The organism is Bradyrhizobium sp. IC3123, assembly GCF_020193625.1.
Taxonomy (GTDB): Bacteria; Pseudomonadota; Alphaproteobacteria; order Rhizobiales; family Xanthobacteraceae; genus Bradyrhizobium; species Bradyrhizobium yuanmingense.
Genome location: NZ_JADYVF010000014.1, coordinates 1 through 115343, shown reverse-complemented (window position 1 = coordinate 115343; position 115343 = coordinate 1). Strand labels below are relative to the sequence as shown.

General features: G+C 58.2%; 93 protein-coding genes and 11 pseudogenes. 66 read left to right on the top strand and 38 right to left on the bottom strand.

Features of this window, described 5'->3' with window-relative positions:
- The first annotated feature begins 298 nt into the window (after positions 1-298).
- The 15 genes from I6F20_RS31955 (at position 299) to I6F20_RS31885 (ending at position 16328) form a co-directional block, all read left to right on the top strand.
- Positions 299-493: a 4Fe-4S dicluster domain-containing protein gene (locus tag I6F20_RS31955; protein WP_225129601.1), complete on the top strand. Its 195-nt coding sequence runs from the start codon at positions 299-301 to the stop codon at positions 491-493.
- A gap of 194 nt (positions 494-687) precedes the next feature.
- Complete coding sequence (sufB, locus tag I6F20_RS31950) at positions 688-2184, top strand: Fe-S cluster assembly protein SufB (RefSeq protein ID WP_225129599.1); 1497 nt, start codon at positions 688-690, stop codon at positions 2182-2184.
- A 65-nt stretch (positions 2185-2249) separates the two neighbouring features.
- A complete protein-coding gene (sufC, locus tag I6F20_RS31945) occupies positions 2250-3002 on the top strand; it encodes a Fe-S cluster assembly ATPase SufC (RefSeq protein ID WP_225129597.1) in 753 nt (250 codons plus the stop codon).
- 19 nt (positions 3003-3021) lie between these two features.
- The gene (sufD, locus tag I6F20_RS31940) at positions 3022-4344 is read left to right on the top strand and encodes a Fe-S cluster assembly protein SufD (protein WP_225129595.1); all 1323 of its coding nucleotides are present in this window, start codon (positions 3022-3024) and stop codon (positions 4342-4344) included.
- A complete protein-coding gene (locus tag I6F20_RS31935) occupies positions 4341-5588 on the top strand; it encodes a cysteine desulfurase (protein WP_225129593.1) in 1248 nt (415 codons plus the stop codon). The genes sufD and I6F20_RS31935 overlap by 4 nt, the downstream gene beginning before the upstream one ends.
- A gap of 465 nt (positions 5589-6053) precedes the next feature.
- Positions 6054-7556 carry a nitrogenase molybdenum-iron protein alpha chain gene (gene nifD, locus I6F20_RS31930; protein ID WP_225129591.1) on the top strand — a complete coding sequence of 501 codons (1503 nt, stop codon included), beginning with the start codon at positions 6054-6056 and terminating at the stop codon, positions 7554-7556.
- A gap of 66 nt (positions 7557-7622) precedes the next feature.
- Positions 7623-9179, top strand: coding sequence for a nitrogenase molybdenum-iron protein subunit beta (gene nifK / locus I6F20_RS31925; RefSeq protein ID WP_225129590.1), 1557 nt, complete (start codon positions 7623-7625; stop codon positions 9177-9179).
- Between the two features lie 95 nt (positions 9180-9274).
- A complete protein-coding gene (gene nifE / locus I6F20_RS31920; protein WP_225129588.1) occupies positions 9275-10921 on the top strand; it encodes a nitrogenase iron-molybdenum cofactor biosynthesis protein NifE in 1647 nt (548 codons plus the stop codon).
- 9 nt (positions 10922-10930) lie between these two features.
- A complete protein-coding gene (gene nifN / locus I6F20_RS31915; protein WP_225129586.1) occupies positions 10931-12340 on the top strand; it encodes a nitrogenase iron-molybdenum cofactor biosynthesis protein NifN in 1410 nt (469 codons plus the stop codon).
- The gene (nifX, locus tag I6F20_RS31910; protein WP_225129584.1) at positions 12337-12732 is read left to right on the top strand and encodes a nitrogen fixation protein NifX; all 396 of its coding nucleotides are present in this window, start codon (positions 12337-12339) and stop codon (positions 12730-12732) included. The genes nifN and nifX overlap by 4 nt, the downstream gene beginning before the upstream one ends.
- A 6-nt stretch (positions 12733-12738) precedes the next feature.
- On the top strand, positions 12739-13215 hold the full coding sequence (locus I6F20_RS31905; RefSeq protein ID WP_225129582.1) for a NifX-associated nitrogen fixation protein: 477 nt from the start codon (positions 12739-12741) through the stop codon (positions 13213-13215).
- Complete coding sequence (locus I6F20_RS31900; protein WP_225129580.1) at positions 13212-13412, top strand: CCE_0567 family metalloprotein; 201 nt, start codon at positions 13212-13214, stop codon at positions 13410-13412. Before I6F20_RS31905 ends, I6F20_RS31900 begins: the two co-directional genes overlap by 4 nt.
- 12 nt (positions 13413-13424) lie before the next feature.
- A complete protein-coding gene (gene fdxB / locus I6F20_RS31895) occupies positions 13425-13721 on the top strand; it encodes a ferredoxin III, nif-specific (RefSeq protein WP_225129578.1) in 297 nt (98 codons plus the stop codon).
- A gap of 893 nt (positions 13722-14614) precedes the next feature.
- Positions 14615-15454 (top strand): host specificity protein, encoded by an 840-nt coding sequence (locus I6F20_RS31890; RefSeq protein ID WP_225129576.1) that lies wholly within the window; start codon positions 14615-14617, stop codon positions 15452-15454.
- Positions 15455-15932: 478 nt separating this feature from the next.
- Entirely contained in the window at positions 15933-16328 is a 396-nt protein-coding gene (locus tag I6F20_RS31885) for a Rieske (2Fe-2S) protein (RefSeq protein WP_225129574.1), read from the top strand.
- An 8-nt stretch (positions 16329-16336) separates the two neighbouring features.
- Here I6F20_RS31885 and I6F20_RS31880 read toward each other — a convergent pair whose 3' ends face one another.
- Positions 16337-16927 carry a hypothetical protein gene (locus I6F20_RS31880; protein ID WP_225129648.1) on the bottom strand — a complete coding sequence of 197 codons (591 nt, stop codon included), beginning with the start codon at positions 16925-16927 and terminating at the stop codon, positions 16337-16339.
- A 263-nt stretch (positions 16928-17190) separates the two neighbouring features.
- Here I6F20_RS31880 and I6F20_RS31875 point away from each other — a divergent pair, with 263 nt between their 5' ends.
- From I6F20_RS31875 to I6F20_RS31810, 14 genes and pseudogenes are all read left to right on the top strand, one after another.
- Positions 17191-17511 (top strand): HesB/IscA family protein, encoded by a 321-nt coding sequence (locus I6F20_RS31875; RefSeq protein WP_225129572.1) that lies wholly within the window; start codon positions 17191-17193, stop codon positions 17509-17511.
- Complete coding sequence (locus I6F20_RS31870; RefSeq protein WP_306469170.1) at positions 17511-17747, top strand: NifU family protein; 237 nt, start codon at positions 17511-17513, stop codon at positions 17745-17747. Before I6F20_RS31875 ends, I6F20_RS31870 begins: the two co-directional genes overlap by 1 nt.
- A gap of 100 nt (positions 17748-17847) precedes the next feature.
- Positions 17848-19014 carry a cysteine desulfurase NifS gene (gene nifS, locus I6F20_RS31865; RefSeq protein ID WP_225129568.1) on the top strand — a complete coding sequence of 389 codons (1167 nt, stop codon included), beginning with the start codon at positions 17848-17850 and terminating at the stop codon, positions 19012-19014.
- On the top strand, positions 19011-19235 hold the full coding sequence (gene nifT / locus I6F20_RS31860; RefSeq protein WP_027571421.1) for a putative nitrogen fixation protein NifT: 225 nt from the start codon (positions 19011-19013) through the stop codon (positions 19233-19235). The genes nifS and nifT overlap by 4 nt, the downstream gene beginning before the upstream one ends.
- 1205 nt (positions 19236-20440) lie before the next feature.
- Positions 20441-21940: a nitrogenase cofactor biosynthesis protein NifB gene (nifB, locus tag I6F20_RS31855; RefSeq protein ID WP_225129646.1), complete on the top strand. Its 1500-nt coding sequence runs from the start codon at positions 20441-20443 to the stop codon at positions 21938-21940.
- A gap of 9 nt (positions 21941-21949) precedes the next feature.
- Positions 21950-22174 (top strand): 4Fe-4S binding protein, encoded by a 225-nt coding sequence (locus tag I6F20_RS31850; RefSeq protein ID WP_225129566.1) that lies wholly within the window; start codon positions 21950-21952, stop codon positions 22172-22174.
- A gap of 357 nt (positions 22175-22531) precedes the next feature.
- On the top strand, positions 22532-22846 hold the full coding sequence (locus I6F20_RS31845; protein WP_225129565.1) for a nitrogen fixation protein NifZ: 315 nt from the start codon (positions 22532-22534) through the stop codon (positions 22844-22846).
- Positions 22843-23082 carry a nitrogen fixation protein NifZ gene (locus tag I6F20_RS31840; RefSeq protein ID WP_225129563.1) on the top strand — a complete coding sequence of 80 codons (240 nt, stop codon included), beginning with the start codon at positions 22843-22845 and terminating at the stop codon, positions 23080-23082. The genes I6F20_RS31845 and I6F20_RS31840 overlap by 4 nt, the downstream gene beginning before the upstream one ends.
- Before the next feature lie 14 nt (positions 23083-23096).
- A complete protein-coding gene (locus tag I6F20_RS31835) occupies positions 23097-23456 on the top strand; it encodes a DUF3024 domain-containing protein (RefSeq protein ID WP_225129561.1) in 360 nt (119 codons plus the stop codon).
- 34 nt (positions 23457-23490) lie between these two features.
- Complete coding sequence (locus tag I6F20_RS31830) at positions 23491-23760, top strand: DUF6129 family protein (protein WP_225129559.1); 270 nt, start codon at positions 23491-23493, stop codon at positions 23758-23760.
- Positions 23757-24406, top strand: a pseudogene (locus tag I6F20_RS31825) (DegT/DnrJ/EryC1/StrS family aminotransferase). Before I6F20_RS31830 ends, I6F20_RS31825 begins: the two are co-directional and overlap by 4 nt.
- A 162-nt stretch (positions 24407-24568) precedes the next feature.
- A complete protein-coding gene (locus I6F20_RS31820) occupies positions 24569-24790 on the top strand; it encodes a hypothetical protein (protein ID WP_225129557.1) in 222 nt (73 codons plus the stop codon).
- Positions 24787-25260 (top strand): Rieske (2Fe-2S) protein, encoded by a 474-nt coding sequence (locus I6F20_RS31815; protein WP_225129556.1) that lies wholly within the window; start codon positions 24787-24789, stop codon positions 25258-25260. The genes I6F20_RS31820 and I6F20_RS31815 overlap by 4 nt, the downstream gene beginning before the upstream one ends.
- 1166 nt (positions 25261-26426) lie before the next feature.
- Positions 26427-26774, top strand: coding sequence for a (2Fe-2S) ferredoxin domain-containing protein (locus I6F20_RS31810; protein ID WP_225129554.1), 348 nt, complete (start codon positions 26427-26429; stop codon positions 26772-26774).
- A gap of 442 nt (positions 26775-27216) precedes the next feature.
- On the opposite strand, the gene I6F20_RS31805 is transcribed toward I6F20_RS31810, so the two are convergent.
- From I6F20_RS31805 to I6F20_RS31795, 3 genes and pseudogenes are all read right to left on the bottom strand, one after another.
- A complete protein-coding gene (locus tag I6F20_RS31805) occupies positions 27217-27960 on the bottom strand; it encodes an OmpW/AlkL family protein (protein ID WP_225129552.1) in 744 nt (247 codons plus the stop codon).
- A 453-nt stretch (positions 27961-28413) separates the two neighbouring features.
- A pseudogene (locus I6F20_RS38495) lies at positions 28414-28815 on the bottom strand (thioredoxin domain-containing protein).
- 7 nt (positions 28816-28822) lie between these two features.
- The gene (locus tag I6F20_RS31795) at positions 28823-28981 is read right to left on the bottom strand and encodes a hypothetical protein (RefSeq protein ID WP_225129550.1); all 159 of its coding nucleotides are present in this window, start codon (positions 28979-28981) and stop codon (positions 28823-28825) included.
- Positions 28982-29391: 410 nt separating this feature from the next.
- Here I6F20_RS31795 and nifH point away from each other — a divergent pair, with 410 nt between their 5' ends.
- From nifH to I6F20_RS31760, 7 genes are all read left to right on the top strand, one after another.
- The gene (gene nifH / locus I6F20_RS31790) at positions 29392-30276 is read left to right on the top strand and encodes a nitrogenase iron protein (protein ID WP_027571409.1); all 885 of its coding nucleotides are present in this window, start codon (positions 29392-29394) and stop codon (positions 30274-30276) included.
- A gap of 148 nt (positions 30277-30424) precedes the next feature.
- Positions 30425-31216 (top strand): nitrogen fixation protein NifQ, encoded by a 792-nt coding sequence (locus tag I6F20_RS31785; RefSeq protein WP_225129644.1) that lies wholly within the window; start codon positions 30425-30427, stop codon positions 31214-31216.
- 292 nt (positions 31217-31508) lie between these two features.
- Positions 31509-32699, top strand: coding sequence for a homocitrate synthase (nifV, locus tag I6F20_RS31780; protein WP_463671688.1), 1191 nt, complete (start codon positions 31509-31511; stop codon positions 32697-32699).
- A 468-nt stretch (positions 32700-33167) separates the two neighbouring features.
- Entirely contained in the window at positions 33168-33509 is a 342-nt protein-coding gene (gene nifW, locus I6F20_RS31775; RefSeq protein ID WP_225129548.1) for a nitrogenase stabilizing/protective protein NifW, read from the top strand.
- 970 nt (positions 33510-34479) lie between these two features.
- The gene (locus I6F20_RS31770) at positions 34480-35592 is read left to right on the top strand and encodes an electron transfer flavoprotein subunit alpha/FixB family protein (RefSeq protein ID WP_225129546.1); all 1113 of its coding nucleotides are present in this window, start codon (positions 34480-34482) and stop codon (positions 35590-35592) included.
- Positions 35593-35603: 11 nt separating this feature from the next.
- Complete coding sequence (locus I6F20_RS31765) at positions 35604-36911, top strand: FAD-dependent oxidoreductase (protein WP_225129544.1); 1308 nt, start codon at positions 35604-35606, stop codon at positions 36909-36911.
- 38 nt (positions 36912-36949) lie between these two features.
- The gene (locus I6F20_RS31760) at positions 36950-37246 is read left to right on the top strand and encodes a ferredoxin family protein (protein ID WP_027571403.1); all 297 of its coding nucleotides are present in this window, start codon (positions 36950-36952) and stop codon (positions 37244-37246) included.
- A gap of 237 nt (positions 37247-37483) precedes the next feature.
- Here the strand turns inward: I6F20_RS31760 and ahpD are convergent, their stop codons facing one another.
- The 4 genes and pseudogenes from ahpD to I6F20_RS31740 all read right to left on the bottom strand — a co-directional run bounded on the left by ahpD (position 37484) and on the right by I6F20_RS31740 (position 40427).
- Positions 37484-38032, bottom strand: a complete 549-nt coding sequence (gene ahpD / locus I6F20_RS31755; protein WP_225129542.1) for an alkylhydroperoxidase, AhpD family — start codon at positions 38030-38032, stop codon at positions 37484-37486.
- Positions 38033-38038: 6 nt separating this feature from the next.
- Positions 38039-38593 (bottom strand): peroxiredoxin, encoded by a 555-nt coding sequence (locus I6F20_RS31750; protein WP_225129540.1) that lies wholly within the window; start codon positions 38591-38593, stop codon positions 38039-38041.
- A 172-nt stretch (positions 38594-38765) separates the two neighbouring features.
- Positions 38766-39313: pseudogene (locus tag I6F20_RS31745) on the bottom strand (DUF2478 domain-containing protein).
- 442 nt (positions 39314-39755) lie between these two features.
- The gene (locus tag I6F20_RS31740) at positions 39756-40427 is read right to left on the bottom strand and encodes an ATP-binding cassette domain-containing protein (protein ID WP_225129538.1); all 672 of its coding nucleotides are present in this window, start codon (positions 40425-40427) and stop codon (positions 39756-39758) included.
- A gap of 711 nt (positions 40428-41138) precedes the next feature.
- On the opposite strand from I6F20_RS31740, the gene I6F20_RS31735 reads away from it, so the two are divergent.
- Positions 41139-41300: a hypothetical protein gene (locus I6F20_RS31735; RefSeq protein ID WP_225129537.1), complete on the top strand. Its 162-nt coding sequence runs from the start codon at positions 41139-41141 to the stop codon at positions 41298-41300.
- Between the two features lie 300 nt (positions 41301-41600).
- Here I6F20_RS31735 and I6F20_RS31730 read toward each other — a convergent pair whose 3' ends face one another.
- Positions 41601-42620, bottom strand: a complete 1020-nt coding sequence (locus I6F20_RS31730; RefSeq protein WP_275945351.1) for a cytochrome-c peroxidase — start codon at positions 42618-42620, stop codon at positions 41601-41603.
- Between the two features lie 3944 nt (positions 42621-46564).
- On the opposite strand from I6F20_RS31730, the gene I6F20_RS31725 reads away from it, so the two are divergent.
- Both I6F20_RS31725 and I6F20_RS31720 read left to right on the top strand, forming a co-directional pair.
- Complete coding sequence (locus tag I6F20_RS31725; RefSeq protein WP_225129534.1) at positions 46565-46810, top strand: hypothetical protein; 246 nt, start codon at positions 46565-46567, stop codon at positions 46808-46810.
- Between the two features lie 816 nt (positions 46811-47626).
- On the top strand, positions 47627-49303 hold the full coding sequence (locus I6F20_RS31720; protein WP_463671687.1) for an NEL-type E3 ubiquitin ligase domain-containing protein: 1677 nt from the start codon (positions 47627-47629) through the stop codon (positions 49301-49303).
- 7 nt (positions 49304-49310) lie between these two features.
- On the opposite strand, the gene I6F20_RS31715 is transcribed toward I6F20_RS31720, so the two are convergent.
- From I6F20_RS31715 to I6F20_RS31690, 6 genes and pseudogenes are all read right to left on the bottom strand, one after another.
- Positions 49311-50657 (bottom strand): IS5 family transposase, encoded by a 1347-nt coding sequence (locus tag I6F20_RS31715; protein ID WP_225129532.1) that lies wholly within the window; start codon positions 50655-50657, stop codon positions 49311-49313.
- Positions 50658-51076: 419 nt separating this feature from the next.
- Positions 51077-51796, bottom strand: coding sequence for a hypothetical protein (locus tag I6F20_RS31710; RefSeq protein WP_225129530.1), 720 nt, complete (start codon positions 51794-51796; stop codon positions 51077-51079).
- A gap of 59 nt (positions 51797-51855) precedes the next feature.
- Positions 51856-52605 carry a P-loop NTPase family protein gene (locus I6F20_RS31705; protein WP_225129528.1) on the bottom strand — a complete coding sequence of 250 codons (750 nt, stop codon included), beginning with the start codon at positions 52603-52605 and terminating at the stop codon, positions 51856-51858.
- Between the two features lie 1604 nt (positions 52606-54209).
- A pseudogene (locus I6F20_RS31700) lies at positions 54210-54737 on the bottom strand (M16 family metallopeptidase); the annotation flags it as partial.
- Positions 54738-54968: 231 nt separating this feature from the next.
- Complete coding sequence (locus I6F20_RS31695; RefSeq protein WP_225129526.1) at positions 54969-55679, bottom strand: hypothetical protein; 711 nt, start codon at positions 55677-55679, stop codon at positions 54969-54971.
- 587 nt (positions 55680-56266) lie between these two features.
- Positions 56267-56538: pseudogene (locus I6F20_RS31690) on the bottom strand (transposase); the annotation flags it as partial.
- Positions 56539-56613: 75 nt separating this feature from the next.
- On the opposite strand from I6F20_RS31690, the pseudogene I6F20_RS31685 reads away from it, so the two are divergent.
- A pseudogene (locus tag I6F20_RS31685) lies at positions 56614-57579 on the top strand (IS110 family RNA-guided transposase).
- Between the two features lie 199 nt (positions 57580-57778).
- Here the strand turns inward: I6F20_RS31685 and I6F20_RS31680 are convergent.
- The 3 genes and pseudogenes from I6F20_RS31680 to I6F20_RS31670 form a co-directional block, all read right to left on the bottom strand.
- Positions 57779-57939, bottom strand: a pseudogene (locus I6F20_RS31680) (IS630 family transposase); the annotation flags it as partial.
- Positions 57931-58987: pseudogene (locus tag I6F20_RS31675) on the bottom strand (IS91 family transposase); the annotation flags it as partial. The pseudogenes I6F20_RS31680 and I6F20_RS31675, both read right to left, overlap by 9 nt.
- A gap of 9 nt (positions 58988-58996) precedes the next feature.
- Positions 58997-59857 carry a tyrosine-type recombinase/integrase gene (locus I6F20_RS31670; protein ID WP_225129524.1) on the bottom strand — a complete coding sequence of 287 codons (861 nt, stop codon included), beginning with the start codon at positions 59855-59857 and terminating at the stop codon, positions 58997-58999.
- Between the two features lie 725 nt (positions 59858-60582).
- Between I6F20_RS31670 and I6F20_RS31665 the strand changes: the two genes are divergently transcribed.
- The gene (locus tag I6F20_RS31665; RefSeq protein WP_225129522.1) at positions 60583-60768 is read left to right on the top strand and encodes a hypothetical protein; all 186 of its coding nucleotides are present in this window, start codon (positions 60583-60585) and stop codon (positions 60766-60768) included.
- Positions 60769-61007: 239 nt separating this feature from the next.
- Here I6F20_RS31665 and I6F20_RS38490 read toward each other — a convergent pair whose 3' ends face one another.
- From I6F20_RS38490 to I6F20_RS31620, 10 genes are all read right to left on the bottom strand, one after another.
- Entirely contained in the window at positions 61008-61127 is a 120-nt protein-coding gene (locus I6F20_RS38490; protein WP_518513082.1) for a hypothetical protein, read from the bottom strand.
- Positions 61128-61555: 428 nt separating this feature from the next.
- On the bottom strand, positions 61556-61954 hold the full coding sequence (locus tag I6F20_RS31660; protein ID WP_225129520.1) for a tetratricopeptide repeat protein: 399 nt from the start codon (positions 61952-61954) through the stop codon (positions 61556-61558).
- Positions 61955-62171: 217 nt separating this feature from the next.
- Complete coding sequence (gene sctV, locus I6F20_RS31655; protein ID WP_225129519.1) at positions 62172-64289, bottom strand: type III secretion system export apparatus subunit SctV; 2118 nt, start codon at positions 64287-64289, stop codon at positions 62172-62174.
- A gap of 8 nt (positions 64290-64297) precedes the next feature.
- The gene (gene sctY, locus I6F20_RS31650) at positions 64298-64726 is read right to left on the bottom strand and encodes a type III secretion apparatus assembly chaperone SctY (protein WP_225129517.1); all 429 of its coding nucleotides are present in this window, start codon (positions 64724-64726) and stop codon (positions 64298-64300) included.
- Between the two features lie 2 nt (positions 64727-64728).
- Complete coding sequence (locus I6F20_RS31645; RefSeq protein ID WP_225129515.1) at positions 64729-65268, bottom strand: hypothetical protein; 540 nt, start codon at positions 65266-65268, stop codon at positions 64729-64731.
- Between the two features lie 33 nt (positions 65269-65301).
- Complete coding sequence (locus I6F20_RS31640) at positions 65302-66192, bottom strand: SctD/MshK family protein (RefSeq protein ID WP_225129513.1); 891 nt, start codon at positions 66190-66192, stop codon at positions 65302-65304.
- A 114-nt stretch (positions 66193-66306) separates the two neighbouring features.
- Complete coding sequence (locus I6F20_RS31635) at positions 66307-66540, bottom strand: nodulation protein NopA (protein WP_225129511.1); 234 nt, start codon at positions 66538-66540, stop codon at positions 66307-66309.
- A gap of 71 nt (positions 66541-66611) precedes the next feature.
- Positions 66612-66905 (bottom strand): hypothetical protein, encoded by a 294-nt coding sequence (locus I6F20_RS31630; protein ID WP_225129509.1) that lies wholly within the window; start codon positions 66903-66905, stop codon positions 66612-66614.
- Positions 66906-67816: 911 nt separating this feature from the next.
- Positions 67817-69610, bottom strand: coding sequence for an HrpF/NolX family T3SS translocon protein (locus tag I6F20_RS31625; RefSeq protein ID WP_275945353.1), 1794 nt, complete (start codon positions 69608-69610; stop codon positions 67817-67819).
- 1479 nt (positions 69611-71089) lie between these two features.
- Positions 71090-71791 carry a secretin N-terminal domain-containing protein gene (locus tag I6F20_RS31620; protein ID WP_225129507.1) on the bottom strand — a complete coding sequence of 234 codons (702 nt, stop codon included), beginning with the start codon at positions 71789-71791 and terminating at the stop codon, positions 71090-71092.
- A gap of 190 nt (positions 71792-71981) precedes the next feature.
- Here I6F20_RS31620 and I6F20_RS31615 point away from each other — a divergent pair, with 190 nt between their 5' ends.
- From I6F20_RS31615 to I6F20_RS31565, 11 genes are all read left to right on the top strand, one after another.
- Positions 71982-72503 carry a nodulation protein NolB gene (locus I6F20_RS31615; RefSeq protein ID WP_225129506.1) on the top strand — a complete coding sequence of 174 codons (522 nt, stop codon included), beginning with the start codon at positions 71982-71984 and terminating at the stop codon, positions 72501-72503.
- 17 nt (positions 72504-72520) lie between these two features.
- A complete protein-coding gene (sctJ, locus tag I6F20_RS31610; protein ID WP_225129505.1) occupies positions 72521-73375 on the top strand; it encodes a type III secretion system inner membrane ring lipoprotein SctJ in 855 nt (284 codons plus the stop codon).
- 21 nt (positions 73376-73396) lie between these two features.
- The gene (locus I6F20_RS31605) at positions 73397-74017 is read left to right on the top strand and encodes a nodulation protein NolU (RefSeq protein WP_225129503.1); all 621 of its coding nucleotides are present in this window, start codon (positions 73397-73399) and stop codon (positions 74015-74017) included.
- Positions 74014-74637 (top strand): type III secretion system stator protein SctL, encoded by a 624-nt coding sequence (gene sctL, locus I6F20_RS31600; protein ID WP_225129501.1) that lies wholly within the window; start codon positions 74014-74016, stop codon positions 74635-74637. The genes I6F20_RS31605 and sctL overlap by 4 nt, the downstream gene beginning before the upstream one ends.
- A complete protein-coding gene (gene sctN / locus I6F20_RS31595) occupies positions 74634-75989 on the top strand; it encodes a type III secretion system ATPase SctN (RefSeq protein WP_345944107.1) in 1356 nt (451 codons plus the stop codon). Before sctL ends, sctN begins: the two co-directional genes overlap by 4 nt.
- Entirely contained in the window at positions 75965-76501 is a 537-nt protein-coding gene (locus tag I6F20_RS31590) for a hypothetical protein (RefSeq protein ID WP_225129499.1), read from the top strand. Before sctN ends, I6F20_RS31590 begins: the two co-directional genes overlap by 25 nt.
- Positions 76502-76555: 54 nt before the next feature.
- Positions 76556-77611, top strand: a complete 1056-nt coding sequence (sctQ, locus tag I6F20_RS31585) for a type III secretion system cytoplasmic ring protein SctQ (protein ID WP_225129497.1) — start codon at positions 76556-76558, stop codon at positions 77609-77611.
- Complete coding sequence (sctR, locus tag I6F20_RS31580; protein WP_225129495.1) at positions 77604-78269, top strand: type III secretion system export apparatus subunit SctR; 666 nt, start codon at positions 77604-77606, stop codon at positions 78267-78269. The genes sctQ and sctR overlap by 8 nt, the downstream gene beginning before the upstream one ends.
- Position 78270: 1 nt before the next feature.
- Positions 78271-78546 (top strand): EscS/YscS/HrcS family type III secretion system export apparatus protein, encoded by a 276-nt coding sequence (locus I6F20_RS31575; RefSeq protein WP_225129493.1) that lies wholly within the window; start codon positions 78271-78273, stop codon positions 78544-78546.
- A gap of 694 nt (positions 78547-79240) precedes the next feature.
- The gene (sctT, locus tag I6F20_RS31570; RefSeq protein WP_225129491.1) at positions 79241-80056 is read left to right on the top strand and encodes a type III secretion system export apparatus subunit SctT; all 816 of its coding nucleotides are present in this window, start codon (positions 79241-79243) and stop codon (positions 80054-80056) included.
- Positions 80053-81090, top strand: coding sequence for an EscU/YscU/HrcU family type III secretion system export apparatus switch protein (locus I6F20_RS31565; RefSeq protein ID WP_225129489.1), 1038 nt, complete (start codon positions 80053-80055; stop codon positions 81088-81090). The genes sctT and I6F20_RS31565 overlap by 4 nt, the downstream gene beginning before the upstream one ends.
- Positions 81091-81286: 196 nt before the next feature.
- On the opposite strand, the gene I6F20_RS31560 is transcribed toward I6F20_RS31565, so the two are convergent.
- Genes I6F20_RS31560 through I6F20_RS31550 form a run of 3 tightly spaced genes read right to left on the bottom strand, consistent with a single transcriptional unit; the run spans position 81287 to position 84102 of the window.
- On the bottom strand, positions 81287-81919 hold the full coding sequence (locus tag I6F20_RS31560; RefSeq protein WP_225129487.1) for a CpaD family pilus assembly lipoprotein: 633 nt from the start codon (positions 81917-81919) through the stop codon (positions 81287-81289).
- A gap of 10 nt (positions 81920-81929) precedes the next feature.
- Positions 81930-83384, bottom strand: coding sequence for a type II and III secretion system protein family protein (locus I6F20_RS31555; protein WP_225129485.1), 1455 nt, complete (start codon positions 83382-83384; stop codon positions 81930-81932).
- A 28-nt stretch (positions 83385-83412) separates the two neighbouring features.
- Positions 83413-84102, bottom strand: a complete 690-nt coding sequence (locus I6F20_RS31550; RefSeq protein ID WP_225129483.1) for a response regulator — start codon at positions 84100-84102, stop codon at positions 83413-83415.
- A 2073-nt stretch (positions 84103-86175) separates the two neighbouring features.
- On the opposite strand from I6F20_RS31550, the gene I6F20_RS31545 reads away from it, so the two are divergent.
- Positions 86176-86616 (top strand): VirK family protein, encoded by a 441-nt coding sequence (locus I6F20_RS31545; protein ID WP_225129481.1) that lies wholly within the window; start codon positions 86176-86178, stop codon positions 86614-86616.
- A 1085-nt stretch (positions 86617-87701) separates the two neighbouring features.
- Here the strand turns inward: I6F20_RS31545 and I6F20_RS31540 are convergent.
- Complete coding sequence (locus I6F20_RS31540; protein WP_225129480.1) at positions 87702-88499, bottom strand: hypothetical protein; 798 nt, start codon at positions 88497-88499, stop codon at positions 87702-87704.
- Between the two features lie 1575 nt (positions 88500-90074).
- On the opposite strand from I6F20_RS31540, the gene I6F20_RS38485 reads away from it, so the two are divergent.
- From I6F20_RS38485 to I6F20_RS31510, 6 genes and pseudogenes are all read left to right on the top strand, one after another.
- Positions 90075-90233 carry an ABC transporter ATP-binding protein gene (locus I6F20_RS38485; RefSeq protein ID WP_225129635.1) on the top strand — a complete coding sequence of 53 codons (159 nt, stop codon included), beginning with the start codon at positions 90075-90077 and terminating at the stop codon, positions 90231-90233.
- Positions 90234-91103: 870 nt separating this feature from the next.
- Positions 91104-92585 (top strand): pentapeptide repeat-containing protein, encoded by a 1482-nt coding sequence (locus tag I6F20_RS31530; RefSeq protein WP_225129478.1) that lies wholly within the window; start codon positions 91104-91106, stop codon positions 92583-92585.
- 202 nt (positions 92586-92787) lie between these two features.
- On the top strand, positions 92788-93669 hold the full coding sequence (locus tag I6F20_RS31525; protein ID WP_225129476.1) for a pantoate--beta-alanine ligase: 882 nt from the start codon (positions 92788-92790) through the stop codon (positions 93667-93669).
- Between the two features lie 332 nt (positions 93670-94001).
- Entirely contained in the window at positions 94002-95243 is a 1242-nt protein-coding gene (locus I6F20_RS31520) for a cytochrome P450 (protein ID WP_306469169.1), read from the top strand.
- Positions 95244-95521: 278 nt separating this feature from the next.
- Entirely contained in the window at positions 95522-95875 is a 354-nt protein-coding gene (locus I6F20_RS31515; protein WP_225129472.1) for a hypothetical protein, read from the top strand.
- 543 nt (positions 95876-96418) lie between these two features.
- Positions 96419-98633: pseudogene (locus I6F20_RS31510) on the top strand (T3SS effector XopP-like protein).
- 826 nt (positions 98634-99459) lie between these two features.
- On the opposite strand, the gene I6F20_RS31505 reads toward I6F20_RS31510, so the two are convergent.
- Complete coding sequence (locus I6F20_RS31505) at positions 99460-99669, bottom strand: hypothetical protein (RefSeq protein ID WP_225129470.1); 210 nt, start codon at positions 99667-99669, stop codon at positions 99460-99462.
- A 646-nt stretch (positions 99670-100315) separates the two neighbouring features.
- A complete protein-coding gene (locus I6F20_RS31500; RefSeq protein ID WP_225129468.1) occupies positions 100316-101662 on the bottom strand; it encodes an MFS transporter in 1347 nt (448 codons plus the stop codon).
- A 1640-nt stretch (positions 101663-103302) separates the two neighbouring features.
- On the opposite strand from I6F20_RS31500, the gene I6F20_RS31495 reads away from it, so the two are divergent.
- On the top strand, positions 103303-103980 hold the full coding sequence (locus tag I6F20_RS31495; protein WP_225129466.1) for a hypothetical protein: 678 nt from the start codon (positions 103303-103305) through the stop codon (positions 103978-103980).
- A gap of 249 nt (positions 103981-104229) precedes the next feature.
- On the opposite strand, the gene I6F20_RS38480 is transcribed toward I6F20_RS31495, so the two are convergent.
- Positions 104230-104529, bottom strand: coding sequence for a hypothetical protein (locus I6F20_RS38480; RefSeq protein ID WP_518513084.1), 300 nt, complete (start codon positions 104527-104529; stop codon positions 104230-104232).
- Between the two features lie 298 nt (positions 104530-104827).
- Here I6F20_RS38480 and I6F20_RS31490 point away from each other — a divergent pair, with 298 nt between their 5' ends.
- On the top strand, positions 104828-105136 hold the full coding sequence (locus I6F20_RS31490; RefSeq protein WP_225129464.1) for a hypothetical protein: 309 nt from the start codon (positions 104828-104830) through the stop codon (positions 105134-105136).
- Between the two features lie 1276 nt (positions 105137-106412).
- On the opposite strand, the pseudogene I6F20_RS31485 reads toward I6F20_RS31490, so the two are convergent.
- Positions 106413-106679, bottom strand: a pseudogene (locus tag I6F20_RS31485) (zincin-like metallopeptidase domain-containing protein); the annotation flags it as partial.
- Positions 106680-107319: 640 nt separating this feature from the next.
- Here I6F20_RS31485 and I6F20_RS31480 point away from each other — a divergent pair.
- The 3 genes from I6F20_RS31480 to I6F20_RS31470 all read left to right on the top strand — a co-directional run bounded on the left by I6F20_RS31480 (position 107320) and on the right by I6F20_RS31470 (position 109672).
- The gene (locus I6F20_RS31480) at positions 107320-108384 is read left to right on the top strand and encodes an integrase catalytic domain-containing protein (protein ID WP_225129462.1); all 1065 of its coding nucleotides are present in this window, start codon (positions 107320-107322) and stop codon (positions 108382-108384) included.
- A gap of 100 nt (positions 108385-108484) precedes the next feature.
- Entirely contained in the window at positions 108485-108847 is a 363-nt protein-coding gene (locus I6F20_RS31475; RefSeq protein ID WP_225129460.1) for a hypothetical protein, read from the top strand.
- Between the two features lie 168 nt (positions 108848-109015).
- Complete coding sequence (locus tag I6F20_RS31470) at positions 109016-109672, top strand: hypothetical protein (protein WP_225129459.1); 657 nt, start codon at positions 109016-109018, stop codon at positions 109670-109672.
- Between the two features lie 976 nt (positions 109673-110648).
- On the opposite strand, the gene I6F20_RS31460 is transcribed toward I6F20_RS31470, so the two are convergent.
- Positions 110649-111056: a hypothetical protein gene (locus I6F20_RS31460; RefSeq protein ID WP_225129455.1), complete on the bottom strand. Its 408-nt coding sequence runs from the start codon at positions 111054-111056 to the stop codon at positions 110649-110651.
- A complete protein-coding gene (locus tag I6F20_RS31455) occupies positions 111005-112012 on the bottom strand; it encodes a radical SAM family RiPP maturation amino acid epimerase (RefSeq protein ID WP_225129453.1) in 1008 nt (335 codons plus the stop codon). Before I6F20_RS31455 ends, I6F20_RS31460 begins: the two co-directional genes overlap by 52 nt.
- Positions 112013-112866: 854 nt before the next feature.
- Here I6F20_RS31455 and I6F20_RS31450 point away from each other — a divergent pair.
- Together I6F20_RS31450 and I6F20_RS31445 are read left to right on the top strand one after the other, a co-directional pair.
- Positions 112867-113197, top strand: a pseudogene (locus I6F20_RS31450) (IS66 family transposase); the annotation flags it as partial.
- Between the two features lie 620 nt (positions 113198-113817).
- A complete protein-coding gene (locus I6F20_RS31445) occupies positions 113818-114126 on the top strand; it encodes a hypothetical protein (RefSeq protein ID WP_225129451.1) in 309 nt (102 codons plus the stop codon).
- Positions 114127-115343: the final 1217 nt, after the last annotated feature.

The following is a 115343-nucleotide window of genomic DNA, read 5'->3' as shown; positions in this document are numbered from 1 at the left end:
CGGAGAACCTTGTGAAGTCGCGCGGCGCATCGATCATAGCCGCGGCACGACCACCTTAGGATGCATCGCAGGCTGGCTAACGCGGTTCACCTGATCGCTGACTGCCGAGAGATCGACCATGCGCAAACCACGGCATCGAGATCAAGCTGCTGTCATGCGCGTTGTAGGAATTGCGACACCGTGTCGAGGCGGCGACTTGCGTTATCGAAAATAGCCCAGACAAATCAAGGTTAACTGTCTGGCACAAGACTTGAAAGCAAGAAACTGTCGCGCAACTTTTGCTCATGGAATCGCAGTGATGGCCTACAAGATAATCGCATCCCAGTGCACCGTCTGCGGTGCGTGTGAGTTCGAATGTCCCAATGCCGCGATCAGCCTGAAGAACGATATATATGTGATCAATCCGACCCAGTGTACGCAATGTGAGGGGCATTTTGACGCGCCGCAATGCGTGGTCGTTTGCCCGGTGCCCGATACCTGCGTGCCGGCATAGGTGGGGTAGCCGATGAGAGGAGCTCCGGCGCGAAGCATGATGAAGAGGCTATCGTCAGCCGCCGCCGTTTGGATCCGTGTCCTGTTTCTCTCACTCGCTGGCCCAGAGTTGGCGGCGACTTGCACGATCCGCTCAGAGAGATTGCGGCGCTATCCTCGCCGGCGGGAGTTGTCGCTGCGTGAGTGGAGCGGGCAATGGTAGCCGTACAAGAGACGGTCGAGCGCGTGAAGCGCATCGACGTCGACCAGTATCGTTATGGGTTTGAGACCCTGATCGACACCGAGAAGGCTCCCAAGGGGCTGTCGGAAGAGATCGTAAAATTCATCTCACAGAAAAAGAACGAATCCGCCTGGATGCTCCAGTGGCGGCTGGAGGCCTATCGGCGCTGGCTGACCATGCAGGAGCCGACCTGGGCCCGCGTCGACTATCCCAAGATCGACTTCCAGGATCTCTATTATTACGCGGCGCCGAAGCCGAAGAAGACGGTCTCGTCTTTGGACGAGATCGATCCGGAGATCCTGAAAACCTACGAGAAGCTCGGCATCCCCTTGCGGGAAGTCGCCATGCTCGAAGGCGTCGAGCCGAAGGTCGGCGAGGAAGATCCGGCCCGGCGCAAGATCGCGGTCGATGCGGTGTTCGATTCGGTCTCGGTTGCCACCACGTTCAAGGCGGAGCTGAAGAAGGCCGGCGTGATCTTCATGCCGATCTCGGAGGCGATCCGCGAGCACTCTGAATTGGTGCAGAAATATCTCGGCTCGGTGGTTCCGACCTCGGACAATTTCTATGCGACGCTGAACTCGGCGGTGTTCTCGGACGGCTCATTCGTCTATGTGCCGCCGGGCGTGCGCTGCCCGATGGAGCTGTCGACCTATTTCCGCATCAACGAGCGCAACACCGGCCAGTTCGAGCGCACGCTGATCATCGCCGACAAGGGCTCCTACGTCTCCTATCTCGAAGGCTGCACCGCGCCGCAGCGCGACGAGAACCAGCTGCATGCCGCCGTGGTCGAGCTCGTCGCGCTTGACGATGCCGAGATCAAATATTCGACGGTGCAGAACTGGTACCCCGGCAATTCGGAAGGCAAGGGCGGCATCTACAATTTCGTCACCAAGCGGGGCGACTGCCGCGGCAACCACTCCAAGATCTCCTGGACCCAGGTCGAGACCGGCTCCGCCATCACCTGGAAATATCCGAGCTGCATCCTGCGCGGCGACAATTCCCGCGGCGAGTTCTATTCGATCGCGATCTCGAACGGCTTCCAGCAGGTCGATTCGGGCACCAAGATGATCCATCTCGGCAAGAACACGTCGAGCCGGATCATCTCCAAGGGCATCGCCGCCGGCAAGTCGCAGAACACCTATCGCGGTCTCGTCACCGCGCATCGCAAGGCGACCGGGGCGCGCAACTTCACGGCCTGCGACTCGCTGCTGATCGGCGACAAATGCGGCGCGCACACCGTGCCGTACATCGAGGCCAAGAACTCCTCGGCAACCTTCGAGCACGAGGCAACGACCTCGAAGATCTCCGAGGACGTGCTGTTCTACTGCATCCAGCGCGGGCTCAGCCAGGAAGAAGCGGTGGGCCTCGTCGTCAACGGCTTCGTCAAGCAAGTTCTGCAAAGACTGCCCATGGAGTTCGCAGTGGAGGCGCAGAAGCTAATCTCGATCTCGCTCGACGGATCCGTTGGATAACGAAACCTCCCGCGAGCCCCTCGAATGCGGCTCGCCAGACGACGCATTTCAGGGGGCAGATCAGAATGGCGCTACTCGAAATCCGAGATTTGCATCTTGGTGTCGAAGACCGCGAAATCATTCGCGGGCTGCATCTTAGCGTCCATGCCGGTGAAGTGCACGCGATCATGGGGCCGAACGGCTCCGGCAAATCGACGCTCTCGCACGTCATCGCCGGCAAGCCGGGCTATGAGATCACCGGCGGACAAATCTTGTTCAGGGGCGAGAACCTCTTGCGGATGGAGCCAAATGAACGCGCCGCCAAGGGCGTGTTCCTAGCATTCCAGTATCCAGTCGAGATCCCCGGCGTGACCACCATGAACTTCCTGCGCGCGGCACTGAACGCCCAGCGCAAGGCGCGCGACCAACAGGAATTCTCCACCCCCGAATTTCTGAAAAGAGTCCGCGAGGTGGCCGGTTCGCTCAACATTCCCCGGGACATGATCAAGCGCGGCGTCAATGTCGGCTTCTCCGGCGGCGAGAAGAAGCGCAACGAAATTTTGCAGATGGCGTTGTTCGAGCCGAGCCTGTGCATCCTTGACGAGATCGATTCCGGCCTCGATATCGACGCGCTGCGTATCGTCGCCAGTGGCATCAACGCCTTACGTTCGCCGGAACGAGCGATGATCGTGATCACTCATTATCGGCGGCTTCTCGAGCATATCGTGCCGGACATTGTGCACGTGATGTCGAAAGGGCGGGTCATGAAGAGTGGCGGCAAGGAACTCGCGCTGGAGCTCGAGGCTTGTGGCTACGCCCAATTCGAAGACGCGGCCTGACGGCTCTAGGGACTTCCCGATGAAGCAGGTTTTGGTCAAAGCCGACGCCGAACGCGCAATGGGCAATGTTTTCGCTGCGGCGCGTGGACGGCTGCCTGGTGCAGGCCCTGTCCCCCAAATACGGGCGAGAGCATTCGAGGTCTACGAGCGTACCGGCCTCCCGCATCGGCGCATGGAGGATTGGAAATACACAGATCTGCGCGCCCTGATCAGCGAGGTGCTGCCACTCGCTCCGCGGCCGGATGCGGAGGCGCTGGTGCGCGCAAAGGTCTCGGTCAAGCAAGTGGCTGCCGATCAGGCGGTCAAACTGGTTTTGGTGGATGGCATATTCGCGCCGGAGCTATCCGATCTCGGCAGGCTGGAAAACGAAGTCGTTGTGCGGTCGCTGCGAGAGGTTCTGGAGAACTCGGCTACTGGGGGCATGGCCGGTCTGGTGCTGTCGACGACGAGCGACTCGGCGATCGCGCTCAACGCCGCAATGGCGACAGATGGCTTGGTGATTACGGTCGCCGACGGCAATGCGGTGGAGCGTCCAATTCAAATCGTTCACGTCGCAACCGGACTGTCGGTGTCCACCTTTACACGTTGCTATCTGCAACTCGGTAAAGGAGCGCATGCGGCCATCGTAGAAAGTTTCGTCCCGGCTGAACGCGCGAGTGGCTATCAAGCCAACGATGCGATAATCGCCCTGGTTGGTGACGAGGCGAGCCTTTCGTATATCCGCGTGGCAGCTGCTGCCTCTGACGCCGTGAACATCTCGTCGGCGATCATCGCAGTCGGCGCCAGGGCTAAGCTCGACCTCTTCAGCATGACCTGCAGCGGCTCCATCAGCCGCTATCAGGGATTCATCACGCTGGCCGGCGAGGGAACCAAGCTCTCGGCGAATGGGGTTAATCTCATCAGGGACAAGCTCCACGCGGACACAACGGTCGTGGTCGACCACGCCATGCCACATTGCACCAGTCGGGAGAAGTTCCGCGCGGTCGTAGACGATTGCGGTCGCTCGGTGTTTCAGGGCCGAATTATCGTTCGTCCCGCCGCCCGGAAAACGGACGCCACCCTGACGACGCGAGCGTTGCTCCTATCCGACCAGGCCGAGGTCGACAACAAGCCGGAACTCGAAATCTTGGCCGACGACGTGACCTGCGGCCACGGAGCGACATCGGGTGCGCTGGACGACACTCTCGTGTTCTATCTGCGCGCCCGGGGGCTATCAGAGAAGGATGCGCAGATGTTGCTGATTAAAGCGTTCGTTGGCGAGTCGATTGAGGAGATCACTTCCGAGAATCTGCGCGATTTTGTGACGGCGCAAGCTGAACACTGGCTAAAGGCGGGGCGATGAGCGCACATACCGCCGTGAGCAATGGCATTTACGAGGTCAACCGTCTGCGTACAGACTTTCCTGCGCTCGCCATGACGGTGTACGGCAAGCCGCTTGTTTACCTCGATAACGCTGCATCCGCGCAAAAGCCCAACGCGGTGCTTGACCGTATGACGCAGGTGTACTCCAGCGAATATGCCAACGTTCATCGCGGCTTGCACTACCTCGCTAACGCGGCGACGGAGGCGTATGAAGACGCCCGTGCCAAGGTGGCGCGGTTTGTGAACGCGCATTTAAACGAAGAGATCATCTTCACCCGGAGCGCCACGGAGGCAATCAATCTGGTGGCGCAGACGTTTGGCCGTGAACGCATTAGCGCGGGTGATGAGATCGTTCTCTCGATTATGGAACACCACTCCAACATTGTGCCATGGCACCTTCTCAGGGAACGACTCGGTGCAGTGATCAAATGGGCCCCAGTGGATGATGACGGAAACTTTTTGCTCGATGATTTTGAGCGACTGCTGACCCCGCGCACCAAGATGGTTGCAATCACACAAATGTCGAACGTGCTCGGCACGGTGTTGCCGGTGAAAGACGTGGTGAGGATCGGGCATGCTCGTGGTATCCCGGTGCTGGTCGACGGCTCGCAAGGATGCGTCCATCTGAGCGCCGACGTCTGCGACATTGATTGCGATTTCTACGTCATGACGGGCCACAAGCTCTATGGTCCGACGGGGATCGGTGTGCTTTACGGCAAGTCTGAGCATCTGGCATGGATGCCGCCCTTCAATGGCGGCGGGGAGATGATCCGCGACGTCTCGCGTTCCGGCGTCATTTATGGTGATCCGCCACATCGCTTCGAAGCGGGTACGCCGCCGATCGTCGAAGCCATCGGTTTAGGGGCGGCTATCGATTACATCAACTCAATAGGCAAGGTGCAAATCCGCAGGCACGAGCGCGCACTGCTCGCTTACGCGCAGGAGAGGCTGACGGACATCAACTTCGTGCGCATGATCGGGACCCCGGCCGAGAAGGGGCCGATCATTTCCTTTGATATGAAGGGTACGCATGCCCATGATATTGCTACCGTCGTCGACCGCGCTGGTGTAGCGATGCGGGCGGGGGCCCATTGTGCGATGCCGCTGCTCAAGCGCTTCGGCGTGCTGGCGACGTGCCGTGCGTCACTCGGACTTTACAATACACGTGAAGAGATTGATGTGCTCGTGCGTGCGCTTATCAAGGCGCGGCAGCTGTTATCGTGATCGGCGAGCCTACGACGCCGGGTGGCGAGGCAGCTCGCATTGAGATCTGGAGCATGAGGTCATGCACCTCATCGTCATCGTAGCACGTAAGCACCTGTAGATCTCAGCAGGCATAGATAGCATTGGCGAGCCTGTGTAGGCCACTCGGCCTTGCAGCCGGTCTTCCTGTTCGGCCGCTTTCGGCGAGCGCCGATTGCAGAGTATTGCGATCGCGGACACGCTCGAGTATTGGGCGGGCAATTTCACCCATAACCAGCCCTTGTTCCATTTCGAACAGGGCCAAGCCAAGAGTTCTCTGCCCAAAGCGTGATGTCGGGTTCGCAACAACACCCCCTATCACCGCACGAGGCGCGCTAAGCGATTTTGATTGCTCTGTTTTTTGTGCTCACGAGATGCTGGCATGCTGGTTGCAGAAGTCTTGGCAAGAAGCCGCCCTCGCAACAGCTAACCTTTGAAGGACATCAGATGAGTCTCGCCACGACCCAGAGCATCGCAGAAATCAGGGCTCGCAACAAAGAGCTGATCGAGGAGGTGCTGAAGGTCTATCCGGAGAAAACCGCGAAACGGCGTGCCAAGCACCTCAACGTTCACCAAGCCGGCAAATCAGACTGCGGGGTGAAGTCCAACATCAAATCCATACCCGGCGTGATGACGATCAGAGGCTGCGCCTATGCAGGGTCAAAGGGGGTGGTCTGGGGACCGATCAAGGATATGGTTCATATCAGCCATGGCCCGGTCGGCTGCGGTCAGTATTCGTGGGGCTCGCGACGCAACTATTACGTTGGCACGACGGGCATCGATAGCTTCGTGACCCTGCAGTTCACCTCCGACTTCCAGGAAAAGGATATCGTATTCGGTGGCGACAAAAAGCTGGTCAAAATTCTTGACGAAATCCAGGAGCTGTTTCCACTCAACAACGGCATCACGATCCAATCGGAATGCCCGATCGGATTGATCGGTGACGACATCGAGGCCGTGTCAAGAGCGAAATCCAAGGAATATGGCGGCAAGACCATCGTGCCGGTCCGTTGTGAGGGCTTTCGGGGTGTGTCGCAGTCACTAGGCCACCACATTGCCAACGACGCGGTGCGCGATTGGATTTTCGACCAGCTCGAGCCGGATGGCAAACCAAAGTTTGAGCCGACGCCGTACGATGTTGCGATCATCGGAGACTACAATATCGGCGGCGACGCCTGGTCATCACGAATTCTGCTGGAGGAGATGGGCCTGCGGGTGATCGCGCAGTGGTCCGGCGACGGTTCTCTGGCTGAGCTCGAGGCAACCCCGAAAGCAAAGCTCAACATTCTGCATTGCTACCGTTCCATGAACTACATCTCACGCCACATGGAAGAGAAGTTCGGTATCCCTTGGTGCGAGTATAACTTCTTCGGACCTTCAAAGATCGCAGAGTCTCTGCGCAAGATTGCGGGCTATTTCGACGACAAGATTAAGGAAGGCGCCGAGCGGGTGATTGAAAAGTACCAGCCGCTGGTGAACGCTGTGATCGCAAAATATCGCCCGCGCCTGGAGGGCAAGACGGTGATGCTGTACGTCGGCGGGCTCCGTCCGCGTCATGTGATTGGTGCATACGAGGACCTCGGGATGGAAGTCATTGGCACCGGATACGAGTTCGGTCACAACGACGACTATCAGCGCACAGCTCAGCATTACGTAAAGGACAGCACGCTCATCTACGATGACGTCAATGGCTATGAGTTCGAGCGCTTCGTCGAAAAGCTCCAGCCTGACCTCGTCGGCTCGGGTATCAAGGAAAAGTACATTTTCCAAAAGATGGGTGTGCCGTTCCGGCAGATGCACTCCTGGGACTATTCGGGCCCATATCACGGCTATGACGGCTTTGCGATCTTTGCGCGCGACATGGACATGGCGATCAACTCGCCGGTCTGGAAGAAAACGAAGGCCCCCTGGAATCAAGCTTCGAGGGCGAAGCTCCTGGCTGCTGAATAAATCAACTTATCTCGCTCTTTGGGAAAGCCGGGGCGACACCAACCTCGATAGTGAAGGATTTCAACAATGGCGCAGAGTGCCGAACACGTGCTCGATCATCTCGAGCTGTTCCGCGGTCCAGAATACCAGCAGATGCTGGCTAAGAAGAAGATATTCGAGAATCCTCGCGATCCCGCCGAGGTCGAGCGTATCAAGGAATGGACAAAAACGGCCGAATATCGCGAGAAGAACTTTGCGCGGGAGGCGCTAGCGGTAAATCCGGCCAAGGCATGCCAGCCGCTTGGCGCCGTATTCGCCTCTGTTGGCTTTGAGGGCACGCTGCCCTTCGTCCACGGCTCTCAAGGTTGCGTGGCTTACTACCGCAGCCATCTGTCGCGGCACTTCAAGGAGCCTAGCTCCTGCGTCTCTTCGTCGATGACGGAAGACGCTGCCGTATTTGGCGGCCTGAACAACATGATCGACGGGCTCGCGAACAGCTACAACATGTACAAGCCCAAGATGATTGCGGTCTCGACGACCTGCATGGCCGAGGTGATCGGCGATGACCTCAACGCCTTCATCAAGACGTCGAAAGAAAAAGGCTCGGTTCCGGCAGACTTCGACGTGCCATTCGCCCACACGCCAGCGTTCGTCGGCAGCCACGTTACCGGTTATGACAATGCGCTCAAGGGCATTCTGGAGCATTTTTGGGACGGTAAGGCCGGAACAGCGCCGAAGCTGGAGCGCAAGCAGAACGGGGCGATCAACATCATTGGTGGGTTCGATGGCTATACCGTCGGAAACCTTCGCGAGATCAAGCGCATCTTGGCGTTAATGGACATCCAGCACACGATTCTAGCGGACAATTCTGACGTTTTCGATACTCCGACAGACGGCGAGTTCCGGATGTATGACGGAGGCACGACCCTGAAAGATGCGGCCAACGCGGTTCACGCCAAGGCGACAATCTCCATGCAGCAGTGGTGCACCGAAAAAACGCTGCCATTCGTGGCTGAGCATGGACAGGACGTCGTATCCTTCAACTACCCCGTGGGCTTATCGGCAACGGATGACTTTATCCTGGCGCTGTCACGCATCAGCGGCAAGGAGATTCCCGAGCAACTCGCGCGAGAACGTGGCCGCCTGGTCGACGCGATCGCTGACTCCAGCGCGCATATCCATGGCAAGAAGTTCGCGATCTATGGCGATCCGGATCTTTGCTATGGGTTGGCTGGGTTTCTGCTCGAACTCGGCGCCGAACCGACCCATGTGCTGTCCACCAACGGCAACAAGGCGTGGCACGAAAAAATGCAGGTGCTGCTTGCAAGCTCGCCATTTGGGCAGGGCTGCCAAGCCTATCCGGGCCGAGATCTCTGGCACATGCGCTCACTCCTGTTCACCGAGCCAGTCGATTTTCTGATTGGCAACACCTATGGCAAGTATCTGGAGCGCGATACTGGAACGCCACTGATCCGCATCGGCTTTCCCGTTTTTGATCGGCATCATCATCACCGCTCCCCCCTGTGGGGCTATCAGGGCGGCTTGAATGTGCTGGTGAAGATCCTGGACAAGATCTTCGATGAGATGGACAAGAAGACAAACGTTCTTGGCAAAACTGACTACAGTTTCGATATCATTCGTTGATGAGCGACCGTGCGCGTGCCATCGCCAAAGCACTTGAAATGACACAAGCACACGAGGGTTGACCACGCAATTAGTTTGCGCTGAGAGGAAAAAGGATGAATTCACTAGCGGCCACGCTCCAGAATATTTTCGACGAGCCGGGCTGCGCCAAGAACGGCAGTAAGTCGGAGGCTGAACGCAAGAACGGCTGCACCAAACAGCTGCAGCCGGGTAGCGCTGCCGGCGGCTGCGCTTTCGATGGCGCCAAGATTGCGTTGCAGCCGTTCACCGACGTCGCTCACTTGGTGCATGGTCCGATCGCGTGCGAAGGAAATTCCTGGGACAATCGCGGCGCGGCGTCGTCCGGCGCGAATCTGTGGCGCACTGCATTCACAACCGATTTGAGCGAAACCGATATTGTATTCGGAGGCGAGAAGCGGCTCTGCAAAGCGATCAAGGAGATCATCGAGAAGTGCGACCCGCCCGCCATCTTCGTCTATCAAACCTGTATTCCGGCGATGATCGGCGACGACATCAACGCAGTCTGTAAGGCAGCATCTCAAAGGTTCGCAAAGCCGGTGATCCCGATCAATTCGCCGGGCTTCGTCGGCTCGAAGAACCTCGGTAACAAGCTCGCCGGCGAGGCCTTGCTCGAGTATGTGATCGGGACGCAAGAACCGGACTATACCACGCCGTATGACATCAACCTGATCGGGGAATACAACCTTTCGGGAGAGCTCTGGCAAGTGAAGCCATTGCTAGACGAGCTTGGAGTACGGATTCTCTCCTGCATCTCCGGGGATGGCAAATATCGCGAAGTCGCGTCATCTCATCGCGCGCGGGCGGCGATGTTGGTGTGCTCAAAGTCCATGATCAACGTCGCACGCAAGATGGAGCAACGCTACGGGATCCCGTTCTTCGAGGGGTCGTTCTACGGTATTCAAGATTCGAGCGAATCGCTGCGTCAGCTTGCCCGCTTATTGGTTGAACGCGGCGCGCCGACAGATCTGCTCGGGCGCACCGAAGCAGTGATCGCGCGCGAGGAAGCGTGGGCGTGGGCTGCGATAGAGCCGTACAAGCCGCGATTCGAAGGTAAGAAGGCCTTGTTGATTACCGGCGGCGTCAAGTCGTGGTCGGTCGTTGCGGCACTCCAGGAAGCAGGGCTTGAATTAGTCGGAACCAGCGTCAAGAAATCAACCAGGAAGGACAAGGAGCGCATCAAGGAGCTCATGGGGCAGGATGCCCACATGATCGAGGACATGACGCCGCGCGAAATGTATAAGATGTTGAAGGACGCAAAAGCGGACATCATGCTATCGGGCGGCAAGTCGCAGTTCGTCGCGCTGAAAGCGGCGATGCCCTGGCTCGATATCAACCAGGAGCGTTGCCACGCCTATATGGGCTATGTCGGAATGGTCAAGCTGGTGGAGGAGATCGATAATTCGCTCTCCAGTCCGATGTGGGAGCAGCTACGTCGACCGGCACCATGGGAAGCATTGGCCAAGGCGATGGTGCAGATACAATCGCCGATGGCCGCGATCGCCCGCGATCCGGCGCTCGCCGAAACCGCGCGCCGCGCGAGGAAGATCTGCGTGTGTAACAGAGTCGATTTGGGCACGATTGAGGATGCAATCTATGCGCACGGCCTGAAGAGCGTCGCAGCGGTCAGAGAGCATACCAATGCGGTCGGTGGCTGCTGCCAAAGACGCATCGAAGATATCTTGGTGTCCGAACCATCTGCCATGCGACAGGCCGCAGAATAGCGAGGCGTCATGGCAATCGTCACGGCGCCGACAAAAGCGTGCGCTGTCAACCCGCTGAAGATGAGTCAGCCGATCGGCGGCGCATTCGCGTTCATGGGGCTGCGCGGGGCGATGCCGCTTCTGCACGGCTCCCAGGGGTGCACATCCTTCGGTCTCACGCTCTTTGTCCGGCATTTCAAAGAGGCAGTACCGCTGCAGACCACCGCGATGAGCGAGGTCGCGACCGTACTCGGCGGCTATGAGAATCTCGAGCACGCTATACTGAACATCTATAACCGAACCAAGCCAAAGATCATCGGAATCTGCTCGACCGGTATCACCGAGACCAACGGCGACGATGTGGATGCCTACCTCAAGCTAATCCGGAGCAATCATCCGCAACTCGCAAAGTTGCCACTGGTGTATGTCTCGACGCCGGATTTCAAGGGCGCGTTCCAGGACGGCTGGGAAAAGGCTGTGGCGCGCATTGTGGAGGTGCTGGTGGAAGGGCCCAACGCCAGCGGCCTGCGGGATCCATCGAAGGTGAATGTTCTGCCGGGATGTCACCTCACGCCCGGCGACCTTGATGAACTCCGTGTCATACTGGAGGATTTCGGGTTGATCCCGTCCTTCCTCCCTGATCTGGCGGGATCGCTCGATGGGCATATCCCCGATGAGTTTACGCCAACGACCATCGGCGGCATCAGCGTCGACGAAATTGCGAGCATGGGCCGCGCCGGGTGGACAATTGCGATCGGCGCGCAGATGCAGCGGGCGGCAGAGGTCATGCAGGGCAAGACCGGCGTGCCTTTTCGTGTCTTCGAGCGGTTGTGTGGCCTGTGTCCGAATGACGAATTCATGACGTTCTTGAGCGAGATCAGCGGTCGCCCCATACCGTTGAAGTATCGGCGCCAGCGCGGTCAGCTCGCCGATGCAATGCTGGACGCGCACTTCCATATTGGCGGTCGCAAAGTTGCGATCGGCGCTGAGCCAGACCTCCTGTTCGATCTATCCGGCATGCTCCACGATATGGGCGCGCAGGTGACGGCGGCCGTGACGACCACTCAGTCGGGGGTGATCGAGCGGATTAAGACCAAGGAGGTACTCATTGGCGATCTCGAGGATCTGGAAGGGCTTGCCAAAACAAAGCATTGCGACCTGCTGATCACGCACTCGCATGGCAGGCAAGCGGCTGCTCGGCTGAAAGTCCCGTTCTATCGTACGGGTTTTCCGATGTTCGACCGACTTGGTGCGGGACACCAACTATCCGTGGGCTATCGTGGTACCCGCAATCTGGTCTTCGATATCGCCAATCTCGTGATCGCGCATCGTGAGGAGAACGATCGGCCTACGCCCGACAAATGGCGAACTGCGGCCGGATCGCCGCGATGCTCGGGATATCGCAGTTCCACCGGCGCAGCTGAGAGGTCGAGTGCATGAAGGTCGCGTTTGCCACTCAGGACCTGAAACGCGTCGATGCCCATTTTGGTTGGGCAAAGAATATCGCGATCTACGATGTCACGCCTAGCGGGCACGTGTTTCTCAAAGCGGTTGAGTTTGAGGGCGATCTAAAGGAAGACGGCAACGACGACAAGTTGGCGCCCAAGATCGACGCAATCAAGGATTGCGCAATCCTTTACGTCGGCGCCATTGGCGGTGCTGGGGCTGCGCGAGTGGTCGCCAACAAGATCCATCCTATCAAGGTGAACAAGCCAGAAAGCATTCTGGTGTTGCTCGAGAAACTCGAGCGCGTACTGAAGGGCACGCCACCTCCCTGGCTACGCAAGGCTATGGCAAAAGACCGACGGCGAACCTTCGAGTTCGACGAATGAGGTGATATGACCGCTAAAATAGAGCAGCAGGGAAACGCCGCCGACGCGCCGTTCCTCGTGGAGTTGATCAAGGTTTGGCGTGCTCAGGACACCAACGGAGCCTTGGAGGCGAGGAGCGATCTCGATCTGCTCGAACTCTATATTCTGGACAAGGAGAAACGGCGCGCATTGCCGATTATCGGTGATCCTGATCCCGATCCACTGTGGCGGCTTAAGCTTTTCTTCGATGCGGTCGCGCTCTCGATCGAGAGGGAGACCGGCGCGATGACCCAGCCGATTCTGGATCTGCATCATGAAGGATTCGCCCGCATGGTGCTCATCTCAGGCCGTCTGATCGCCGTGAACAAGCAGCTGCGCGATGTGTATCGCTTCGGATTTGATAGTTTGGTGAAGCTCGCGCAGCAGGGCGACAAATGTGTCAGCGACGGAATCGGCCTGATTCGGAAATTTCCGGACGTGGCGAACTATTGGGGATATTCATGAGCGATCGTGAAACACTGAAGGCCGAACTAAGGAAAGTGTCCGCCAAGGCGATACAGGCCAAGCTGGATCTGCACGACCTTTCGGAAGAATTGCCCATCAACTGGACCTCGATCATGGTGGTCGCGCAGAAGGCGTACGATGCTTATGCCGAACTTGAGCGCGAGAGTCTCGCCTTGAAGGCGCTAGAGAATACTTAAAAGGGGCAATGCATGTCGTTCCAAACACGAGACGGACGCGACTGGACGCCACAATACTTGATCACGATCGATGCAAAGAAATGCATCGGCTGTGGCCGCTGTTTCAAGGTGTGCGGTCGAGATGTCATGACTTTGAAAGGAATCGGTGAGGGAGGCGAACTTGTCGACCTCGACGACGAGGACGATGAGATCGAAAAGAAAATTATGGTTCTGAATGATCAAGGCGCCTGCATCGGCTGCGGTGCATGCGCCAGGGTTTGCCCGGCCAACTGCCAGACGCACACTTTGGCGGTACCTGAAGCAGCGTGAGCGAACACACTCGTCCTGTTGTGGCAGGCGAGATATACGTGAGGCAAGGCGCAATTGTGATCAGGTGAACTCAGGTGAGGACGGCATGCCAGAAGGATGTCGACCAAGCATCGAATAGCAAGATCGAGCGGCGAAAGCGTAAGCATTACCGAGGCGATGGTTGGCGCCTCGGGCTATGTCATGCCGGCATAATATCCGTTGCTCACGAACCACTCGTCCCCAAGGTTCGCGTATTCGTAGGAGGCGAGCTGCGCCTCGCGCCGCACTAGGTGGATTGAAGCCTGTCATGATTGAGGCCGAGGAGTCTACTTTGAAAGGCAGTTAGCCACTACATCTGGCGATTTGATCCGAGCGGATCCTGTGCATGTCTGCTTGCGGATCAGGAGAAGCTTATGTTCCCGCCGCGCCGCCGATCGTGGACAATGGTGTCTGCCTAGATGGTCGATTCTACAGGGACGGGATGCGCCGGGAACACCTTAGTTGGTCTTTTGCACACGCCCAGCGGGGACGACATTTCGCTGCCCCACATGGGCATCGAGCGCACATCGCAAAATCAGGACGCGGAACAATTGGCACGCAGGTCTCTAATTCTCGTTGCGGGTTCATGGGTCGATGTACGTGGTCGGGCGGGGTAACCCATCTGCTAATAGGAACGTGCAAGTCATTATCATAAGCATCGGTTTCTTCGACGGATCGTAGCCGCCGATATTACGTGCGATTCCACCCACAGATCGCGGCTAGTCGCAGCTACGCGCAGACTGCGCGGGGTAGCCACGTGTAAACGCTGAGTGCTTTGGTCAGGTTGTGGTCAGCTAGGAATTCTATCCTCGCAGGCAGAGCCGCGCGTGGGCGAGCTCGATTGCGTGCAACTTTTCTCATAGGAGAGCGGTCTGATGTATGGCAGAATCGTTGGCTCATCCAGCCAGTTCACAACCGGTAATGACGATTCGTCAGAAGCGGGAGATAGTCCCCGATTTGCGGAAACAGTTGCAGGGATGGAGCCAAGTGGGTCGTCATCCGAACCAGCGGCGTCATACTCTCTCGTTTCCGAACCGCCCATTAGAGAGATCCCCGACCGCGAAACCTTCAGGAGAGGAGTCGAGAGGTTCTTGCGCAGCGATATCATGCAGATCGCCGAGAACCCACAGGAATACTCAGATTTCGTCTCCCAGAAGGCTGAGCGCGCAGCAACCGTTGCTGGAAGTTACGCCTACACCTACGACGATCCAAATAAGCCAGCACGATTTTACAGCTACCGGTTGGGCGACGAAATTGTCGGGCTATTAAGAGCAGGAGGCCCGGTTCGGATCAAAGGAGACCAATTTCAACAACAGTTTGGGCGGAACGATATCACGTCCGTGGTAGATCTTAGGGTAACTCATCCGCTTGTCGAGAACGCTGGCGACATCTTGCTACAACATCTACTGCGAGAGGACGGCGACCATCCGCTGATCATGTCGAGGCCGGCCTTACCAGGCATGGAACCCCGCCTTGCGGACATGGGTTTTGTTCACGTGGGCCGTAACCACTGGGTGCTTGATCCTCACCAAAATCCCGAAGTGTGGACGAAGAACGAGAATGACAAGTGGCAGCGTGTAGACAAGCCTACGAAGTATCTTTCCAAAGCTGGGGGCAGTGATGTCGGTCCTCAGAGAAGCTACGACTCGGATTCCTCGGACGACGGCGCTTCAATTTACCTGGAGCGCGCTCTTAGGCGAATGCCCCTCGAGTAAATTGGCTGCATAGCAGCACCGGGCCTGAAATGATGGGCTTTCGACCGTTCTATAGCGGACGCAATGGTCTTACTTCAAGGGGCGACGCTCGCAGCGTCGCCCCGGCGGCCGAAACGACCGTCTAGCCCCTCTCCGAGGCTCTTACGATGCTCGCGGGGGATAGGCGATCCGAGGGGCCCTAACGGGGTTGCCACGGCCGTGGCCATCAACGAGCAGCAACGACCAGCCACCGCATGTAGCTATCCGGCAAATCGTGCAGAATGCTTGAAGCCGAAAGCTGTAGCTGGGCGGGCTTCATGGAAGGGCAGCACGGCCCAATCGTCGAACGAACTGGCCTAATTGTGCGTTGGTAATGGGGTGAGCTGCAATAAGCTTGCGCATTGGATTACCACAGACACGATCCGCTCAGGCACTTGCACACTTCTTGCACGTTGATTGCACAACGCAATGAAAAGCGCCTTGCAATAAGCGAGTATGAATGCAGCCAAATCCCATCTATGCAATTTGCGGCTTTAACGACATTCCGAGCCGCCAAGCCATGGGATTCCATCTTATGGTCGTTGAAGATGACGGCAATCACCGGCCGTGGTCCATCATTGTGGTGCGCTGGGGCAAAAAAGTGCTTGGCTATGTCAATAAATGCCCGCACAACAGCGTCAAATTGGATTGGGAGCAGAACCAATTCCTGGATCCTTGCGGCATCCGGCTGATGTGCGGCAAGCACGGTTCGACCTTCGAACTCGGCACCGGGCGGTGCGTCGAAGGTCCATGTCAGGGTAGAGCGCTCACGCCGATCGCGTTGGCAGTTCTGGATGGTGATATCTGTGTCCTCGGCGTGCGTCTTGTCGAAGACGATGCATCGCCAAACAACTGAAGACCGCCTCAGACCGGGCGGTTCTCGTTGCGGTTTTTCACCGGCTCCATCCTCTTTAGCCCGCCGTCGTAAGAGATCTCCTCATAGGACAGATCGAGATCCTTTGCGGCATCGAGGAGGTAATCAAGCTTGCCGCCCGGATCGAGCTTCTTGATGTCGTCCTTGTTGAGCCCGACCAGCTCCATCATCTCCTTCCAAACGGTCGATTCATCGCAGGGCAAGACGTGAAAGTTGATATCACCGAACTTGATTCGATATTTCGCCAGCAAATCGATGTTGTTGCAAAACATGAAGTAGCTGCCGGTTGGGCTTAAGGCGCCGTCAAGGACGGTCGCGACGTCAGCAAGATACGCGAAGGAGTGTAGGTAGCCGGCCAGCACCGGAATAGTGCGTTCTCCGTCCTGCGCGATCGTCAGAACCTGCTCGATCGAATAGTCCGGCGGTCGCTTCTCGTCGGCGACCTGAGTCTGGAACTTCAGTGCGACGTCGCCACGAAAGCCGAACCGGCCCGGCTTGGTAGTCGCGCCTTTGAGTACGGCGTTGAGCAGGCGGCCCTCCTTCTCAAATCTGCCGAGTGCGGTGTTCTCGATTGCAGTCATTAAATTCGTCCTCGATCTAAGCTCTTCACCGACGCCTTGGCCGGTGCCAGATGCGATGCAAATTGCTTGCCGTTGCATGCGTAGCTGCCCGCGCGTAGCTTAGAAAGAAAACGCGTCAGGGGGCCGCGCCTAGTCGTGTCAGGAACCCAACACCGGTTCCAAAGTCAACAGGCGCGGTCCGAAAAAGTGCGCATCATCAAGCGCCTGCGCGCTGGCACGTGACTTGCCCTTAACAGCTAGATCCAAGCTGATGAGGGAAAGCCGTGATCAACCTGACGGACAGCGCAGTGAATGCAATCAAGAGCGCGATTTCATCGTCGGCGCACCCGACCGGCGGTCTGCGCGTCATGATCGAAGCAGGCGGCTGCAATGGATTTAAATACAAGATGGGCCTGGCCGAGGAACCGAAGCCTGACGACACCGTGATCGAATGCGACGGGTTGAAGGTGTTCGTCGATAACAAGAGCCGTGAGCATCTGGTCGGCACGACCATCGATTTCGTGATGGCACTGGAGAGTTCTGGCTTTACCTTTCACAACCCGAACGCCACCGCGAACTGCTCCTGCGGAAAATCGTTCAGCTGATGAAAAAAATCGTTCAGCTGATGAAGAGGACATATCGAAGCATGCCGGCCGAACAACTGAGGCAATCGTCGTCCACTGCGACAGACCTAAAGCGTCGCATTCGCGGGGCTCTCGAAGAGATACGCCCCAATCTGCCACGCGATGATGGCGACTGTCAGCTGATAGGCATCGATGGCAGCAGCAGGATCATGGTCACGCTGACCGGTGCCTGCACGGTTTGTAGACTTCGCGGGTGACGCTGGAAGGCATTCAGGCGCGGCTGGTTGATCAATTCGGCGAATTGAATCTGGTCCCCGTTGCTGCTGCAGGCGAGGCAATGGATGAGCGAGGAATAGAATGCCGATCTACCTCGATAACAATGCAACGACCCGGACCGATCCATCCGTTGTACAAGCCATGTTGCCGTTCTTCACCGAGCAATTCGGCAATGCCTCGTCGACGCATGCCTTTGGCGACGAGGTCGCGGTCGCTGTGAGGCAGGCCCGGCATAGCTTGCGGGGCCTGTTAGGGAACGCATACGATCAAGAAATCGTTTTCACTTCGGGAGGGACCGAGGCGAATAATGCCGCGATCCTCTCTGCGCTTGCGACGCAGGAAGACCGAGACGAGATTGTCACCACCTCGGTAGAGCACTCCGCCGTTCTTGCGTTAACCAAGCAATTGGCGGCAAGAGGAGTCAAGACGCACATCGTACCCGTAGATTCCCGCGGCCGGCTCGATATCGAGGCGTTTCGCTGCGCGCTCGGGCCACGCACAGCGATCGCCTCGGTTATGTGGGCCAACAACGAGACCGGAACGATATTCCCTGTGGAGTTTCTGGCCGGGTTGACCCGTGAGGCGGGCGCGCTGTTTCACACCGATGCAGTCCAGTCCATCGGTAAGGTGCGCGTAAACCTAAAGGACAGTGCGATCGACATGCTGTCGCTATCCGCGCACAAACTGCACGGCCCCAAGGGAATCGGCGCGCTATATTTGCGCAAAGGGACAAAATTCCGGCCGCTGATCTGCGGCGGATCACAGGAACGAGGACGCCGCGGCGGGACTGAGAATATTCCCGGCATCGTCGGCCTGGGAAAGGCTGCCGAGCTCGCGGCGGAGCGGCTCGAACCGGAGCGCGTTCGCATTGGCGCGTTGCGCGACCGCCTAGAGCAGGGAATTTTGCACAATGGCGAGTGCGTTGCGCTCGGCGATATCAGCAATCGGTTAGCGAACACGGCCACTATTGCCTTCGATCATCTCGAAGGCGAAGCCATCGCCCACCATCTCAATCGGGCCGGTATTGCCGTGTCGCTCGGATCAGCCTGCAACTCCGGCTCAATGCAGCCTTCGCATGTTCTGCGTGCCATGCAGGTGCCGGCGTGGCGGATGCGCGGCGCGGTGCGCTTTTCTCTGTCACGTGAAACCTCGTTCGCGGAGGTCGATGAGGTCGTGTGCGCAGTGTCCGACATCGTGGCTCGCCTGCGCGCCACCTCCTGCGTCACAGCCAAGGAGTTGACCACGTGAAAATCATGATCCGCCGGTCTCCGGACGCGGGCCTGTCGATATACGTGCCAAAAAAGGATCTCGAAGAGCCAATCGTGGAATCCGAGCACGAGACGCTATGGGGCGGCTGGATCAAAGTAGCTAATGGCTGGGTGCTCGATTTGCCCGAGATGGCGAGCGACACACGGCTACCGATCACAATCAACGCTAAAAAACGGGGCGAGAACGGGGACGATCCCTGAAGGCGCCCCCGAAGATCGACTTTGTCGATGCGGCCGATGCAAAAGCCACGCTCGTGGACGAGGGCCGCGAGCATTGTTCCCCATCTCGGTCCTGGCCTCGCCGAATTGTGCAGATCCGATATGTCGACCACGCCAGAGGCGTTGCCCGGCTTCTTCGAGCGAGGTTCCGCTGCCGCGGCCGGCTAGGGGCAATGCGTTGGCGTCGGCGCGACAAGTCGAGATCAGCAAAGATCGGTCCGCCGTGACGGCATTGATGGCGCGGGCTTTCGCTCGGCCAGTTCAGCCGACGCGGTCGCGCCATCATCTTGCGTCCCTGTCGCTGCGAGTCATAGTCGACATCTGGTATGATGCCGCCAGGCGCCCGGCGCTGGATAAGCGCGATGGATGGGTCGAAGTGCAGGGTATCACCCGCGTCGGCATTGGCGAAAATCGCTGGTATCGCCTTTACGATTCGCTTGCCGAGAGGTCGGCAGTGCGGTGGCCGTCAGCTGGGCGACGGGGGTGCTGTACAAGTCGCATGGCAGCGTGCAGCCGGCCAACACCTTCCTTATCTCCGACGCGGACTACGTCAGGCGTTGACCGAAATCGACATTCAGACGCCAGTTCCGGACATCCATCAAGGAAAGGCGAACAGACCTTTCTCTTGATCGGCTGTCGCTTCAACGAACAGCTGTTGCGTAGCTATGCGGCGGTAGATCATCAAGCGCTCGGCCAGCACCCACTATGCCATCGTTGATGGGGACGCGCTCTCTCGCAACGAGCTCCGCTTTCTACTCGAGCAACGCCTGACACCGCTTGCGATTGGGTTCCCTTGCACGGTTGAGATACTGCTCACCCATTAGTGGCCTTATGAAGCCCGGATCCCCCAGCTCCTATCGTGGGAGCCGCAACGCGAGAAAACCCGTTCAGATGGAGCCGGTTCCGGCGAGCTTAGCGCGAGCATGCGCAAGCCGTGGAGCTCTGCGTGAGAATGACGACGTATCTGTCGCATCGTCAACAAGCGCATCATTGCTCTTCTTTCGTGCGCCAGCGACGATGGTTTCCGCTAACTCCTTGGCGTATGGCTGCAATTTCATCGTCTGCGCCATGGCATGCAAGTTGCTATCCAGCTTCTTTGATCGTCCTGGGGGGCGATGATGCCAGCAGGGAAAAATGAAAATGAACGCGGAAAGTATGTCAAAGCTGCAGTGGATAGCGGCAAGATGATGCAGCCCGCCCCCGAGCATAAGCGCTGCCGCGCTTCGGCCAAGACCGGACAGGCGAGCTGCGGCTCGCACGCAGGCCAAGGCGATCTGCCGACCGAAATCTGGGAAAAGGTCAAGAACCATCCCTGCTACAGCGAAGAAGCGCATCATCATTACGCCCGTATGCATGTCGCGGTCGCGCCTGCCTGCAACCTCCAGTGCAATTACTGCAACCGAAAATACGACTGCGCCAATGAATCGCGTCCGGGTGTGGTGAGCGAGAAGCTCACGCCTGAGCAGGCGGTCAGAAAAGTGCTCGCGGTCGCGACCAGCATTCCGCAGATGACGGTGCTTGGCATCGCTGGACCGGGCGATGCTCTGGCCAATCCAGCAAAGACGTTCAAGACGTTCGAGCTGGTCGCCAAGGCCGCTCCCGAAATCAAACTGTGTCTGTCAACGAACGGACTCGCACTGCCGGACTATGTTGATACCATCGTCAAGTCCAAGGTTGACCACGTCACCATCACCATCAACATGGTTGATCCCGAAATCGGAGCCAAGATTTATCCGTGGATCTTCTTCAACCACAAGCGATACACGGGTATTGACGCGGCAAGAATACTCACCGATCGCCAACTGCAAGGTCTCGAGATGCTTAGCGAACGAGGTATCCTGTGCAAGGTCAACTCGGTGATGATCCCAAACATCAACGACGACCACCTGATCGAGGTCAACAAGGCGGTGAAGTCGCGCGGTGCCTTCCTTCACAATATCATGCCGCTGATCTCCGCGCCCGAACACGGCACAGTATTTGGCCTCAACGGTCAGCGCGGACCGACGGCGCAAGAATTGAAGGCGCTGCAAGATGCTTGTGAAGGAGAGATAAAAATTATGCGCCATTGTCGCCAGTGCCGGGCCGATGCGGTCGGTCTGCTCGGGCAGGACCGCAGCGCAGAGTTCACCACCGATCAGGTCATGAAAATGGACGTCGAATATGACCTAGAGATGCGCAAGGCATATCAGGGCAGGGTAGAGCATGAGCGTGCCGCCAGAGTCGCGGTCGCCCAAAAGGAGCTTGCGAAATTTGCCGGGGAGATGAGCGCGATCACTCTTCTAGTGGCCGTCGCAACCAAGGGCTCGGGGGTGATCAACGAGCACTTTGGGCATGCAAAGGAATTCCAGGTCTACGAACTTTCTACATCCGGCGCCAAATTCGTCGGCCACCGCCGCGTGGACGTTTACTGCCAGGGCGGTTATGGCGAGGAGGACAGGCTTTCCGCCATCATGCGTGGCATCCATGACTGCCATGCGGTCTTCGTCTCCAAGATAGGCGGCTGCCCGAAAAGCAATCTGATCAAGGCAGGGATCGAGCCGGTCGATCAATATGCCCATGAGTTCATTGAGAAGTCGGCGATCGCCTGGTTCAGATCCTATCTGGATAAGGTGAAACGCGGGGAGATCCAGCACGCGCAGCGCGGCGACGCCGCGATCCCGCAAGGATCTCTTTTCTCCGCAGGCTAAGGGGGATATATGCCATTCAAGATCATCGCCTCGCAGTGTACGAGCTGTTCAGCCTGCGAACCCTTATGCCCGAACGTTGCTATCTCGGAGAAGGGGGGCAGCTTTGTCATTGAAGCGGCGAAATGCACTGAATGTGTTGGCTATTTCGACGAGCCGCAATGCGTCGCCGCCTGTCCGGTCGACAATACCTGTGTGGTTGACACGTCCTTTCCTCGCTACCAGGCGCCAGTCTAAAGTGTGAACCCCATGAACGGCACGCCAAGAGCGGGTGCTGAAAACGTCGCAAGCTTCGTGCTGCGCGTTGGCGGCGGCGCGGACGCCGACGTTCGGTCCTCCATCACGGACGACGACTGCGCTGGCTTGCCCTGCGATCGTGCTGTTGCTGGTCGGCAGCACGGCCCTGGCGGGCATTTCATTCTGCGCGGCGGTCCAAGGCGTTTCGCGATTCCGAGAGCGGCCTTCCTACCCAGCGCTGCTGTCGTCGATGAGACTGACCACGCCGCGCGAGTATGAAGTGATGCAGGATCTCGCCTGCCGTGGGCGAGGCAGCTTCCTACATCTCTAGAGGGAGCGATGCATGAGGAGCGGTACATGAACAGCATTGTTCGCGACAGCGACGTCGTCGAGCTCAGCGACCCGCCCGTCTTCAGCTTTGGCCAAAAGCTGCGAGCCAATCGCACCATCCGCAATGATGGCACCTATCGCGGCAAGGAGATTGGCGACGTCTTAGTCAAGAAGGGGGAGGTCGGTTATGTCGTCTCGATCGGCACGTTCCTGCAGCAATTCTACATCTACGGCGTTGAGTTTTTGGAAAGCGGCTACCGCGTTGGCATGAAGCGCAAGGAGCTAGAGCCGGTGGACACGTGCGAGGAGATCGATGATCTGCCATTCCCGGAGGAGTCATGACTCAGCCCGGCGTTCCGAAATATCAGCGGGGCCAGCGGGTCAAAACCGCAGTCGACCTCATCAACGACCACTCATATCCCGACATGGAGCCCGAGGGAGTCTTGCTCGCGGCCGGAGCGACCGGCGAGATCATCAACGTCGCGATCCATACCGAAGCGAACGTGCCGATCTATATTGTCGATTTTGGTGAGCAGATGCTCATCGGCTGTCTTGAAGAAGAAATCACAGTGCTTTGAATGGAGGCTTCGCGATGAATGCCGCGCTGATGAGAACGGTAAAGGCCGGGCTGGTGCCTCACCCCAACGAACTCGATCGCAAACGGATCGAGCGCGGCTTGAGCTCGCGCAAGCGTTATCTCTACGTCTCGCCGAACGTGACGCCGGTGAGGGGCGGCTACCTCGTCGAGAGCCCCTGTTGCTCGCGCAACATCGACAAGGATGGCGCTCTCATCGATGTCGCACTGATTCATTATGATGCCGTGAGCGGGATCTGGAAGCTGTTTCGCAAGAACCACGCGCGAGGAACCTGGGAATTTTACAGCCTTTACCATCGGTTGACTTCTGCAATCGACGAATTGAATGCGGATCCGGAGCGTCTGTTCTGGCAATGACGCCGCGCCTTTGACGAGTCATAGAGGAGCCACGATGGCGCTCACCGCGGAGGAATTGATCGAAATCGAGCGGCTGCTTGCAGCCGATCGCGCCGAGATGGGTCCGTTTGTCGAGCTGCGGCACCGCTTTCCACAGCTTGCTTGGGTGCGCTGTGATGCGTCGGATGTGGCGGATCAGCCGTTCCGGCAGTTTCCGCGTTTCGACCTTCATCTGATCGATGGATCAGATCACTGCGTGCAGATTACGGCCGATCCGACGCGGGCGACCGGCATCGTATTGGCCAAAAGGAATGTGCGGCGGTGAGCACTGAACTAGCAGAGTATCGGCTTGATGGTGCGCACACTGTGGAGGAGAATACATCATTCATTCCACTGTTCGATTCCGATATCACCTTCTCTGAGCTCTCTGCCGTGGAGACGCTGCTGTGTTCGCCGCAAATTTCCAACGGGCGGATCACTGAGGCGTTTGAGCACGCTTTCGCCGCCTATCTTGGTCGCAAATATGTTGATGCGGTCTCGAGTGGTACCATCGGGCTCCTGCTTGCGCTGAAGGCGCTCGGCATCGGCCCGGGGCAGGAGGTTTTCGCCTCGCCCTACTCCTTTCGCGAAACCGCGCATGCCACCAGTCTCGCGGGCGCACGAGTGGTATTTGCAGATGTCGATTATTGGTCGGGAGCATTAGTCCCAGCGAAGGCCAAGAGCGCATCACGGCCAACACGCGGGCGATTGTCGCCGGCAATCCTAACGGTCATCCCGCGCCGTGGTCGGAACTGCGTGCGGTCGCGCAGCGCCATCAGCTGCTGCTTTTGGAGGATTACACCGAGGCGATTGGATCGAGCTACAAGGACGGATTGAGCATACGTCGCTTGTGGCAGCGTTGCCTGGTGCGGATCGTGATCCACACAAATGCGGGAGCACGCCGTGCGGTTGGAGGCACGCACTCGTGTTAAGTCCGCGCGAGAAATGCTCCAAGCGGGTGAAGAATACCTGCTCGATAGTACAAAAGGCGCGGCGTCTAAGGCGCGGCTTGAGCCCCCACGCGCCAAGGTGCCCGAGTCGAGATCGTCGGTGTACGGTCGGGATCCTTAGAGTTGCCAAAACAGGGGATCGGTATGAGCTCGCAAGAAGTCATCATCCACGTCCGCTTCGGTCCGGACGGGAGGGTGATCCAGATCAGTGAGCGTCCGGCGAAGCTCACGCCGATCCAATGGTTTGATGTCCTGAACGCCCGTGCCAGCTCGGCTTATCGGCCGCTCGCTCGTGGCCGCGGGATTTTTCGGCTGAGCCGGACTGCGATCGAAGCCTTCAAGCAGGAAACTGCGAGGCCGGGATGAGCGAACCGATAATCGGCGACCTGATGAGCGATAAGACGGAGGTTTTTGCCGTCTGCCCGGCCGATGCCCTCGAGCGGAGTGGGGCCATGGGCTTCAGCCTGTCGCGGATCGATGATAGGGGCGAGAGCCGCCCGTTTCCAATTATTGTGGTGCGCACCTTCGGCAACGACTATTTTGGTTACGTCAATCGTTGTCCGCATGAGAGCGTCTGGCTTAACATCGGCACCGGTGCGTTTTTCTCGTCAGACCGTTCCTTTCTCAGATGCGGCCGGCACGGCGCAAGATTCGAGATCGACACTGGGATGTGCATCGACGGCCCCTGCGATGGACAATCGCTTGAGCCGGTACCGCTCGCCGTGATCGAAGGTGACGTCTGCCTGTGCGGCGTCAGGCTGCTGGAGGACGATCGGTCTGCCGACCCGTTCGCGGACAGCGACGAAACCATGGATATCACGATCCATCCGGACTAACGGGCCTATCGCTTTGTTATGCTCAAGCTGCTTGAGGCGCCTTGCCGTCGGATGAAGCCGTCGTACTCGTGAGCGTTGGCAGATGCGTGTCACGGCTGTTGATTTGTGAGACAAAACGGGCACCTTGCGCGGATTGCAGCCCTGCCACTCCGCGACCTCCGTCGCACCAAGAAGCTGCCCTTGCACTAGCTCGCCAAATCGAGCGGGCAGGCAGGACATGCTTCCTACTGCAGGCGATATGTTGGAGAGGGAAATGCCCCCGGCGGCTGGAAGTTCGCCGAGGGCATCGTCTGGGCTGGGAGAATGTGGGGCCCAGACTGACAGGACCGTTTGGGGAGGAGGAATGACGATCCTGTGTCAAAACTCTTTGGCCGGCGGACGCAGCTGGCGTTATTGCCTGCGCTGCAACTGCCATGCCACTCCGTTCGTGCGAGGCCCTTAGCGGATGTCAGCTAGGACCCGTTAGGAGCAAATGCATGTGAGCAGGTGCTCGTTGTTCGTCGCAAATTTGCCGCTGCAAGCGCGTCTTGACGTGTATCGTGGGAAGCCTGCGGGCCGCTGCGTTGCCGGTTTAACGTTCCTGCCAATCGGGATTGCGGCCGGCTTGGTCTGCAGCCTCAAAGGTGGCTCAGCAATCATCGCTGTCTCGTTGGGCTCTTGCGACAGGCGCTATCTGTTGAGCAAACGATAGATCGGCAGCGACGGAACACAGCAGCAGGCCGAGGCGGGAGGTCAAATGCTATGCGAGTTTTGTCGTGTCCGAAACAGAAGCGAACGACGTTGTCGCAACCTGCGCAATAATTGTGAGTCGCGCCGCGAAAAGGAAGGGATCGTTGGACAAACGAACGTTACGCATCTGGTGTGCAACTTGCTTTGGAGAAGTTGAATGATGAGCAAGTGATGCGGGAGTAAAAAGGTCGCGATGATGGCAGAAGAGGTTGGAATTGATCAAAGAGGCTGATCCGGACGCGAAGGTGTCTATCGCTGATCTTCAGCGATGACAACCACTATGGCACCCGCTCATTTCGCCAGCATTGGCAAGCGCGAGTGGGAATCAGTAGCATCAAAGTCTTCGATGCAGCGTTTAATCGTAAGAGATTGTGGGAGCGACGTGCTCGCACCTTGTCATCTTTTCAGATGAAGCCCATTGATCACAGGACAGGCGCATGAACTCAGAAGCCGAATTCGAACTTCCTCAACTTTATAGGCATCATGTCTTTGCCTGCAACATGCAGCGTCCGCCAACTCATCCGCACGGCAGCTGTGGCGCCTTTGGCGCGCAAGCCCTGTGGGATCGAATGAGCAAGGCGGTCGAAGCGCAAGGCCTCAACGATATTGGCTTCACGATGGCAGGCTGCCTTGGCTTTTGTAACGCTGGTCCCTTGATGGTAGTCTATCCCGATGGAGTGTGGTATCGCGCGACCACGCCTGAGGACGTTGACGAAATCGTAAACTCCCACCTCAAGCAGGGCAAACGTGTCGACCGCCTTGTGATGGTGCTAAAGCGAAGCTAGAGGCTTCGCCCAGCGGCCACGTGCCCGGGCTAGCAAGCATGGACGGCTTGTCAGTCCATGAGCTGGCCGCCCGGAGCTAGGATCGTCTGAGGTTGAGCGGAGGCCTCACGCTCTGGGTCTGCGAACAGCAGGTCATTGACCTCGGCGCGGGTGTTGCCTTTTTTCTCCGGGCCGATCGGCAAATGGCGCCTTTTGCAACGCGAACAAGAATATGAACACATGCTGGGTCGATCTGTTTGTGTACCGTCACTCCATGCCGCGCGATCCGTAGCTTACAGCGAGAGCAATGCTGCGAATGGCTCCCCGCTTCTCGTGAGATGACGCGTCCTTGACGCGTCATCTCGCTCCCTGCTTGCACAGCGGTGAGGTTAGGGGACGCGCTCGATGAGCTCGTACGTCCGGAATGATCAAACGGATTCCCCATTCTGCTCCTGTTCTAGCGTCAGAACCTGTAAGTGACGCCGCCGCTGACGAGCCATGGATCGATATTGGCGCGCCCGGTGACGGCAATCGCATTGTTTACGGTCGCGGAGTACTCCGGCCGCAGCCACAGCTTCTTCACGTCAAAGTTGAGGCCCCAGTGACGATCAAGCATGTAATCGAAGCCGAATTGGACCGCCGCGCCGAATTGGTTGCTGATGTGCAAATCCGTCACCGCAAGACCGGCGGGCGACGTATTGGCTGCCGATTGGTTGAAGAATGCGGTGTAGTTGATGCCCGCACCGATATAGGGTTTGAGCGCGCCGAATTCGGTGAAGTGATATTGCAGGGTCAGTGTTGGCGGCAACAGCCAGGCTTTGCCGATATCGAGGCCAGTGAGCGCGCCATTGCCGCTGATGTGATGGCTGGTCACGCCGAGAATGAGTTCGGCGGCAACGTTTTTTGTGAAGAAATAGGTGATGTCGAGCTCGGGTACGGCTTGATCGCTGATCGAAAGGCCAGAACTTGGTGAGGACAGCGAGGGGGCCCCGGCGATGCTGACCGAGCTGCCTGCGGTATCCGGCAAAACGCCAAGCACGCGCAGGCGGATCATCCATGGATTGAAGGGTTCGATCGGAGGCGCTTTATAGTAGACCGGCGTCCGACCCAGATCCGCAGCCTGTACCGAGATGCTGGCCAACGAGGTCGCGAGCGCGAGGAGCGATGCCCTCGTCAGAACTGTCCTTGTTCTCATCGAATTCTCCATTCCAAAATCGGCGCGAAGAGCCGCGCGAGATCTCTGTGACACTGGGGAATGGCGGAGGATTTGATACCGATCAAATGGGAGCGGCCATAGCGCAATTATGCCGCTAAGTTGCATAAGGATCACGGCCGCGAAGCGTTGTGATCTGTTCTGATCGTTATTCAATTGAATAGAGCAGAATGTCTTCAAGAAACCGCTTCTCGCCTTGGTGCTGTGATCCAATCCGTGCCGCGGAGGTCATGCGCGATAAAGGCGGCAACTGCGGCGGCCTCTCACACACTACACAGGCGAGAAGCGCGGCATTCGAGCGCAATAGAGGCGATGCCCCTTACGGAGCAGTCACTCGTGCGAGCGTCTCAGGGAAGGTCCCGTCGCTTACTACCGGTGAAGGAAGCCGGAAGTGGGAAACGGCATCTCTGCCTCGCTTGATAGCGGTGGGTACCCTCCGCCCGTTTCTCACGTCTGCGGACAACGCGTACGGTTTGCTTCGTGCAAGCATCCGCCGAGATCATCTTGCGTGTTGCCGCCAAGCAGGGACAGCACGGGCTCATGATCGAGTCCGGCACATCGTGCCCCGTCTACGTCGATCAGCGGTCGTCGTATCAGGAGCGGATCGACTATCATCAATGCGAGCGCGCTTGCCGGGTCGATAGTATCGGATTGACTTCGCCTGACTTGATACGGGGGGCAGCTCGGTTGAACCAGGCTTTGACCGGCACATTGCCGAAGAAGCCGCGCAATTTCTCCGCATCCCATGAATCTTTCAAGATGTCTCGGGCGATCACGTCGGACTTCAGCTTGAATCTGACGCGCGTTAGTGGCGCAGCCGGGCTTCTGATAAAAGATGATTGTCGCCACGACATACCTATGTAGGCGCGCTGAGCTGAACGATTGGCATGGCGCGGCTGCTTTCGGGAGCCCATTCGAATTTCTTGCCGATCATCTCCAATGTCAGCGCATCAAGCGCCGTACCGTATTTGCAACACTCGCGGCTGGTCCGCCAGGTTTCGAGCCCGACCGGCATATTCACTGTCCTAGGATCGCCCGGCTTGCGAGAAGAGGACAAAGTGCCGTTCCACACCAGAAGGCATCGGAACAGGTCTCGCCAAATCGGCTTTTCGCGTAGATTGTTGTGGTCGTTGTTAGTTTTCTGACAGTCGCGCAGATCCTGTCAGATCCAAAATAGCCAAGGCCTCACTCACCGGCTGGTGTTTTTTAGAAACGTAATCAGAAGCTTAAGGAGCGCGGTCAAGCGTTGGCACGGCGGTTGCTAATAAGCGACAGCAACACTGAGTGAGGGCTGAGTGCACGCCGACGCGTAACACGAGCGATGCGCTCCTTCCCTCGAACCCGTGTGCCCCCGTTTCTGAGAGAGAAACAAGCTCGCGCGCAAGAAGCGCGCAACTTTTGGCAAATCGGTTGATGGAGAGCAACATGTCTTCACTGAGACAAATCGCGTTCTACGGGAAGGGCGGCATCGGCAAGTCGACCACTTCGCAGAACACGCTGGCGGCGCTGGCCGAGATGGGTCAGAAAATTCTGATTGTAGGGTGCGATCCGAAAGCGGACTCGACCCGCTTGATTCTGCACGCCAAGGCGCAAGACACGATTTTGAGCCTTGCAGCGAGCGCCGGCAGCGTTGAGGACCTCGAGCTCGAGGACGTAATGAAGGTCGGCTACAAGGACATTCGCTGCGTGGAGTCCGGTGGTCCTGAGCCGGGTGTCGGCTGCGCCGGCCGCGGCGTCATCACCTCGATCAATTTCCTGGAGGAGAACGGAGCCTACGAGAACATTGACTATGTCTCATACGACGTGCTCGGCGACGTCGTTTGCGGTGGTTTTGCGATGCCAATCCGCGAGAACAAGGCGCAGGAAATCTATATCGTGATGTCCGGTGAGATGATGGCGATGTATGCTGCGAACAACATTTCCAAAGGCATCCTGAAATACGCGAACTCTGGCGGCGTGCGGCTGGGCGGTCTGATCTGCAACGAGCGGCAGACCGACAAGGAGCTGGAACTGGCGGAAGCGTTGGCCAAGAAGCTAGGCACTCAGCTGATCTACTTCGTGCCACGCGACAACGTGGTGCAGCATGCCGAGTTACGCCGCATGACGGTGCTTGAATATGCACCCGATTCCAAGCAGGCCGATCACTATCGCAATCTTGCGACCAAGGTTCATAACAATGGCGGCAAAGGCATCATCCCGACCCCAATCTCCATGGACGAGCTCGAGGACATGCTGATGGAGCATGGCATCATGAAGCCCGTGGATGAATCCATCATCGGCAAGACCGCCGCCGAACTCGCGGCCTCGTAAAGGTCGCGAGTCGCGGCCTTGTAAAGGCGCGCGACGGATGCCGGTCTCCCTCACCGCCCATCCCGGGAGGCCGGCATTCTGACGATCGACCCTGATCAAAACCAGGATGCGGCACGCAAACCTGACCATTGTGGAAACCCGCAAAATTATGTTCGAAGCGCACTTCCTTCCGTCGCCGGCTGCTTGTGCCGTTGATATCAACAGCCAGATGCACAGGGGAATTGCAACCTATCGCATGCTCACCGGTGTGCCTCCTACAGATGCCGATATTACCATTGACAGCGATCTCGATCGCCATGTCCTGGCGTCTATCCTGGCGGCTGCCACAATGGATGGTGGCTCTCTTCCCGAGAAGGCTGGCCTGTCCGGCCTTGAACTGGTGGCCTTGCTGGAGCAGTACTTTCCCTCGCTTGAGATCAAGCTCGCGGAGCAGCTCTCGGATTTCGAGTGCGAAGAGGACGACGAGATCGCAATGTTGCGCGATCTCTTGCTCGAGCAACGCTCGACGGAAGGGGATATCGGCCGCTGGCTGGCTGCGATGATCGCGCGCCGTGCCATTGAGCCAGACCACCTGTGGGAAGCGCTCGGCTTGCGCAATCGTGGCGAGCTCTCTCGGCTGCTGAGCCGCCATTTCGCGCCGCTCGCCGCGCGCAATGTCAACAATATGCGCTGGAAGCGTTTCTTCTACCGCATGCTTTGCGAGAATGAAGGGCTCGTGATGTGCACAACACCTGTGTGCAAGCAATGTGACGACTTCAACCTGTGCTTCGGCGAAGAAAGCGGTGAGAGCCGGATGGCCGAGCGCCGGCGCGATCTTCTGTTCCGGGCGGCTCGGCCGGTCGTTGCCGGAGACTGTCCATCTGAACTGCCAGGAGCGTCCGCTATCGCCCCGTCATCCGAGAAAGCCTCGCCGGATTTGGTAAGTCGCGCGGGAGGTTGAGGGCGCGGCCGACGCCGCTTCGATGTGAGCGAGTGACCATGTGTCCAAGGCGGCGGCGGGCCCAAGTGGACCGCGACAATTCTCACATCCTGGCGAGCCGCAATTGCTAACGTTCGAACTCGGCGTAGCAACAGGCAAGGCGTCCGCTTCATGACCTGTCGCATTTGCGACAATTCATTTGCTCAAGAAGGTCGAGGACGGAAGGGGTCATTCGTCAATGGGTTGGACGGGATGGCAGGCTGGCATGCTGGTTGCTGAAGCGTAGGTAGGTCAAACAATGAGGAGCTCTCGCGTGATTGCCGCCAGCACCGCCGCCAAATCGTCCTGGTCCGACCAGGTGCGCGCCAAGCCTACCGTGCTCAACGACACGACATTGCGCGACGGCGAGCAGGCACCTGGCGTTGCGTTCACCACAGAGGAAAAGCTGGCGATCGCGCAGGCGCTGGCGCGGGCCGGAGTCACGGAGATCGAAGCGGGAACGCCGGCGATGGGCAACGAGGAGATCGCCGCCATCCGCGCCATTGTCGAAGCAGATCTTCCGCTGACCACCATAGGCTGGTGCCGGATGCGGGAATCTGACGTCGACGCGGCGATCGAAGCAAAGGTGTCCATGATCAATATCTCGATCCCGACCTCCGATGTTCAGATCGCGGCCAAGCTAGGTGGTCATCGCGACCTGGCGCTAGAACGGGTGAAGCGAGTGGTAGGCTATGCCTGTGAGCGCGGACTTGAGGTCGCCGTCGGTGGTGAGGACTCCTCCCGCGCCGACATTGATTTTCTCATCAGGCTGATGGCGACTGCAGAAGCCGCGGGCGCGCGTCGTTTTCGTATTGCAGATACGCTCAGTGTGCTCGATCCCGACGCGACCTACGCGCTGGTCGGAAATTTGCGTGCGACAACCGATCTCGAACTCGAATTTCACGGTCACGATGATTTAGGACTCGCAACCGCGAACACGCTCTCCGCCATCAGGGCTGGCGCGAGCCACGCCTCAGTGACCGTCATCGGGCTGGGCGAGCGGGCCGGAAATGCACCGCTCGAGGAAATCGCGGTCGCACTCAAGCAGCTCTACGGGCGCGAGACCGGCATCATACTCCGGGAGCTCGAGAACGTCGCCACGGTGGTAGCAGCCGCGGCCGCACGTGCGATTCCTATGAACAAGGCGATCGTCGGACAGCATGTATTTACGCACGAATCCGGCATTCATGTCGCTGGCCTTTTGAAGGATCGACGCACCTATCAATCGCTTGATCCCGTTTTGCTTGGCCGCTGCAACCGCTTTGTGTTCGGCAAGCATTCCGGACTTGCGGCGATCACCGCGTTACTCGATGAACTGCAGCTCGTCGCCAGCGACGATCAAGCCAGGCAGATCCTGTCGCAAGTCCGCAAGTATGCGATCGAGCACAAGCTGCCAGTCGAGCGCGAAACCGTGGCGGCGATCTGGCGCGACGTGTGCGGATGCTTGGCAACCCAGCCCGCGTGAAAAGCCGTGCCCAGCAACGTTTGCGTCGACCCTTCGCAAACCGACGCGCCGCAAGGACAGTGTCCCATGTCGCTGATGGCGCAAGCGGCGCCCAGCTTTCGCACGTCAGATCCCTGGCGCGATCTCACCTCCAAATCTTAGTTCCCGTTCCGCCATACATGCTGTGATCTCCTACACAATGACGAGCCGTCCCCGGACTGCCAATCGGCATCTTCTCGCGCGGCTGATTTCCGGTCCGACGACCGTCCTGACGAGCGTCAACCTAGATCGTGGTTTGGCCATTGATCCCGGATCTTCATCGGGACTGGCTTCGTCACCGGCGGACCCGCCGATCTGGGCAGCGAAGTTGAGAGCACCGCTTTCCGGGTTGTGGCGTGCGCATCAGCTGTGCGAGGCAGGACGGCAGCAGTCAACAGGCGCAACCCCATCTCATTGACCGTCCAGAGCTAATCTGAAGGAGAAGTTTCGATGATCAACTCATCCCCGGCAGCCGGTATCCTGGTTCGGCTCAGCAAGGCCTCGTCGGCAGAGGATTTTTTTTCGCTGCTAGGCGTCGATTACGACCCTAAGATCGTGAATGTCGCGCGCCTTCACATCTTAAAGCGCATGGGACAGTATCTTGCCAAAGAGCAATTTGCTGGTGCCGCCGAGCCGGAAATCAGAGCTCGGTGCAAGGCGATGCTGGAGCAGGCCTATGCCGATTTCGTGGCATCGTCACCGATCGACCAGCGAGTGTTCAAGGTTTTGAAGGATGCCGTCGCAGACCCTAAGAAGGCCGCTGCCTTTGTCCCGTTGAGCGAGCTGAAGTGATCTCGCGGTCCACTGCAAGCAAGGTTTGCCGGCGGGGCGCCATGGCAACCCGATGTGCAGCCTTCGTCCTTATCCGGGTCAACTCTCTGCAACCACGACCCGAGCGGCGCCTGTCGTATTCCCGACCCATGTCTGGACTGGTCGTGTCCACGGTATCAGCGGCTATTTCAAGTGTCTCCCAAACCATTACTTTCGACTGACTTTCAAGGGTTTTTGCAACTGGTACGACACTTGCTGTTGTCCTGCCGGTATGATCATCGCTGCCGACAGATGCTAGTCGTCCGAGATGAGATTGAAGGAGACCCATGATGCTGCTTTTACTGCCTGCCGAGCGCTGCGGCATCATCTCGTGGCCTACGATCGCGCAGGTCCGTTCGAAATGGTCTTTGACGCGATCGAAGTTCCGTATCGACGGTCAGATGGTGGTCAATGGATAAGTCGCCCGTTCGCGCTACACCTGGAGAGGGTATGCACAGCGTCATCCCCATCAAATCGGCCCCCGATTCCGCTCAGATTTGTATCCATCTCATGGCGGACAGCACGTTAGGAAGAGGGCCAAGGTCGGCGCATGCGGGTTGTCGGCGCTGGAGGCTCGGGATGGATTGCGTGACAGGTGCGTTGCGGGGATCGCCCTCGCCGTCACAGTCAATGTGGAGCCGCTGGGCCGAAAGTGAGGCGCAGGTATTGCGCAGCGAACGGACACGCCAACTCAGGCATGGAAGCGACCGGTCAGAATCACCGCGGCCGCATTCGTCGAACCCGGCGCGCAAGGGTCCAGTGTGGAAGACCTCTCCAAATCCGGCCGGACCGGTACGTCTATCGCGACGACGGGTCTTGTTGTGCGGCCGGTCGGACCAGGCTGACGGGGCAGAGCAACCGGCCACCTGCTGACCAAAAGTGATCTTCAGTCAACGAAGCTAAAAAGCGACCTGTGGCGCGGGCGCGCCTATCTTTGAGGGGAATTTTGAGTATGAGCAATGTCACCAGAACGGCCATGCCGGCGGCGGCCGGCCGCGCAGCAGCAAAAAAGGAACTGCCGGAGCACTTTAAGGCGTACAAACACGTTTGGGTCTTTGTTGAGCTGGAGCGCGGCCAGGTGCATCCGGTTTCCTGGGAACTCATGGGGGCGGGGCGCAGGCTTGCCGACAGGCTAAAAGTGAATCTTGCCGCTGTCGTTATCGGTCCGGAGGGGCAGCACACACGTAACGCCGCGCTTGATGCCTTTTGCTATGGCGCCGACCTGGCCTATCTCGTGAGCGACAATGTTTTGTCGGATTACCGCAACGAATCCTATACAAAAGCGCTAACCGAACTCGTCAACACATACAAGCCCGAGATCCTGCTATTGGGGGCGACGACGCTCGGTCGCGATCTCGCAGGTTCCGTGGCGACGACCCTGTCGACCGGGCTCACTGCCGACTGCACCGCGCTGGACGTCGACGCCGATGGTTCGCTTGCGGCAACGCGTCCGACCTTTGGCGGCTCGCTGCTCTGCACAATCTATACTTTGAATTATCGTCCGCAGATGGCAACCGTCCGCCCGCGGGTCATGCCGATGCCTGAGCGCGTCGTACGCGATGCCGCTCGTATCATCGTCCATCCGCTCGGTCTTATCGAAGACGATATTGTCACAAAAATATTGTCGTTCCTACCCGACCGCGATGCAGAAACGTCCAATTTGGCCTATGCCGATGTCGTGGTTGCGGGCGGTCTGGGACTGGGATCGCCTGAGAACTTTCGGTTGGTGCGCGAGCTCGCAACGCTGCTTGGCGCTGAATATGGCTGCTCGCGTCCTCTGGTGCAAAAAGGCTGGGTCACGTCTGACCGGCAAATCGGCCAGACGGGCAAGACCATCCGGCCAAAGCTCTATATTGCCGCCGGCATTTCCGGCGCGATCCAGCACCGGGTTGGTGTGGAGGGCGCGGATCTGATCGTCGCCGTCAATACTGACAAGAACGCTCCGATCTTCGACTTCGCCCATCTCGCGATCGTCAGTGACGCCATGCAATTGCTACCCTCGCTCACGGCCGCATTTCGCGCCCGGCTTTTGCCGAATTCGCGCGCCCGGATCGCGACGGCCTAGAGGAGATGATGATGATTGAAGAGAGATTCGATGCGATCGTGGTCGGAGCCGGTATGGCCGGCAATGCGGCGGCATTGACCATGGCCAAACGCGGCATGAAGGTGCTGCAGCTCGAGCGGGGCGAATATCCCGGATCGAAGAATGTGCAGGGCGCCATCCTCTATGCCGACATGATGGAAAAGCTGGTCCCCGAGTTTCGAGAGGAGGCGCCGCTCGAACGTCATCTGATCGAGCAGCGGTTCTGGATGATGGACGATCGCTCCCATGTCGGCATGCATTACCGCTCAGACGACTTCAACGAGGAACGGCCGAACCGGTATACGATTATACGGGCCCAGTTTGACAAATGGTTCTCTTCCAAGGTGCGGGAGGCTGGCGCGACCGTGCTGTGCGAGACGACCGTCACCGAGCTTGTACGGGACGAGCGTGAAAGAATCGTCGGTGTTCGTACAGATCGCCGAGACGGCGAAATACATGCCGATGTCGTCGTGCTGGCCGAGGGGGTCAATGGCCTGCTCGGGACGCGCGCGGGCCTGCGCGCGCGGCCGAGACCCGATAACGTTGCGCTCGCGGTGAAGGAGATGCACTTCTTGCCTCGCGAGACTATCGAGGCGCGCTTCAATCTCAAGGGCGATGAAGGCGTCGTGATCGAGGCGGCCGGTACCATTTCCCACGGCATGACAGGGATGGGTTTCATCTATGCCAACAAAGAGTGCATTTCGCTCGGCATCGGTTGTCTCGTTGCCGACTTCCAGCGCACGGGCCGGACGCCCTACGGCCTGCTCGATCAATTCAAGAGGCATCCTTCTGTGGCGCCCCTGATAGCAGGGTCCGAAGTCAAGGAATATTCGGCGCATCTCATTCCTGAAGGCGGGTACAAGTCGATCCCGCAGCTTTATGGCGAAGGCTGGGTCGTCGTGGGCGATGCGGCCCAACTCAACAATGCCATTCATCGAGAGGGCTCCAATCTCGCGATGACTTCCGGCCGTATCGCCGCCGAAGCGATAGGTCTGGTGAAATCGCGCGGCGAGCCGATGAGTGCAACAAATCTGGCGATCTACAAGAAGATGCTGGACGACTCCTTCGTCATCAAAGATCTAAAGAAGTACAAGGATTTGCCGCCCCTGATGCATACGCACTCACAAAACTTCTTTCTCACCTATCCGCAGCTCATCTCCAAGGCGATGCAAAACTTTGTGCGCGTCGATGGTACGCCCAAGGCTGAGAAGGAGAAGGCGACCCTGAAATCCTTTGCCAAGGCGAGGTCATGGACAGGTCTGTTCGGCGATGCTTATCGTTTTGCACGGGCCTGGCGCTGACCGGGACAGCGTGAAGGCTAACAATGGAAGGTCAAAGCATGAATGTCGAACCCCCAGTGCGCGTCGAAGACAAGCTGTATTACAACCGCTATCTTGTCGACATCGGTCATCCTCACGTCAAGGTCCGTGCGCACACGACGCCATCGCCGCAGCTACTTGCACTTTTGAAAGCCTGCCCCGCGCGATGCTACGAGCTCAATGACGACGGCCAGGTCGAGATAACCGTTGACGGCTGCATCGAGTGCGGTACCTGCCGCGTGATCGCCGAGCCCACCGGCGACATCGAATGGAGCCATCCGCGCGGCGGATATGGAGTGCTGTTCAAGTTTGGGTGATGGTGGAAAAAAGGGCGGGCCGTGGTGCGACCGAGGTTAGGCGATAGGATCTCACCGCATGTGTGGCGCATTCCGCGTCAGTTGCACGGCGCCTGGAATTCGAGCAAGACGCTCTTCATGCGGACGCTGCGCAAGACATGATTTGCAGATGTCCCGCTCGTTCGGGAGCCGCAAAGGGCTCGTTGTGGCGTCACTGAGTGGCGCCACAACGCAGTCGATCGTATGGCAGAAGAAGGATCAGCCCCTCGCCCGAGAGGGGGTGGGCCCAGCGGCCTCGATTGCGATCGCCACTGACTGCATGATCGCGGCAAAGCGTACGGCGGTCTGGATCGCTTCGGAACTGACGCCCGCGGCTCTCAGTGTCTTCTCATGGGCATCGATGCAAGCACCGCAGCCGTTTATGGCCGAGACCGCAAGCGACCACAGCTCGAAATCGGACTTGTCGACGCCGGGATTGCCGATGATGTTCATACGCAGCCGTGGCGGCATCGTCTTGTATTGCGAGTTGGAAACGAGGTGAGCGAAGCGGTAGTAAACGTTGTTCATTGCCATGAGGGAGGCTGCGGCTTTTGCTGCGGCGATCGCCACAGATGTCATCACGGCGGCGGCAGCCGATTCGATCGCGGCAATCAGGGCTGCGTTGCGGGTGGCAATAGCGCTCGCCAGCAGCAGCCCGTATTTTTGCTGTGGCGAAAGCGTCTCATCGGCCACCAAGGAGGTCAAGTTAAGCCTGACATCCTTCGCAAAATCTGGAATCCTGTCGCTTAGTTGTTCGATCGACGACATGCTGCCTCAAGCAACCTTCAAGGTTTCGCCGCCGATTTCGCGGTTGCAGGGACAGAGCTCGTCGGTTTGCAGCGCGTCCAAAACGCGGAGCGTGTCCTTAGGACTGCGCCCGACACTGAGATTGGTCGCATAGACGTGCTGGATCGTATTTTGGGGGTCAACAATAAAGGTGTAACGATAAGCAACCCCTTCAGGTGAACGCACGCCAAGACCATCGACGAGCGTTCCCTTTGTGTCTGCAAACTGCCAGATTGGCAGATTGTGCAGGTCGACATGTGAGCGCCGCCAAGCGAGCTTGCAGAACTCGTTGTCAGTCGAACCACCGAGTACAATCGCATCGCGGTCGGCGAATTCCTTGGAGAGCCGCGCAAACTCAGCGATCTCTGTCGGGCAGACGAAGGTAAAATCCTTGGGATAGAAGAAGATGACCTTCCATTTTTCTGCAAAACTCGCCTCGGTCAGCGTCTCGAATGCACTCTGTCCTCCTTCTTCCTGCGCTTGAAAACCTGGCTTCACGCCTGTGATTTCGAACGGCGGCAACTGACTTCCAATTCCGAGCATGCTGTCCTCACAAATTTGCTTTTGTAGATCGTGATTTCACTGTTGAAGCAAACTATATGCCATCCGTTCTCGGGAGTGGATTCCAGCGGCTTTGATACGAGCATGCTCGCGCGCTTGGAGAGTCGATCAGCGCTAAGTTCTGAAAAATCAGTAGCCAAGCGCTTCGCTCCAACTATTTACGATCACAAGGCAGCAGCGTGCCAACGCCCGCGCTGAAGGGTCGCCAGTCGGCAAGGCATTTCTTCGGAACGGCCGTTAGGACTACGCCTCGGGTGATCGCGTCAACGAATTCGGCGCGCAGGCCCCGGCCAGCTGCTTCTTGTCTGGCGAATTTGTTGGTCATGAGAAGATCGAACTTGTTGCGAAGTGCCTGGGAAAGGACAGCTGCGGCCTTGGCAAGCGCATTTGTACCGAGATTACAGGACCTCCGCTGCTGAGTGGCTGGGAGATCGAGATCTCTTGTCCCGTCGCAACGTCGATTGTGATCATGACGTGCGTCACATTTGCGCGCATCGAGTGTCGCTGCACGATGCCGCCGAAGCGTAGGCCTTGCTGCGCGATATCCTGAGCGAACTGGGCGAGTAGCCTATCGGCATCGTCTTTTGGGCGGTAGTGAATTGCCCCCACACTATACGGACCTATCTGATCCAGATCATCGATCACGGCTGGGATCCTGTTGATGTGTTTCTCTTGTCGGGGAATATCTGTCGAGGTTCTCATGCGGGTCGTGGCGGGTGTTGCAAGCACCGCTCGGCAGCCGCAAGCGGAACGGCGCGAGCGACCTCGGCGAATACGTCCGCTCCATCGCTGAGCCGTAGCGCATCAAAGGACCGGCGCGTGATGCGCGCCAAGAGCTACGCCAGAACGGCCAATTTCAACAGTCAGAAGAAGGTGACCTCTGCCTCGTCGAACGGCAGAGAGGCTTTGTGCGTGCCGGAAATACGTTGAGGATAGAGCTTGCACGCGGGCGCTCACACGCAATGCTGACGTCGCCGGCTGCGATGCGGAGCCGCAGCTGCGCGCCCGGTCTAAGCGGCACTCCAGGTATCAGAAGGCGTGCCCCCTCTAGGCGGAGCATGATCAGCCCATAGCGTCCGTAGCCGCCGACCACGGTATCAAGACAGACTGCCGCGTCGCGGCGCCTGGCAAGCGCCGGTTCGCTCTAAACGACATGGAGCGGCCCTGCCGCAGTCATGACGCCATCTTTCATCATGACAAGATGATCGGCAAAACGCTCGATATCAGCGATGTCATGGCTGATGTAGATCATCGGCAGTGGGAGCTGTTCCCGCAGGCGCTCGAGAAATGGTAGGATCTCGCATTTGGCGGAGCGGTCGAGCACAACGAGTGGATCGTCCAGCAAATGCAGCCTAGGCTGGCCTAACAACGCGCCGCCAAGCGCAAGTCGCTGTCGCTCGGCCGCGGAAAGATGCGATGGCGAACGCTCGAGCAGTGGCGCCAAGGCGAGTAATTCGACCACACCATCAAAATCGATCAGTGTCGGTGTCGATTTTGACGCGTTATGTAGAAGGGTGCGCCGTACAGACCAATGAGAGAAAAGAGTTGGTAGCTGGAATACATATGCGACGGGACGCAGATGAGGCGGTCGAAATGTCGTCTCATCCTGCCAAATCTCTCCATCGACCGCACAAAATGCGTTCGGCAGACGCTGCACGCCCGCGATGCAGCGCGCGAGTGTGGTCTTGCCGCACCCGGGCGGACCAAAAGTCGCTGTGACGCCTTTGGCTGGTACGCTGAATTGCGCATCTAGCGGAATGTTTGCGAGAGAGCCGTTGAACGTAACCTCTATATAGCCCGCTTTTGCTTCTCTCATGAACCTGCGCCGGTGCTGTATCTTCCCATCCAAGACACGAGCACAATCACTGCAATGGAGATCATGACCATGCCTCCGAAAATCCAGTCCGTGCCGCTCCAGCACGGCGTCTCTACTCGGGTGAGGGCATAAGGTGCGGCGGCGAACTGCAGAACGGTGTTAAGACCAGAGGCGTCTTCATCTCCCAGCCGCGAGGATTGTGACAATCGGACGCTGCCCGGTTGCGCTTGCCAATGAGACACCTAGCAACGCGACGTTCTCAGCCTGCTTGGCAAAGCCGAGGGCTTCTGCTGAATGTCCAAATGGCCCGGCTTGAGAGGTTTGACGGTAAAGATGTCGGCTCGCGCCAGAGCTGAATACTGGCTCGGGATCAGAAATCCGCATCAAGCCTCCCACAGCGTTGCTAGCCGATTTGAAGTTTGCGCCGGTCGCCATAGTCGTGGCCCCTGCATTCTCGGGTGCGAGCAGCATCAAAGCTAGATCGATCTGGATGAATCGGATAAGCCTCATTGGAACTCCGGCTCCGCCGTCGCGACTGGTTGATCCCTGCCCAGCAATCCGCGTGCCGCTTCAATGAATATCTGCGCGTCTAGCGGTGAAGGAGGCTTTGTATCGGGCTCCACTCGGCGTAAATCGCCGCATGTCATTGTAGGGCTTTGGACGCTCGCGTCACCAACCGCACATGCAGGAGCTACGAAGTGGAAGCTGAGGATGATCGATCGCCTCTTGCATTGGAGATGGTGCTTTGGCGAACATGCGGCCGTAAAACTCGTCAATGATGCACAAGTCCATGTCACCCGATTTGGCGCACCTTCCGGTGTGCGCGGAGGTGAAAGTCGGCAGCGGGGCGCTTGGGAAAAAGGGCTGATGTGAGATGAGATGCTGTGCCCGCGAGCTACGGGAGAACGTCTTCCTGGCCGCACCGGTCGCGGGCGCATCTCAGGCGCGCGGGCCTTTGTTGCAACGCGAGGTGACCCAGGATTGAGCTGCCCAAGTTGGATACTTTTACAGGCTCCGAAGGAATTCTTGCGTCAGCGACGAACCGTTGGGACTCGAGGCTCGCAATTGCAGCCTGCTAAATGCTCCAGCTTGGACCGCGATATCGCCTGATTTCGCTGCGGCAGCGGTATCTTCCTCGCTAATCACAACGCCGCGTGTCGCTATCGTGAAGGCTTATTTGTCTAGGCAAGGTTTTGGGGTTGCAATGGTCCGCGTTGGCAGCATCGGGTAATCGATCTTTGGCAGCTGCCCGGTGAGCGAATTCAGAAACGCTACAATCTCGTCAGATTCTTCATCACTGAGCTTTGCGCCAAGCTGAACCTCACTCATCACGCCAACCGCTTGCTTAAGACTCCAAACCTGACCGGAATGGAAGTAAGGAGGGCGCAACGCGACGTTCCGCAACGGCGCGGAGCGGAAAACATATTCGTCCCCGAGATCCTTGGTGATGGCAAAGCGACCCTTGTCCTCCCTCGGAAGCAGCCTTTCGGCGGGCTTTTCAATCATGCCGAACGGGAAGTATTCTTGTCCACCGACGTTGATTCCGTTGTGGCAAGAGGAGCATCCCTTTGCGATGAATAGCTTTAGCCCAGCTTTCTGCTGATCAGTGAGAGCATATTCATCGCCCTCGAGGTACTGATCGAATGGGGCGGCGGGAGTAATCAAGGTCGCCTCGAAAGCCTCGATGGCCTTGGCGAAATTTTCAAACGTAATTGGCGTCGCATCGTTGGGAAAAGCCTTGCTGAACATAGCGACATAATCGGTCATTGAATTCAATGTTCTGAGCACGCGATCGGGCGTCGCATTCATTTCGATGCTGGCCTGGACAGGGCCCGCGGCCTGCGCCTTAAGATCCGCCGCGCGTCCATCCCAGAACTGCGCCACGTTGAAGACTGCGTTATAGACTGTTGGCGCACGACGTGACCCCAGCTGCCAGCGATGACCAATCGACGTCGGGCCGGCATCTACCCCGCCCGTCCCAAGGTTATGACACGTGTTGCAGCTAATAACCCCGCTCGCCGATCGCCTCGGATCGAAAAACAAGGATTTGCCAAGTGTGACCTTTTCATGGGTAATAGGATTGTCCTTCACCGCTGGAACGGTTGAGGGAATCGGCTTGAAAATGCGCTTGGCGGCGCTCATCAAATCCTCATTGGCGCCTGCTGCTGGCGAAACCAGAATGGCTGAGGCCATAACACTTAACCTGCCGACCCTGGAAAACTCGCGTACCGCTAATCTCCTCATGTGAAGTCTCGCTTTTCTCCTAGATCGTGGATTCGCGAACATAGCCCTCGGTCCCAGAAAGACCTGTAGCAGTCAACGTCGAATGGTGTCTTCCGTGTTCCGGCTAGGCCGCACCAAGGCTGACGTTCTGCCGGTGTTACTAGCAACCGGTGTGCCAGCGGGGCTCAAGGTCGAAGCTGCTGAGCCGGTTTCAAGCAATTGCGCACCGTGAATAGCAGCAGGCCGCATGAGGCTGTCATGGACGGTACGTGGCAGTTGCGACAATCACCACCAGGCAAGGTATCCTGGCCTGTCGGTCCAAACCTCTGTGCTTCTCGGAAAACCCATCTACCGAACTCTTTTGACTCTGCAAATCGGATCGCGAACAAAAGGAGCTGCGTCGACGCAGTTTGTTACTGATCGTCTCGATGCGTGCCCTTTGCGGCTTCAACCGCTTCACTAAGCTAAGCGTCATCCACCAGCATCGGTAACGTTCCTACCCCGGAGGCAGCCGGTCCGGCGCGCAGTTGTCGGGAGTTCGTCCTGCTGCGCCCAATGAGGGCATGCCCGTCTCAGAGCGATTCACACATGCCGGACGACGCTCAAAGTGCTTGAATCGACCGTAGCGTCAGGTTGTAGGCCTTGCGAAGGCAGAACGCCATATTGGGAGCCAGCATCGCCGCACATGCTAAACAGCCGATCTCTGTTGGACCTCCGTGTCTTCGCAACGAGCGTGTTATTCGTGGCGGGACGATGATTCGGGAGGCCGTAATCATTGCGGCTGCCCCGCAACAGCGCGACCATGGCTGCCGAGGCGCCGGTAAACAGATTGAGGAAAGAGTAATAGTTACCGATATGCGGCTTAAGACAGATTTGGTGGGTCATGAGCGACGAATGAGCTGGATTCCCAATGCGCATCGCTGTGCAGCGGCCCTCATTGCGATCGTGATCGCGATCGCAACGGCGTGGTGCACAGGCTACGCTCGCGCGCGAGATCGGCGGGCCGAGGAAGTCTTGACCTCCTGCAGACCGGACGTGATGCGCTTCTGTAACCGCTTTACAGGGCGTGGCGATGCGGACGTGGCCATGTTTTGTCTTAGGGACAATTTCAAGAACTTGCGCGGAGAATGCCGCCGCAGGATGCCAATCGCGGCGGAGAGAAACGACCGACCGAGACGGCGTCTCAACAGGCTTCCGGTCGTCCTCCATCGAGAGTGAGGCGTCCGAGCGGCAGTCGCAGAAATCGAGCGACAGTTAGGTGTTCCAGACTGACGGGAGCCGGAGTTTGGCCCTTGGCCGAAAGTCGATCGGGCTGAAGCATCAGCCTGCCGAGCCGCAGTTCATTTATCAGGGGCACTGAGCTCTGTGAATCGATTCGCCTCGATCAACGATCGATGTGCGCCCACGCGTGTTACGAGGTTGTAATGCGCTCCGAACTTCGATTTCGTACTGCAGCAGTTGCGCTTTATTCTGAGCTGCTGCCATTCGCTGACTTTGAGGCCGTCGTGAGATTGCCATCGGCCTAACTGGTCGGAAGGGGAATCTGCGTAAACTGCAGTGGTTGCGGCCGGACATTTGCAGAAATCCGTGCTGCTCATCATGGTATGGCGTTGTGCCCGGCAACCAAGTATTTTCCGGCAGCTGGCTAAATCGGCTACAACTGGCAAAAGATCGCCGGTATCCTCGCGTTGGATGTTTCTTCAATAGCGGTCTTCCTCAGATTTCTCAGCTGGGAATTAGCCTGGTCTTGACTGGCGGGCTCAAGGTACAGATACAGCTAGGAAGCCTCTTAGCCGCCCATCGACTTCCCGGAGGAACCGCTTGATGCCATTGCGGGGTTCTCGATGGGCGCTTCAGGGGAGTCGCTTCGTCCGATCGTGGTGCTCTTGGCCGAATACACTTTAGGGCTCAAAGTCAAAGGAAACGACGTCGACAAGAGCCGTTCAAAGGCAGAAAGCTGTTCAAGCAGACGCCTCTCAACGGCCTTGCGCTCTGCGTCAGGTAGGTCCCTTTTAAGGAATCGACGGCAGCGCCAGACTTCGTTCCGCAGCCATCTGATCTCACTTAATGTATCATCAATTGAAGTCATCACAGATCTAGTTCACTTCGTCCCTGGGGTATCAAGCATATCTATCGTCACCGAGCGGCCATTCCTTGGCTCCGCATTCCTGCCGAATAGTTGATCCGAGAACTTGCGACCTCCCGCCTGTTCTTCGCGGTAGGCGGCGAGCAGTTGGATGTATGCAACTCTATCAATCAATATCACCCTACACCGCGCGTGTGACGAGAAATCGCGGCAGATCCTCGCGTTTTCACGGCGCCGCGGTCGTGTGCCTTGCACAATTCCAGCGCTCATTGATTGGTGCGCCAACACCGGAGAGCAGTTAAGCCCATGCCCGCCACGCAGACGGCTCAAGCAGGAGCTGGTAACACACAACGCATGTCCCCATGGTCGATGGCAGCGGAATATGCAAGCGTTTGACGGCTTTGTTGCCTGTTCAGGCGCTGGGCGCGACCTGACTTAGGCCAGCAGCTCGCGAGCCCGAACGTAGCGATGTCGACCTCTAGCGGCCCAAGCGGCATAAGGCGATGGCGGCTTCATTGCGAGCTCCGATGGTGGTCGGTCCCGCGCTGCTACGGCCATTCGCAGTCGCTTACCCGATGAATCATCGATGGGCCGAGGTGGACCTCATCAACATAATGGGAAAGCCGCGGTGGTGCGATTTTGAGGAAGGCGAGCCAGGCTGACTGCGATCCACGGCGCGCGCCAGCCAATCAAAGAAACGCACGCGCCGGGATTGGATCCAAGGTAAAATGTCGGCTGGACGCAGTGTCGAGCCAAATGAGCATTCCACAGACAATCATTGCTATCGACATCCGCTGTGCACGCCTCAGAAGACCGATTTATTAGCTTGAATCTCACGTTGCGACAGGTTGTCCGCTTGCTGATGCGTTGACGGCGCAACGCAAATGGAGACCGAGAGGACGGCCTGCTGATTGCTAGTTTTCTCGTTTTGCGGGCGATGGCCAGGAAAGCCATTTCCGTCGTCACACGGGGCGCCGGGCCAGCCATTGCCCCTACACTGATCAGTTGGAGTCGCCAGATCGCAATGATGGAATGATGCAGGCAGCAGAAATATGGTTGACCACAGCCGTAGGCGCTTTTAACGCAACAGCGAAAGCGCGCTGGCTAAACAGCCCGCGCTCGCAAGCAGATACTCCAACGGAATAGCCGGTCACTCCGGCCAGAGGCGATGACCCGCAGCACTGATGCCGCGCAGAACGCTGCGGTGAAAGCTCGGAAGGCCTTATGTCCTTTCAAACCACCCTCACGAGGGCGCTAGGCGAAATCGATTGCGCCGGCGACATCGTTAAATGCTCAACAGTGGTGGTCACGCGCAACAAGCAACTGCGCACCGTCGACCTTTCGATGTTCCGGAAAGGGGCGGCGGTTGAGTTTCAATCTAGATTTCTGGAGTTTCGAGGAAAGCATCCGCGTCGGAAGATCGTGGGCTACGCCACGACATGCAATGCGTTGAGCCGAAAGGCCGGAGGCTAGGCCGGCCAGGACGTTTGCCAGAGAATAGCTTCTCGAGTGTCGCATCTTGACGGCGTTCTGATTGGGAAGGTCGGAATTAGGGCCCCTTCCATATTTGTACCATCATTCGGTCGGCACACTCCAAAAGAGCGGAATGCCGCTGTGGAGCTATCAGAATCGTGCAACTCACGCAATCTGAAGCCGTGCGCGTGTGCTGAGGATAAGCGGTCCGAGCAGGTGAGGTAAACGACCATCTCTCGAAAGCAGAGTTCAACGGGCATGAAGCTGCGATGTTGAAGATGACTGTCCGTCGCAGCGACACTCTATGCGATGTGGTCGCCAAAGGAACTGAACAAAAAATCAGAAGGACTAGGTCTTGAGCCAGGCGGAGAATGACGTCGTCGAGCACATGCTCTCGTCATTGACGACCAGCGTGTTGCAGAATCGTATCGCACCCTCCGAGGAGCAGGTGATGCATCATTTTGGGGTAGCCTGCGAGAGAGTGGGGCTGATTGCGACCGAGGAGATAGCAATACGTATACTGAAACGAGTTTCATGCGAGATCAACAAGTCTCAGTCGATGCTCAAGTTCATTGATCGCGGCGCCGCTCGATTACACTGAGCTCGACATATAAACTCTGTCGCATCAGTGCAGATACAGCCGTCCGGTCATTCAGTCGAACGTGCACGGATCAAGAGCGTCTCATGGGCGCTTGCCTGTCGAGGTCTGCGACGGTAAGCCGAGGGGGATGGCCGGTTCACGTGGCCGATGTCAAAAACGCAAGGAACTCGTCATCGGAGAATTTAACGGGCCCGTGTTGTTAGCATTTGAGTGCGCGCGGGTCTCGTAGCCAAGGGCGAGCGGCGTTAGGCGCGATGGGCTGCAAGCTTTTAAGCTCAGCTATAACACAAGCGTTTGAACGCGGGGAGAAGTGGGGCCGCCTCGCCGCAAGCGACAGCAAAGTTGCCGGCGCAAGCGCGCCGCTGCCGGCGTGCCGGCGCCCGGCATCAGTCGGCCCAGCTCGAATTCATTCGCCTGCGGGGCGCTGAGCCTAAGGTTGAGAAATTGATGGGGACCATTCGCCATTTTGTCGCTCCGCGGTCCGTCAGCTTATCGACAGCTAGCTCTCGTATCATGAACGTCGCTACTCGCTTGCAGGCTCGGCTCAATGGGCACAGATCTGGCAGGCGAGACCAGGGTGGACCTCAACATCAACCGATCCAGGAGGCGAGACTTCGCCCGGGTTCGCTGCACCGTCTGCAGTTCCTCGGTGTCGCAGCAGCGTATTCGCGCCAGTCGTGCGTGACGGCCCCGCTCTGTGATCGCAGCTCATTGCAGTTAGCCGGTGGAGCGCCATCCATGGTTGGGGATTACCGGTTCTAAGATGCGCCGCCCCGGCGAGTTCGCTTAATTTTTGCTACCGAAAAGACGACATCGATGAATGCAGAACAGCTCGGCCCTGGTACTCCTTCCGCAACTTCCAATTCGGAAAGCTCCGAACTGGGCTCTGCGGGCGCATCGCAATGGGGAGAGGCCTTGACGGACGTGCAGGCGTCCGCTGCCGAGGCCACTGCCTGGCAGGAGGAGGTGTTGACGGATTGGGCTGCCGAAGACGGGCAGGGGCAAAATGAGGATCGGCAACAGGCGGTCAGTCGAACGAGGGCTTGGCGGCGCGCGGGTGATATCAACGAGCTGCTAGATCTGTCGTCTCTGTCCCTGACCGCCTTGTCTGCGCCCATTCTGGCCGGGGTGCGCCGCCTGAATGTCGATGACAATCAGCTCAACAGCCTGCCCGAACGCCTACCAGCAACGCTTCAGGAGTTGGACGCCCGCGGTAACCGCCTGACCCAACTGCCCGGGCTTCCAGCAGGGCTCCAGCGTCTGAACGTCGAGTACAATCAGCTGACGGACCTGCCCGAACCTCTTCCCGGCGAGCTCGAATGGCTCAGCGCCAGCCACAACCGGCTGACCAGCCTGCCTGAGACGGTCCCGCCCCAGCTGATATGGCTCGGCGCCAGCAACAACTATCTGACCAACGTACCCGAGACCCTGCTGACGCAGCTAAGCAGTGACTCGAGCGTTGATCTGGAGAATAATCCGCTCGCCGAGCGGGTGCAGGCCGGCTTGGCAACGGCGATGCATGCCGGAGACTATGCCGGCCCTCAGGTTTTCTTCTCAACCGCGGATGGACCGGTGGAAGTTCAGCCGCGGTCCCTGCAAGAGGTTGCCGCGGACTGGCTCGAGGGCGAGCCCACGGCAATGGCCACTTGGCAGCACTTCGCCCATGAACCGGGGGCCGCGGACTATGCACGCTTCCTCGACAGGCTCCGGGGCACGGTGAACTATGGCAACGAGGCGTTCCGCCAAGCGGTCGCCGAAGATTTGCGGCAGGCAGCCGTCAGGCCGCATTTGCGCGAGGAGTATTTCGAGTTGGCTTCGGGAGCGAATGCGAGCTGCGAAGATCGCATTACTTTGGCCTGGAACGGCATGCAGACTGCACGCCTGAACGCTGATGTCGAGGACGGCGTCTATGATGGGCGACTGGGCGAACTGCTCCAGCACGGCCGCGTCATGTTTCGCTTGGAAGCTCTGGACGGAATCGCGCGCGAGAGGGTCAACTCGCTTCGTCGTGCCTATCCCGACGTCGATGAGATCGAGGTCTACCTTGCCTATCAGACCCAGCTGCGGGACGCGCTGGAGCTGCGGCACATCGCTCCCGACATGCGCTTCATGAACGTCTCTCACGTGAGCGAGGACGATGTGGCCAGGGCCGAGGCATCGGTGCGGAACCAGGAAGCCGCGGAATTTCCGGACTATTTAGCAGCGCGCTGGCAACCATGGGAAAGCGTGGTGAGGCGCATCGCACCCGAAGACTATGCTGAAATGCAGGAGCGCCTCGTCGACGCGATGGGCGTACAGTTTCAAACCCGCTTGGATGAGCGACTGGCCGAGCATGGTCTGACAGGCGATGCCGATGCCGAGCGGGTGCTCGGTGCCCAGATACGCAACGAGATCGCCCGCGAGATCAAAAGCGCGGTCATGCACCAGGTGCTCGGGAAACTCGGCATTGAGCTAAGAGCGCCCTCCGACGCAAGGGCCCGTCGATCTGCCTAGTCGTCCGTTAAGAAGGCGAATTGAGCGCGGCGCGACAGCCGAACGTGCGCCATAGCTGGAGCAGGATGAGGCACAAGAGTTCTCTGAGCCAGGCGAGGATGCGGCGGAAGTTGTGGCCCACGGCTGAGAGGATGACGTTAGCCGCATCGCCGGCGCGGCCTTTGAGGTAGCAGCGGCCGAGGTGACCATCGGCCTTCAGGTGTCCGATGATGGGTTCGATGGCGGAGCGGCGGCGCAGCTCGCGCTTGATGACACCGAAGACGCCGCGCTTCTGGCCGGAGATGAAGATCCGTCGGGGATTTTGTGCGTCGTGGCCGCGGTATCCCTTGTCGACATAGGCCCGCTCGATCGCGCAGCCGGTGAGTGTCTCGGTGCGGTCGATGACGTCCCGCAAGGTGTGACCGTCGTACGGGTTATCGGGTAGCGCCCTGGCGTGCAGCACGAACAGGCCCCCGGGAGAACGGCGGTTGTTGGTGACGATGGAGGCTTTGACGCCGAACTCGTAAGGCGCGGCTGCTTTGCCCTTGCCGATGCACTCCATCTCCGGGGCGTGGAAGGAATAAAGCTTGAAGCCGCGCTGGCGCTGCTGCTGCGAGCGGATCTGCGAGGCCCGGCTGAGCGGGAGGGCGAACGTGTTCTCAAGCACAGCCTGACCTTCGATCTTGCGGCGGATATCGCGGATGATCCGGCCCAGTCGGCTGCGCAGGATGCGCAACTGCCGCTGATGCCGCTTGAATTGCTTGGCATGGCCGTAGCGTCCCGCCATCATTGTCGCGGTTTTGGCAATGCGCAGATAGGACTGCCGCAGCTTGACCCCGTGCTTCCTCGCCAGACGGTTGAGCCCCTTGATCGCCGCGTGCAAGAGCTTGGCATCGGTCGGGAAGGTGATCGCCTTCGGCTGCACAGTGGTATCGACTGTGACCCGCTTGATGTCCTGGCTGCGTAACGCGCCGGCCTCGTGTGCCACCCGCAAGCTCTCGGCCAGCAACAGCTCCAGCTTGTCGCCGAGCCGCTTGCGCCAGTGGCTCAGGTCCGAGCGCTCGTGCGGGAATGCGTGCTGGAAGAACTCTTCGCCGGTGAAGTACTGGAAATATGGGGCGTGGACCCAGCGCTCGCACACCCCCTCATCGGACAGCCCGTAAATGTGCTTGAGCAGCAACAGCCCGATCATGAAGCGGCTCGCGATCCCGGGCCGACCATTCTCGCTATAGAGCGGCGCGATCTCGCCGTCGATCCAGTCCCAATCGACCTTGCCGGCGAGCTGAACCAGCTCGTGCTTCATATTGATGATTTGGTCCAGCCTGGCCCGGAACAGATCGCCCGATCCCGTCGTCCTGTGCTCCTTCGGTCGCATCGCCACCTCCGATGCGATGACGGAATCATGGTTGGCGATTCGACGGAATCCCGAAAATGAAATTGCAAGGTTCCGACGCCCGAAGCATCAAACCCCTGCAAACGCAAAACAGTCCACAACGACAAATGCGATTCTAGCTCAATCGGAGCCACTCTTCACGGACGACTGCCTAGCTGCTCACAAGGTCAAGACAGTCATCGATCCTTTCGAGGACGGGCGTGTCTACTTGCGGCATCCGGCGAATGAGCTGACGTCAATTACCGGTCGCGCGGTCCGTGCGGACGATCACGGTAAAGATGCGCGATCCAAGCGAAGAGTCGTATACCGCAATTCATGCGTTCGCGTTGCGAACGCCATTGAAGTCATTGGTCAACGACCACTCATAGGCCGGACGAATAGATGGCGAGCAGACCGAAATCTCAAGTGGTCCTTGTGAAACGTAGGCTATCGATATCCGTCCCCCGCGATCGATAGGACCCTCGCAGCATCACACTCAAGTCCAGATCGCGAAACATGCTGTAATTCCGTCGGATCCATTGATGCAGCTCGGTGGACCAGTCCTTCTCGTTGCGCAGATATCCCGTGAAGGAAAAGCCAAGACGGTCTATATATCTCTTGAGGAACAGCGGAAGTGCGGGAATCCGAATCACCCGCTCGCCATCCATCGGATCAGGTAATCCGCCGCGCAGCACGAATTCATTGTGGACGGTGACCAGCGACGCCGGCGGAATTCGCCGGCGCAGCATTTCATAACCGCGAAAGGAGATACGGTCTGCGCCCGCGACGTAGAGGATGATAGGGGCGACATAGCAGCGCGCCGTCTCCTTCATGAAGCCAATCTCCTCGCACATCTTGAAGAATTCGTCGAAGGCGTGAAATCCGAGATCAATCACCTTGGGTACCCGATCGTGGATGATAAGAGGGTCCATCAGCTGCATCTTGCCGTAAGTGTCGATCACATCCGCGGTTTCCGTGATGTTGGGGAGGTAGTCGAGCAACGATGGCTCTTTCAAGTTGACATCAAACGACAGCGCTGTGCCGTTTTTCAGCAGCAAGAACTCGCTCATCGCCCGAGCGATGAGGGTTTTACCGACCTGCGGGCTAGGAGAGCAGATAATGTAGATTGGGGTCGCTAACATAGCCAGCAGATCAATTTCGTTTCGTACGTGGGCCCGGCCTGAGCTCGCCGAATATGCGATTACTTCTCGCCGGCACGGGTGGCGGACTTGGCGCCGGCCAATTCCGTCAAGTTGATGCGATCAAATTCGTTCCAGACATTTGCCAGCCAGTGCCGGACATAGCCGCGCAGCACGAAGGAGTTGTTCGCAGGTTCATCGTTCCGCCCCTTGTTTGCGACGAAGTCTATGAATGGGACGGATGCGACTTCCACCTGCTCATAGGCCATCTCGTTAAGCTTCGGTATGACCAACTCGGTCGCATGTTTGATGCGGTGAAAATAGGAATTGTATGTCGCTTGATCCCACTGGAAGAATTGAGTGTCGTTGATGAAGTTCTTGACTAGGTAGTACTTCGCGCCGCTCATAAAGGTCGCGGTTTCCGCGATCTCGTCTAGCGAGGCGATGGACGATCCCAGGATATGGAACACGGCGAATGTTATCTGGCCAGACCGCGCCGAGTCCAGAAATCCGATGTCGCGCAAGGAAGCCAGCGCAGAGGACAGTAAGCCTGCGCGAGCATCGATGACAGTGACGGACAGCCCTGAGTTCAGGGTATCGAAGATCTTCATCTGGTCCGCCGTCGTCGTCATGTCGACGATCTCGGTGATCTCGGGATAAAAGCGCTTCAGCGTTCCCCGCGGCGACTCCGTGTCAAATGCGCGTGTTTGCACGTTGTTGACGCTGAAGTAGTCCAGTAGCGTTCGTGATACGGTCGTCTTGCCGACACCTCCCTTGTCCGCACCGACCACAATTACAACTGGCTTCACCATGGAAATCTCCTGAGACACTCGCTATCGCGGCGCGCAAAGTACGCAACCGGCGCGTCTCTGCTTTGGGTGCGAACATGGCAGAAAGAAGGGGCAATGAACCTTCGATGCGAGAGCTCTGCAACCGATGAACGTTTTCAACATCAAGCGAGTGACGTCCTTGGATCGCAACGACGATGCAGGCCGAAAATGGAGAGTAAATCACTTGTACTGGTGATCTACGTGAGGTTTGTAAACGGCTGGAATGCGCGTCACCAAGTATCAACGGCTGCCTGTGGTGATCGTGGCGATTGCCATAGGATATCTATCGCTGCTGCTATGATTGGCATGAAGCGGCCGAATCTTACGTAGCGTCAGATTGCGAGCTCGGTGGAAGCGCAATCGAGGCGGTGCTACGCGGTCCAACTATGACTTGGCAGATCATCAAAGGTATGCTGGATCAGATCGTCGTCTTTTCGGCAGACAGCGAAGTGGCTGGTCAATCACTGAGAGATGACCCTGAACGACCGAACTCTCACTCTGCTGAAGAATATCGAGATATGCGAGCGCTGATGCTGACGCAAACAGCAAGCATGCATCTGTTCGCGCCGAGGCGAGGTATCGTGTCATGGGAACAGGATCGAAGGGTGCACGGGGCTCGCCGGCCGATGGCGGTGACGAAGCGATATCGAGGACGCTTCGTCAAAAGAAAGTCGGCGTCGAGCGACCGGGACGATCTTTGTCTTGGGCACAGATTTCGCCGATGAGGCTACGTGCAGGTCGAGAAGAATCTGCAGGGAATGAACGATGGCCTGGCGCGTGCGCGCTCTCGCTGGGGGGTGCGGCAGACGGTGTACATTACACTTTTGAAGCGCCCACTCTGACCACCTTTTTGATTTGCTAGGCAAGCCCGCCGGTGCGAGATGCGCGTCCAGTTCTCGTTTCTTCTGGTCGGTCGCGCTTTAGATAATTGGTCTGCATATTCGGCCTGGGCGTAAAGCCACGTCATGCTCACCTTCATATCCTTCATGGGGCAACCACCGAAGCTTTGTTAGGCCCCTAGAGCTCTAGGCGGCATCGATCCCGCTGGCGCCACGGTACGCACGCCAGCCGACCAGGGTAACGCAACTCGAGCACAACTGAATGCGATCAAGGCGGATGCTTACTGCAACAATCGAGGGAGGGGTGGAAAACAGGAAGTATCGACCTCATTGCTGCCGCCGAAGGCCGCGGAAAGTAGCGATCCCCTGCCGCCGCGAAGAGCTCCGATCCGGCGATCGCTGGTCAGGCCGGAAATGAAAAGAAATTAAGAACAAGCTATTTGGTAAGCGGTTATCTCCACGTCTGTGCCATTCCTCCAATGGCACGACCACAGTGAAAGCTCTGCCTCAGCGTAGCCCCCGCCGAGGCCGTCTTGCTTGGTGATGGCTCTATTTTTGCATTTCGCTACGCTGAAGACTTCACGCCGGACTGCCGCCTTGTTTGGCAAAGCGATTGAGCAAAAGCGGCACTCGAGCGGCCGCATGGTAACTGCCCGATGATCGAATATCTCCGCGAGCTAAAGGCGGGGGCTAGACACTCTGCGCGCAACAGGGAGGCGCTTGCTAAGCGCCTGGGCTGCTAGAAAGTCAATTCGGTGGCGCCGTCGGGGCGGCGCCTAGCTGCTCGGCGCCTGGCGGGGGTGTTGTCCCCGCTGGCATGGTGTTCGGCCGCGCTGCGTCCTTTGGGGAGCGGCCGACGATAATTGTGAGCAGACCCCCGCCCCACAGCCGCTGCGCTGCTCTCTTGGCGTCCTCCAAACGTCACCAAATCGACCATGGTGTTGTGCTTTTCGAAATAGTCGATGGGCAGCTTGTCAAGCTGACGCTGCAGCAGCGTTCGTGCCAGCTTTGATGATGTGTTGAGAGCCAGCGCTTGCGAGCCCTTCAGGTAGGACTTTGCATCATCGAGCTCCTGCTGAGTCGGTCCTTCCTCGGCGACGTGGCGGACCTGCTTCTCGATTTCTTCGACCGTTTCGTCGGCACGATCGGCGCAGGTGGCGCTATTGCCGAGAAACATGGCTGAATGATCCAGCGGACCAGGTTCTCACGGATCGAATAGACCAGTCCGCGCTTCTCGCGGACTTCGCGGAACAGGCGCGAAGTCAGGCCGGCGCCGCTGGGGACGTCGCCTCCGAGGAAATCCGCTCGATGGTCAAGGAGAGGTTTGGCGCGCCAACCATCAGGTGAACGGCTCGCTGAGCAGATGGTGGCGGCGGCGACAATGCGCACGACGCGTCAGGACAACTTGGCGTCAACTGATAGAATGGTAAACTTGCAGAAAAGGTGGATTGATCGGCGATGTGACGCCGGTGCAACTTTCGCCAGGCTCGCTGCACACATCTCGCTCTACACGATGAGTGGCTTGGCAATATTTCTCATGGTCGCGAGGCGGGAGTCGGCGAGCAACTCCTTGGAGTAAACTGCGCCGAAATAGTCCAGCAGGAAGGTGCCAGAATAGCGTAGATTATCCGACGCGCGGATTAGGTTATCGAGAATTGTGGCGGCTTGGTCGATGCGGTCGCGATAGCGTGCGCGGATAACGTTAACCGCGTTCATCGAGTGGACCGCCTCGTCGGCAATAACCTCCCGCAGCCAATGATGGAACGTGTTGTTCCCAAGGGCATCATAAAATGGCTTTTCTGCTGCATAGGCGCGGCAAGTGCACATCTCATCAAACGCGATTATAACCATTAAGGAGAATTCGTCCTTCAGGTGTTCAACGATCGCACCAAAATCATGCGTGCGGGCGTCCAATCTCGCCCGAAGATCCTTTTCCGACCCGTTAGCGACAAGTTCAATGATTCGGATGAATCCGTCGGTGTGGCGCCGTTCGTCAATCGCCCAAGCGTTGAAGAATGCCGCAGCTTCATCGGAAGCAATAAGATTTCGCGCCACTAATTCTTGTTTCAGATACCGGGCGTCATCTTCTGTGTACAGATCTGGCCACAATTTGTCCCAACGTGCGCGGACAGCCGACGGCTCGGCGGCGAACATCGCTGGCGTAAGAGCATCGAATAATTCTTTTGGACTCCAGTTCCGTCGAAACGGCGTGATCATCAGTGCCCCTAATCGCGTACCGTCCGAGCGCTCCGGCGCAACATTTGTCATCTGTTGTCAGCCGTACGCTCGCACGGCATATGCTACAAACAAACAAGAGAGCCGTCGTCTCCTTGTTTTGGTAGGCTGATGGCCAGAGGCCTTTCGGCTGGCTGACGCGTCCGCTTGAATGGCGCAGTAGCCTTTCGTGATGCACACGGCCGCAAAAACCGGGGACACTCGTCATTGCTAGTCGCCGGTGCAACACGGCCTCACCTGACTCTGGCGGCGCCGCCATGCTGACAGGCACCATAGTTTCAGCAGATCCACGACGCCGCCTGTTGAGGGGGAGGACTGCGGCACGTTTTGAAGCACAATGAGCGGCACACGTGGCATCGGATGGGAGGCCGGGGCGTCAATCGGATGTGGACCAAGGGGTGGTTAGTCTACGTCCCAGGAGATCCCGGCCGTTAGCCTCGTTCGCATAGTCTTTCTTATTTTTCGGAACTTGCGGCGATACTACTTGAGATGAGCATCGATGAGTATCTCTGGCCTTCTTCGATTTCGCTTAATGAATCCCTGTGCACTCCCGCCGTGCAAGCGCACTGCTAGAGCGTTAGCCGATCAAGTTGCGAGTAGCCTGCGACGGCGAAGTAGTTTGTGGATTCTGCGGGCGTATAGGTATCGATGATGCGCCCAACAGCATCCCAGAGGCCGCCGACGGTGCGTTCGGCGGCCTCTCGCAAATTTGCTGTGAGCTTGGCGAAGGCATTTTCGATTGGGATTGAGGTCGGGACTGTACGGGCGGAAGAAAGAGAAGCGTAGCGCCGGCCGCCGCGAGCACCTCCCGTATGCGCGGCCCTTTGTGGCTGGAGAGGTTGATGGGGTGGACGCCCCCTCACGCCATCGCTGTGCCAAAGTGGTGTCGTTGACCATCACTTGAACGGAGGCGTCCATGTCGGAAGTTAGCATAATCGGGTTGGATCTGGCGAAGAATGTGTTCCAGATGCACGGCGCGGATGCATCGGGAACCGTACTTTTCCGCAAGAAGCTGCGCCGGGACCAGGTGCTCAAATTTCTTGCCGCGCAGCCGATTTGCACGGTCGCCATGGAAGCCTGCGCCAGCAGCCATTACTGGGCGCGCGAGATCGGAAAATTGGGGCATGCGGTGCGACTCATCGCGCCAGACTATGTAAAGCCTTTCGTGAAACGGCAGAAGAATGATGCCGCCGATGCGGAAGCGATCTGCGAAGCCGTCCAGCGGCCGACGATGCGTTTCGTGGCGTGAAGAGCGAAGAGCAGCAGGCGGCGGCCGTTGTGTTTCGCGCCCGCGACCTCCTGGTGCGTCAGCGCACCCAAACCATCAATGCGACCCGCGGCCATCTGGCCGAATTTGGGATGGTGGTTGCGCAAGGCCCCTTTCATGTTGCCAAACCTATGTCCGCGATCGACGACCGACATTCCTGAGTTGGCCAGAGCGATCCTGCGGCTACTCGCCGAGCAGTTGCGATCACTGGGCGAGAGGGTGGCGCTGCTCGACCGATAGCTCGCCCGACGCGCCAAGGAGGATGTCGAAGCGAAGCGGCTGATGACAATCCCAGGAATCGGGCCGATCACGGCGACGGCGCTCTTTGCCCTGGCACCGACGGCGCAGGCCTTCAAGAGGGGACGCGACTTTGCGGCCTGGCTGGGGCTCACCCCGCTGCAGCGCTCCACCGGCGGAAAGCAGAAGCTCGGCGAGACATCCCGCATGGGCGAACGAACCCTGCGCCGACTACTGATCATTGGCGCGAGCGCGGCCGTGCGCTGGGCAATGCGCAAAGGCTCGACAGCAAATCCTTGGCTTGCGCGCATGCTTGCCCGCAAGCCGCCCATGCTGGTGATCGTCGCCCTCGCCAACAAGACCGCGCGCATCGTCTAGGCATTGTTGGCGAGAGGCGGAACTTATCGGGTTCCGGCTGCGGCGAAGTAGCTCCGCGGCAGGGACCGTGAGAGTGTGAGAAGGTCAACCGGAGAGTATGGCGCAACGGTTAACGAGACGGGATCGGGAAAACCAGATCATGGATACGCGCCTCGAGCACGCGAGGCTGAATTGGACCAGTTGGGCGTCTGGCGGAAGCATCGGGGATGAGCACCTTTTCGACATAGGTCTCAGAGGCATCGCGGTTGATCGGGCCATCGAGTACCCAGGGGGCGATGATGCCGCGGTTGGTAGAGCGGCTACGCAAGTTATTGTTTTCCAGTGGCCGTGAGGGACGCTGGCCCGCAGGCGTTCTCCGCGCGGGTCAGTCGGAGCGTTGCGGACGGCAAGGAGTTGACGGCAGAGGACGATTTTATCGTTGCGCCCGCCATTGGCGAGGAAGCCATAGTGGCGGATGCGATGGAAGCCGTCCGGCAGGGTGTGCAGGAGAAAGCGACGAATGAACTCACCGGCATTAAGGGTCATCACTTTGGCTTTACGATTCTGCCGAAAGTCCTTCCAGGCAAAGCTCACCTTGTCGTCGGCAAGCGAGATCAGCCGACTGTTGGCGATGGCGACGCGATGCGTATAGCGGCTGAGACAAGCCAGCACCTGTTCGGGCCCGCCGAATGGCGGCTTGGCGTAGACGACCCAGTCGGTCCGTCGAAGTTGGGCGAGGCGCTCGGCGAATGCGGCGGGATCGGCGAGATGGACGAGATCGCCAAAGAAACCCAGCTGACCAGCCGCGAAATCAGCTTGCAGCTCTTGCAGAAACAGGCGGCGGAACAGCCGGGAGAGGACGCGCACCGGCAGGAAGAAGCCGGGCCGGCAAGCGACCCAGTGTGTGCCGTCGAGTGAAGGTCCACCACCAGGTACGACGCAGTGGATATGCGGATGGTGTTGCAGGGGCTGACCCCAAGTATGGAGGACGGCGGTCACACCGAGCTGAGCGCCGAGATGCTTGGGGTCGGCCGCGATGGTGGTGAGCGTCTCGGCCGCGCAGCGGAACAGAATGGCATAGACCACCGCCTTGTTCTGGAAAGCAATCTCTCTGGCCGGCGCCGGCAAGGTGAAGACGACGTGGAAGTATGGCACGGGAAGGAGTTCGGCTTGTCGCTCGGCAGGCCATTGCGCGCGCGCCGAGCCCTGGCACTTCGGGCAATGCCGATTGCGACAGGAGTTGTAGGCGATGCGGGTGGCACCGCAGTCGTCGCATTGCTCGACGTGGCCGCCAAGCACAGCCGTCCGGCATGCCGTGATCGCGCCCATGACGCGCCGCTCGACGCGGCCCAGATGCCCGGCACGGGCTTGCCGAAATTGCTTCGCCGTAGCGGCGGAAGATATCTGCCACTTCCAGAACCGGAGCCATCAGGTCCGCTCAGCCGGGCGGCACGACCTCCAGGCGGAGCCGGTCAAGTGGACTTGGGGTATTGCTGATGGTCTTTGTGGCGACTTGGGTATAGCGCGCCGTGCTGGCCACACTGGCATGGCCGAGCAGCACCTGGATGATGCGTACGTCGGCCCCGTTCTCCAGCAGATGGGTCGCGAATGTGTGCCGAAGCGTATGCACTGTCACCGACTTGCTCAAGCCGGCCGCAGCACAGGCTGAGCGGCAGGCGGCGTGCAGCACATTTGGGACGAGCGGACGCTCGTCGTCGCGGCGGGGAAATAGCCATCGTTTTGGCCGAGTGAGCCGCCAATATGTCCGCAGAATCCTCAAAAGCTGCGGCGAGAGCATTACGTAACGGTCCTTGCCGCCCTTGCCGTGCTCGACCCGGATCAACATCCGTTGGCTGTCAATGTCGACAACCTTCAAGAGGACCACTTCCGATACGCGCAAGCCTGCGGCATAGACAGTGGTCAACGCGGTACGGCTCTTGAGGCTCGGGATTGCTTCCAGGAAGCGGACGACCTCGTCGGCGCTCAGCACGACCGGCAGTTTGCGCGGTTTACGCGCATAGGCGATGCGCTTCGGAACGGTGTCATGACCAAGCGTCACAGCGTAGAAGAACCGCAGTGCGCAGACGATCTGGTTCAGCGCCGGCCAAGACATCCCCGTCGCAACCAGATGAACCTGGAAGGCGCGGATATCCTCCAGGTCGAGGCGGTCGGGAGAACGACCGAAATACCGGCTCAACTTCGCTACGGCGTTGAGGTAGGATTGCTGCGTCGCCGGCGACAGATTGCGGACCGTCATGTCCTCGATCATGCGGCGGCGAAGCGGGCTGATCTCAGCCATCGGAAAACCTCCTGTCTAAAGGGTTGGGCTTCGAAAACCCGCAATCCTCTCAGACAGGAGGCAATCCTTGCTATGCCTCCCTACATGCCGCGCCAGCGGCTTCGTTCAATCCCCGACGATTCAGTCAGATGGCCTAACGCTCTAAATCAAGTAAACCGAGCCGCGGAAGGTTATGCGATTACCTACACGACCTGGTAGATCGCCTAGGGTTGCGAGATTAAGAGGATCTGTCTCTAAGCAGCATTTCGGTTGTCGACCGGCGAGGTAAACAACTGCTCAGTCTCGCTAGCGTCGATGAGACGGAGGAAGTCACAGTTGCGTGCCGTTTGCTGTTTATGGAGGCAAAGGGATGCCGACAAAGCATCGGCCCTCTTCGTCCTTCAAATCACCAATAAACGGATTACTCATTACTTCTGAGGATTCGAAGACAGGCCAGATCACAGTCGTCTGATTGAGATTGCAAGCCGAAACGTGCTTCGTTGCCGTTAGCTATTTCTACATTCCGCTATCCAACCAATAAACTGAGACAACGGGGTGCAGAAGCGCCCGGATGGAGCACTGCCGAGCCGGGTGGATGTGCGCCTTGTGGAAGACGTTCATTATCGGTCCCCCTCATGCCGACAAGATTCTGCCAACCATTCACGCCTTCCACTCCGACTGCTAACGGATCGAAAACGGTTTTCGAGCAAGTTCTTGCCCGGGATAGCAGGGGAGGAGATCCACACATGACCGGACTGGCCGTTATGGAAAACGTGCGCCGCTATCGCGCGATAGCTTCGTTGTGCCGTCAGTCCGCCGCATTTCGGCCAATCCAACGGGACTCATTACTAGTGCAAGCTGCGGAATGGGAGGAACGCGCGATCGCGGAGCTCGAGAGATACTTTAGTTCCTCGGCCGCATGTTTTCGTTAACGGCAGCGGGCGCTTCGCAGATTTACGATCGAACAATAAGTAAGGTTCACGAGGGAGAACGGTGGCCAGGTGATCCGGTTGCGCAAGCCAGCCGTCGTGAAATCATGTCGGCGTTGGCGCTACTGTCTTCAGCTGCGGCAAAGATACAAGCTGCCTGCTGGCGCATTTGGCATCTTTGTTTCTTGTTCCACTTGTTGCCCTGCTTGGCGGGATCAAGCGCCATCATCGAGTCGCTTACCTCAGCAAAACCAAACGCTGCTGCGCGAGCTTTCGCTGGGCGATTGGATGAGGACGAGCGGTTCGTCGCCATTGAGCCGGAGCTGACGTTCCAGGAGGATATCGCCTGGGTTGTTGGCCAACGGTGAGTGACGCTGAGATCTATCGTCGAGGTGCTTTCATCTCATCCAGCAAACTGAAGACTTTGAGATATCAACCCTGGCGGCTTGGAAATGAGCGAGTACGGCGGGGTTGCCATCGAAGATCGACCCGGAGGAAGAATTCGATAGCGCCGAATTCTTAGTAGAGACTATGTCCTGGAAACGTTTGGCCATCAGTTCAGTACGAGACATTGTTCGTGAGTCACCTCATTCATCCGTCGCGGATACACTTGGCGTGTGGTTGGGTTACTGATCCTGGTTATACATGTCGGTTTCATTGTACGAAATGATGTCGCTTCGCAGGATATTTACGTCTTGAGCCTCCACGGCGGCTAATAATCCGCTAGCTGTCGGTAAGCTGACAGACAGGCACTGAGCAGCTGCGATCGGCTCTTGTTCGTTGACTACCTCTAACGGTACGGTGCGTGCCGGCCATCCGCTTGCAGTTGTGGGTCCGGATTGCCGTTCTGCGTCGTCCCTTCAAGGGCGAGCGACAGCTTGAGATTGTTGCTCAACATCGGATTTTCTGGGTCAATTGCCAGAGCTTGGCGGTATAGCGTTTGCGCCTCGTGATGGCGGCCCTCGTGATCGAGCACAACACCTTTGGCATTCAGTGCGCGCAGGTCGCCGGGTGCTGCAAGCAAGATGTTGTCGAGCACCTCAAGCGCCTCATCAGGGCTTTCACGCATCAGCAGGCCCCGCGCAAGAGGAATTGCCGCATCGACATTGTCCGGTCGTTGCTTCAGCGCATCGCGCAAAGCCTTCTCGTCAGCATCCCTACCGAGGGCGTGTGAGATGCGATCGCGCATAGCTGGATCGACCTCCTTGGCCCCAACGAGCTCTGCCGTAGACGTCGGCTGCTGTGAAAGTCCCGACGTGTGCGAGTTAGCGCAACCCGCGAGCAGCACAATAGCAAGCATGGGGAGAAAGGCCGAGCACGAATGGCGACGAAAGTTACGCCAGCGCCGCAGAACATTAATCTTACATGAATTCATAAGCGACCTCACGACCCCACACCTGTGCTCGTCAGCCGGCCGCAGGCAGGAGGTCACGATGCCCGCCTGTAGGAGTCTTGTCCTTGCCAGGCGCAAGTTTGACGGAGCCAATCGGCTGGACGGTGAAATCCGAGGCGAGATCCTGATACGAGAGAACAGGTAGGTCTATTCCATTGCGGGTGAGAAATCCGCGGACGAAGCGGCGGATATCCATCGAGCCCAGGATAACTGGCTGGTTCTGACTGCGCGCGATGCTCGAATGAATCTGGCGAAATTGTGCAAGTAGCATCTCGCTTTGCCGATCCTCCAAAACGAGGTAGGGACCGACAGCGGTCTCGCGCACCGCACCTCGCACGATATCCTCGGTCTCACGCTCGACGATAAAGGCCGCCACAACACGATGGGCGTTGGCATAGCGGTGACAGATCTGCCGCTTCAGAACGGAGCGCACATATTCGGTGAGCAATACGGCACTTTGCTCCCGTTCGCTCCATTCTGCAAGCGCCTCCAGAACCAAACGGGTGTTCCGGATCGGGATGCCCTCGTCCAGCAAGCGACGTAGCACATCCGCGATGCGAGGGATCGGTGTCGTGCGCAGCACCTCCTTCACCAGATCGGCATATTCCTGCTCCATCCGGCTAAGCAACTGACGCGTTTCCTGAATGCCCACCAGGCGCTGAGCATAGCGTGTCAACGTCGACTGGACGCGCAAGGCGATGATTTCGCTCGGACGGTGGTGCCCTATTCCGGCAGCTTTGAGAGCGGGCGCGTGGCCTTGTTCGATCCAGATCCGATTCGTGTCTGGATCCTGCCAAAAGGGGATCCCGCTCAGTTCAATGTTCGCCACGTCGTCGTTAAGTAAGAGTTGTGTCGGGTCAATGGCGCCCTCTTCCACCGGCACTCCTTCGACATCCACCCGGAATTGCGATTGGGCGAGGTGCTGTGCGCTTTGGGCGGGAATGCGTGGAATTGTGATGCCAAGATCAGCTGAAACCAGTGCCGAAACCCGTGCGACGCACTGCTCGAGTTCCCCTATGTCGATTGCCTGCATCAGGCTCGGCGCTAGCAACAGCGTAATCGGAAGTGCCTCCGCGGGCACGGTTTGCTTCTGACCTTGTGCGGAAGCGGCGGCCGAACCGGTGGGACCGGCGCCGGCCTTGGGAGCGGTCTTGCCCTCTTGCACGCCAACCTTGAGAAAGCTGGCGGCGGAGAACAGCGCGGCCAGTATGACAAAGGGCGGCAAAGGGAAGCCAGGAACGAACCCCATCACAAGCAAGACACAGGAGGCCAAGCGTAGCGCTTGTGTGCTGGCCGTAAGTTGCTTGACGATATCGGCGCCGAGATTGAGTCTAGAAGGACCGTTGACACGAGTGACAATGGTTGCGGCTGTAATTGACAGCAGCAGGGCCGGAATCTGCGAAATGAGCGCATCACCGATCGTCAGGATGGTATAATGATGCATCGCCTCCTCGAGGGACATGCCCTTGGAGAGCGATCCGATCGTGATGCCACCCAGCATGTTGATGCAGATGACTATTAGTCCGGCTATGGCATCGCCCTTCACGAATTTCATAGCGCCATCCATCGCGCCGTGCAGTTGGCTTTCTCGCTCCAGCGCGCCGCGCCGGCTGCGGGCTTCGTGCTGATCGATATGGCCGTTGCGCAGCTCCGCGTCGATCGCCATCTGCTTGCCCGGCAGCGCATCGAGCGTGAAGCGCGCCGATACCTCCGCCACCCGTTCGGCGCCCTTGGCGAGAACCATGAACTGCACCATGGTCACGATCAGGAATATGACAATGCCGACGGCGATGTTGCCGGATATGACGAAATCGCCGAACGTATGAATGATGCTGCCGGCATCGCCCTCGGCTAGGATCAGTCGCGTCGTTGCAACGGTAAGAGCGAGACGAAAGACGGTGGAGATCAGGATGACGCCCGGCAGGGACGAAAAGTCGAGCGGCGTGTTGAGATACAGGGCTACCATCAACAGCAATATGGCAAACCCCAGATTGAAGCCGATCAGCATATCGATCACGACGATCGGGATCGGCATGATCATCATTCCGATCGCCAGAAGAAGCATCAACGCGACCATCAAATCCGGGTGAGCCGGCGCGCGCGTGATGAGATTTCGTAGAAGGTTGGCCATGAGAAGCCTTATTGTTGTTTGACTGCAGCTGTGCTGCCCCGCAACAAAACATAGCGTTTGAAGGCGGCTTGCGCTTCGGTCATGCGGCCAGCGTGGCGCAGGGCGTGGCTGCGCATCAGCATCAAGGGCGGACACGAAGACGGCTCGTCATCCAGTTTGTCAAGCCTGTCCAATACCGACAGTGCTTCGTCACCGCGACGCTCCGAGATGAGAGCGTAGGCCAGGATGCGGAGCAGGCCGATGTCTTGAGACTGTTCGTGAGCGACCAGCCGCAACAGAGCCAGGCTCTTGGCGCTCTGTCCGCACGCAAGGTAGACATAAGAAAGCACGCAGAGCAAATCTCGCTCCGGCCCGGAGATCAGCTCGATAGCGCCGGGTTCGGAAACGATCGGCGGCTGTGTAGATGTGAAGTGTTGCACTTTGTCTGGCCCGACCATTGCTAGCCTTTGATCAAGCCGTTGTGACTCTGCCGGAGCAGGATTAAACGTTGCAGCTCCAGTTGGAGAAGGGCGGCCCCTTCACGTGGCACCAAATCCTCTGGCGCGGCTGATAGCGTATCAGCCAAACGCTCCAGAAGAAGGCCGTGTTGCTCTGGACGCAGAACATGCGAATGACGTAAGCGCGGCGTCACGAAGGAGAGCAGACTGTGCGCGAGATTGGGCTCGTTAAGCCAAGCGAGTTCCGAGCTTGGCTCGATCTGACCTGGCGGGGCGCGCGCCTCGTCTAGATTGATGCGCGAAACTGCATCGATCGAACTGAGCTCGAGCGCGCTCTCGATCGTGGCGTCCACCAACCGATCCAGCACGTCACTATGGCGAGAAATTGAGGTGTGGCTCTTGTGATCATTGCCGCGCGTCCGGTCGATCCCGATGGACTTGGCTCGAGAATTGACCCGCGTGATGGCAGATGCATGATGATCAACGTTTGGCTCCTGAAAAGAGGTGGCGGGCTCGACGGGATTGGGGGGCAGCCTAGTCATGGCACTTTGCTTCCTTACCTGCGGCCTAAAACGCTAATAGGGCAGAGTGGCAAGCCGGCCATCCCGGCTCAGCAGAACACGCCCTTCCTCAATCGCGTAGACGGTCCATCCATTGCTCAAGAGCGCGCCGACGAAATACTTTTGACCAGCAATGACAATATAGGGGTCGCTCCCGCGCCAAACAGCTTGGACCCCAATTGCGGGAGGCGTCTTCTCATCCTTGATAGCCACCGCATTGACGAGCGTATAAGCGCCATTGCTATTGTGATCAAACCGCTGCTGGACGTCTCGCCATGTGGCGAGCGAGGCGGGCGTAACTGAGCCATCGGCGGTGACAACGCCCGCCCCAGAGCCGACCTTGATGCCGACAAGTCCCGCTCTGTCAACTTCCTTTTGCAACCGTTCGGCAGCTGCATCGGTGGCCAGAGCATCAGGAGCGCTGAGCGCCAGCTTGGGCGCAATGTCCGGAGCAGGGGACGACGGACTTGACGCCACGGTGGTATCGGTCTGGACAAAACTGGATGAGACTGCGCCAACCGCGGCAGAGCTGATCAGGACCAAAGCGAGAAAGGCGAGCGATATATGCCGGCAGTCGATGGAGCCAGCTTGTTTGTAGTCCTCGATCGTCCAGCGAATGGACATCGCCCCGGCATGCAAAACGACAGGAAGAGGGACAACAATGGATTCGTTCGGTAAAACAGTCTCGTGCCCCTCGATCCTAACGTCCCTCGCAAGGGCCTCGATCTCGATTGAATTGGAATGAGGGGTGACACGAAGATGGTGCGGTTCGAGGCCTTGTTCGACGAAGATTAAGTCAGCATCGAGGCTGCTGCCAATCAGACACGATCCGACCCCCACTTTACTTGTCAGCCCGGAGTAACACCCCGACAACACTTCGAAATGCGGGCAATTTGGTTCATTCACGATCGGTTTCCTGAACAGCGAACGGAACCGTACGGCAAAACCGTACGGCCCGTGCGACTTCACAGACTAAGCAGCCGGGGAAAGTGGGGCGGCGACGTCGCCCCATCTCATCCCTTACTGCACCCGCTCATCGGCCGCTTTCTTGACGGTCGAGAGCTCGGTCGAGACGACGCGAAGTTCAACATCCCTCTCAGCAGCCTTTGTGCTGGTCAAGGTCAGAGCGGCGATTTGCCGTTGGAATGCCGCCTCTCCAGCAACTTCAGCAGCCGTGGAACCGGCTGCAGCAGTAGCGGTGCCGGCTGCCCCACCTGCAGTCGAGGTATGAGACGCACCAACGTTTTTAGACATACTATTCTCCTGTGTGCTCGAATTTCGCCGCGACGTGCGGCTCCTATTTCCTAACGTCGCAATATGCGACGTCAGGAATCCTCCTCTGTCTCGGCCATGACATCGTCGAAATGGCTCATTGCACTATTCGCAAATTGGAGAGCAACGGCTCCCAAAGCGACGCTGAACGCTTGCTGCATAGCGGCTTCTTGCGAGTTGCCGCCCATGGACGCGCCGCCATTTACGGGAATGTTTGCATCAGGCGATCCGGCATGATCGTCGCGCTCGCCAGGCTTGTGAGATCCTTTTTTGCCGCCGCTTTTGCCGCCAGCCGCATGGAGGTCAGCATCAACGTGCCCAGCGACGCTAGAGCTCGTAACGCGCATCGGGTTCTCCTATGTCAATTCGATCGTGCCAATGGAGGCAGTTTCCGCCCTCCACTATGCAAGTATTAGCTTTCGACAAGCTGACGAGTCGTAGAAAATGTAATGAGCCGATGGTCGATCATCATTATATGTCTTCACCAGCCGACCGTATTTGAACAAGTTGCCCGCGAAAGCTGGAGATCAGATGGTTAAGACAAACAATCGTTTGTGGAGCTTGATCGGGTGAGCACGTTGCTCATCGTTTCGAAAGCTTCAATAGCGAAATATCAAAGCCACCACTAACAAAAGCGTTTTGAGGCCGACGTGCTGCAATCTCGAACTCACGTCCCTTGCGATGCCTCCGAGCTCTTTCGACAATTTGCTTGGAGTCAGGCGAAGCGGCATGGAGCTTGACCTGGTCGGAGCGAGGCGGAAAGCCAGAGTGTTGACGGCCGATTCAGCGGCCAAGAGCGGTCTCTCGGTCCTGGCGGGCCCATAGCAGATCCGTCAATCGCGACTTACTTTCAGGGAGACCGAGCAGAAGCCCGCCACTCGAGAAAGAGCCCTTCGGACTTCTACCCGCTCTGGACCAATGTGCTCTCGATCCTTGCGCAACCGGCAGGCTCCGCGGCTGCGGCCGGTCTGTCGCGTAGTGTTAATGCATCGCGGTCTTGACAGGCGGCGTATGCAGTCGATGTGAACTTCACAGCGGCAGACTGGAGTTGAGGTCGGATTCGAACGATCGAGTGCGGCCAACATAGTTTGTACGCAGTGAAGAAGCCGAAATAAGTTCCTCGGATTCGGAGGCGGTCTCAAGTATGCTAGTAGAGCTTGCGCGACCTACTGCTCGGCAGAGAGGCCCAACCGCGCGGAGGCCGCGCAAGCTCGATTAGCGTTTCCAGCGTGATCCTGAGAAGATAGCGTCGCTCCGCCTAGGCATTAGCGCCTGCAGCTTGCAAGCGCTCGGATTCGATGCGAGCCTTCAGGTTATTCAGATAATCCTCCGCGTAGGACTGGGCCACCGAAACCGGCAGGTTGACGCCGGCCGTCGCGGCTTCTTGAATTGCCTGCTTCACCAAGCCTTCTCGCATTGCTAATTTGACTTCAGGTCCGGCGATGCAGCCCACCGCCTGTGCCGCAAGGCTCAGCCCGGCTTCTTCCAGCGCTTGCTTTATGTTGCCGCCACTGATGGCAGTGTGAAGAAGATTTGCAGCTTGCGCCTCGGCTTCGAGCACCATTGACGCCAGATCGGCCAATTCACCCAAGCCTGGAATGAAGCCAAGTACACCGACTGCTGTCGCGGCCCAGTCGAATACCTTAGAGCCAACTTTGAGCACGTCATTAAGTGCGTGCATGAAGGCGCCACCGTTCTTTTTGGGAGACTTGATGTCGGGCTGGTCTGCCACTCCCATCGTCATGTCCGCGACCGCGTCCTGCTCGGCAGGCGTTCGGACGGCATGCGTCTTCACTTGGTGAACGGTGCGGTTCGCACCCGACATGTTGTTGAAGAACTGGTTGAAGTCGGTGTTGCTGATGTTGCCGGAATCGACCGTATGGCCGCCGCCGAAGTCGAAGAACTTATGGTGGGTTTTGTAGCCCGTAATCGCGTTGTTCATCAACCCGAACAACACAGGATCGGAGAGCAGCTGGGAGGCCGCCTTTCGCACCTCGGGCGCGAGGCTCTTGTCATCCACCATGCTCGCCAGCTTTTCCCGGGTCAGATCACCCTTCCCGAAGAAAGCGTCTTGGTTCTTGCTGATCGTATTGAGCGTATCGAGCTCGGCTTGCGTGAGATTCATCGATGATGAAGCAACCTGCAGGAAGTCCTCTTTGTGGACCTTGTCTATCGAGCCTCCGTACAAGTGCTTCCATTCATCCGGGTGGTCGAGGAAGTATTGAGCGGCCGCGAGGACCTGTGGCGGGCATTTGCCGGTCTTAGCTTCGCCGTCGACGATCCGCTTTAAATCCGCAAGGCTCAGGTTCTTAGGCAGGTTGTCGGAATACCGATAGAGCTCGCGCAATGCATCGGTCTGGGTCATCACCGATGGCTCGCCATTCCGGGTGCCGTCGGAAGGGATGTAGTTTTGCGTATAGCTCTTTGCCCGCTGCTCCTGGAAAGCAGAAACCTGAGGGTGGTGATCGGAGAAGCCGGAGAGATCACCTGCTTTGATCTTCCCGCCGCAGCGGCCGTCACCTTGCGAGCCTATCGCATAGAAGAGCTCTGGGTCCTGTTGCAGAGCCTCGATCGCCGCCTTTAGATCCGGCGGTGTGGAGGGATCGTTGGCCAAATCTCCAAGAGATTTCCAATCCAGCGGGCATTTGTCTTTGTGTCGGTTCAGCACCGACACAATCTGCAGCTCGGCATCAGTCAGCGTGCCGCTGTTCCACGTGATCCTGGAGCTTTGTACGGGTGCCTCTGCAATCTTCGGGGCGCTCGCAGCGGAGGAGGACTCCGCGGAGGATGGCTCTGGGGCCTGCTGACATGCGTCCAGTGCAGCCTTGATCTCCGGCGGGAGGATGTTCCGCACCTCCTGCGTGAGTTCCTCCGTCAGCTGCTTGGCTGAGTCTGCAGCCGGCGGATCCTGTGCAGTCGAACGGTCATCGTCTTTCAACGAGAAACTAGCCAGCATCGCCTCGAAGTTTGAAAGATCCCGCGCCGATGAGGGTCCGGGGGCCAGCCCGGACAAGCTCGAGTTGGCGGTTAGTGACAGGTTGTTGACTGACATTATACGTCCTCTGATTTGAGATCGCACCACAAGCCGGTCATGTGGCGCAGCCCGAGAATCGCGACGAACAACGAGCAAGAAATGTCGATGGGCTTCGATGGCTCCTACCACTTGCTTCCGATTGCTCAGTGCGCCCCCAGCGCTCAGTTCCGCTACAATCTATAGGCACATCGCCGTCTAGATATTCACGCCACATGGTAGGTTCGATTAGCTTTCCAAAAGCTGACGGCGCTCAGAGGTTTCACAACGAGACGCGCAATGATGGTGTGAGAGGCGGTGATGGGTTCTCGATATCGGAATTGCCTTGCTTGTTATGCTCGATCGCTCGCCTCCGGGCCCACTAGCTCAAATTACAGAGGCCGAGTCTGCCGCTCTGCGGATGGTCACGTGCGATGATTCGTGAAACAAGGTCGCAGGTCTCCGCAGCATCTTATGGTGGAAATCACCCACGCGTAGCGACCTCGCGCCTGCGCCCCACCAGTTGGCGCTTGCGTAGATGCTCGAAGAGTCCGACGGTATTGTGCGGCCCCTATTGCCCCGAGCGGATCGAAGCTCAGCTGCACTCGGCATTCTTCATGTCATCATGCTTAGCCGCTTGGCGAGTGTTCGCTCGAACCCACAGGCCAAAGGGAAGGGTCCAGCGACGGTATGAGACGAATAAAACCTTCTTCTCGCCATTCCGCCGTGTGAGGCACACCCAGGATGGTGAACGTTGTTGTCCGGACACCCCTGGTAGGTATGAGATCGCGGCTTCTTAGCATTTCGATCTGAGCGGGCGTAGCTGTTTGGCCAGTGAAGACCCAGTCGTCCTTGGCGCGACGACCGTTCGCCATGGCGAAATCTCCAATTTCCGGCGGAGCAACCCCTGCGTGCAACGCGGGCCCAGCTTGAGACGGTCCAGCGTGAGGTGACCCGGCCCGCATGAGCCAAGGCTCAAGATCTTGCCAAACAAGGTCGTTGCCGAAATCGGAGGCGTCCGCGCGGTGTTGAGCGATCGGCTGTTGGGAATTGGACCGCTCGCCGCCGCTCAATGATGGCTCGACACGCGATGATCTGCCTCCGAGTTCCTGCCAAATTAGGTCCTGGCTGTATTCGGGTATTTCATGCAATGCCATTAGTTCACGCTCAAACTCCCTTGGACCGGCGGGCGATGAGGAGGAGTGGGACGCTGGGCTGTTGTCCGCCCGGCTTAGCGCGTTGAAGTCCATCCTGTTCCTCCTTTTGGACAGCGGAGTGGCTTTCATTCTTATGCGACGAAGCTCGTTTGCATGACGGACTTCGTGGAGTTGTTCAAAAGCTCGCATGAGGCGCTAAAGTGGAAAAGCACGCTCACCGATGCTGCTGGCATATTGCGCCACCCTGCGGCATCGGCCATCTACACATCCGCGCTCTGACAATGGCAGCAGTAGCTTTCGAAAAGCTGACAGAGGGCATAAGCAGACGCATTGCATCTCTTCGAGGCCATCTGTTGTCATCAAGTCATTTCTTACCTGCATCGGGTGTTTGGACCACGCCGTCTTGATGTGGTGCCTCCGGCGAAGGAGCGTCATTCGGTCGTCCTTCGCGAATGACCACGCTGGAGGATCCGCGAAACAGCATCAAAACCGACTCGTGCGGCGGCTTTTCGGCACCGCTCGGGTTTCGCCGTGCCTGTGCCTCCGCCGCAAGTCCTTTTACTGTTTGCTCCACAAGCGCGACAAAGCGGGGTGGACCAGAGGCGAAGACGAGGCCATCTCCCGGTACGGGTCTCACGATGTAACGCTCGTCGGAGATGTCGAGCGCATCGAGTGCCGCCTTGAACGCATCAAAGCTGATTGGACTCAAGACCAAAAGGCGGCTTTGCGCCTCATGCGCATCGGATACGTAGAGCACCAGCCCATCGTAGTACCATTGAAGATTGTAGAGATTAATCAGCCGTTCGAGGAACTCTCGCGGTGGTAGATCCGGCATTCGCCCCCGAATCCGACCCTTCACCCCGGTGCTGATATTGACTCTGATATTTAGGTTGTTGCCGAATTCCTGCAGTGCGGCCGCGAGGTCCTGATCCAGAACTGTGTAACTATAAGGCGTCGATGGCAGCGCCAGGGGAGCGCCGAGCGCCTCGACGACGCCAAAGCAAATGAAAACACCAGCATAGAGAACTTTCTTCAAGATGTGCAGCCTTGTGGATGGGATGAGCATTCCTGCTATTTTTACACTTGAGAACAAGCACCGGAATTTGTCCCAAAATTTGGAAGCCGATGCTTCGTCCCAAATTGGAAGCTAACCGTGATCATTAGATGACAGATGCTCGTCAGTTTTTGGTCAGCTTGCTTCTCTAAGGTGCGGCCCATTCGTGTGAACGAACGGCTCATCTCACCACGTGACAGAAATGATTTCCTCCATGTTGTTTGGCGTTACGTCGATCCCTGCCAACTCCGTAGAGTGTGCCTCTAACGGCTGTTCGCCGGCGCACACTCAGTTTGGCGAGAGTCTTGCGCAGGTGGCCTCGAACCAAGGTGTCGTCTCTTCTGTGACCGAGCACGCGCCAGCTCCATCGCTGCCGGAAGTGCAGCGCGCAGTAGCGCCGGCGAGCCCGCTAGGCGATCGCGTCCTTCAGAGCATTTCTGCTATCCACCAGGGCAAACCATTTCCGTCGGGTGCAGTTTCGCCGACGCTCGTCGGCGAGCCTAATCCTACCAAGAGTCTGCAGCTTGGGCCGGCCGCACAACCGGTCTTGCGTGTGCAGCAAGTGGAGGTGCATCCAGTGGGAAAACCGGAGGGTGCGGATCATTTCGACTCGGCGCTGGCGAATCTGCGGGATGTTTACAGCGGCGTCATCCAGGTTTCGCTCATCTCCAAGGGGACAGGTGCTGTCAGTTCGTCTCTGAATAAGCTTCTATCGGCGGGCTGAGCGGGCCGTTGGCTGTCTTGACGAAAGACAAGATCGGTAATGGCCGGCCCGCAAGAAAGCGGCTTGATGCTCTCGTCCTGTTGCTGCTTTTGCTGACCCTCGCCGGTTGCAAAGCTGATCTGTATACCAAAGTTCAGGAGCGTGAAGCCAACGAGATGCTTGGGCTGCTCCTGAGCAAGGGCGTCGATGCCATCCGTGTGGTCGGTAAGGATGGGACCAGCACGATTCAGGTGGAAGAAAGGCAGCTCGCCTACTCAATCGAGCTGCTGAATGACCATGGCTTGCCGCGCCAATCCTTCAAGAGTCTTGGTGAGGTGTTCAAGGGGGCGGGCCTCGTTGCCTCTCCGGTTGAGGAGCGAGCCCGCTACGTCTATGCTCTCAGTGAAGAATTGTCGCGCACGATCAACGATATCGATGGGGTTCTCTCCGCCCGTGTTCATGTCGTTCTGCCGAAGAATGATCTTTTGCGACAGGATGCAACCCCGTCCTCGGCGTCGGTTTTCATTCGACACGCCTCGAACGCGAAGCTCTCAGCCTTGCTGCCGCAGATCAAGATGCTCGTCGCCAACAGCATCGAAGGTCTATCGTACGACAAGGTGGCGGTCGTGTTCGTGCCGGTTGAGCGAGCTCAGCATGAGGTCTCCGTTGTGCCGGCGGCAGCTTCCGCCGCACCAACCAAATTCATCGCAACTCACATTGCGATCGGTGCAGGAGGTGCGCTCGCCGCGTTGGGCATTCTATCTTACGTGCTGCTGAGCACACGTGGGCGACAGCTTCGTCAATCCTGGCGCAAAGTGACAAATCTCGGCAGAGGTGCCAGCAAGCGAGCGGTCCAGTCCGCCGGCAAAAAACCGTCCTCCGATTCGAAATAGGCGGCAAGCAGGTCCGTATCGATGGCATCCACTGACCCAAATCATTCACTCAACCCGCATCCCGATCGCCTGCGCGAGCTTGCCGCTTTGATTCATCCCGGCCGGTTTGCCGGCCATCTTGATGAGCTCCTGTCGGCCGCCACAGTGCTGCAGCTGCAGAAGACTCCGAGACTGCAGCAAAGACTGGTCGAATTGCTAATGGGCAGTGAGCTGGTCTCGAACGGAACCGACTGGGGTAGGGACGTTCTGCTCGGGCATGATCCGCGTCGGGCGGCCCTGCTCGCCGGCAGTATCTGGCATGCCCGTTCGGTGCTCAAGCTTGTGTCAAAGCACGATGTAGCGATTCTGATCGAAAATATTGGTGCGGAAGCTCATGCTTTCGCAATCCGACACTCATCCATCGCCGTCGCAACCACATCGATTGACGATCCGCAGAAGCTCGCGAGCCAGATTGAACATGACGGATGTGCCTGCCTTGGTGCTTGGCTCAAGGACGCATCAGAGCTTGACCGTGTGCGCGTTCTTTTCCGCTTACCTGTGGGGACCACCGCCGAATCCCCAACAGCCGAACACCACAATTCAGCGGGTCAGTTACTGTCTTTGGTGGTGGCCCACTTGGCCACGGAGGAGCCAGCGGCATGACGGCCAACGAAACAGACTTGCCAGATAGCCCGCGGATACGGCCGCTTGGTCCGCTGATACCATGCGCGGAACTTGGTATCTGGTACGATGCGGTGCAGACGCTCGCGCTAGCCGAGCGATATCTGCGGAGGGTTCGCAGTTGGGCAAGGAGAGCCTATCAGCAGGAGCGGGAGCGCGGCCATTGCGAAGGTCTTAGGTCAGGCTCGGACGAAATGGCACAGCTGGTCGCCCGAGCTGCTTCCGATGTGGCCCGGCGAAAAGCCGTTCTGCAACAGGAGTTGCCACAGCTCGTGATTGAGATATTGACCGGTTTGTTGGGCTCCTTTGATCCGGGTGAGATGTTGGTAAGGACCGTTCGTCACGCCATCGAGCAAAGGTATGGCAGCGCAGAAGTATGCCTTCACGTGTCTCCTGTGAATGCTGATGCACTAAGGCGTGAATTCGTGGCGTTCGACGGAACGGATAGTCGGCCGAAAGTCAGAATTGATCCGGACCCGGCCGTGGGGCCTGACCAGTGCGTCCTGTGGAGTGAGTTCGGCAGTGTCGATTTAGGACTTGCCGCGCAGCTCCGCACATTGCGTCTCAGCCTTAATCCATCTTCTCAGGAAAGCGATCCGTGACGACGCAACGATCAGGCCATGATCAATCGGCCGGAGAAGGAGATGTGCATGCGGCGATAGCATCTCTAAGATTCGCAGCAAAGGATGTCGATACGCGTGCCGTGCGGGGACGGATCACGCGTGCGATCGGCACCTTGCTCCATGCCGTGTTGCCGGGGGCCCGTGTTGGAGAACTTTGCCTGTTGCAGGATCACGCTTCCGGATGGTCACTTCAAGCGGAAGTCATCGGTTTGCTGCCGGACGGGGTATTGCTGACGCCCATTGGCGATCTGGTAGGCTTGTCCCACCGCGCGGAAGTGCTCCCGACCGGGCGCATGCAGGAGGTGTCAGTCGGGCCCGACCTGCTCGGCCGCGTAATCGATAGCTTCGGCCGTCCACTCGATGGCAAGGGGCCGATAAAGACGATCCACACGCGTCCGCTCCGCGGCAAGGCGCCCAACCCGATGAGGCGGCGTGGCATCGAGCAGACGTTTCCGCTCGGCGTTCGCGTGCTGGATGGACTTCTGACGTGTGGCGAAGGGCAGCGGATCGGAATCTATGGAGATGCCGGTTGCGGTAAGTCGACGCTGATGTCGCAAATCGTAAAAGGCGCGGCCGCAGATATCACCGTGGTTGCGCTCATAGGAGAGCGTGGACGCGAGGTACGCGAATTCATCGAACGTCATATTGGAGATGCCCTCGCTCGCACGATCGTTGTCGTTGAGACATCCGATCGATCGGCAATGGAGCGGGCGCAATGCGCTCATATGGCGACCGCACTCGCCGAGTATTTTCGTGATCAAGGGCTGCAGGTCGTTCTGATGATGGATTCGCTGACGCGCTTTAGCCGTGCGATGCGCGAAATCGGCCTTGCCGCAGGAGAACCTCCTACCCGGCGCGGCTTTCCTCCTTCCGTCTTTGCGCTGCTGCCTGGTCTGTTGGAGCGTGCCGGTATGGGCGAGCGGGGCTCGATCACGGCATTCTATACCGTGCTGGTCGAAGGTGACGGCACGGGCGATCCGATCGCCGAAGAGTCGCGCGGCATTCTCGATGGTCATATCATGCTTTCGCGCGCGCTGGCCTCGCGAGAGCATTTTCCCGCCATCGATGTGCTGTCGAGCCGAAGTCGTGTCATGGATGCGGTCGTCTCTGGTCCACATCGCAAGGCGGCATCCGTCTTCCGCGATCTGCTCTCGCGCTACAATGAGGCTGAGTTCCTGATCAAGGTCGGTGAATACAAGTCGGGCAGCGATCCACTGACCGATCGGGCAATCGATTCGATCGAGGAACTGCGCGCATTCTTGCGCCAAGGACAGGACGAGCCGTCTAGCTTTGAGGAGACCGTTTCATGGATGTCGCGTCTGACGGCCTAAATCTCGTGCAAGCGTCGAAATTGCGGCTGGTGAAAGACATGAGAGAGCGAAGCGCGCTTCGTGAATTATCCAACATGGAAGCCAGGCGCCGAATTGCGGTCGAAGCGCTGCAGCGAGCGTCTGAGAATCTTGAAGGCGCGGAGAATCGTCGCGCCAAGGTCGAAGCTGAACTTTATCAGGAGCTGGCGTCGCTCAAGACGATGTCCGTGACCGAGCTCGATCGTCGCTGTCAACTCGTCCTTGGGCGACTGGCAGCACAGATCGAATCGGCACGCCAGGCGCGTGAGCAGGCGCGCGTCGCGCATGACCAGGCTCAGCGGTCAGTGAATGAGGCGCGGACCATATGGGCCAAGCGTTCGGCGGCGAGCCAGAAATGGGAGGAGATTGAGGGCGATGTCCAGCGCACCACCGCTGTCCGTTCGGAGTGTGCAGCCGAAATCGATGCCGACGACGAGGTTTTGCTCCGATATCAGGGTGGTTCGCGCAGCCAAGCGGTCGGTGGCTCGAACTGATGGCTTGTTCTCTTATGACGTCGCGAGCTGCCGTGGAACCTGTCGGTAAATGCCGTGGGTGAACCCGCATTATTTCAGCCAGCGGTAAAGTTGTCGCATGGCGTGGTCTCGTGGCTCAACGAGGTCGCCGCACCACGCACGGTTCTGCAGAGCCGCCTTCGCGATAAGCCGCTATCGATCCGTATAAGCCGGCTTGTTTGGCAGGCCGAGCCATATGCCATGTCGATGCTCGACTGCGTATTTTGCGCCGGAGGCGAGACCGCTGTCTTGTCCTTGCCCCGCCTTCTCGTCGAGGCGCTGATTTCAATGGTCCAGTATGGCCTTACTTTACCTTCCGACCCAACCCGCTCGCTGCTTCTAGAACTTGCTCTGGAACCTTGGCTCGCTCGATTAGAGATCATGCTCGCGCGGAATTTGCAGCTGATCCGCATCGAAGACGCGACGGCCAAAGACCCCTATTTGGAGTTCGACGTTACTTTCGGACCGCTGGCAGCCAAGGCCCGCCTGTTCTTGTTCGCGCCACTTGACGGTCTGGTTCCGTCTGCGTTTCGTGTGTTAGGCGAGTTGATCGGCCAATTACCGCGAGACTTAGGCAAGATTTCTTCGGAATTGCCGGTCGTGATTGCGAGAGAGATCGGCTCGCTGCGGGCGCCCGTCAGGCTTCTTCGTCAAGCACAGGCCGGCGACGCACTGCTGCCCGACGTCATTCCATTTGCCCATGGCCAGCTCATCCTCGCTGCGGACAAGTTGTGGGCGCCGGCGCAGGTCGCGGCCGACAGACTTATCCTTCGCGGACCATTCCGCCTGCAGTCCCATCCTCTAAGGTATGCAAATATGACGATACGACCCCAAGCGGAGCAAGCAATCCCGCCCTCGGAAGCCGACATCGACAGTGTTGAGATCACGCTTGTGTTCGAATGCGGCCGCTGGCCCATCCCGCTGGGTACGTTGAGAAGCATCAGCGAGGGGCACGTGTTCGAGCTTGGCCGGCAGCTGGACGGTCCGGTCGACATTGTCGCCAACGGTCAATTGATCGGCCGCGGCGACATCGTACGTGTCGGTGAAGCGTTGGGCATCCGGTTACGTAGCAGGTTGGCGGTCAATGGTTGACATTCAACCGAGCATCCTTGCGCTTGTTGCGACGACCGTCGGCCTTGGCCTGTTGACGTTCGCAGTCGTCACAACGACGGCGTTCATCAAGGTTTCCGTTGTTCTCTTCCTGATCCGCAACGCGCTCGGCACTCAGTCCATACCACCGAACATCGTTCTGTATGGCGCTGCATTGATCCTCACCGTGTTCATAGACGCCCCGGTATTCGAGCAAACATACAACCGCGTGACCGATATGCAACTTCGTTACCAAACCGCCGACGACTGGTTGACCGCCGCCAAGGAGGGCAGCGAGCCGCTGCGCGCCCATCTCAAGAAGTTCACCACTGAGGAGCAGCGCACGTTCTTCCTGTCGTCGACGGAACATATCTGGTCGGCGGAGATGCGCGGCAACGCAACAGCCGATGATTTTGCGATCCTCGTGCCGTCCTTTTTGATCTCGGAGCTTAAGCGCGCGTTTGAAATCGGTTTCCTTCTCTATCTTCCGTTCATCACAATTGACCTGATTGTGACGACAATTCTGATGGCCATGGGCATGTCAATGGTGTCACCAACAATGATATCCGTTCCTTTCAAGCTTTTTCTGTTCGTCACAATCGACGGCTGGTCACGGCTCATGCACGGATTGGTCTTAAGCTACGCATCTGCGGGGAGTTGAGATGCACGAGGCCAGCATCCTCACCCACCTGAGCCGATCACTGGTCCTGTTCATGATCTGGGTTCTACCGCCGCTCCTGGCAGCCCTCGTGGCGGGATTGGGTATCGGCATCGTGCAGGCAGCAACCCAGCTCCAGGATCAAACCTTGCCGCTTACCGTGAAGCTCCTCGTCGTCGTCGCCGTGCTCGTTCTGTTTGCTCCGGTGCTGAGCGCGCCGCTGATCGAGCAAGCCCAGCAGATCTTCACTGAGTTCCCCGCGCTCACAGCGAGGTATTAGAGCGCGGAACGCACGGCTGTCTGAGTTTTAGCTATAGCGCGCGTTTGTCGGCCTTGATCGTGAACCACAAAAGGGCGAGTTCGTCAGCTTATCGAAAGCTCGCCTCACTAGCATGCGACGGATAGGTATCCGAACTGTCCTGTTCGGCTCCGTGAGCCTGCCTTATTCGGAGGAAGAATGACCCTATTTGGAAGTTCTATCCATTCGATTTGGGTTTTGCTTACGACGTGACGGAATTACCTGCTGAGACCTGGTCCTCGATGCATTGCCTGGCGAGTTGTCGACGCAGTGAACGGGCGAACTGCTTTGATTGCAAGCGGCCCCACGATTCTGGCGTTCTGGTGAATGAGCCTGCGAATGAAGGTGCCGCTCGAGCCGATCTCCATAGACTGCGAAATTGATGGAAGCTTTGAGGCCCTCAGATCTCCAAACCGCGCTGCGGCCGGTGAGAGCGGAAGAAGCGTGGCTTGTAGGCGCGCAGCGGCTTTCGCCGGTGCTCTCATCGAATGGTCATACCTCTGCGCCGGATGGCTGTAGTCATATGGATGGTTGAAGCCGAAGTCATCTGCCTTGTGGGAGACCTGTCGCTCTGCAACCGCTCGGACACGAGATCTGCAGAGTTCTTGACGTCTCACATCATGGCGACGTGAGTGCGACGGTTGCATTGGCTGAAGGAACGCCGAGCTGAGCTCAAATGGATGCCTTGTCACCTACCGAGACGCAAACTCTGATTCAGACTGCTGTCGAGTTCGTCGTTGCGGCCGGACTTGGTGGGGCCCGGGCCCTCGGCATTATGCTGGTTCTTCCGGTATTCACGCGACCGCACATTAGCGGGATTATCCGCGCAAGCGCGACGGTTGTGATTGGATTGCCTTGCTTGATGCAGATCAGGAACGGCTTGCAGACACTAGATCCGGGTACCCGTATGGTTGCGGTCTCGCTCCTCGGCTTGAAGGAGATATTTATCGGCCTGCTGTTCGGTTTTCTGCTTAGTATACCACTCTGGAGCATCCAGGCCGTTGGTGACATCATTGATACCCAGCGCGGCATCTCCAACCAGGTGGACGATCCTGCCACACGCAGTCAAGCCGCCCCGATGGGGCTCTTTCTCGGGACTGCCGCGGTTACGATCTTCGTTGTATCAGGAGGTCTGCAGACCATGGTCAGATGCCTCTATGGAAGTTATCTGATCTGGCCCGTATATCGGCTGCTACCGCCCCTGACCCACCACGGGGCAATGGAGTTTATCGGGCTTCTCGACCATATCATGCATACGACCCTCGTGGTCGCCGGGCCCGTGCTGGCTCTGCTGCTTCTGATCGACGTATCCCTCATGCTGCTCGGGCGCTTTGCGCCGCAAGTCAAGCTGAACGATCTCTCTTCGACCATCAAGAATGCCGCCTTTGGCATCATTATGGCCAGCTACGCCGTCTTCCTGATCGAATATATGGGAGCAGAGATCATTCGGTTCAACGGCGTGCTGGAGTGGCTCGAGAAGTTCTTGAAATGAACGACACGAGCGAAGAGAAAAACCTTCCACCAAGTCACAAGAAGCTGAGGGACGCGCGGAAGAAAGGGCAGAGCCCGCGGAGCGCCGACTTTGTTACCGCGGCAAGCCTTTGCGCTGGTTTCGGCTGCCTGTGCTTCAGGGCGGGCCCGATCGAAGACGGATGGCGCGAAGCCGTGCGGTTCACCGACAAGCTGCAGGAACAGCCCTTCAACAGTGCGGCCCGGCAGGCGTTGGTCGGATTGATGGACCTTTCTATAACAGCCGCGGCTCCCATCCTAGGTGCGGCGGTTGCTGCGGCGATTGTGGCCGGTGTCTTGGCCGGCGGCGGGCTGACGATTTCGGTTGAGCCGCTTAAACCCAGCTTTGAGAAATTGGACCCCGTCAAAGGGCTGAAGCGGATTGTCTCCCAGCGGTCGGTTGTCGAGCTTGGAAAGTCTATCGTCAAAGTTTTGGTTCTTGGCGCTACGTTCGTTTTCACTGTGCTCGCAAGTTGGAGGGCACTGGTATACTTGCCCGTGTGCGATTTGAGCTGCTTTGGTTTTGTCTTTAAAGAGCTCAAAGTGCTGATCGCGATTGCTGCCGGCGCTCTTCTGATTGGCGGCTTGGCCGATCTGCTCATTCAGCGTTGGTTGTTCTTGCGCGACATGCGCATGACGCAGAGCGAAGCCAAGCGCGAGTCCAAGGAACAGGATGGTAATCCGCAGATCAAGGGTGAACACCGCAGGCTCCGCCGGGAGTCGGCGAACGAGTCTCCGCTCGGCATTCATCGGGCGACAGTGATACTGACGGGGCGAGCGACATTGATTGGACTGCGCTACGTTCGGGGCGAGACCGGCGTCCCGGTACTGGTGTGCCGCGGCGAGGGCGAAACGGCTTCACAGTTACTGGCGGAGGCGCGCGCCCAACGTCTGAGCATTGTCGAGGATCATGTGTTGGCGCGTCAGCTGATCCGGAAGGGTGCGATGGGCAAGGCCGTTCCGATGGAGTGTTTCGAGAGGGTTGCAAAGGCAGTCTTTGCCGCCGGCCTAGTTTAGCGTCGCGCAAAACAGCGATGCGCTCAAATCTCTGGTCAACGACCCAACTGTCCCAGAACCTGATCGGCAAGCTGCACGATCCCAAGAAAAGGACCGGGCAAAGATTGGATTCCAGGAGGCTCGTCGGCCGATTCCAAGACTGATATGGACAAGAATGGCCAACCGATGTTCATGCTGCTCGGGTCTTACGAGCCGCTTATTGGATTTCTGGCGCAACCCTGCTATGCGTTTCATTCTCCAAATTGCTCCTGTTGCCCGCCGACGTGGCCCCAAGTGCGGTGAAGGGAAGCACTGCACGATCACCACTGGTCGGCATGACAGCGCCATTGCCTAACAAGTCGCCAGGTTCATTGACCATAACCGCAAGGTTATTCCGGACTGAGCAGCCAAGGGTTGGATTGAACGAATTGTCGTTCACTGTAGGAGCGACGATGGAGAGCGAGGGGCAGACCGGAGGATGGGCTTCGAAAGTGATCGCTTCAATCCTCCCCCCGGAACGAGCCGGCAAATCCACACGAGAAGCGGACAGGTGGATGTTGTAGGTGGCAACGCCCATGGCGCGAGCCTCGTGGGCCACCTGTGCAATGAGTCTGGGTGGGCCGATGACACGCACATGGAGGGCATCTCGCCGGCCGCGACTGGTCGCTGCAATAAAGCTTCGCAGCCGATGCCGTTCGGGGCCACGAAGGCTCTGCAGGAACAGCACGCTACTCTTCTGCTCGACCCGGATCTCTTGGTCAGCCGGCGCGGGCTGGATCGAGGCAGTATTTGCGCAGCCCCCCAATGTTGCTCCAATAACGATCGGGTAGCACAGATGTCGCAAAGTCATTTGGCGATCCTCATTCGATAATAAAGCCGGCGCTGCCGGTCAATCCTGGTGTGCTGGCGCGAGGCGCATCGCGATCTCGCGGCGGCCGGGCCACCGTGTTTGTCAAAATCCGCCCCGCATCTGAGGGCGGTGCGATGCGGTCGCTTGGCGCACTCATCTTGTTCGGGTTCGATGCGGGCCGTACGATGTAGGGCGTGACAATAATGACCAGCTCGGTTTCACGTTTTTGAAACGATGAGGAGCGAAAAAGCGCGCCCAGGATCGGCACATCGCCGAGCCAGGGAAACTCGCCGATATCAGTGTTGAAGTTGCGCCTGATGAGGCCGCCGATTGCAAAGCTCTGACCGCTGGCGAGCTCGACCACGGTGCTGGCCCGCCGAGTCGAGAGGGCAGGGACCGCCATGCCATTGATTTTGACCTCGCCTTCGCTCGACAATTCGCTGACTTCGGGCTTCACACGGACAATGATCTGATTATTGTTGAGAACCGTCGGAACGAACTCGAGGCTCACGCCGAACTGGCGAAATTGGACGGACACCTGCCGGTTGTCCTGCATCACCGGAATGGGGAATTCGCCGCCGGCGAGGAAGCTTGCGGCTTCGCCGGACATGGCCGTTAGATTCGGCTCAGCCAGGATTGAGGCGAGGTGCTCGCTCGCGAGAGCGTCGAGAACAGCGCTCAGGTTGGTATTGCCGGCGCTAAACCCAATCCCGATCGTGCCGCCGCCGCCGGCCGCGCCGGACCCGCCCCCTTTGCCGGTCACAAGGAAAGCGCCGTTTGGGCTCGAGGCCGTGAAGTTGATGTTGAGATCCTTGACGGCGCTGCGGGAGACTTCTGCCACCCGTACGCTGAGATTCACTTGCAATGAGCCGGCGACCTGGATCTTGTTGACAACCAGCGCGCCCGCACCAAGAAACTGCTCGGTGACCTTCCTGGCGGTCTCGACGACATCGGCACTAGGCGCCGTACCGCTAAGGATCGCGCCGCGCGGGGTATAGCTGACCTGAATTGGATAGTCGCCGACCTCGGCCTTAAGCGCGGCCCGCAGATCCTCGATCGGTTGGGTAACGACAACACGCAGCTCGGCGAGAGCCTCTCCGTTGTCGTTCAGGGCAAACAGGCTCGTCCGTCCGGCCTTTTTGCCAAACACGAAAATCGTGGTGTTCGATGGCGCCTGATAATCCGCAATCGCCGGGTCGGCTATAAAAATGCTCGCAGCCGGTCCGGTCAGATGAACTGTTTTACCCTGTGAGGAGGTTAGGTTGAGCGTGCCGGTGGTGCTGCCTGGCGCCGCGCGTGGCGGTTCTCCCTTGCCATCCCGCTTTGTCTGAGCTGTGACTGCAAGCGGAAATAGCAGAGCGACTGCGCACAGCACGTAGCAGAGGCGGGGAAAAGCGGCACACTGCAACCCGCTGGCGACCATCGACGGCTCATCAGCGCCGGCGGCATTGTTAATGACGTTCAAGGGAGTGTAGCTTTCAAGTTGGATCGGCTTAGGCAGCCGATGCTGCGCCAATGAGTTCAAGAGTGTAACCGACACCGCGCGCGGTCTTGATCCTTAGCGTTGCACCGGCCTGGCTCAAATGCGTGCGTAAGCGATAAATCCCGACTTCCAGCGCATTGGTCGAGACCTCGTCGTCAAATGCATACAAGCTATCTTCGAGCGATGCGCGCGGCACGGTACGGCCGGCGCGGTTGAGCAGATGTTCAAGAATGCACACTTCGCGGCGCGCAATTCTCAGTATTCGACCACCGACCGAGACCTGTCGCGCGATCGGATCGAAATGCAGATTCCCGAATGTCACTACCGGCGCCATCATCTGCGTTGACCGTCGCAAAATGGCCCGCATGCGAGCAATGAGTTCGTCGATAGACACGGGCTTGGGCAGAAAATCATCCGCGCCCGCATTGAAAATTGCAATCCGCCGTCCGAGATCATTGAGACTGCTCATCATCACCGCCGGCATTGACCGTCCCTCGCGCCGCAGCTGCTTCAGCCAGTCCAATCCGTCTCCATCGGGCAAATCCGTTTCGACCAGGACCATGTGGTAGTTCGCGCAATCGAGCGCGGCCGCCGCCTCATCCAGCGTGCGTGTCACGTCGACGGCGAAGCCGCAATTTAAGAGCGCTTCCTTCACGGCGCGGGCAAAGTCCGCATGATGATCAACCAGGAGAATTCGCATTTCATCGCCTCTCGTCCATCCACGTCAAGACCTGAGCGCGTCACGATTGACCATGGGCTCGATGGAACTGAGAGGCGGCTGGATTGGTGTGAATTTGAACAGCCCGAAACGAGAGGGCGGAACATGTTGACAGTCGATCCGTCTCTGCCGGTCCATTGTCGTCAGATGGACCACGGACCCCTCGGGGCTGCTTACGACCTCGGCGCCGCTCAACATGCCGCTCATGCGAGCAAGAGAGCTGATTCTGTTTGAACCGCGGCAGCTCGCTGACGCGTTCGCAGGCCGATCACAGCCGTTCTTGCGTGCACTGAGCCAACGCCTGCAGTGCGAATAGCGCCAGGCCGCGCAATCTTAACCAAAGCGCGGGAGACGATCGGATTTGTGACTGAACAGATGAGCGAAACCGACATTTGGAAACTTCCCCAATTCGTCTTGGTCTGCGGTCAGTCTTGCTGGGCTGTTGAGCCTGTCGTGTCGTGAAGTCACGACAATGCAAGTCTTTCCGCATTCGAAGACACATCACGCGACGCACCTGGCCAATGGCTTCACAGGCTGAGATGCTCGACGAAACGATCAATGCCCCTCCCGGTTTGAAGAACACCCTCTCGCAGCCGACTCTTTGCACGCAAGACGTCGACCGCCCTGAAGTTCCGTCGCGCCCGAGGTCCCCTCGTCCGCCGCAGCCCAGCGGAAGCTGCGAACGATCCAATCGAGCTCCTCGTGGTTGTCATCGCGCATAGATCCAGGTGACTACACCAGCACCATTTCGTCTTTCGGGGTGCACGGCGCCAGAATGTTCGGGTCTCGCCCAGTAAGGGCCAGATGGCGACCGCCAGCGTTCCGGAGAGGAGCAGTCCAGCAGCGTGAGGGACGGAGCGGCTTAGCATTGTGCTTTTGAGACGTTCGCAATTCTTGCTACCTGTCAGGAAGGGTACACGCGAGCTGGTTCTGTGTCGCGGGGCTGTCGGAAATCCTACAATCTGACGCTAGGTGAGATTCAAGTGCTTTGACCGCTGGTCGTAGCAGTGCTCTCGACCTCGCAAGCATTCTGAAACGATGGCGACCTCTGAAGCCAGACTATCGACCTGCGGAACGCTCGGCCCTCTCGCCAGGGTCATGAGCGTTTCGTCGGTCCAATAAGGCGTAGCTTGAGCCAAAGCCGATGACAGTGTGTGAAGGCAGTCGTCTTTGCTAGGCCTTAAGGCGTGACCTCACGGTCGTCAGAGATCTCATGCGTGTCAATCTAGCAAGGAGACGGTGGCGAGATGCCTCTATGTGACGCACAGGGACAGCTAACTTCTGGGATGCAGACGCCGGAGCGCGCAAGCCGATTTGACCGGAAAGGGACTGAAGAAGGAATCGATTGCCAAGGGACATTCTTGAATGCTGCCTCCATACATCACGAGAGATTATGGGGCTTTAGGCGCGATCGACAAAATCGATTGTTTTGATGGAACGCATCCAGGTAGCGAATAGCTTTGGAATGAGTCGAATAGATTCCGTCAACGACGCGAACGGTCAGCTGGACGGAAGCCGCGCGAAGCGACGGATCATAATAGGGTGCTACCTTGTGCCTTCCGACATTGGTGTTCGATCAGGCCGAGATCGGGTCCCCTGATTGAGCTTTTTCGGACCGCCGCGTCAGGTTCGCTCCACCACCTCATTGCGGACGCGTCATCTAGGGAGACGGTGCACAGCAAGGCGGACGAACTGGCGCTTGCGGCTGGTCGAATTTCTTTCCTGGATCGTCTCCTTATGCAGATGTGAGAACAGCATTCTCTCGCCCGTTAGGACTGCGACGGACAAGCGCAACCGGCTGCCGTTTTGTGGTTTCCAAGCGGAGGAGACGCTGCATCAAATCGTTCAAGTCGGCGCGCGAAGCTAAGTCACTCCAGCAAACCTGACCTACGAGGTTGTGATGTCGGAATAGCCATCACGGCGACTTGCGCCTCGTTGCGACAGGCTGCTTTTGTACCGGCGCGAGCGCGCGTGTGTCTGGAAGCAGACAAACGGCTTGCGAGCACGACGTCCTTAAAAGCGCAATCTGCGGTACTTATCGAGGGAGAAGAGCATATGAAGTTTACTGGCCGAGCACTACCGATCCTATTGTCCTTGCTTTCGGCCGCGAGCGTGAGCGCGCCGGCGAGAGCCGATGAGCCCTCGCCGAAATACACTGAGGTGCTCAGTGCCCTCCAGGCGGGGAAGAATGTAAAGCTCATACTGGACATGAGCCGCTGTACCACAGCGGAGGGTGTCAAGCCTGCGTCCGCGACGCAAGCCGGTCTGGTCATCACTGCCTTCAGGGTGACCGTCCATAACGGCATCAGCTTCGCCAATGCTCATCAAACGGTCGACAGCTCCGGGCATGCCGTGACCGAGTACATCCGCCATAGCCTTAGCCGCGAAGGCAAGCTGACGGTGCGAGCCTCGAAACTTGTCGTCGGGACCACCGAACTCGTGAACCAGGGAGAATTCATCTGCGAACTGCCGGATGGCGCAAAGTTCATCTGGTAACGAAGAGCACAGAGCAGGGGGCGCTTCGAAGACTTAATCCTTTCGTGCGGACACCTTCGCACGGATACCAATCCTTTCGATCGTCAGGAAAGATCAGAGTGTTTCTGACGGTCGTTTCGTCGGACGAGGATCAAGTTGTACGAACTTGCTGCTCAGGTAACTCATGAGGGCCGCCGATCTCCATTCCATCTCAGGGATTGGAAGGTCGGCGGTTCAGGTAGTCGTCTTATGGGCGGACCCAAGGCTCTCAGTTGAACGCTTCAGATGAGTTCGAAGGACGTCCTCACGGCTGCGGTTATCGTAAGAACATTATTCCCAAGTCGCTCCAGCCGCGGGCCCGCAATGATGACGACCTTAGGCCCGGGTGCGCTCTTATCTTTCATCCGCCTCTTTTTGGGATCCTTTCACCTGAAATCTCAGTACTGCCGAATGCAGCCACAAGGTGAATGAACGATCCCGCTTAAGATCATCTGGGCTGGCTGCTATGGGTTTGCTCACCGCTCGTAAACTGCGTTCGGGCGCAGATCTAAGCTCTCTGAGCAAACGATCCGTGGTTTCGAAAGCTTGAGCATCCGCCCGAGGTGCCGACGAGCACCTCGTTCAGCCAAATTGCGGCCAACGGAAGAGAAGAGCGCGGCCGTCGGTTGGGCTGATTTCGTTGTATCGATCCATGCTGCGGTCGGCGGGCATGACTACCTCGTTCTATCGCTACTCATGTTAGCTTCGCAAAACCTGACCTGGCCAGACGGAAAGCTAAAGTGAATAATGATCGGCACGGGCCCTTCCAACCCGAGGATAAGTGGGCGAACTTTAGAGACCATACAGGTTTGGGCTGAAACTCTCATTCCAAGCGCGGAACGCGGCCGGTCGCCCGCGCTGGCCAGTTGGACCGGAGTATTATTGGTAGCGCGAAACGCTGCGTTCGATGTTTCCGAGCGCCGGAAAAGGCAAATCACCCTTTCCGTAGCCCGTACCTCAGCCTTTTGTTCCTGACTTTCTATATGGATTAGATGCGCTAGCGGTCCGATAGTCGTCCAAGTTTCCGCCCAGAAATAGTACCTCACGCTCCTCAGTCGGGGTATCACTCATCCATGCCAGAGCGGGTTCATCATTCTCAGTCCGTCCTCGAGAATACTGACGATCTCTTCCGCCGTCCAAGTTGTGACCCTCGGCACCGTGTAGGTGTGCAACTCATTCGCGTTTTCCGCGATGACTTTGGCGCCATACTCGTTGTCATCGTCCGGCGAAAGGAGCAGTTGTGAGGCCTCCTCTGACAGCGACACAAAAGGCGAACAACTGGTATCGCCCCTCACGTGCTCTGCCGCTGCGCGACCCAGATCAAGTCGTTGGCCTCCCCAGATATTCCAAGGGGCGGCGTCGTAACGCAAAGCCGCCATGGAACGCAAATGGGCCATCGCGCTTAGACGGTCCAACGCATGTGGTTTGCAATGACTGGCGTGGTTTTGAAAGCGCTGCAGCTCCAGGTATGATGATACCATCACGTCGTCGTAAACGCGGCCAATATCGACGCGGTCGACTGACGATCCACTCACTCGTGACCATTTTGCTGATCTTTGCGCAGCGAGTTCGATTTCTCTTCTGAGTTCCGCAATGTTCGCGCACGTCAGCGTTGCGGCAAGTTGAGCGCGCGTTCTGACAAAGGATGGAGCCGTGCACCGTTCATTCTCCAGTATAGCTTGCGCTCTCTTGTTACCATCCGTTACCGTCCGGTTCGATCCAGCCACGGGTGAAGCCGATGCTGCGAGGATTGGCTGAGACTCTTTAAGCCGCTGCTCAAAGTCTGCTTGCGCTGTCTCTTCCTGTCGCGGCTCGAGGTGATGCATCCGAGCCTCGGATCGGTTGACGTCCTCAAATGGGTCCATGCCCTTCTCCCTTTGGTAGCCTTGTCAATATCATTCGTACGAAGTTGATCCGATAAGGATCAGAAACCGCGACCCGCGCAATGTCGATAAAACACACCGAGGCTGTTCTCGAGCGGATCGGTGTGTTGAGGGCGTGCGGGCCGGACTGACCGGGGATCCAAGTCATTCTTCTGTTCCAGAGTTTGGGCCATCAAGTCGGCCTCCTGTCCGGACAAAGTCTTGCCATGCTAGAAGGGTTAGCTGTCGAACACCTGACCAGCCTCATTGAAGAAAATTCGGGGCCCTTCCGACTATGCCAGCGAGCCTGTTGTTCATTGCAGAGCGGAGTTTGGAGATGGGGCCATCGTCGGTATCCGCTCCACGGCAGCGCCGTGTGAAGGTCCGGCAGAAGCAGCGCGGCGGAAGCGCGGCTATCGGTGGGCTTGAGCGGCGTGGAGAAGTATGCCTGGGCCAGCTTGCATCGGCTCCCAGTGGAGCTCCTTTAAATGCTCGTCAAGATGCTAGCTGTGGTCCGAACAGCTTAGTCTGGCCGCAGCCGTCGGGCTCGTGTCCGGGCTGGGATGGCTGAAGCTCATTGTCCTCTGTCGGGACCGCTGATGCGGGGCCTTGCGTCGGTACGCGGGGCGCTGGCCGTAAAACAAGAGCCGGGCGTGCGGCTCCGATCCAGGCATCCGCAACACACGGTTAGTGGCTTAACTCGCAACGTTAACAGGCTGTGCGGCCGCGAGACGTTGAACTGCCAACCAGACGTGGCTGGGGCCACAAACGATTCGGGTGTATAAAGAACGTGGCGGCAAGGACTGGCGCTCGGGCGCCTCAGTTCGGAAAAGAAAAATGGGGCGTTGACGCTTGCAGCCGATGCGCCACACAATGCACCACAACGTTAGTCGCGCCTTATAAACATCTCGCCGCGCAAGCCGTTGGTGTGACCTGCAGGCGCAGCTGAACAAAAAGACCTAGGGCAATCTCGCGGTCGGTCGTATCGGCCCCTCCTTCCTCCGAGCCCGGCGCGTTTCCGGTCAAAGTAGCGATAGATACCAGGCACCGACGCATGAAAATTTGACAAGCATCAGTCTTCCTGGGTTGATCCAAAGCCGGGATGGCCGAAGGAAGCGGCTCTTGGCGCTCGCGGGTTGCACTCCTGTTGCTAATGGCAGGACGGTGATGGCTTAGGTCAGAACGCCGGGGGTGCGGTCGGCCAAATCTGTCGTGTGTTCTCGAGCGCATCAATTCATGTTCCTCGCTTTGAGCCGGCGCCGAGCCTGATCAGAGACCATTTGGGCTAAGCGATGGACAGATAGACGTCGCAATAGAAGGGATGCCAACAGACGATAGTAGATTGAAATACTCAACTATTGCGTTTGCGTGGTTTCGACCTGTAAAGATCCTCTATCGATCCTTGCTCGCTCGCTCGCGAGTCCAAACGTTCCGATCGCGAATGGGCATCAGAACTCCTTCCTGAGAAGCAGCTGGCTTGTTGATGAATTCTGGAGCGCCGACCACCTCGGCATAAGTTATCTCTTTATCTCGCATGATCTTAGTGTTGTTCGTCATATCAGCGATCGCGTCATAGTTATGCGCCGGGGGAGAATCGTCGATAGTGGCCCCACTGAAGAGATATTTCGTAATCCACTGTCTGAATATACCAAGAGCCTTATCGCCGCCATGCCGCGTCTTGTGCGCGAGCAAGAGATAGGTCAGTTATCTACGATCCTCGAAGAAGGCATCGCGTGAATGCCTTCGAATTCGATCCTCTACGGGCATTCGCCTTGCGCGCCGATTTGGTGACGATTGCGCGCTCGATCATCGCTCGACGAGGACAGCTGTGGCCCGGGCTCCCATTTAGATGGACCGGCGGGCGCGCGGAGCAGGACTAGCCGAGTTCGAACACTCGCTAACCGTGAGGTCGGCGATCCGCAAGTGTTGCATTGCAAGTCATCGATGGGTGCCCGCAAGGATTCGCGGCTCTTGCTCTCCGGCAAACGAGCTCGGAATTGTCGCTTTCACGATAGCCTTGCGATGATGGTGCGGTCTCTGACAATGAGACCGTGTTTGTCAGGTTCAAAACATTCGGCGTCAATATCGATTTCATGACGCCTACTCAGCCATTAATACGACTGATGCGGCTGGCACGGTCATTGCTATCAAATTGATGTAATGCCGAGGAAAGGCTGAGAGCAGCGCTGTGAATGGTCACGTTTCAGCCGGCAAGCCGTGGGTCCATTTCTGAAAAAGAAGCAAGACCTTGAATTCTTCGCATTCGGTTTGATGGAGAGCGATGTGGATTTGCCTATAAGAGCTGACGAGCCAAATCGCAACTTCTGGACATATCGGCACTGTCAAACGACCGTTGCGCTGCCAGCGTTAGCCGGTCTCGGTAAACAATGGCAGCGAGCGGCAGTGGGGACGCAAGACGAGAATTCGGCTGACGTGCTCAAGCGTGCCGGCTGCGGAGGCCACCGACACAATAGGTGTCTCACCGACGCATCTTGTCGCCATTTCGCCGACGAGTTCGCCACAAATCGCATAGCGTAACTCCAAGGACTACCAAAAAAGAGGTCAATAACAGGCCCCCCCTAATCCGGGCAATACGGAATCGTCGACATGTCGCAAACAATCGGCGCTGATAGCGAGTGCACCGCGAATGAAGGGGCAGAGCACTGGTCAGAGTCGAAAAACAAACTTTCATCAGATGGCGAGTTTGTTCGGTACTGGAGCCGAGCTGCCGATCGGCTGCGCGCAGTGGCCGCTGTCGGGAGGCGAACCGAGGAGGCGATCAGAATGACTGGAATTGGTTTGCAGCTATCCTCCGAGAACTTTAACGGTCACGACCTGTCAGATTTCCCGTTGCGACGCTGTACCCTCAATCGTGCGCAGCTCTACGGAGCAAAGTTGGATCGGGCAGACCTTTCTGGGGCAAACCTTATCTGCCCAGGGCTAGAGAGGGCAAGTTTCCGCGGGGCCAAGCTCGATTTTGCGTATATGCACGCGATTGCAGCGCAGGTCTGCAATTTCGATGATGCCAGTCTGCGCAGTGTAATTGATGCAACCGGAAGTCTGTTTCACGGTTGCAGCATGAAAAGGACACGCTTTGACAACGCGATGCTAAGCGGACTTCTCATTTACCAGTGCGACGCGAGTGATGCTGTATTTGATGGCGCGGAATTACAGGGTTCGACCATCAATGAATGCTTCCTTCCTTCCGCTTCCTTCCGCTTTGCCAAGCTGAGCCAAGTCACGATCACGAAAGCGCACCTGGCGGCTTGCTCGTTCTTCCAGTCAAAGGGGGACTGTTTATCGATCTTGCGTCCCACCTCGGTCGACGGTCTCACCCTAGAAGGCGCTCATCTTCCGTATCTGAGACTCTCAAAGGTGAGCGGCCGCATTGCGGCGAGGGCTCTGAGCGCTCCCTTCGCTGATGTTCACCTGTCAAATCTTTCAAGTGCGGAGCTTGAGCAGGCAGACTTGACCAAGGCGCGGCTTCTGTCCGTAAGCTTGTCCAACGCGAACCTAATCGGTGCTGTGTTGGACGGTGCCTCTATTCATTCCTGTCAGCTCGATGGAGCGGACCTGTCTCGGGCATCAGGCGAAAGCATTTCGATTACAGAGAGCACAATGCGAGCCTCCAAATTGACGGGCTTTCGTGGCCGCTGTGCCTTTGTGCGCGACTGCGATCTTGAATATGCCGACTTATCCCAGGCTTACCTCTACAGGTCGATGATGACCGGTGATCCCCCGCAATCAATGGCATTGGATCACGCAAATCTCGAAGGATCCAATCTCGTTCAGGCATATCTCGCCGCGGGAATGACCGACACCAACCTGGAGGCAACGCGCGTCGCATACGTTCGCATGAACCAATCGTCCTTGCGCGACGCGAATCTGAGTGGGATATCGCCGTTCCAGGCCAGCTTCGTAAAGGTCGACTTTTCGGGCGCTAAGATAACCACATTCGAGCCACCGTTTTTTGCCGACCGATGTCCGGGACTGCAGACCGCTTTGAAGGCTGATCAGCCGCGCGAGTCATCAAGCTATCTGGCTGAATTCTCATCGTTGATCAGACGTGGTCGAGAAGGCTCGACCTGACGGCTTTGGAAATCGCAAAATAGAAGGGCGTACAATGTCGGTGAGCTTAGAGCAGCTTGGTGCGGTGGTCCGAGCTGTGAGCGGGCGTTAAAGCTCTTTGGGGCTCGGAGGCGTGCGCGGCCAATACGACACCAGGGCCTACCTTCTGCGATCCGACCGATCAGACCACTCTTTCGGGGTCCAAAAGAACTGGAGTAAGAAAATGCATCTGGGATGTCTTTCCGCAGGCAAAGCGTTCATCCGGGAGGTGGCGAGAACAGGTCAGAGTATTGGGACGGTACACACCCTAGGCGCCCTGCATCATGGGCATGCAGAACTGATCAGAAGAGCGGCATCGGAGAATGACGTCGCGATTGTCACAGTCTACCCGAACAAGACTCAGCTTAGACCAGGTGGGAGCTACGATTTCGATTTGGACGCTGATATTGGACTTGCCCTACGTGCGGGAGCAACTGCCGTGATTTCCTCGAACGACACCGAAATGTTCCCGCCTGGCTATCGAACGTTCGTATCGCAAGGCGACTATCATTTGCGTTTAGATGGGCCTGAGGCGTACTTGAAGGAAGCCGTTACGGGGGCAATCCGCTGGATTTGTTATGCGCGACCAACTCGCAGCTACTTCGGTCTCAAGGATATCGGTCAGGCGATCCTGGTGAAGCGCGCTGTCGCAGACTTGCTTCTTGATTGTGAGATACGATTTGTGCCGACCGTGAGATACAGGAACGGAGTTCCCATTTCGTCGCGCTTGCGAAGATTTAGCCGATCCGAGCTTGATGAGCTTTCGTGTCTCTTCACGGCCCTCAACCATTCGAGAAAAGAGATCGCCCAAGGGGCGTCGAGCGTCAAGGATCTTGTCGCGTCGGCTACAACTCAAATAGCGTTCCGACAGTTTAAACTCGATTTTGTTCGCATTGTTGGCGCTGATAGCTTCGCAGACCTGGAGCAGGTCAAGCTCCCCTTCATAATTGTTGCAGCGGCAACGGCTCATGGCCTCAGGGTCTTCGATAATATCTACGTTCCGGATCAGGATACACTCCTGAATGGTGCTCCGGATATCTGGATCGATCTACCTGAAAAGTCCTAGCCAGACGATTATGAATGTCGTGATTTTGACAAAAGTAGTCACTCCGGCCGCGCCTGAACGCAGCGCCTACGTTATGACTGTGCATTCCGCTTTGCGCTGCCCAAGCGCACAGCCATCGTCCCACCAGCGGTGAAGCTCTCACGATCCACTGAGTAGATCAACTTGAAAAGTCAATCCATACCGAACTGCCCAATATGGTAGGGTCGGCTAGCCGCACGTTGAGATAGTCTGCTCGAGCGGCGCGTCGCAGCCAAACGTCACGGCAGCTCGAAAACGGTGAATCGCGACCTTTGGATCCGTAAGCTCTCGAGAGCAGAATCTGCGGAGATGATATGGAAAGGCGATTGGAAGATTATAGAGCTGACGACGCGTGTGTTGTCCCGCTAAGAAATCTGGATGTAAGCGAGGCCAAGCGCTTCCAAGACGACAGCATATGGGGGTGCTTCGAGCGGTTGCGAAGGGAAGATCCCGTTCACTACTGTCAAGACAGCCCTCATGGCCCATATTGGTCCCTGACGAAATACCGGGATATCGTAGCGGTAGACACAAACCACAAAGCATTCTCGTCAGAGCAAGGTGTCACTATTGTTGACGTGCCTGCCGAGCACTGGACCCAGAGTTTCATCAAGATGGGACCTCCTCAGCACGCCGAGCAGCGTAATACCGTGGGTCCAATAGTCGGACCGGAAAGCTTGGCGAAACTCGAAATCTTGATCCGCTCTCGGGTCAGGGCGATTCTAGACGGCTTGCCGCGCAATGATGCCTTCAATTGGGTGGAGATGGTCTCCATCGAGTTGACGACGCAGATGCTCGCCACGTTGTTCGACTTTCCATTTGAGGATCGGCGACTCCTGACCTATTGGTCAGACGTAGCTGTTGGAACTCCGAAAGCAGGGCATGCGATCGACAGCTGGGATAAGCGAAGCACAATCTTATCCGAGTGCCTGGATTATTTCACACGGCTTTGGAACGAGCGCATCAATGCCGAGCCGCGCCTCGATCTGATTTCCTTGATGGCGCATTCGCCCGCCACACGCCATATGGAGCCGAATGAGTTTCTCGGGAATCTGATTCTGCTGATCGTTGGGGGGAATGACACCACGCGCAACTCGATTACCGGCGGCCTCCTGTTCATGAGTCAGCACCCCTCCGAACTGAGAAAACTAACCGACAATCCCAAGCTGGTCTGGAGTGCCGTGTCCGAGATTATTCGATACCAGACGCCGATCGCACATATGCGCCGCACCGCCGCGACCGATAGCATCGTAGGCGGGAAGCAGATCAGGAAGGGCGACAAGGTCGTCATGTGGTACATCTCCGGCAACCGAGACCAAGAGATCATTGAGAACGCCAACAGTTTCGTCATCGACCGCAAGAATGTACGGCAGCATCTCTCGTTCGGATTTGGTATCCATCGCTGTCTTGGTCGACATCTTGCGGAACTGCAGTTGAGAGTCCTCTGGGAAGAGATTTTGGGTGCGGGACTGGAGGTCAAGGTTGTCGGCGAACCCGAGCGAATTGCGTCCAACTTCGTGCACGGCTATTCCGCTCTCCCCGTGCGGATTGCAGCCTAGGCCCTGGTCGCTCCCGGTCTGGCAGCCGGCACGCGGTGGGGTGGGCCGTCCTGAACCATCTTCGCTTCTGCAAGCAGCGAAGATGGTTTGGTCGGCGCGAAACAATGGCTGCATGTAGGAATCTATATCAGCCGGGCAGATGTTCGAAGTACACGTGAGGAGCGATAGTGTAGCGCGCGGACGACTTGCAAAGCGCCTGACGCCGAAAAGCCAACCGCCACGGTAACTCCGATGCCGCGTCTCCGGGCTGCCTTGGGTAGCCGGGACCGCAGAGGCTGATGAATTTGATGTTGAAGATTGTAGCGGTGGCAGCGATTTTCCTTGGAGAAGCGCTTTCGATATTCGCCGAGCTGATTGCCTCACGGCAATTTGGAAAGGCCGGCGGTGATCTGGCAATGCTGTTGCCGATGTTTCTCCTGATATCGTTCGGCGGCATCCTCCTCGTGTTCGGATACGCGCTGGGCTACATGCATCTGAAGAATATCTGGATCATTGTCGCGATATCGATGGGAGCGATTCTGGTAGTGGAACCGATGCTCACCCTCCTGCTCTTTAGAGACGTGCCGACAGCCGGTTCGTTGATAGGCTTGATGTTCGGTGCGATTGGTACCCTCGCTGCCATATTTCTATGAGTGTGATTTAACCGGCCTGGGCGCGGCCCGGCTTTGGCGAGATGTAGTTTGAAGGCTGCGCAACGTCGATTCTGCTCAGTTCGGACCTGGAGAATGTTGTTGCTGATGGCCTCCGGCGTCTCGCCACGCCCGTGTATGGCTGGTGACTTGGTAAGCTCTTCGGTCGAAGTCTGTTTGCTGGATAGCGGGACGCGTGTTGCGAGCGCAGGTCTGCCGATAGACATACGCTAGCCATTCCTGCTTGGCCAAAATTGCCGTCCAGGAGGCGGTTGGGGATGACTTGGCCCAGTTCGCGTGCACCGAGGCACCGCATTGGGGCGGGACTATCTCGCGGGCAGGGCAGGTCGGGCCCCGGTCACGTCCTAGCTGATCACGCCGGCACTGATGCGGCTCGTTCAGCAACACGAGGAGCTGCGATGGAAGTCGAACACAAGGCGAGATCTTCTTTCTTGTGCATCCAGATGAATGCTCTTGGTCAGCTAGTCGTCAGCTGGGGGGCCTATCCAGACAGGCTGCGCACTCTCGACTATTCGGAGATGAAGTATGAAAGGTATTGGCCGAGCTGATTCATCACAGGGTGAGGCGGCGGGAGCCGACAGCGCCGGGGAATTGAGCCGTTCGAGCCTGGAGCCTGGTCTCTTCCCTGGGGAACGCGGTCAATCCTTCGATGCCGTCCTGGAGCGGATGCGCTCCGGGCCTCAAGACAGAACTGCGGCTTCAGATATGGCGGCGCCAACGCGCAACGAGATCAAGGCGGCAAAGCGAAACTTGGACAGCCTGCTTGAGAAGTTTGAAGCTTGCCGTCGAGCGGCCACGCAACGCTGCAACTTGGAAAAGGCGCAAGAGCTGATCGATCGAGTGGTCGAAGCAGGCTCAGCAGTTCTGGAGCATTACGCGAATCTGCCTGCCAATTTGGCGCGTCGTATCCTGCCTGACGATCAGGCTCGCCGGCTCCGCGACGACACGCTGGATGCGGGGAACCAATGTAACAAAGCGGCCACCCATATCATTTACCAACTTGAGAACAGGAGAGAGCAAGCAGCAGCCCTGCTCGACCATGTCAAAGACACCGCTCCGCCCGAGCAGCTGAGCCGCGTCGTTGCGGGCGTCGCCAACCAATATGCTGCCTGCATGGAGTGGTGGGGAAAGAAGGCGCTGCGCTTCGAGCGGATGCAGTCAGTCTGTGCGGCTACTGCCCACTTGCCAAGCAGCACGCCCGAGATTGCGCAAGGCCGAAGAGGCGGAACTCAGGCTCAATACAGGCTGGGCGCTCACTACCAAGTGTATGTATCTGCAATCGCGGATCGCTCTCGCGCAGCTCTTGATTGAGTCGCAAGCGAGCACGTTAGCACCAGAGGCGCGAGCCGCCCTCATGGACGAGAGCGGGAGGGTGCGTCTGCTCGGGACTTTTGTTGGAGATGTTTTTCCGGCATTTGTTTCGACGGGCGACGCCGTTCGCGGAGGAGCGGTGCTCGACGCCGAGCACCGCGCCGTTCTGGAAGGAGTGATGGAACGGCTTTCGGAATTTGCATCCCAACTGAGGGGCATGCTTGCCCCCCTGAGGGAGGCTGGAACGCAAGCTGACCTTCCTTTGCAGTTGCTTGGCGAGATCGTGGACGGTGCGTGGGTGACGGCGAACGACGTCATGCGGCTGCTGGCATTGCAGCCAAAGACGGAAGTGACGATTGAACCGCCGGCTTGGGCTGCGCTGCCAGAAAACACTGCCCTGGTGGGTGAAGGCACTCCAGTGCGCAGAAAGGGCAAAGCAAGGCGCGGAGCAGCCGCAGGCGAGGGGAGTTCGACGGCCAGCCCGCCTGCGGCGCAACTCGCCAGGCCCGATGTCACGACGGCCCCCACGGGCAAGGTCATCGTGCTCTCGGATCTCGGTACAAAGAAACTCGCCACGCCGGAGGAGGCAGCTGCGTCATCCTCTGCGACCGATCACCTCCAGATGTGGCAGGCTCCGCCCTCCAGGAAGGCACTGCCGGGATTACTTGAGCGATTGGACGAGCTGCTGCAGTTCGATCTGCGGGCTCAGCAAAGCGCCGTCTCGCAAGCGCGCCAGATGAAGCCCGAGGACGCCGAACATGTCCTGAATCGCGTGATCAAGCGCTTGCAGACGCAGTCCTCCGAGATTGAGGCCTGTGTAGTCGCGCTGGAGGAGCCTCGCCGACGGGGCATGCTCACGGCTGCGCAGGTGCCCGAAGTGCACGAAAAGATAGTCCGGCTTCAAAGGATGGGGTCCGAGGTTCAGGGGCAGGCAAAGTCATTGAGCGCGCGAAAGGCAGCAATCACGAGCGATTGCATGAAGAGCTATGCGTTTCCATCGCAGAAATACCTTGCACAGTTGCGGGCAGCGGGGGAACTGGCGTCAGTGGATCCACCTCGCGCCTTGAAGGGAGAGCCAGGGACGCTGTTCGAAATCAAGCTACAGCCCATGGCGCTGAGCAATGGCGGGACGCCAAGGCCGATGTGGGTACACATCCATACCAAGCGGCCGGTACATGCCTGGCAATTGGCAACGCTGGGCGATCGCGAATTCGCCGCTAGCCACGTGAAGTCTGACGAACAGCGCGGCTACAATCAGCACTGGCAGAACGCTCGAGCCGCCGAGGGGCACGAGAACGTCGTGGTCCACCGCGGCAAGCTTACTCCTGCGTTCTGTAGGTCCTTGTTGAGCACCGCCGCTGGCCAGCCGTGGCAGCCCCTTCCCGACCCGGAGCACGCTTCAGCTCAGATGGCTCGACTGGGGATCTAGTGAGCTGGTTGTCTTGCGGCGGTGAGCCGTCGGCGTGAGTTCATGCCTTTCGGACCGGCTCGGCGGATTGCCTGAGCTGCGCTGAGCGTCGTCGGGCTCCAGCTCACAGAAGGCTGGAGCCTGGGAGAGAACACTGCTTACGGGAGGGGTATCGGCTGGCGATCCGGAGGATGGTGGGTCGTCGTACAAGCAAGCTGCCATTCTCTGCTGTGGCGAACATCGGCGCTCGGACGAGAAGCTGGGCCGCTGACTATTGCAGGCGGGAGATATACCAGATGCTGGCGGCGATACGCCCGGTGTCACAGTGCTTTCACCAGCCTGCCCGCGGCGAACTGGCGCGCAAACTCTTCGGGCGAGCTTCAACGGATCGCGGATGGTCCGGATGTACGGGAGCTGAGCGTCCCGGCCGCTTTGACGAATCAAACCGGGCGGTGCACAACAACGCCGCCTGTTTGCTACTCTAGCATCAGCCTACGACGGCCCCAGCATCACGCCTCCTTGGCCCCCCAAAAGATGCTGGGCTTGTCGTTCTTCGTTGAGCGTCTCAATCCGAGTAAGTCGGAGCTTCTTCGTTTCAACTGCAATGGCGCCGGGCGCCGCGGAGACAATTTCAGTACACCGGCGTATGGTCAGTCATTTCCCTGCTTTTTTCACTCGCCGCCACGAGTGAGCAACGGTGGCACCGTCGGAAGAGCAGGCTGCGCCGCACGATCAGCTTGGTGGGACTGTTCATTGTGTCATGGCGCGAGCTCGCGACAGCAATCCGTAAGACGGGCCTGGCCGAGCTTTTACAGCTGGATGCCGTGCTCCCTAAGCACCCGGTGCATCACCTCGCTTTTGATCTCGCAGGCGATCTCGTTGACGATTTAACCTCGGCATCGTCCGTCAGACCCGCTTCGGCCAGCCGTTGCTTCAGCCAAATTTGAAACTCGTCGCCCATCGCATCGATGAGCCGATCGTCGATTGCTGCATACTTATCCATTCGGTCAATAGATCTGATCAAGAAAATCAATTTTACCGCTTGCAACGTGGTCATATAGACCCTCGAGGGCGGCTGGGGCTAACCTAGGGAAGCGATATCTCGAATGAAAAAGTCTGTGTTAGTGACCGCGAGCGCCCTCGCGCTTGCAACGGCGGTAATGCCTCCTTTTGCTGCAAACGTTGCCGCGCAGCCGGTTGCGGCGAGTGCGCCGGTAGCCGATACATCATATCCTGAGTGCGTGGATGACCCGTTGAATGGTATCTGCGATCTGTTTTTTTGCTTGACGGATCCCTCGTGCGTCCAGCACTGACAGCGGGAAACATATCAAGCAGAGATGAGGATTGACCCTCGTGCGGCCGCTGCTCCGACAGCGGCCGCATCCTCATGCCGTACTTGCGCTAGTAGATAGTACAAGCCGCGCCTTCTTGTTCTCTAAACGACGATCAGAGTGACGGCTCACTTACAGCCTTTCGGTGACATCCGCCGATCGTGCAACTGCCGCATCGGCCAAGATCGGGTAAATGGGGAAAAGTCATTTCAGACGGAGACGCTGCGCTCCGACAGGAGCTGCTGCTCGATGTAAAGCTGCTCGAATTTTCAGGATAGATTCTCTTTTACGTGCTGGCTCCATACCCGTCCTCCGGCTCGATGTTTCGCATTTCGGACATCATAGATGTCATCCTTACCTGTTCGGGCATGACTAGGGCAGCGGTCGTGCCGGTACGGCCATTCGTCTATGGTCGGGCACATAATTGAGTGGCGCCGTCTCCGGCATCATAAGCATGGCACAAAGCGCGGCCGCGCCCGCGAAGAGCATGTACCAGGCGGGCACGAGTGCACTCCCGGTAAGGTGGATGAGCCAGGTGACGATCGGTTGAGCTGTGCCTCCAAAAATCGCTATCGCAAAAGCGTAGATCGTCGCGAACGCGCGACCACGAATGTACTTGGGCAAACCTTCGGCCATGCTCACGTAGAAGGCGCTATACGGAATCGTTCCGATCAGGGTGAGGACGCCGAGACCTCCTAGAAGTGCCAAGGCACTGCGGCTTTCTGCAATCCACAAGAATACCGGATAGGTCATCAGTAATGCAGTGACCTGCGGCCATATCATGATACGCCGACGGCCTACGCGGTCGGCGAGCAGGCCGCCCAGCAGTGCTGCAGAAATTCCGACCGTGTTGCTGATGAGCGTAGTAGCAAAGGCGAGAGGCGTGGAAACGCGGAGGGTGTTCAACGCGTAGGTCGTCATGTATCCCGTAACATAAGTCGTGATCGTGCAGCTGGCCAAGATGACAAATCCCAAGCTCATGATGCGGCGATCGGTAGGTGGTCGCCCCTCGGGCTGGGTGACAAGAACCGGCGCCTCGGGGCGGTGCAGCGTTTCGGGCAGGACGCTCCGCAACCAAAGTCCAAACGGCAACGTAGCCGCGCCGAGCAACAGCGCGACCCGCCATCCGTACGCATTGAGCGCTTCGCTTGTCATGGTGAGCGAGAGTATTTCTCCAACCAACGCTCCGGCCGTCGCAGCTACCTGTTGGCTCGCGGGCTGAAAGGAGACCGCAAGACCGCGGGCTTTGGTGGGGGCCGCCTCCATCAAGTAGGCTGTCGTTGGACCGACTTCACCTCCGAGAGCAAAGCCCTGCAGCAAGCGTGCGAAAATGGCTAGCAACGGAGCGGCAAGTCCTATTGTCTCGTACGATGGCGTGATAGCCAATAACAGGACCGCGGCGCTCATCATGGCAAAGCTGGCGGTCATCGCGGGTCGGCGGCCGGCCCGATCCGAATACGAGCCGAGCACGATGGCTCCGATCGGCCTGGTCACAAAACCTGCGCCGAAGGTTCCGAGTGACAGCATGAGGCTGACGAACTGGTCAGTTGCCGGGAAGAACGCCTGACCGATCTGTATTGCGAAAAAGCTATAGGTCCCGAAGTCGTAGAATTCGATAATGTTGCCGATGGTTGCGCCCAACACCGCGCGGCGTGTCAAGCGTTCGTCTGCCGGACCGAGGACCGGCTCCAGCCCCTCTGGAGTAAATTGCCTCGCCATCCTCGACCTGATCTGGAGCGCGATCCATGGCCCGAACATTTCGACCAGACAGGTCGCGCAAAGTTGCATTCCACTTGCCCGAGCTCGTCCTCACGGCCATCGCCTGTTCACATGTAGGCTGAAGCGTGTCACGACGAACCTCACGGTAAGCTCTGCAATAAAAATGCCCGCCTTTCGTGGCCCATTTTACCCTTGATCTGATCGCTGGCCTTCCCGGCAAGACAAATATGAGACCTGCTATAGTTGTCGGGCACCCAGACATCGCGCTGCTTTGGCGAGTTTGGGACAAATTGGCGGGCGCCGAACACGATTGGCGATGTCTCGCGCCCTTTCAGCCTCGGCCAGGTTGCGTCCGCTCCTTAAGGAGTCAGCGTGCCACGCCCTTCGTCGCCAAGGCGCTTGCCGCCGCTCAGCGCTCCTGCCGCTCTCTCTCGCGCGGCGGACAAGATCCACCAATCATCAGTGCTCCACCTTTGCGTCCCGGCCGGGTCGCCGGCGAGTGGGCGAACGCCTGCTCGCGGGACGCTCGCGTCTGGCGACCATCAAGACCTAGGTCGTCCAGTCATAACGTGCGTTCGGCGCCGCTCGCCCGCATCTTGGCTATCTCCTGCGCGAGGGCATCAGCCGGGACGGGGAGAAGGCCCGGCTATTCGGCCCCGACGCCGACGAGGCCGATCTCAAGTCGTTCGGGGAGCGCTGCCAAAGGTTCAGGGGGCGTACATCTTGGTCAACCACTTAGAGAGCTGTTAAGGCAAACCAGTGACGCATCCCCAGGAGCTACTGTTCGTGCGCCCGCAACGGGCGAGCACGAATGTGGCCTACGGTTCTTCGCCAACGGACGCTTGGAGGAAGCGGACATTTCAGCGGCGACCTCGCCACCGCGCGCACGAATTACGACGATTTTCCTTATTCAGGACACCAGTGAATTCTCTTTCCAACGCCCTGACACGAGTGCCATCTGCATGACGCAGAGCGTCGATAGCAGCCGGGACAAAGTTGGCGGTTCGTATTGCCTCACCTGAGGACGTAGCGTTCCGCTTGACCGATGTAGCTCCGGCTGTCACTCGGATGTTGTATCATGGCGCGCAGGGTTCGAGGCACTGGGGACTTCGCGGACTACCCACTACACGCAGCGGCGGCCGCAGTCCCCGGATCACCGGCACCGCCGCACCTTTAGCCGTGCTCGGGATGATCGTCTCGGCTGGTTTGCGTCTCAGCGATTTCGTTATCTCAGGTGAACACTTCGCTCCGCGCTTGCCGGACTCTCACGTAGGTCTCGCTCTCGTCTGTTCTCGCGCTCGCGCGACTATCGTGGCCATTCTGGTTAGCGGCCCCGAGCATAGGCTCGAAGCGTCAGCCAGAACGACGGGTCGAGGGCAGAGGTCGAAATGCACATGTTCGGTGCAAGACTGAGTCTGGTCGCGGTCCGCATCACCTGGACCTCCTAACCAGCTTTACGCTCAGGTGAACGCAATGCACGACGCAGACCCGCGCGCCGACTGCGAGGCCAGGCGGAATGAGACTTGGCCCGGAGATGATCGCATCAGAGGGGGCAGCTGCGGCCGCGGGTTTGTCTCCTTTTTCGACCTTTGTCAGCTTCTCGAAAGCCAGCCTCTTTAACATTCGAACTTGGCCTCTCGATGACGAAGCCACCCATCTCTGAATTCGTGACGAACTTCAGCTCATTCCCTGGGGGCAGATCTTCAAGAGGCCTTTGTTCTTATAACAGAAAGGAGAGCTTTCTGGATCCGAACCCGATCGATAATGCCCGTTCACCGGAATCGCCAACGGCGCACATCTGGACACAGGAAGATCATGATTTGTTCAGTCAGATCATGAATGAAGCTGGACCATCATCACCTGCCGCACCTGAGGAAGCGGTAGATGTCTCATTCGCCGCTCCACAGAGATTTTCACACGGTTCGCAAATCGCCCCTGACGCCATGGTTGAGAGGCTATTCCACCACGGTCTCTTGCCGGACTCGGACCAGCCGACGATGACCTATGAAATCCAAGGTCACCGCTACACGGCCGGTTTGGATGAGTCCAATCGCGTTCGTCTTGTTCATAACCCCGCGGAGGACCAAGTGGTTGGGGCCGGCCGGGCGGGAGTACCGGACTTCGGAGCCTTCTTTGCGGAGAAATGGCGCTACGGAATGCCGCTAGGACAGCAATGGGCCACACCTGCCCTAATGGACAAGCTGCGCGAAGAAGGTTTCATGCCGACCGCAGATAACCCCGCCACAATCCTACTTAACAATCGGGCCTACAAAGCCGAATTAGTGGAAGGAGGGTTCGTTAGGCTTACAAGGGTATGAGACGCAACCCGACGGTGAAGCGATCGCGCCGGACTGGAGGCCTGCGATCACTTCGGTTGTCCTTACCTGGAGAGACATTCGCCGCTTAACAGTGGACTGTTCGCGCCGCCAGTGGGTACGCATCATTGGACCCCCTGGCAGCCCACGAGATGCACGGTCATCCTTGCCATTTCATCTGCGTGGTGCCGGCCCGTCATCCGGCCTGCCATATTGCGCCCGTATTGCCTCCCCTGCCGGTGTGACTTTCGCTTAAACGATGTAGCTCCCGCTGTGGGCCAGTCCGAGATTCCACGATGGCGCGCAGAATCGGAGGGACTGGAGACGTCGCGGAATGCCCATTACACGCGGCCAGCGTCGCAGCTTTGCGCCGTGCGGGATGATCGTTTCGGCTGATTTGCGTCGGAGCCATCCCAACAAGCGCTGCACGATGGTGTGCTGCGGGCCGAACTGTTTGGGGCGTTGCTCAGCGAGGCGACCGAGAATTGCCAGCGCCCTCAGACGGGGCTCGGCCGCCAACCAGCGCTCGACGTCGGCTGGATTCGCGCAAATTGGGCAGCGAAACCGGTGACCGTGGAGGGCTTACTCGGAAACGGCGTAGGCCCTGCCTGTGCGAGCGTCAATAACTTGCGGACGCGGAGGTATTCTCAAGGAGCTGGCAGCAAAGGTCGCGTAACCGAGAACGACGGTCGCAAGTGGCTTTGCGTGGCAGTGCAATCGCGTGAGCGTATTTATCGGATGGAAATCCTATCAGTTGGCACTACCAGATCTGGGCGTTTTGCAAGCAGCACCTGAACCGTAGGATTACGACACAGATCGCATGCAGCTTCGAAACGCGGAAAAGAACGCCATGGCGAACATCAATCTTAATTCCGAATCTCTTGCAGGTGCACGCGCCGGACAGCGGGCCATCACCGCCCTAAAAGTCATTGAACGGAGAGCGCTGGCCCCGAGACGCCGAGGTTTCCAGATGATACGCGGAATGAACCCGATGGCGCGGATGGTCGCAGCAAAGAGGCGCGCACTCGCCATGTACGATCTCGACCGGTGCTGCGCAATCTGGTGGCTCTATTGTCTCCATTTCGGATTCACCGGCGACGTGATGTTGGGGCTCGCCGCGGTCTCGGTTGCCCACGAGAGATCCCGCTGCGGAATTTAGAAATCGTGCATCGAGCGCATCCCAGCCCGATGGCGCGCGCAATCGACTTTGAATCGAGTTCGTCCGGAGCAGGCAGCGGCGTCAGCAAGCCCGTCTTTGCTCATTCTCGGCGGACGATGGTATCTCCCCGGGGATGAATCTGAGCGATCAGCTACGCCCTCAGTCTACCCTATCAGTCCAAGGCCGATTTCTCGTTAATACCCACCAGGCATTTCGTGTGAACAGCCCTCAAGGCAAAGCCGGTGCGTTAGCCTCTCGATCTCCTGGCTAACTTCATTGGCAGTGCGGATGCGGATAGGGAGGACATCGAGTAAGAAATCCGACACCGGCTGTGACGGTTCGGTGAAGAGCGGCGGTCTGGCGGCAGCCCCACCCACCGGCGCTGACTGAGCATCGTCTCGCATCTGCTGCGGTGTGTACGGCAGATCAACGAAAGAGTTGAGTGCTCGTCGAGGCGAACGCTGCGCTAGGCGTCTCCCCTGAACAGGTGGGTGGGGCTGCCGCCAGACCGCCGCGGTTCACCGGACCATCGGACGCGCCATCCTGCCAATCCTCGTCGAGTCGGTATCCGATGTCCTCAAGCTCCTGGAGTACGCCCGACCGCCCGACGAAGAACGCGGGTTTACCGGCGGGGCTGAGCACCGGCGCTGACTGAGCATCGTCTTGCATCTGCTGCGGTGTGTACGGCAGATCAACGAAAGAGTTGAGACCGCGGTAGATGTCTGATGACTGAGCTGGCGCGTCTGATGGTTCGGTGAAGAGCGGCGGTCTGGCGGCAGCCCCACCCACCGGCGCTGACTGAGCATCGGAGCTGATCCTATTATGGATAGGCTTTCCAGAAGCTGACGAGGCCGTCGCTCGTGAGGCAATGCATCGCGACATCTGCAGAACGAAACGGCCCTGCGGCTCTCGATCGTCGTGGGGCTTCATGGGTTTCAGGACCCGCCTTCCTCCCGGCCGATGAAGTCTTGCGGCGGCATGGGAGCCGACGACTGGTCATTGCTCGGGTTGCAAAACGGCATACCGGCGGCGCCGCAGGTGCACGCACGGGTGCCAAGCCACGGTTGATCCGAATCGTTCTCGCAAATCCGCCTTCCGCGATTCGTTCCTCGTTCATTCGCTCTCTCATCGGCTATTCACCAAGGAGAGGGTAATCCTTTTCGCCGAAGGGGCTCATGGCGCGAGCTTGTATTCACCCCCGACTTTCATGGCGAGTTTGATCTGAGCTATTTGGAGTTAAAATGACGAGGTCCAGATCGATTATTTCCGCCGCGGCTCAGGCCGCGGCGGAATTTTTGGCCTGAAACCGATACAGGAAGTCCGCCGCCCGCTGGACGAAGTTTGAAGATCGCGCGTTTGTCGTTCTTCAGCACCTTGATCTAAGAGGGCATATAGGAGGCGTGCCCCTCCCTCACCTCCGGTATCAGGCCCAATCGGCGGACAGAAAGGCCGCGCCAAGCTCTGCGACCAACTTTTCCATGGCATAGCCTTCATCGCCGAAGCGCTTGCGGCCGAACTCGCGATTCAGGCGGCTCTCGTGGCGGTATGTAGTGTCCAACGCCACTCATTGCGCGCGTCGCGGCAGAATGGAAGTACGTGGCCCTCACCTTTTCAGGTGATGTACCGACCTTCGCCAGAGTACCCGCGAAACTTGTCGGAGATAGCAGCGGGATTGGTCGGGGCAAGATGTAGAAACAGTGCGGGCGCGGCTCGGTGCTAACCGACCCGGGGGCTGAAGCCAGGCCAACTAGTCCCTACCACATCCGCACTGCCGTTGAGACTAGCGGAAAAGTGACTCGGCGCCGATCGATCTGGAGCGATAACGCTGTCCCTGTCACATCCCGTTAATCCCAAGGGCTCTGTATCTGTCATAGCTTACCGCAAGCTGACAGGCCTTTTGCGCAGTCGGTCAATAATAATGGGCTATCAACACCCCTCAATCCGCCACGGAAATTCCTGCAACCACTCAGACGTGCTCTCTGTGCTGTCAGTCGTCACGACTTCAGGATCACCCGGACGGTTTAGGCTGCTGATCAGTGAGACATTGTCGGTTGAGGACCACACCATCGTAGATTGTCGGGCGACATGGGAAATTGCCCCCCATATTGCCTCGCTAAAAATGTTACCGGACAACTTCCCTGTCGTGTCTGGGGCGGAGCTGCCGAATCAGATCGGTGGCGGCTATGGCAGGGAAGATCAGCATGCGCGCAAAGCGCGAGATCACATCAGCGCTGGCCGAGCGTTATCGGGCAAGCGGGCGGCTCGAGAAGGGACGGATCCTAGACGAGCTGTGCGCCGTTGCGGGATGGCATCGCAAGCACGCGATCCGAGCGCTGTCAGCGGACGGGGCATCGGGGTCGGCCGTGCCGCGGCGGCGGGGCCGGACCTACGGAGCTTCCATTCGTATGGCACTGATTGTGCTATGGGACTCGTCTGACCGGCTCTGCAGTAAGCGGCTCGTCGCGATGATCCCGTTCTTGCTTCCGGCTCTTGAACGGCACGGCAGATTGAAGCTTTCTGCTGATGAGCGGTCTAAGGTTTTGAGGGTGAGCGCGTCGACGATCGATCGCCTGCTGAGCGACGTAAGGATCGCAGCAGCCGGAGGACGCCGACGGCGGGCGGGCTTTTCCAGTGCCGTACGGCGGCAAGTCCCGGTGCGTACATTCAATGACTGGGGATCACCTCCGCCGGGGTACTGCGAAGCGGATCTGGTTGCGCACGGCGGCATGTCCGTATCCGGGGCCTTCATTCAGACGCTAACAATGGTGGATGTCGCAACGGGGTGGACCGAATGCTTTCCGCTTGTTGTGCGTGAAGCAGCGCTTGTGGTCGAGGCCCTCGAGCGCGCCCAGAACCTATTTCCCTGGCCCGTTTGCGGGCTCGATTTTGACAACGACAGCGCCTTCATGAACGACACGGTCGTCTCGTGGTGCCGTTCTCACGATGTCGAAGTCACTCGTTCCAGGGCCTACAGAAAGAACGATCAAGCGTTCGTTGAACAGAAGAATGGAGCTATCGTTCGACGTCTGGTGGGCTACGGGCGCTTTGAAGGCATTGATGCCGCTCGCTCATTAGCTCGCCTGTTTGCCGCGGCACGGCTGCACATCAATTTCTTCCAGCCCTCGTTTAAGCTGAAGGAGAAGCACCGCGAAGGTGCCAAGGTGATCAAGCGTTATCTTCCTCCCGCTACACCGTACGAAAGAGCATTGGTCCACCCGCAACGAGGCATTCAAACGTCGGCTGCGTGAGATTTACCGCACGCTTGATCCGGTGGCATTGCTGGCACAGATGAGGGACGCTCAAAATGAGCTGGGCAAGCGTGTTGATCAGCGGGCCGGAAAGCCAGCCATGACCGTCGCGCCGGTGCAAAGCGACTTGACCGCCTTTGCCCGAGAGCTCGGCGACGGTTGGAAGCAGGGTGAGCAGCGCGGCATTCATCGGCGCCGCTATGTGCGGCGCAAACCTGCGCCACGTCGGCCATCGATGCTCGACCCATACATTCCCATGATCGAGGAATGGCTCGCCGCGGCTCCGCACTTGTCCGCCGTCGATCTCCTCTCCCGGCTGGCAGCGCATGCGCCGGGTCAGTTCAGTGGCCATCAGCGGCGTACGGTGCAGCGGTTGGTGAAGAATTGGCGATCAAAGGTCGCTCGACAGCTCATCAGCAGCACCGAAACCATACTATCGTTCCAAGCTTCCCTCGCTGTCTAAATCCCACGTGTTGCTTTGCCGAATCACCGCAAGCCGCTCTCTCGCTACGGCGCTCTGGAGGGCGCGCTTCGCGAGCGGCTTGCTCGGACCCGCGGGGTCCAATTCGCGCGACAGCTGGGGGCGCTCGGTAACATTGTCATCTGAGGCAATATGAGGGGGCAGTTTTCCATGGCGCGCGACAGTCCAGAAGACAAAGACTATATTCACTCGGTGCTACAATACCCCCCAAACAGAGCTGACGTGACGGGCCGTCTTGTCTGTACAGTTTGTATCTCACAACGCCTCGCTATCTTTTTAAACGGACTGGAGACGCACGGTATTGGCGGCGTTGTGGCTGGTTGCTCGATAAGTAAGGAAGGGTTTCGATGGTCCCCTGACACGCTGCACGTGATACTCAGAGGACAGAACTATCAGCCGTCGAACGATCTTCTTTCGAACATTACGACCTGCACACGACATGATGTGTTGGTTGTTCGCAATAATCTCAACGACGATAGAGTCGACTGTTTTGCAACCGGCTTTGCCTCAAACTTTGGTTTAGAGCGAAAAGAAATCGTTCAGAAGATACTAGCTGACCAGGATAACCTACCGTCTTTTCACACCGGCATGAAAGTTGGCTATGTCGTCTTCCACGATGTCACCACTCAACTCAGTACGATCTTTGATGTTCGTTCAGGCTCACACCCGAACTTGACATTTTCTGTGCAAGAAATGAATGGGCGGCTCAATCTTCACTTCGCGGTTTCCGGAAATGGCCGGGGCGCTTTACGGCGATCGTCTGGGCCCGAGGGTAATATCGCCTTTGTACCGCTTGATTATTCCTAATCTAAAGGGTCCTGGCTGTGCTGAAAGCATTTTTAAGCGCGACGGTATTTTTTAGCAGCATTGTCAGCGCTACCGCGATTGAGGAGCGACTACCGCAGCCGCTGCAAACAGGCGTGGCAGGACGGCAAAATCAGTGAAGTCATTGAGACTACGGTGTTACGACCTGTCCCGCCCTTGTCATCAAGCTGTTCTGGCTCGCATCCGTGTACGGATCGTGATGATCATTTCGTGAATAGATCCGGTAGGGCGCAGCCGTTCGCTAGGGGCGTCTTGTGGATCACGATCCTGATGTACGGCTTAACTACCGGATTGGGAAACGCGAACAAATCTGTCGAGCCTTCGACGAACATGTTTGCTCCGACCGGCGTGAGGGACGGCAGATGATCTTCAAGATAATCCAGATGAGCTCGATTTGGAAGCAAGCCCGTCCGACGGATAGAACGTGTAGCGCCCGCTCAAATCGGGCGCGATAATCTCAGCCGCTACAAAGTACGTCTCGACCCCGTGAACATCCTGGGTAGCACCCGACGCGACTGCAGCATCTTTAAGATGCTTCCATTTTCCGCGACCAGGAATCAGTTCAGTCTCTCAGGTAATTGAGCATACTATTGCAGGCGTCCTCGGCCTCAGCCAAGCTCTGCAGCGGCGAGCCGAGCACCCTGATCGCGCCACGGCTCTGGTCAAGCGGACGCCACGAAGCGACGTAGCCGAACCTTCCGCGGAAGCCAGGACCGGTCGGGCTCTGCAAGCTTATAACGAACGAGTAGCCGCCGCTGCGCGCACTCCAAATTTCCATGTTTTCGACAGCGCGGTGGAACTGCAGGGGCATCACGCACCGTTCGCCTGGGCAACTCGAGAATGAAATTCTTCCGGCGGACTCACTGGCGTACAAAATCCGAAACTCTAACCGCTGCCCGATGAAAGCGCAGTAACAGGTGAGCTGGTCTGCCAGGCGAAGCTGTCGTCTAAGTCCTCTTCAATCACCCCCGGCCGTGCATAACTGATCGAGCAGGTCGGCTACTGCGAGCACGCTCGTTCCGTCAGTCGTGACCTGCCTAACCAGCTCCGACGCTGTGCAGTTGCCATAGGCGATTAGATGGCCAACGGAAGTCGGAGCGATGTCGTCCAGCACCCGGTGTTCCATGTTGCGTGACCGGAGATGAAAGCATCGGTTCCCAGCCTCGAGCACATGCTGGTCGATCATGCGCTGCAGCCCCTCGCGGAACTCGTCAGACCTCCTAAAGAAGCGTTCACTCAAGACGCGGTAGCCAAGAGGCCAGCGTTCGCTACCGGGCACCGGCGTCACCAATTGTAAACGTCCCTGCAGCATATTTACGAGAAAGCCGGAAACAAAGGCGATGGTCGTGTGATCGCTCTCCAGCAAGGCGATTGCATCATCTTTGTTGCCAGCCCTAAGTTTCTCGCTCCGGGCGCGCGCCCGGCAAAAGCCTTTGCAGTCAGCGCCTCCTTGCCCTGCAGGACGAGTTCGACACCGATCAGCTCCTCAGGCGAAAACGCCATGTGAATCTGGTCGAGATGTGTTGTGCTCAGCACGGAGAAACGGTTCGTCACGGTGCGATAGCGCTGGAACAGTTCGAGCACGCGCGTGGTGAGTGCGCGATCCCTGAGCGGGGCCGCCGTCGTTGTTTGTGGCAATGCGCCCGTGATCTGATAATAGTCGAATAGAAAGCGGTCGTAATGGGGGTTGTCCATAGGCTCTGTGGCCCAGTAGCAGAAACCAGTACGGGCTGCCGAACCAAACATCTCGCTCGCAATACCGACCACGGCGCGCCAAAGCGCTGCATGCTCTTCGCTATATTCGTAATAGCCTTTGAAGCGGTCGGCCGAGAGGCCGCAGAACCAGCAACCGATGGTGCAGCCGTCGCTCAGCTCGAAAGCGATGATGGGGTACGTGACCGAGGCCGCCGTTCCGCCCAATTCGTCGTTGCAGCGCCGGATGTGGCGCTCACGCCAGGCATGAAAGCGAGGGTTGATCGTCGACATTTCGCCCTCTTCGCGCAGGAGGTCGCGATCGCGCAACATGTCGCAGATAAACTCGTCCCACATCATAGCCAGGGGCCAGGGCGTAGACTCCGGCTTGAAGCGATATTTCAGGTAGCCGCCGCGCCAGAGAGGAAGCATCTTCATTGGGGCAACTTCGATGCCGTAGCGCTCTGTTACCGCTCGAGGAGAATGAACGTTCTCCGAAAGCGCCCTGCGGAACTCCAAGTCACCGGCCAGCCGCTCCATGAAGCGCTTGACGTGTGACAACGTGCGCAGTTGCTCGGGGGTACGCCGGTCAAAAATCCGTCGGCAGTGTTCGGTGGCAGTGTGCGTCATACGGTACGGGTACGCCCTGAAGCCGCATCTCTAGGCCTGAAAGCAATGATCTGACTCCTGACGAGGCGTGCTTTCAGTTCTGTTCGCACCGGATCGTTTCCTTCAGGACGAGCCAATGCGATCAGAGTGAAAATACGTCAGGCCGTGACAGCGACAACAACTACAATAAGCAAAACGATAGCGACTAGGTCACGGCCCGCTTCCGCGGCTTGCACGGCGCTCGTAGGTGCCTCCGACGTGGAACTAGCCAACGCAGTGGTATGCACAATCCTCCTCAAGCCTACACCGCTCAAATCCTGCTTGCCGCCGACAATCGCGTCGAGCTGCATCAACGCATGTCGGCGTGGCACTCGGATGCTGCTCCTAACCTCATCAAGCGTGAAATCGTAGCCGTGGCTCTTTCCGATCGCGAAGACCTGTAGCACTCTGCTTAACGTGTTCGAGCAGACTACCCTCTTTCGCTAGATTCTTGACAAACCGTTCTACCTCAGCCTGCGACATAGCCCGGCCTCTGCTAAATGTTTCTACCTAGCCGTCGCCTTGGAAGCGATCGGTGATGACACCTTAACAAAGCAATCCGCATACCAAACTGACATCGCTGCTTTTGCGCTTTGTCTGAGCGTGCGTATCGTCAACTTTCCGACATTGGTCTCGAACATAACAAGCGCTCAGTCGAGCGGGATGAAAGCTCGTTGTGGGTAGCTAACCCAGCAGCAAGCGGTTACCATCTACAAAAGCTCGGTCAGAACCGTGCTCAGCAGCGTCCCTTGCGGATTAGAAACGGCGCGCATTCCGTCCAATACGCCCGGTTCTGCGAGAGGCTGGAGGTGAAATCCCGCCGGCCTTTTCACCACACCATCCGTATCCCGGCGAAGGGCAAGGTACAACCGGGCGGTTCTGCACTTGTGTGTGGTGGCCGGCCACCGGGCCTGCGCCGGCGGCGGCAGTCTAGTACGCCTCGAGCAACCGACGAGGCGAGCATCTCCAGAAGAAGCTGGCCGCGTTCGCCGGCATGCTGTACGCCGGTGCTTCAGCGGGTTCGAACCGCTGTTCGACCCGCAGAAGAAGGTGCGGCCGATTACACTGGCGTTTTGCATTGCCCATGCGCGGCGGGGCTTCTTCGAGCTGGCTGACATGGAGAAGAATGAAGTAGGCGGGCAAGTACAGACTTCAACAAACCCGGTCATCGCGACCGGGAAATTGGTCTTAGAGCATGCGTGTGCCCACAGCATGATAATGCATTGGTAGTCTGTTCAGTTGAAGGATCGTCCTCAGAGAGTGGGTGGTGCGCGCCAAATTTGTATTCGCTCGGCCTCATATTCGAGAAGGCCGCAACAGGCTGCGCAACGTGCTGTCGACCGTACCGAACTAGTGTTGTGGGCGGGTAGCTTTGCTACCCTGGCTATGTCGCGTGTCAATCCGTTAGGTGGTCGGCTGGCGAGTTGTTCAAATGACGAATTCACATTCGTTGACTGCATCCCCACAGCGGCAGGAAGTCGCAGTGCATCACCGTCTCTCTCAGGAGCTCTACCTGCCATCGATGAGTCGAGGCAATATCACATGGCTCCGGGCCGCGCCGCCCCGTTTTCCGAGGTGCAGCCAACGCCATCGACTCCGATCGCTTCGATGCGACAGCATCGGGTCTGCGAACTAACGCGCGCCACCGCGTAACTACCGCATAAGAGTGCTGTCAATTGTCGCTACCAGATCTGGGTGTTTGGGGAAGCAGTACTTGCCTCGTAAGGTTACGGAAAGGCCGGATACGCATATGCGTGTTCCCATCAAGCTTCGAGACGCGCAATGCCATGGCAAACATGAATCTCAGCTTCCAATCCTTTGCCGACGCACGCGCGCGACAGCCGACCGTCACCGATCAAGAACTCACCAAATTTAGAGCACTGGTCCCGAGACGTTCAGGTTTCCAGACGAGACGTGTCATGAAGCCAATAGCGCGGGTCGCAGCAGCAATAAACCGCGCTCGGGCACTCTCCGATCTCGACCGGTGCTGCGCAATCTGGTGGCTCTATCGCCTCCATTTCGGCATCAACCGCGACGTGATGTTCGGCCTTGCCGCGGTCACGATCGCTCAGGAGAGGTCCCGCTGCGGCATTTAGGCCTCGTGACATCGGTCACCGTTCATGCGAGCGCTGGCACTGCCCCACCAAACCTGCCACCACGTTGTGTTGGCTGGCGGACAAAAAATCTCAGTCTAACGCCAAACGTCTCAAGTCTCCCCCAGGCCACTAAGGTCGCAATCACATCTAGTACCGGCGGACTGCCCGGGGGCACAAATGGCGCCTGGAAATACGCTGAGCAGACCGCACAAGCCGAACTAGTGCTCGCCGTTAGCAGCATCAGCAGGATGAGATTTGTGGCGTGGATGATGCTGCTCATGCAGCCCAACATCGTCAATTGACGGGCCCGAATAGCTGAGCGGAGAGCGCAAAATCGGAGTGCTTGATTGGTAAAGTCTGCCGATCGGGAGCAAGGACGCGACGCTCGCATTTCACCAGATGATCTTAAGCGGAAAGGAATTTGCCGCGCCCGAAACCGCAAAGGTCGTGGAAAATGGTCGAGTAGCTCATCAAGCAAGTCTGGCGAGCGCATTGCGATGGATTAATCCTCACGCAGAGGGCCCGTGGGCAGGCTGCGTCTCTGTCGATCGAAGTCTCTGTGAGCCATTCGTCGCTGCGGACGGCCAGCCATTCAACCGTTCGCCGCCCGGAAAATGTGCCCTCGGCGCCTATCCACACCAGTTTGGGCGATGACACGACGCCTCAATTTCCAGCTCGCGTTGTCATCGTCATAAATAAATCTCCGTTGACTAACGGCCAAATAAGCGGAGCTATTCGGATTTAGGTGACGAGGTGATCGGGCGCTTTGTTTGCCGGTGCCAGCACTTGGATGACCTCAAGGCCGTGCTTGGGACTGCTGCTGCGAGCTTCGATAACTCGTTGGAATGTTGAGGCGCCGCCGGGTCCCTGTGGCGACGATCACCGGCTTGAACACCATCGGTCTGGCGGTGGTTACGGTAAGAAGCCTTTCGTCCGTACAAGCTGTATCGCCGGGGTGGCCTACACGCTCTCGATGGGTTGGTGGTGCCGGCTCAAGTGCCGCGAAATCGGACAATTACGCTAATCACAAGCCGTAACGAGCCTGTGGGCGCGTCGATCGCGAGTGCCATGCAGACGATGGCAGGTCCATTACAAGAGTAGGTAGGTGCCAAAGTGGACGCGGGGTCCTAGCGTCCTCCTGTTCCTCTGCCGATCATCGAGCCAGAAGCGAACAGCGAGAAGGTCATACGGACAAAACCGACGTGCGGAATCAGGGT

What these genes read in the sequence shown, in the direction of transcription:
- sctV (WP_225129519.1), bottom strand. Translation starts at nt 64,289, where the DNA reads ATGGCCAACCTTCTACGAAATCTCATCACGCGCGCGCCGGCTCACCCG.
- I6F20_RS31870 (WP_306469170.1), top strand. Translation starts at nt 17,511, where the DNA reads ATGAAAAAAATCGTTCAGCTGATGAAGAGGACATATCGAAGCATGCCG.
- I6F20_RS31540 (WP_225129480.1), bottom strand. Translation starts at nt 88,499, where the DNA reads ATGGACCCATTTGAGGACGTCAACCGATCCGAGGCTCGGATGCATCAC.
- I6F20_RS31905 (WP_225129582.1), top strand. Translation starts at nt 12,739, where the DNA reads ATGACCGCTAAAATAGAGCAGCAGGGAAACGCCGCCGACGCGCCGTTC.
- I6F20_RS31890 (WP_225129576.1), top strand. Translation starts at nt 14,615, where the DNA reads ATGTATGGCAGAATCGTTGGCTCATCCAGCCAGTTCACAACCGGTAAT.
- I6F20_RS31530 (WP_225129478.1), top strand. Translation starts at nt 91,104, where the DNA reads ATGTCGCAAACAATCGGCGCTGATAGCGAGTGCACCGCGAATGAAGGG.
- sctY (WP_225129517.1), bottom strand. Translation starts at nt 64,726, where the DNA reads ATGGTCGGGCCAGACAAAGTGCAACACTTCACATCTACACAGCCGCCG.
- nifD (WP_225129591.1), top strand. Translation starts at nt 6,054, where the DNA reads ATGAGTCTCGCCACGACCCAGAGCATCGCAGAAATCAGGGCTCGCAAC.
- I6F20_RS31615 (WP_225129506.1), top strand. Translation starts at nt 71,982, where the DNA reads ATGATTTCCTCCATGTTGTTTGGCGTTACGTCGATCCCTGCCAACTCC.
- I6F20_RS31560 (WP_225129487.1), bottom strand. Translation starts at nt 81,919, where the DNA reads ATGACTTTGCGACATCTGTGCTACCCGATCGTTATTGGAGCAACATTG.
- I6F20_RS31670 (WP_225129524.1), bottom strand. Translation starts at nt 59,857, where the DNA reads ATGGCTGAGATCAGCCCGCTTCGCCGCCGCATGATCGAGGACATGACG.
- I6F20_RS31795 (WP_225129550.1), bottom strand. Translation starts at nt 28,981, where the DNA reads ATGCCGGTCGGGCTCGAAACCTGGCGGACCAGCCGCGAGTGTTGCAAA.
- I6F20_RS31835 (WP_225129561.1), top strand. Translation starts at nt 23,097, where the DNA reads ATGAATGCCGCGCTGATGAGAACGGTAAAGGCCGGGCTGGTGCCTCAC.
- I6F20_RS31500 (WP_225129468.1), bottom strand. Translation starts at nt 101,662, where the DNA reads ATGGCGAGGCAATTTACTCCAGAGGGGCTGGAGCCGGTCCTCGGTCCG.
- nifN (WP_225129586.1), top strand. Translation starts at nt 10,931, where the DNA reads ATGGCAATCGTCACGGCGCCGACAAAAGCGTGCGCTGTCAACCCGCTG.
- I6F20_RS31590 (WP_225129499.1), top strand. Translation starts at nt 75,965, where the DNA reads ATGGATGTCGCGTCTGACGGCCTAAATCTCGTGCAAGCGTCGAAATTG.
- I6F20_RS31715 (WP_225129532.1), bottom strand. Translation starts at nt 50,657, where the DNA reads ATGCGACCGAAGGAGCACAGGACGACGGGATCGGGCGATCTGTTCCGG.
- fdxB (WP_225129578.1), top strand. Translation starts at nt 13,425, where the DNA reads ATGTCGTTCCAAACACGAGACGGACGCGACTGGACGCCACAATACTTG.
- nifX (WP_225129584.1), top strand. Translation starts at nt 12,337, where the DNA reads ATGAAGGTCGCGTTTGCCACTCAGGACCTGAAACGCGTCGATGCCCAT.
- I6F20_RS31735 (WP_225129537.1), top strand. Translation starts at nt 41,139, where the DNA reads ATGATCGATCGCCTCTTGCATTGGAGATGGTGCTTTGGCGAACATGCG.
- nifB (WP_225129646.1), top strand. Translation starts at nt 20,441, where the DNA reads ATGCAGCCCGCCCCCGAGCATAAGCGCTGCCGCGCTTCGGCCAAGACC.
- I6F20_RS31515 (WP_225129472.1), top strand. Translation starts at nt 95,522, where the DNA reads ATGAATTTGATGTTGAAGATTGTAGCGGTGGCAGCGATTTTCCTTGGA.
- I6F20_RS31810 (WP_225129554.1), top strand. Translation starts at nt 26,427, where the DNA reads ATGAACTCAGAAGCCGAATTCGAACTTCCTCAACTTTATAGGCATCAT.
- I6F20_RS31660 (WP_225129520.1), bottom strand. Translation starts at nt 61,954, where the DNA reads ATGCGCGATCGCATCTCACACGCCCTCGGTAGGGATGCTGACGAGAAG.
- I6F20_RS31480 (WP_225129462.1), top strand. Translation starts at nt 107,320, where the DNA reads ATGGCAGGGAAGATCAGCATGCGCGCAAAGCGCGAGATCACATCAGCG.
- I6F20_RS31470 (WP_225129459.1), top strand. Translation starts at nt 109,016, where the DNA reads ATGGCGCGCGACAGTCCAGAAGACAAAGACTATATTCACTCGGTGCTA.
- I6F20_RS31850 (WP_225129566.1), top strand. Translation starts at nt 21,950, where the DNA reads ATGCCATTCAAGATCATCGCCTCGCAGTGTACGAGCTGTTCAGCCTGC.
- ahpD (WP_225129542.1), bottom strand. Translation starts at nt 38,032, where the DNA reads ATGTCGTCGATCGAACAACTAAGCGACAGGATTCCAGATTTTGCGAAG.
- I6F20_RS31620 (WP_225129507.1), bottom strand. Translation starts at nt 71,791, where the DNA reads ATGCTCATCCCATCCACAAGGCTGCACATCTTGAAGAAAGTTCTCTAT.
- I6F20_RS31695 (WP_225129526.1), bottom strand. Translation starts at nt 55,679, where the DNA reads ATGATCACGCCGTTTCGACGGAACTGGAGTCCAAAAGAATTATTCGAT.
- sufB (WP_225129599.1), top strand. Translation starts at nt 688, where the DNA reads ATGGTAGCCGTACAAGAGACGGTCGAGCGCGTGAAGCGCATCGACGTC.
- I6F20_RS31720 (WP_463671687.1), top strand. Translation starts at nt 47,627, where the DNA reads ATGAATGCAGAACAGCTCGGCCCTGGTACTCCTTCCGCAACTTCCAAT.
- I6F20_RS31900 (WP_225129580.1), top strand. Translation starts at nt 13,212, where the DNA reads ATGAGCGATCGTGAAACACTGAAGGCCGAACTAAGGAAAGTGTCCGCC.
- I6F20_RS31625 (WP_275945353.1), bottom strand. Translation starts at nt 69,610, where the DNA reads ATGTCAGTCAACAACCTGTCACTAACCGCCAACTCGAGCTTGTCCGGG.
- I6F20_RS31635 (WP_225129511.1), bottom strand. Translation starts at nt 66,540, where the DNA reads ATGTCTAAAAACGTTGGTGCGTCTCATACCTCGACTGCAGGTGGGGCA.
- I6F20_RS31770 (WP_225129546.1), top strand. Translation starts at nt 34,480, where the DNA reads ATGAGCAATGTCACCAGAACGGCCATGCCGGCGGCGGCCGGCCGCGCA.
- I6F20_RS38485 (WP_225129635.1), top strand. Translation starts at nt 90,075, where the DNA reads ATGCGCCGGGGGAGAATCGTCGATAGTGGCCCCACTGAAGAGATATTT.
- I6F20_RS31840 (WP_225129563.1), top strand. Translation starts at nt 22,843, where the DNA reads ATGACTCAGCCCGGCGTTCCGAAATATCAGCGGGGCCAGCGGGTCAAA.
- I6F20_RS31665 (WP_225129522.1), top strand. Translation starts at nt 60,583, where the DNA reads ATGACCGGACTGGCCGTTATGGAAAACGTGCGCCGCTATCGCGCGATA.
- nifH (WP_027571409.1), top strand. Translation starts at nt 29,392, where the DNA reads ATGTCTTCACTGAGACAAATCGCGTTCTACGGGAAGGGCGGCATCGGC.
- I6F20_RS31815 (WP_225129556.1), top strand. Translation starts at nt 24,787, where the DNA reads ATGAGCGAACCGATAATCGGCGACCTGATGAGCGATAAGACGGAGGTT.
- sufD (WP_225129595.1), top strand. Translation starts at nt 3,022, where the DNA reads ATGAAGCAGGTTTTGGTCAAAGCCGACGCCGAACGCGCAATGGGCAAT.
- I6F20_RS31820 (WP_225129557.1), top strand. Translation starts at nt 24,569, where the DNA reads ATGAGCTCGCAAGAAGTCATCATCCACGTCCGCTTCGGTCCGGACGGG.
- I6F20_RS31750 (WP_225129540.1), bottom strand. Translation starts at nt 38,593, where the DNA reads ATGCTCGGAATTGGAAGTCAGTTGCCGCCGTTCGAAATCACAGGCGTG.
- I6F20_RS31785 (WP_225129644.1), top strand. Translation starts at nt 30,425, where the DNA reads ATGTTCGAAGCGCACTTCCTTCCGTCGCCGGCTGCTTGTGCCGTTGAT.
- nifE (WP_225129588.1), top strand. Translation starts at nt 9,275, where the DNA reads ATGAATTCACTAGCGGCCACGCTCCAGAATATTTTCGACGAGCCGGGC.
- I6F20_RS31845 (WP_225129565.1), top strand. Translation starts at nt 22,532, where the DNA reads ATGAACAGCATTGTTCGCGACAGCGACGTCGTCGAGCTCAGCGACCCG.
- sctL (WP_225129501.1), top strand. Translation starts at nt 74,014, where the DNA reads ATGACGGCCAACGAAACAGACTTGCCAGATAGCCCGCGGATACGGCCG.
- I6F20_RS31445 (WP_225129451.1), top strand. Translation starts at nt 113,818, where the DNA reads ATGGCAAACATGAATCTCAGCTTCCAATCCTTTGCCGACGCACGCGCG.
- I6F20_RS31730 (WP_275945351.1), bottom strand. Translation starts at nt 42,620, where the DNA reads ATGGCCTCAGCCATTCTGGTTTCGCCAGCAGCAGGCGCCAATGAGGAT.
- I6F20_RS31645 (WP_225129515.1), bottom strand. Translation starts at nt 65,268, where the DNA reads ATGACTAGGCTGCCCCCCAATCCCGTCGAGCCCGCCACCTCTTTTCAG.
- I6F20_RS31880 (WP_225129648.1), bottom strand. Translation starts at nt 16,927, where the DNA reads ATGACTGCAATCGAGAACACCGCACTCGGCAGATTTGAGAAGGAGGGC.
- I6F20_RS31830 (WP_225129559.1), top strand. Translation starts at nt 23,491, where the DNA reads ATGGCGCTCACCGCGGAGGAATTGATCGAAATCGAGCGGCTGCTTGCA.
- I6F20_RS31765 (WP_225129544.1), top strand. Translation starts at nt 35,604, where the DNA reads ATGATTGAAGAGAGATTCGATGCGATCGTGGTCGGAGCCGGTATGGCC.
- I6F20_RS31575 (WP_225129493.1), top strand. Translation starts at nt 78,271, where the DNA reads ATGCACGAGGCCAGCATCCTCACCCACCTGAGCCGATCACTGGTCCTG.
- sctR (WP_225129495.1), top strand. Translation starts at nt 77,604, where the DNA reads ATGGTTGACATTCAACCGAGCATCCTTGCGCTTGTTGCGACGACCGTC.
- I6F20_RS31955 (WP_225129601.1), top strand. Translation starts at nt 299, where the DNA reads ATGGCCTACAAGATAATCGCATCCCAGTGCACCGTCTGCGGTGCGTGT.
- I6F20_RS31495 (WP_225129466.1), top strand. Translation starts at nt 103,303, where the DNA reads ATGACGAAGCCACCCATCTCTGAATTCGTGACGAACTTCAGCTCATTC.
- sufC (WP_225129597.1), top strand. Translation starts at nt 2,250, where the DNA reads ATGGCGCTACTCGAAATCCGAGATTTGCATCTTGGTGTCGAAGACCGC.
- I6F20_RS31545 (WP_225129481.1), top strand. Translation starts at nt 86,176, where the DNA reads ATGAAGTTTACTGGCCGAGCACTACCGATCCTATTGTCCTTGCTTTCG.
- I6F20_RS31935 (WP_225129593.1), top strand. Translation starts at nt 4,341, where the DNA reads ATGAGCGCACATACCGCCGTGAGCAATGGCATTTACGAGGTCAACCGT.
- I6F20_RS31805 (WP_225129552.1), bottom strand. Translation starts at nt 27,960, where the DNA reads ATGGAGAATTCGATGAGAACAAGGACAGTTCTGACGAGGGCATCGCTC.
- I6F20_RS31630 (WP_225129509.1), bottom strand. Translation starts at nt 66,905, where the DNA reads ATGCGCGTTACGAGCTCTAGCGTCGCTGGGCACGTTGATGCTGACCTC.
- nifK (WP_225129590.1), top strand. Translation starts at nt 7,623, where the DNA reads ATGGCGCAGAGTGCCGAACACGTGCTCGATCATCTCGAGCTGTTCCGC.
- I6F20_RS31885 (WP_225129574.1), top strand. Translation starts at nt 15,933, where the DNA reads ATGCAGCCAAATCCCATCTATGCAATTTGCGGCTTTAACGACATTCCG.
- I6F20_RS31520 (WP_306469169.1), top strand. Translation starts at nt 94,002, where the DNA reads ATGGAAAGGCGATTGGAAGATTATAGAGCTGACGACGCGTGTGTTGTC.
- I6F20_RS31760 (WP_027571403.1), top strand. Translation starts at nt 36,950, where the DNA reads ATGAATGTCGAACCCCCAGTGCGCGTCGAAGACAAGCTGTATTACAAC.
- I6F20_RS31475 (WP_225129460.1), top strand. Translation starts at nt 108,485, where the DNA reads ATGACCGTCGCGCCGGTGCAAAGCGACTTGACCGCCTTTGCCCGAGAG.
- nifS (WP_225129568.1), top strand. Translation starts at nt 17,848, where the DNA reads ATGCCGATCTACCTCGATAACAATGCAACGACCCGGACCGATCCATCC.
- I6F20_RS31705 (WP_225129528.1), bottom strand. Translation starts at nt 52,605, where the DNA reads ATGGTGAAGCCAGTTGTAATTGTGGTCGGTGCGGACAAGGGAGGTGTC.
- I6F20_RS31565 (WP_225129489.1), top strand. Translation starts at nt 80,053, where the DNA reads ATGAACGACACGAGCGAAGAGAAAAACCTTCCACCAAGTCACAAGAAG.
- I6F20_RS31455 (WP_225129453.1), bottom strand. Translation starts at nt 112,012, where the DNA reads ATGACGCACACTGCCACCGAACACTGCCGACGGATTTTTGACCGGCGT.
- sctT (WP_225129491.1), top strand. Translation starts at nt 79,241, where the DNA reads ATGGATGCCTTGTCACCTACCGAGACGCAAACTCTGATTCAGACTGCT.
- I6F20_RS31490 (WP_225129464.1), top strand. Translation starts at nt 104,828, where the DNA reads ATGGCGAACATCAATCTTAATTCCGAATCTCTTGCAGGTGCACGCGCC.
- I6F20_RS31525 (WP_225129476.1), top strand. Translation starts at nt 92,788, where the DNA reads ATGCATCTGGGATGTCTTTCCGCAGGCAAAGCGTTCATCCGGGAGGTG.
- nifW (WP_225129548.1), top strand. Translation starts at nt 33,168, where the DNA reads ATGATCAACTCATCCCCGGCAGCCGGTATCCTGGTTCGGCTCAGCAAG.
- I6F20_RS31605 (WP_225129503.1), top strand. Translation starts at nt 73,397, where the DNA reads ATGGCATCCACTGACCCAAATCATTCACTCAACCCGCATCCCGATCGC.
- I6F20_RS31550 (WP_225129483.1), bottom strand. Translation starts at nt 84,102, where the DNA reads ATGCGAATTCTCCTGGTTGATCATCATGCGGACTTTGCCCGCGCCGTG.
- I6F20_RS31740 (WP_225129538.1), bottom strand. Translation starts at nt 40,427, where the DNA reads ATGAGAGAAGCAAAAGCGGGCTATATAGAGGTTACGTTCAACGGCTCT.
- I6F20_RS31505 (WP_225129470.1), bottom strand. Translation starts at nt 99,669, where the DNA reads ATGACCACGTTGCAAGCGGTAAAATTGATTTTCTTGATCAGATCTATT.
- I6F20_RS31710 (WP_225129530.1), bottom strand. Translation starts at nt 51,796, where the DNA reads ATGTTAGCGACCCCAATCTACATTATCTGCTCTCCTAGCCCGCAGGTC.